This is a genomic window from Amycolatopsis sp. CA-161197 (assembly GCF_050942255.1).
Lineage (GTDB): Bacteria > Actinomycetota > Actinomycetes > Mycobacteriales > Pseudonocardiaceae > Amycolatopsis.
In genome coordinates this window covers 1350001-1465343 of record NZ_CP192059.1, presented here as the reverse complement: position 1 = coordinate 1465343, position 115343 = coordinate 1350001, and the positions used below count along the sequence as shown (strand labels likewise).

Here is a 115343-nt window from a genome sequence, read left to right as displayed (position 1 = left end):
GGTGCGCGGCCATCGCCTTGCGCGCCGCGACCGCGCTGCCCGACACGAGGGCCTCGACGATGGCGCGGTGCTCCGAGATCGTCTGCTCGCCGAACGGCTGGTTGTAGTTGAGCCGGAAGAAGTGCAGGTGGCAGTGGGTACGCGCGAACGCCTGCTCCACCGCCGCGTTCCCCGCGATGCGCAGCACCAGCTCGTGCAAACGCGCGTCGTGCGCGGTCAGCGCCTTGTAGTCGCTGTACGCGTCGTGCGCGGGCGCGGCGGGACACGTCGCCAGCTCCGCGCGCAGCGCCGCTGAATGATCGTCCGACATCGCCTTCGCGGCCAGCCCGGCGCTCGGCGGCTCCAGCAGCATCCGCAGCGAGTACATGTCGTCGACCTCGCGGCGCGTCAGCAGCTCGGTCACGCGGTAGCCGCGCAACGGCAGGCGGCTCACCAGCTCCTCGGATTCCAGGCGCGCCAACGCTTCCCGCACCGGCGTGCCCGAGACACCCAGCTCCCGCGCGATCTCGTCGATGTTCACGCGGGCGCCGGGCGCGATGCCGTCGTTCATGATGAGGGCGCGGAGCTGCTCGTAGACACCGTCGGCGAGCACCTGCCGGGCCGGCAGCGCGACGAGCCCGCGCTCCGCGCCCGGCCTCATGACCGGTCCACAGTGGACAGGTCAAGCAGCAGCGCCTGCGCCGGGTCCAGGACCGGCATCGGCAGGCCGGCCACCGCGAGCACGGTGCCCGGCAGTTCGACAGGCCCGTCGACCGCCCGCGTGAACCACTCCGGCGCCGTGACCTCTCGCAACGACGGCAGCCCGGCTTCTGCCCGCACCCGCACGCGATACAGCCGCGCCGGGTCCAGTCCCGGCAGCCGCACGCGTCCGGGCTGTCCCGCCGCACCCGTCGCCAGCCGCGCCCAGCAGAGCAGGGCACGCGTCTCCGAAACCACGCCGTGCAGGTAGGCGTCGGCGTCCGGCAGGTCCGCGCGAACCACGCGCCCGCCGTGCAGCAGGGGCCGGAACTCCTTGTACAGCTGCGCCCACGCCGTGAACGCGGCCAGCTCCGAAGCCGAGCTGCGCGTGAGATCGGCTTCGATCCCGGCGTGCCCGAACAACGCTGTGACCAGCCGGAACGACAGGTCCGTCACGCGCGCGGTCGTGTGGCTGCGCTCCGCGCCGACGTGCGAACCGATCACCTCCGGCGGGATCAGCTGCGCGGTCCAGCGCTGGATCGCCTGCCGCTCCAGCGGGTCGATGCAGTCCGACGCCCACACGCGATCGGTCCGGCCCAGGATCCCCAGGTCGACGCGGCCGCCGCCGCTCGCGCAGCTCTCGATCTCCAGCCGCGGGTGGCGGGCTCGCAACTCGTCGAGCAGCCGGTACAGCGCGAGCGTCTGGGCGCGCGAGCCCGCCCGGCCCGTGACCCGGTCGTACGCCTCGTGCAGCTCGCGGTTGTGGTCCCACTTGAGGTAGTCGACGCCGTACTCGCCCACCAACGCGTCAAGCGAGTCCAGCAAGTACTGGTACGCCTCGGGGTGCGCGATGTTCAACGTGTACTGATTGCGCGAAGGCGCACCCAGCTCAGCGGGCCCGAGAAGCCACGAAGGGTGTTCCCGGGCGGTGTCGGAGTCGAGGTTCACCATCTCCGGCTCGACCCACAGCCCGAACTCCATCCCCAGCGCGTGCACGCGGTCCACCAGCGGCGTGAGACCCTGCGGCCACACCGCACGGTCGACGGTCCAGTCGCCCAGGCCCGCGGTGTCGTCGCGACGACCGCGGAACCAGCCGTCGTCGAGCACGAGCCGTTCCACGCCGACCTTCGCGGCCAGCTCCGTGAGCTCCAGCAGGCGGTCGAGGTCGTGCTCGAAGTACACGGCCTCCCACGTGTTCAACGTCAGCGGCCGCGGCTTGCCCGTGTGCGCGGCCCGCGCGCGGTGGTACGCGTGGAACCGCGCGGCGAGCCCGTCGAGCCCCTCGTCCGACCAGGCGAAACACACCACGGGAGCCACGTACGACTCCCCCGCCGCGAGCCGGACCTCGCCGGGCCGCAGCAGCTCACCGCCGCCCAGCACACTCGCGTGCACGCCCGCGCCTTCGGGCAGCTGCTCGGCGAACCACTTCTGGTCGCCGCTCCACGCCACGTGCATGCCCCAGACTTCGCCCGAGGCGAAGGAAAACCCGGGCTCGCCGACCGTCAGCAGATACGGCGAGTCCGCGCCCGGCTTGCCGCGGCGCACCTCGCGCACGTGGCCACCGAACGCCAGCGGCTGCCGTTGCGGGCTGCGTTCGCGGCACCACTTGCCCGTGAAGTCGAGCACTTCCGCGGCCCGCCGGGGCAGCGGCAGCACGGCCACCACCCCGGCCAGGTCGTACGGTTCGGTGCCCGCGTCCACGTGCCGGGTCACCTTGGTCGCCACCTCCAGCACCCCCGAAGGGGTCAGCCGGTAGGTCAGCTCCACGTCCAGCCCGGACGACGCGTCGGTGAGCTCCAGCGTCAACGCATCGTCGTCCTGGGAAAAGCCCCGCAGCACCGGCCGCGGCACCGCGCCGCGGCCGGCGGTGTGGCCCGACACCGCGGGGGTGCCGGACCACGTCTGCGCCTCCGTGGGCCACACGGAAAACGAGCGGGCCACATCGGGCGCGTTGTTCAGCACCGCGCCCCCGGCGGTCAGCCGCAGTGCCTCGGCGTCCACTTCGGACAGTTCGCCGAGGTCGGCGCCCCAGTGCAGCACGCGGGGCACCGGCCGGCCGAGTTCCACGGCGAAACTCGTGCCGGCGGCCCGCAGGCCGACCACCGTAGGGCTGGACATGTCCTCACTCCTGACTCCCGGGCGTTCCTAGTTCTTGGCGAGCAGCGAAACGCTCTGCTTCTCCATTTCGGGGAACACGTCGTCGTTGCGGTTGTGCGAATAGAACGATTCGAGCAGCGGCTCCTCCGCGGCCTGCACGGCGGCGCCGTTGGCGTACACCTCGGCCGGGTAGAGCGAGCCGTTCTTCAGCATCGCGGTGAACACCGACAGGTCCACGCCCTGCGGCTTCATGGCCGCGGTGGCCGCGTCCATCGAAGCCGGGATCGACGGGAAGAACGTGCCCGTCTTCGAGGCCGCCGTCTGGCACTCCTGCGAACCCATGTACGAGACCCACTTCCAGGTCAGGTCGGGGTTCTTCGTGCCGGCCCAGATCGTGTTGCCGTTGGAGTTCGACGTCAGCGCGCGGGTCTTGCCGTCGGGCCCGGTGGGCGGCGCGGCGATCCCGATCTTCACGCCCGGCAGCTTCGCGAAGCTCGGCGCGGACCAGGAACCCGAGAGCTCCATGGCGACCTTGCCCGAGCCGATCAGGTCGGCGTCGCTGACGGTGGCCTGGCCGGCGCCGGTGGTGAACGTGCCGATCTTCGGCGCGAGACCGCGGTCGGTCAGCGTGCGGATGTAGTTCACGGTCTTGACGAACCGCGGGTCGCTGTAGTTGAACTTCGTCGGCCACTCCGGCTTGTCACCGAGACGCCAGCCCAGCGTCGAGGCGAACGCGCTGAACGTCACCTGGCCGATGAAGTCCTTCGCCGCGAGCTGGCCCATCCCGTAGGAGGCGACGTTGTTCTTGTCGAAGCCCGGCTGGTCGCCGCGCACGCCCTTCTTGTCGACGGTCAGGTGCGCCACCATCTTGTCGAAGGTGCCGCCGTCGTCGGGGTTCCAGCTGAGGTTCTGCACGTCGGCGGCGGTGTAGCCGGCCTTGGTGAGGGCGTCGGTGTTGTAGTAGAGACCGGCCGAGGCCCAGTCGAGCGGCAGGCCGTACTGCTTGCCGTCGGTGAACTTCCACGAGTTGACGCCCACGGAGAACTTCTTCAGATCGAAGTTGTCCTTCTTGATGTAGTCGTCGAGCGGCAGCAACTGGTGCTGGCTCGCGTAGGCCTGCAGGTACTGCACGCTGTCCTGGAACGCGTCGGGCGCGGTGCCCGCGACGAAGCCGGCGGTGAGCTTCGTGAAGTAGTCGGCCACGGTGTACTGGGAGATCTTCACCGTGGTGCCGGGGTTGGCCTTCTGGAACGCGTCGGCGCACACCTGGTAGGCGGCGGCCTGGTGGTCGTCCCAGGTCCACCAGTTCACGGTGTTGCCGCCGGCGTCGGCCGAGCCACCGCCGCAGCCGGCCAGCACTGCTCCGAGCACCGCCGCCAGCCCGGTGGCGGCCCAAGTGCGGATCTTCATGGGTTTCCTCGCTTCCGCGCCACTCGGGACGCTTCTCCACTCCACTGTGGATTTAAAACTTGAGGGATTTCAAAACTGACTTTCAGCTGCCCGGCTTGAGCAGCGACGCGAACGTGGCCAGCACGTTCTCCAGGTCCTGGCCCCCGCCGGCCTCGTGCCCGTTGTACTCCCACACGTCGAGGTGTTTCGGGCCGCGATAAGCTTTGTAGGCACCGAAAACCGTCGACGGCGGGACGATGTCGTCCATCAGCCCGATCGAGAAGTGCGCCGGGGCGGTGGCGCGGCTCGCGAAGCCGACACCGTCGAAATAGGACAGCACTTCGAACGTCCGCTCGACCTCGTGCCGTTGTGCGGCCAGGTAACCGGCGAGCTCGGTGTACGGCGCCTTGCCCGCGATCAGCGAGGCGCGCCGGAGGTCGCACAGGAACGGCGCCTGCGCGTAGAGCGCCGCGACGTCCGGCACGAGCGCCGCCGCGGCCAGGGCGATCCCGCCGCCCTGGCTGTTGCCCGCCACCGCGACCCGGTCCGGGTCGACGACCTCGAGCGCCCGCGCGGCCTCCACCGCGCGCGCCGCGTCGGTGAACACGCGACGGTAGAAGTACGTTTCCCGGCTGGTGATCCCGCGGGTCAGGAATCCCGGGAACGACGGGCCGCTGCCCACCGGGTCGCCGGTCGTGCCGCCCGCGTGCGCGCCGCCCTGGCCGCGGACGTCGACCTGCAGCTGCGCGTAGCCCGCGGAAGCCCAGACCAGCTCCTCGAGCGCGCTGCCGCGGCCGCTGCCGTAGCCGTGGAACTGCACGACGGCGGGCAACGGACCGGGCTGGTTCCTGGGCACGCGCAGCCAGGCGTGGATGGGGTGGCCGCCGAAGCCGGCGTAGGTCACCTCGAACACGTCGAGTGTCCGCAGCACGGTCTCGACCGGGGTGACGGTGAGGTCGAGCTCGTACTTCGCCGTCTCCGCGAGGGTTTCCCGCCAGAACTCGTCGAAGTCTTCCGGGGCCCGGTACGCGCTCGTGTACGTCCGCAGCTGCGCCGGCGGCAGGTCGGTCAACATCAGAACTCACCGTCCAATTCGGACACTTCGCCGACGGCGACCTTGACCGTCGTGCCGCCGCCGGGCCACCGGACCACGACGTCGTCGCCGGCATCGCCGGACAACCGCGTCACCCGAGCCGACACGACCTTCCCGGTCTGCCAGGTGACGTCCACTGCCAGTCCGCCGCGCGCCCGAAGCCCGCGGGCCGTGCCGTCCGGCCACGCCGAGGGCAACGCGGGCAGCAGGTCGATCGCGCCGGCGTGACTTTGCACCACGAGCTCCGCGAGCCCGGCCGGAAAGCCGTAGTTGCCGTCGATCTGGAACGGCGGGTGGGTGCTGAACAGGTTGGGCAGCAGCCCGCCCCACTCGGAGCCGTCCACGGGCGCGTCGCGGTGGCGGTCGCCGGTGAACGGCTGCGTCGCCTCGGAAAGCAGCGAACGCGCGGTGTCCCCGTCGCCGAGCCGGGCGCGCAGCGCGATCTTCCACGCCCACGACCAGCCCATCGCGCCCGGGCCACGGCGGTCCAGCAACGCGGTCGCCGCCGCGCCCAGCTCCGCACCGGCGGTGATCTGGTCGAGCGGGTACACGGCGATCATCTGCGACATGTGCCGGTGCTTCGGGTCCTGCTCGGGCAGGTCCTCGGCCCACTCCGCGAGCCAGCCGCCGTCGGTCACGCGCAGCGGACGCAGGCGCGGCAACGCCGCGGTGATCTCGGCCGCCACCGGGTGCTCGATGCCGAGCGCTTCGGCCGCCGCGAGCGTGCGCGAGAAGACCGCGCGGATCAGCGCAGTGTCCATCGTCACCGACCAGGTCAGCGACTCGGGCTCTCCGGCCTCGGAGACGAACAGGTTCTCGGGTGACGTCGAGGGGATCGTGTCGAGGAACCCGTCCGGGCCTTCGGTGAGCCAGTCGAGGCAGAACTCGGCGCAGCCCTTGAGCAGCGGCCACGCCGTCTCGCGCAGGAACGCGGCGTCGCGCGTGAAGTCGTAGTGGTCCCAGGCGTGCTGAACGAGCCACGCGCCGCCCATCTGCCAGATCGCCCACGACGGGTTGCCGTGGCCCATGCCCACCGGCAGAGCCCAGCCCCACGGATCGGTGTTGTGGTGGGTGACCCAGCCGCGGGTGCCGTAGAGCTCCCGGGCGACGTCGGCGCCCGTCACCGCGAGCTTGCCCAGCAGGTCGAACAGCGGCGTGTGGCACTCGCCGAGCCCGGTCGTCTCGGCGGCCCAGTAGTTCATCTCGGTGTTGATGTTCACGGTGTAGTTCGACGACCACGCCGGGCGCAGCTCTTCGTTCCAGATGCCCTGCAGGTTCGCGGGCGGCGCACCGGGCCGGGACGACGTGGCCAGCAGGTAGCGGCCGTAGGCGAACATCACCGTGGCGGTGAGCTGTTCGTCCTTTCCGGACAGGACGTCGGCGGCCACGTCGTAGGTGCCCGCACGGTGGTGCCCGAACTGCAGGCTCGCCGCCGCGAGCAACGGCCGGAGGTCGGCTTCGTGCTTTCGCAAGAGCTCATCGGCGCCCTCGGCCAACGCGGTCGCGGCGGTTCCGGCGGCCACGGCCTGGTGGCGTTCGCGGGACCGGGGTGCCGTGCCGGACCAGACGTCGGCGGCGTTGGTGGAGCTGGCCATCGTCAGCAGCAACCGCGTCGCTCCGGCCACGCTGAGCGTGCCATCCACAGTGGACACTGCGCCGTCCGCGTCGAGCCGCAGAGCGAGCGCGCCGAACGGGTCGTAGCCCGGCCGCGCCCGGTCGGCGTAGCGCAGCGGCTCGGCGACCTCCGGTTCGTGCTTCGGGGCGCCGTCCACCGGCAGCTCGATCCCGAGCGTGATCCCGCTGTCCTCGACGAGCCGCGTGACCTCACGCAGGGGCGTGCTCAGCTCCACGGCGAGGTCGACGGGCGCCGACGCCGTCAGGGAAATCACCAGCGCGCCGGCGGGCCGGCTCGCCCACACCGCACGGTCCACAGTGGTCCCACCAACGGACAGTCGTTCGCTGACCACACCGTTGGCCAGGTTGAGCTGACGGCCGCGGCTCTCGCCGTCCGGCAGCGTCACCCAGACGTCGCCCCACGGCAGGAACTCCTGGCTGTACGGCCCCTCGAACGACATCAGCAACGCTTCGGCCCGCCGGTAGTCCCGCGCTCGCACGGCCTCGCGGACCTCCGCCAGCCGCTGCGGTCCGGCACCGGCGGCGACGACGTCCGCCAGCGCGTCGACCGGGCCGGCGGGAGTGCCGGACCAGACCGTCGCGTCGTTGAGCTGCACGCGGCTACGGCCGGCGCCGCCGAACACCATCGCGCCGAGCCGGCCGTTGCCCACGGGGCTCGCCTCGGTCCACTCGACCGCGGGCGCGGCCCAGCCGAGGCACAGATCTTCGTTCGTCACAGCAGTTCTCTCACTTGAGCCCGGTGAACCCGATGGAGTTCACGATCCGCCTGCCGAACACCATGAACACGAGCAGCATCGGCAGCGCGGCGATGATGGTCGCGGCCATCAGGCCCGACCAGTCGAGCGCCTCCTGCGGCGACGACTGCTTGAACACCGCCAGCGCCAGCGTCAGCGGGCTCGTGGACGTGTCGGACGAGACAAGCAACGGCCAGAAGTAGTCGTTCCAGGTGTTGATGAAGGTCAGCAACGCGAGCGTCGCGATCGGCGCCGAGCACATCGGCAGCACGATCCGGAAGCACACGCGCAGCGGTCCGGCGCCGTCGATGATCGCGGCTTCCTCGATCTCGGTGGAGAGCCCGAGCATGAACTGGCGCAGGAAGAAGATGTTGAACGCCGAGAAGAACGCGTTGGGCAGCACCAGGCCGGCGAACGTGTTGAGCAGGCCCAGGTCCTTCACCAGCACGAAGTTCGGCAGCAGCGTGAGCACCTGCGGCACCATCAGCGCCGTGAGCAGGATGGAGAACACGGTGTTGCGCCCGCGCCAGTGCAGCCGCGCGAAGGCGTAGGCCGCGATGGCGGAGAAGAACACCGTGCACACGGTGAGCAGGGCCGCGTAGATGATCGAGTTGCGCAGCGCCAGCGTCAGGCCGAGCGACGCGCCGGAACCGCCCTGCGCCGCGGCTTCGGCCGGCGACGCCAGCCCGAGGGCGCGCTTGAACGCGCCGAAGGTGAAGTCGACCGGGAAGAACGACGACGGGTCGGTGGAGAGCGAGTAGTTGTTGGACAGCGCGGTGCGCAGCATCCAGTAGAACGGGAAGATCGTGACCAGCAGGATCACCACGACGTAGGCCCAGGCGAGGATGCGGCCCACGGACACGGGCTTGCGTGTGCGGGCGGGTGCCGGTCGAGTCAGCGTAACCATGTCCCTGCCCTAGTTCGTGTCGGATTCGTTGGCGCGCGCCATGCGCAGCTGCGTGAACGTGATGGCGATGAGGAGGACGAACAACGCGAGCGACATCGTGGCCGCGTAGCCGAAGTCGAACTGGCGGAACGCCTTGTTGTAGATGTACATCTGCAGCACGTTGGACGCGTTCTCCGGCCCGCCCTGCGTGGTCACGGCCACGATGTCGAAGATCTGGAACGAGCTGATCACCGTAAGGATCACGACCATCACGAGGATCGGGCGCAGCAACGGGATCGTGAGGCGGCGGAACATCTGCACCTCGCTCGCGCCGTCGATGCGGCCGGCCTCGTAGATCGTGGCCGGGATCGTCTGCAGGCCCGCGAAGATCAGCACCGCGTTGTAGCCCATGGACTTCCACACGTTGATCGCGGCCAGCGTCGGCACGGCCCAGCCGCCGGAACCGAGGAACAGCACGGGGTGGCCGAAGATCTTGGTGATCAGCACGTTGAGGATGCCGAGGCTCGGGTCGAGCAGCAGTGACCACGTGAGCGCCGTGACCACGCCGGAGATCAGGAACGGCAGGATCAGCAGGCCGCGCACGGTCGTGGAGGCCGCGAGCCGGTGCAGGATCACGGCGGTCAGCAGCGACACGAGCATGCCGAGGACCACGGACAGCACCACGAAGTAGATCGTGACGAGCAGCGACTTCCAGAACACACCGTCGCTGATGAGCTCCGTGAAGTTGGCCAGGCCGATCCACTTCGGAGCGGACAGCACGTGGAACTCGGTGAAGCTCAGGTAGATGCCGCGGAAGGTCGGGTAGGCGAAGAACACGCCGAACCCGAGGATCGCCGGCAGCACGAGCAGCCACGCGATCTTGGCGTCGTGCCGGTGCGCGGCGGCGCCAGGCCGGGTCCTGCGCGGTCTGTCCACCCGGGACGCCGCGGCGGCGCCTCGCACGGGAAGGCTGTTGTTGTGCGTGGTCACCACCACGGCGTCTCCTCACTCGTGTCCGTGGGTGGCGGCTTTCACCGCCACCCACGGGGTTGTCAGACGGTCAGCTGGTCCACGTCGAACACGCTGTCGCTCGGGTTGCCGAAGATGACCTGGTTGTTGCCGGCCATCAGGTAGATCGGCACCGTGATCGTGCGTGCGGTGTTCCAGTCGTTGTCGTTCGTGCCCGGCGCGGGGAGCCGGAACGAGCTGCCGTTGACCGTGACCACGGCCGAGCGGCTGGTGTCACCGTCGACGTAACCGAGCTTCACCAGGTACGTGCCTTCGGCGGCGACCTTGATGTTGTTCATGGTCAGCAAGCCGCTGCCACCGATGTAGCCGACCTTCTTGCCGCCGGAGCAGGCGCAGTCGTACACCGTCGCGCCGCCGCCGGGGCTGCCGTTCTCCGCCTCGTAGACGACGGGGCCGGTCGCGGCGGGCGTCACGTAGGACACCGCGGTGCTCGCGGCGGAGCTGCGGCCGAGGCGGTCGTGGGCGACCACCGTGAAGGTGTACGACGCCGAAGGCTTGAGGCCGTTGACGGTCGTGCTGGTGCCGCTCGCCGAGGCGACCTTGCGGCCGTCGGCGAGCACGTCGTAGCCGGTCACCGGGGCGAGCTTGCTCGCCGACGCGTCCCAGGCCAGCGAGACGCTGGTCGGGGTCGAGGCCGTGCCGTGGACGACGGCCGGGGCCGAGACCTGCACCGGGTTGACCGGGGTCAGGCGCAGCAGCTTCGAGCCGTGGACGGGCAGAGTCGCGGTGAAGGAACCGTTCCTCAGCCCCAGTTCCTGGTGGCTCCAGAGGTCACGGGCCTTGGCCGCGCCGGTGAGGCCGAAGTCGCCGAAGTTCGCGGTGACCGACGTCGGGGCGGAGCCGAGGTTGAACAGCGCCACCGTGTAGCTGCCGTCGGCGTTGCGGGCGTACCAGACCTGCTGGTCACTCTTCTGGCTCACGGGCTTGGCCGGCACACCGGCCTGGTCGACGGCGATGACCTCGTCGTTGGTGAGCAGCTTGGTGCCGTAGTCGTCGAGCTGCGTGAGGTCGTCACCCAGGTAGAGCGGCGCGGATTCGATGGCCCAGAACGTCATGTAGCTCTGGCGCTCGGCCTCGGTGATGCCGTCCATCTTGCCGCTGCCGACGTCGAGGGAGTCGAGGTTGTTCCAGTGGCCCGGGCCGGCGTCGGGGATGTACTGCACGACGTCGTTCCAGCGGCCCTTCACCGAGTTGTTCCAGGTGACGAGGGTGTCGCAGTAGCACTCGACGTCCGTGTCGATGCGCCAGCCGTTGGAGTTGGCCTTCCAGGTGCCGATCTGGTTGTGCGACAACGACCACGACAATACGAACTGCATCGGGCGGCCGGTCTTCTTCAGCGCGGCCGACCACGCCTTCACGTCGGGGGTGTTGTCGTGCGCCGCGTCGCCCTTGAACGAACCCGGGCCGACGCCGTCGAGCTTGAGGAAGTCGACGCCGAAGCCGGCGAGCACGTCGGCCTCGGACTGGATGTAGGCCTGGGCGCAGGGGCTGGCGAAGTTGATCTGGTACGACTGGTTGTCCCAGCCGCTGGTCTGGCGCAGGTCGGGGTAGACCAGGTCACGCGTGTGGCAGTCGGTGGTGCCGAAGATCGGCGAGTTGCCGTCGTTGTAGGCCTTGAGGTCCAGGCCGACCGCGAGGTAGGAGCCGAGCTTGAGGCCCTTCTTGTGCACGTAGTCGGCGACGTACTTCATGCCGTCGGGGAACTTCTTCGCGTCGACGACCGGGCGGCCGTACTGGTCGAAGGAGCCCACCCAGCCGGCGTCGATGTTGACGTACTCGTAGCCATGCTGCTTGAACTTCGCGGCCAGGATGTCGGCCTGCTGCAGCACGTGTGCTTCGTTGAGCCAGCTGCCGCCGCCGGTCGGGTTCACGCCGGGGTAGTTGGTGGACTCGAGGCTCCAGCTGCTCCAGCCCATGTAGGGCTTCTGGGCGATTTGGGTGCTTTTCTGGGTGTTCTGGATGTTCGGGGTGTTCTGCGTGGGTGCGGCGGAGGCGGGGATCTGGATCGCCGAAAGCGTCAGCACCGAGGCCGCGATCCCGGTGAGCACGGCGAACTTCCGTCTCCCGGTTCTGCCCGATGTTGGCATGACCACTCCTTCGAGGTCGGACCTTGGCACCGGACGGCCCGCGCGCCGCCCGGAGTTCCTGCTGACTTCAGCCACTTCGGGGGTGGGCTTCAGTCGCTGAGCGCGCCCAGACATCGGAGGTCCTGGCGCGGAAAGTCACTCGTTGCCGGCGTTCTTCGCGAAGCACCGGCCGGCCGGCGGCGGTGACCGATCGCCGTCCCGCATCCCGGGACGACGACCTTTCGCCTTGCTGCCACCACAGACACCTCTTCCGGACCGCAGATCCTATAGGATATGTGAAACGAGATTCTTACCTCGCCGTTCGACGGTGTCAACGAGCTCGCGGACAAAGATCTGACGAATAGGCCCCAGAGTCCAGCGGCCGCGAACACGGGCAGAATTAATTTGACAACTGACCGTGAGAGCCGCAGGTGGGAGCACCCGGGGTCGGCCGCTTCGTAGTCACGATCGTTATCTGTCGGTGGCGGCGGATAGCGTCGGCCGGGTGCTGAAAACCCTTGCCGTGGAGAACTACCGGTCGTTGCGTGATCTGGTGCTGCCGATGTCGGAGCTGACGGTGGTGACGGGCGCGAACGGAAGCGGAAAGTCGAGCCTCTACCGCGCCCTGCGTCTGCTGGCCGACGCCGCGCACAACGGCGCCGTGGCCGCTTTGGCCCGCGAAGGCGGCCTGCCCTCCACGCTGTGGGCCGGCCCGGAGGCCATCGGGCGCGCGGTCCGTTCCGGGCGCGCTCCCGTGCAGGGCACGCGCCGCACCCAGGCGGTCGGCCTGCGGCTGGGGTTCTCGGGCGACGAGTTCGGCTACGCCCTGGACCTCGGGCTGCCGATCCCGAGCTCGTCGATGTTCTCCCTCGACCCGGAGTTCAAGCGCGAATGCGTGTGGTCCGGCCCGGCCTTGTCCCCGCGCACCCTGCTCGCCGACCGCGCGGGCCCGACCTTGCGCGTCCGCGACTCGACCGGCGCGTGGCCGCCCGAGCCGCAGCCCATCGGCCTGACGGACAGCATGCTGAGCTCCTTCCCCGCCCCGGAGCTCCTCCTGCTGCGCGAACGCATCCGCGCGTGGCGCTTCTACGACCACTTCCGCACCGACGCCACCGCCCCGGCCCGCGAATCCCGCATCGGCACCCGCACCCCCGTCCTCGACCACGACGGCGCCGACCTCGCCGCGGCCCTGCGTACGATCCAGGAGTCGGGCGACGCCGGGGCCCTGGAGTCCGCCGTTCAGGACGCCTTCCCCCGCGCCTCGGTGGACATCACGTCAGCCGACGGCCGTTTCGAACTGCGGTTCCAGCAGCACGGGCTGCTTCGCCCCCTCACGGCGGCCGAACTTTCGGACGGGACGTTGCGGTACCTGCTGTGGGTCGCCGCGTTGCTGAGCCCACGGCCGCCGGAACTGCTGGTCCTCAACGAACCCGAGACAAGCCTGCACCCGGAACTCCTGCCGGCCCTGGCGGCGCTGATCACCCGAACAGCCCGCCGCGCGCAACTTGTGGTGGTGTCACACTCCCAACCACTGGTCCGCGCCCTGGACTCCACGGGCGCAGCCCTGCTGGAACTCGAAAAGGACTTCGGCGCCACTGTCCTTTCCGGACAGGGGCGGTTGGACCGGCCCTCGTGGCACTGGCCGAAGCGGTAAGGCGGCGGCCACCTCGGCGGTCGATGCTTCGATCACGGCGCGCTGGACTCGTCGCAGCGGAAGCGCTGCCGGGCAAAGCACGCCGTCGCGCGCAAGCAGCCCAGCACCGCTCGCAGCGAGCACAACCTTCCGACATCATCGGCCGATCCCCTGCACCGCCCGCATACCCGAGCGACCAGCGAGGTCCGGCGCCAGCGTCCTTTCCGAACACAGGGCTCACCACCTTCTGGAACTGGCCGAAGCGGTAATACGGCAGCTGCGGAACGTCTCACACAGGAACGATCTCCGGCTCCGCACACCCGTCAGGCACCGGCACCATCGTGGCCCTGCACGGTGAAAATCGGTTGCCCACCACCCCCTCCACGGTCAGGCTTCCCCGCATGACCACAACCACCGCGCCGCACGCCACGCCCCTCGCCCCCGTCCGGGTGCGGCGTGGGCAGCAGGGCGCGCCACGGGGGTGTGATCGGGCGCGGTCGTGACGGCGGCGCTGGTCGCCGGGGCGCTCGCGGGGTACGGGATCGCCGTGCCGGTGGGGGCCGTCGGGGCGGTGCTGGTGGGGCTGGCGGCGCGGACGTCGGTGCGGGTCGCCGTCGCGGCGGCGCTCGGGGTGGCCAGTGCGGATGGCGTCTACGCCGTCGTCGCGGTGAGTGGTGGGGCGGCGCTCGCGCCGGTGCTGGTGCCGGTGGCGGGGCCGTTGCGGTGGGCGTCGGTGGTGGTGCTCGTGGTGCTCGCGGCGCACACCGCGGTGGGCGGGTGGCGGAGGTACCGCGCCGGCGAAACGCCCGAAGCCGAGGCCGCGCCGCCGGGACCAGCTCGTGCGTACCTGAGTTTTCTCGGTCTCACCCTGCTGAATCCGGCAACGATCGTGTACTTCACGGCCATCGTGGTCGGCGGTACGGCGTCGGGCGCGGTGTTCGCGCTGGCCGCGTTCGTCGCGTCGGCGAGCTGGCAGCTGCTGCTCGCGGGTGGCGGGGTGTTGCTGGGCCGCGTGCTCGCCGGCCGTCGGGGACGGTTGGGGACCGCGTTGGTGTCGAGCGTAGTGATCGTCGTGCTGGCCGTCCGGCTGGTCGTGCCGGACTGAGCGATTTACATCCGCGGCCGCGCCCGGTAGAGATGATCATCAAGCGACCCGGAGGTTCCGACGATGGTGCGTCCTGCCGTAGTTCTCGCGGTGCTGCTGTTCGGACTTTCCGGCGTCACCCCCGTCGCGCAACCGGAGTGGCACCGGCAGACGCCGCCGTTGAGTACACCGTGGACGGACGCGGTCTCCCCCACCAATGCGTTGCCCGAGTACCCGCGTCCGCAGCTCACCCGCGACGCGTGGCAGAACCTCAACGGCGTCTGGGAATTCGAGCCGGCCCTCACCGCCGAGCCACCCTTCGGACGGCAGCTGCACGAGAAGATTCTCGTCCCCTACCCCGTCGAATCGGCCCTCTCCGGCATCATGCGCCACGAGACCCACATGTGGTACCGCCGCACCTTCGATATCCCGGAACCCTGGCGCTCCCAACGGATCCTGCTGCACTTCCAAGCCGTCGACTACGACACCACCGTGTACGTCAACGGCCACGAAGTCACTCGCCACGCCGGCGGCTACGACTCTTTCAGCGCCGACATCACCGACGCCCTGACCACCGGCCCACAGGAGCTCGTCGTCGGCGTCACGGACACGACCGGTGATGGCCAGCCGCTCGGCAAACAACGCGCGCCGGGCGCCGGAGTCTTCTACACGCCGTCGTCGGGAATCTGGCAGACCGTCTGGCTGGAACCGGTGAGACCAGTGCACATCACCCGCGTGGACACCACCTCGAACACCACGACCGGTGAGGTCACCCTCACCGTCCAAGGCGCCGACGGCACGCCCTTCCGCGCCACCGCCTCCGACCACGGCCACATCGTCGCCCAGGCCGAAGGCACCGCAGGCCACCCCACCACGCTCACCGTCGGCCACCCCCGGCTGTGGTCACCCGACGACCCGTTCCTCTACGACCTGCGCGTCACACTGTCCACAGGGGACACCGTCGGCTCCTACTTCGGCGTCCGGTCCGTCGCGGTCGAGAACCACCGCATCCTGCTCAACGGCAAGCCGTTCTTCCAGCTCGGCCCGCTCGACCAGGGGTTCTGGCCCGACGGCCTGTACACTGCCCCCACCGACGCCGCCCTGGAATTCGATCTGCAGCAGGAAAAAGCCCTCGGCTTCACGATGGTCCGCAAGCACCTCAAGGTCGAACCCGACCGCTGGTACTACCACGCCGACCGCCTCGGCCTCCTCGTCTGGCAGGACATGCCGGCGATGACGGAGAACGTCACCCCGGCACCCCAGGCCCGCGCGAACTTCGAGATCGAGCTGCACCGGGTGATCGACCAGCACCGCTCGTTCCCGTCCATCGTCACATGGGTCCCCTTCAACGAGGGCTGGGGCGACTTCGACGTCGCTCGCGTCGCCGACGAGATCGCCGCCTGGGACCCCACGCGCCTCGTCGACGCCGAATCCGGCGTCAACTGCTGCCGCTCCCAACCCGACACCGGTCACGGCGACCTCCTCGACGACCACACCTACCCCGGCCCCGGCACCCCACCGCTCGACCCCGTCCGCGCCACCGTCGACGGCGAATACGGCGGCCTGGGCCTGAAGGTCCGCGGCCACGAGTTCGACCCGCCCGGCAGCTTCGCCTACGAGATGGAACCCGACAGCGCGGCCCTGACCAGGCGTTACGTCGAGCTCCAGCAGCGGCTCGGCACCGAGGTCCGCCGCGGCCTGTCCGCCGCCGTCTACACGCAGCTCACCGACGTCGAGAAGGAAGTCAACGGTTTCCTCACCTACGACCGCCGCGTCCGCAAGCTCGACTTCGCGGTGGCCCGGAGGGCGAACCTCGCCGTGCAATCCGCCGCGCGGTAACCGACGATCCCATACGGTCGGAGCATGACCGAAGAAGAGCGTTACGCACTCGGCCTCGAGACCATGAACGCCGTGAACGAAGGCAGTGCCCAGAAGGTGCTGGACGGGCTGGGTGACGTCGCGCCCGAGCTGGCGCGGCAGATCGTGTCGTGGGGGTTCGGCGAGATCTACTCGCGGCCGGCGCTCGCGCCGCGGGACCGGCAGCTGCTGACGATCGGCATGCTGACCGCGATGGGCGGGTGCGAGCCGCAGCTGGAGCTGCACATCGGGACGGCGCTGAACGTCGGCCTGACTCCCGCGGAGATCGTCGAGGCCTTGCTGCAGTCGGCGGGGTACTGCGGGTTCCCGAAGGCGCTCAACGCGACCGCCGTGGCGAAGAAGGTCTTCGGCGAGCGCGGGCTGCTGCCGGTGCGTGAAGCGTGAAGGTCGTGCTGTTCGGGGCGACCGGGATGGTCGGCCAGGGCGCGTTGCGGGAGTGCCTGCTGGACGAACGCGTGGAGCAGGTGCTCACCGTCGGGCGGACGGCGACCAGCACCGAGCACCCGAAGGTGACGGAGCTGGTGCCCGACGATCTCGACGACCTCGGCCCGCACGCCGAGCAGCTCGCGGAGTACGACGCGTGCTTCTTCTGCCTCGGCGTCTCCTCGGCCGGGATGCCGGCGCAGGAGTACGAGCGGATCACCTACCAGCTCACGCTTTCCGTCGGCCGCACCTACGCGACGGCACGGCCCAACGCCACCTTCATCTACGTCTCCGGCGCCGGCACCGACAGCTCGGAACGCGGCCGCGTGCGGTGGGCGCGGGTCAAGGGCGCCACCGAAAACGCGCTGGCGCGGCTGCCGCTCGACGCGTACGCGTTCCGGCCCGGGTTCATCCAGCCGCAGCACGGCATCACGTCGAAAACGCCGCTGTACCGCGTGATGTACCGCGTCACAACGCCGCTTTTCCCACTGCTCCAACGGCTCCCGGCGATGTTCATCACGACCGAGGTGCTCGGGCGCGCGATGATCTCCGTCGCGGCCGACGGCTACCCGCGGCGGATCCTGGAGTCGCGCGACCTCAACGACGTCGGGCGACGAGACCGGCCAGGAGGTTCGCCAGGCCCTCGGTGAGGTTCTCCGCGAACAAGTCGGCGCCCGGCGCGACGCCCAGCTCCGCGCTGGCCGTCGCGACGGCCTCGGTCGGGTTGGCGTAGGGCCACAGGCCGGCGACGATCACGAACACCGCGCCCGCGAAGTGCGCCGCGCCGGCGGGCGAGAGCTCCGGGACCTCGTCGCGCACCAAGCCGGCCAGCCGGTCGATGTTGGCGGCCGCGCGGTGTTTGAAGCTGCGCGCGGTGTCCACGGAGATGTTGCGCTCCAGCACCGACGCCATGGAGCTGACCAGCTCGCACAGCAGCCGGTCTTCCCGCAGCGTGCGGGCGATCGTCGCGGCCACGCGTTCCTCGCGCACGAAACCGGGTCCGTCGACCGACACGGCGGTGAGCGCCCGCGCAGTGGCGTCCAGCCACCGCTGCCACGCCTCGTCGAGCACCTCGAGGAAGATCGCTTCGCGACTGTCGAAGTAGCGCAGCACGTTGGACTTCGCGAGCCCGACGCGGTCACTGAGCTCCCGCAGGCTGATGTCGGCGACCGGCCGTTCGCGCAGCATCGCCGTGGCCGTCGCGAGGATCGTGGCGCGCCGGGCCTCGACCTGCTCGGGGCGGCGGGCGCGCTGAAAACCGGTGCTCACAGGCCTGAGGTTAGCAGCCCAGCAGTCTGTTAACCCGCCGAGAGGGCGATAAAGAACCATCGGTCTGTTGAGCCGACACTGTGGCCCAGCTCGCACCGGCTCGCGGGCGTCCGGCTTCCCGAACGCCCGCGAGCCTGGGTAAGAACGGGTCAGGAGATGACGAGGCTGGCGATCTTTCCGTCGCGCAGGTCGATCGTCATCGTGCCGGTGCCGTTGAAGCGGTTGCTCTTCACGCCGAGCGTGAGGACGTAGTTGTCCGCGCCCTTGCCGGGCTTGATGCCCTTCACGGTGAAGTTCGCCCCGACCCCGATGTTGTCGGTTTCGTTCCAGCTCAGCACACCTTCGTGGCCGTGGAACTTGCGTCCCCAGTCCTCGAGGAACGCGTCGGAGGTGAAGGCGTCGACGAAGCTCTCGGCGTCGGCCTTGTTGGTGGCGTCCACGAACTGCTGGATCGCGGCCGGCACCTGCGGGGAGTCCGAAGTGGTCATACCCGGATTCTGCCCGGCGGGCGCCGGACGCGCCTCCCCCTCACGGGACTTGACCCGCCGGTAGCTCCAGATCAGCAGGGCGAACAGGATGACCCCGGAGAGGATGATGCTCGACCCGGTGCTCCAGCCGCTGAACGGCAGCCAGTCGACCGTGCCCCACACGATGCCGGCGGCGAAGAGCGCCAGGCCGGCGAGCACCGAACCCGCGATCCGCAGCGGCGAGGCCACGCTGTCCTCGGCGGCCTTCATCGCCCGCGTGCGCACCGGGTCGACGAACCGTTCCAGCGCCGGGAACTGCGAGGCCAGCACCACCAGACCCGCGAGCACCAGCAGCAACCCGGGTCCCGGCAGCACCAGCAACGCGACCCCGACGAGGAACAGCAAGCCGCCCACCACCGCGGCGAACGCCTGCTTCACCGGTTTGCCGAGTTCCACGCGGCCCCCTCCTGTCCGTTTCAGCCAGTGTGCCTGGCTCACGGACCGGGCGCCCGGAGAAACTCCGGACCGCCCCCGCGCACGCGTCCGAAGTGGACCGACCGTGAACGGCTGGGACCGGCCGAGGACCGGGCGTCAGGCCTGCGCGCCGAGGTGCGCGCCGAGCTTGTCGAGCCAGTCACCCGTGCCCTGCTCGCGCCACGCCGGCTCCTCGTGTCCGTCGAGGAACGTGCCCTGTTCGGTGAGCACCAACCGCGTGCCGTCGCCGTCCGGGACGAGCTCGACCGTGGTGACCGAGACCGTCGCCAGGCCCGCGGGACCGCTCAGGGCCCCGGAGTAGACGATGCGTTCGCCGTCGACGATGTCGTGGTAGTCGGCCGTGAAACTGAGGTCGCCGCTGCGGTTGGTCTCCCGGCCGCCGACGCGGAAGTCCAGCGAGTGCTCGGCCGCGCCGAACCAGCTCGCCTTCGCGGCCGGATCGGCCCACGCGGCGAAGACACGCGCTGGCGGCGCAGGGTAACGGCGTTCGAGAGTGAACGTGGAATGTTTGACGTCGGTCATGACGTGTTCCCTTCCTGTCGGTCGGTGGTCAGAAAGCCACCGAGACGGTCGAGCCGGTGTTCCCAGCCGGTGCGCTGCTCGCCCAGCCACTGCTCGGCCAAGCGCAGGCCTGCCGGTTCCAGCCGGTACGTGCGGACCCGGCCGGCCTTCTCCGAAGCCACCAGCCCGCACGACTCGAGCACCCGCAGGTGCTGCATCACGGCGGGCAGCGACATCGCAAACGGCTGCGCCAGCTCCTTCACCGCGGCGGGTCCGGTGACCAGCCGCGCCACGAGCTCGCGCCGGGTCGCGTCGGCGAGCGCCTGGAACACCCGGTCGAGCTGATGGTCAACCATGTGCTTAACCATGCGCCCGGCTCGCCCAATAGTCAAGTAGATGCTTAACTAAAAATCTCGCGGGGCCCTGTCGGTCCAGGCGCTCCCCGGTGGTCGCAGAGACGAAACAGCTCGACCCCGCGCCCACGGCGCGGTAGGAAACCACCAGAGAGAAGGGCTAGCCGATGCGCTACATGATGCTGATCTGCGGACGGAGCCACGAGGACTCCCGGCCGGTGCCCGACGAACCGATGGACACGGCCACCGAGGCCTGGGTGAACGAGATGGACGGGCGGGGCGTGCGCCTGACCGGCAACCGGTTGCGGCCCGCGAGCATGGCGACCACCGTGCGCGTGAACGACGGCGAGGTGCTGCTGTCCGACGGGCCGTTCGCCGAGACGAAGGAGCAGATCCTCGGCTTCGACCTGCTGGAGTGCGAAAACCTCGACGAGGCCGTCGAGGTGGCGTCGAAGCACCCCGCCGCGAAGTACGGGCCGATCGAGGTCCGCCCGCTGTGGCTCTGGCCCGGGGAAACGCCCTGAGCGTCGAAGCCGCGGTCACGGCCGCCTTCCGCGAGGAGGGCGGCCGTGTGGTGGCCACGCTGATCCGGCTGACGGGCGACTGGGACCTGGCCGAGGAGTGCGTGCAGGAGGCGCTGGCTCGGGCACTGGAACGCTGGCCGCGCGACGGAGTGCCCCGGCGGCCGGCGGCGTGGCTCACCACCACCGCGCGCAACCACGCCCTCACGCGCCTCAAACGCAGCACGACGGAAGCCGCGAAGCTGCGCGAAGTCGCCGCCCTCGCGCCGACGGAGGAACCCGAAGCCGACCCCAGCGGTGTCCAGGACGACCGGCTGCGGCTCATGTTCACGTGCTGCCACCCCGCGTTGCCACTCGAAGGCCGCGTCGCGCTCACACTGCGGACGCTCGCCGGCCTGACGACGGCGGAGATAGCCCGCGCGTTCCTCGTGAGCGAGCAGACGATGTCGCAACGGCTCGTGCGCACGAAACGCAAGATCCGCGAAGCCGGCATCCCGTACCGCGTGCCACCCGCGCACCTGCTGCCGGAACGCACGGCCGCCGTGCTCGGCGTGCTGTATCTGCTGTTCAACGAGGGTTACGCCGCGACCGCCGGCGACGCGGCCGCACGCCACGACCTGTGCGTCGAGGCCATCCGGCTCACCCGCACGCTGCTGGAGCTCATGCCCGCCGAGCCCGAGATCGAGGGCCTGCTGGCGTTGCTGCTGCTCCAGCACTCCCACCGCGGCGCGCGGCTCGACGCCGACGGAGACCTCGTGACGCTGGAGGACCAGGACCGCGCCCGCTGGGACGCGGCGGCGATCGACGAAGGCCTCGCCCTCGTGGACACGGCGCTGCACCGCGGCTCCCCCGGCCCGTACCAGCTCCAGGCGGCCATCGCGGCCTGCCACGCGGCCGCCGCCACCGCGGCGGACACCGACTGGCCGCAGATCGCCGCGCTGTACGGGGAACTCGCGAAGCGCGTGCCGTCGCCGGTGGTGCAGCTCAACCGCGCGGTGGCCGTGGCGATGGCCGACGGTCCGGCCGCCGGCCTGGCGCTCGTCGACGCGATGGCGGGCGACCTCGACGGCTACCACCTGCTGCCGGCGACGCGCGCCGATCTGCTGCGCCGGCTGGGCCGCTGCGAAGAAGCCGCGGCCGCCTACCGCGCGGCGCTCGCGTTGGCCGGCAACGAAGCCGACCGCCGCTTCCTGCGCCGCCGGCTGACCGAGATCTCCCCCGGAACGCCGTGAAGGGCGCCTCGGGGGAAATCCCTCGAGGCGCCCTTCACGGAAGGTCGGCTAAAAGCCCTCGCCTGCGAGCAGCTGCTCGAACGGCAGCGACGTCAGCTCGTCCGAAGCCTTCGCCTCAGGTGCGGCCGAAACCGCCGCCGCCAGCTCGCCCGCCGCACGCTCGACGCGCCGCTGCAGCGTGCCGGTCGCGCTCGCGCTGCCCCAGTCCGACGAAGCGGCGTACACGCCCGTCGCCACGGGAATCGCGCGCAGGTAAGCGAAGAGCGGCCGCAACGCGAAGTCCAGCACGAGCGAATGCCGTTCCGTACCACCGGTCGCGGCGATCAGCACCGGCTTGCCGTCGAGTGCTTCCTTGTCCAGGACGTCGAAGAAGGACTTGAACATCCCGCTGTAGGAGGCGGTGAAGACCGGCGTGACGACGATGAGACCGTCGGCGTGCGTCACCGTGTCGATGACTTCCTTCAGCTTCGGGCTGGGGAAACCGGTGAGCAGGTTGTTGGTGACGTCCACGGCGGTGTCGCGCAGCTCGATCACCTCGACCACCGTGTCGGGACCCAGTGCGGTGCGCGTCGCGTCCGCCAGCCGGTCGGCCAGCAGCCGCGTCGACGACGGCTGGCTCAGCCCGGCGGTGACCACGGCGATGGTGCGTGCGGTCATTTCTGCCTTCTTCTTTCCGGGAAAGGGGTTCAGACGCGGGTTTCTTCGGCGGCTTCTTCAGTCGCTTCTTCGGCGTCGCGGGCGGCCTTCAGCGACTCGTGGGTCGGCGCGTCCGGCACGTGCGCGGGGCGCATCGACTCGAGCTCCTTGCGCAGCACCGGCACCACCTGCTCGCCGAGCAGGTCGAGCTGCTCCAGCACGGTCTTCAGCGGCAGGCCGGCGTGGTCCATCAGGAACAGCTGGCGCTGGTAGTCGCCGAAGTGCTCGCGGAAGGTCAGCGTCTTGTCGATGACCTCCTGCGGGCTGCCGACGGTCAGCGGCGTCTGCGACGTGAAGTCCTCCATCGAGGGGCCGTGCCCGTACACCGGCGCGTTGTCGAAGTACGGCCGGAACTCGTTCCACGCGTCCTGCGACTTCGGCCGGATGAAGGCCTGCCCACCCAGCCCGACGATGGCCTGGTCGGCCTTGCCGTGACCGTAGTGCTCGTAGCGCTGGCGGTAGAAGCCGATCAGCTGCTGGTAGTGCGACGTCGGCCAGAAGATGTGGTTGGCGAAGAACCCGTCGCCGTAGTACGCGGCGAGCTCGGCGATCTCCGGGCTGCGGATGGACCCGTGCCACACGAACGGGGGCACGTCGTCCAGCGGGCGCGGCGTGGAGGTGAAGCCCTGCAGCGGCGTGCGGAACTTGCCTTCCCAGTCCACGACCTCTTCGCGCCAGAGGCGGCGCAGCAGCGCGTAGTTCTCGATGGTGAGCGGGATGCCCTGGCGGATGTCCTGCCCGAACCACGGGTACACGGGGCCGGTGTTGCCGCGGCCCAGCATCAGGTCCACGCGACCGTCGGCCAGGTGCTGCAGCATCGCGAAGTCCTCGGCGATCTTCACCGGGTCGCTGGTGGTGATCAGCGTCGTGGACGTCGAGAGCGTGATCGTCTTCGTCTGCGCGGCGATGTAACCGAGCATCGTCGTCGGCGACGAGGGGACGAACGGCGGGTTGTGGTGCTCACCGGTCGCGAACACGTCGAGGCCGACCTCTTCGGCCTTGAGGGCGATCCGGACCATCGCCTTGATGCGCTCGTGCTCCGACGGCGTGGTGCCGTTGGTGGGGTCGGTCGTGACGTCGCCCACCGAGAAGATTCCGAACTGCATGACCGCTCCTCAGCCGGGTAGTTCGTGGTTCTTGCTTCCTTGCCTGCACAACTGCTCGCGGGAAAGAAGTATTCCATAGTGACCATGCGGGTGACCCGGCGCACTCCCCTCTCGGCACCCCTGAACCACGGGACTCTCGCCACACCGGGGCCCGAGCGCGCGGAAGCTGTCGGGGTGTGCGGATATCCTGCAGTACGGTGTCGGCTCGGGGCCTGCCCGGGACGCCACCGTCCGCAGGCACGGTCCCTGACCACATGCGTGCCTCAACCAGCCTGAACAACGCCGTACAGCGAGCCAAGATCCGGGAGAGCGACCTCGTGACTGCTGAGACTCTGTACGGGGCCGACGACCTCACGCACCTCGAGGGCCTCGAAGCCGTCCGCAAGCGCCCCGGGATGTACATCGGCTCCACCGACAGCCGTGGCATCAACCACCTGTTCTCGGAGATCGTGGACAACTCCACCGACGAGGGCGTGGCGGGACACGCCACGCGCATCGTCGTCACCATCCACGCCGACGGCAGCGTGCAGGTCGACGACGACGGCCGGGGCATCCCCACCGGCGTCCACGCGAAGTCGGGCCTTTCGGGCGTCGAACTCGTGCTCACGCGGCTGCACGCCGGCGGCAAGTTCGGCGGCTCCGGCTACAAGACCTCCGGCGGCCTCCACGGCGTGGGCGCGTCGGCGGTCAACGCGCTGTCGCACCGCTTCGACGTCACGGTGAAGCAGAACGGCAAAGTGCACCAGATGTCGTTCGCGCACGGGGTGCCCGGCACGTTCGACGCGCCCGGGCCCAAAGCGAAGTTCACGCGCCACTCCGGCCTGAACCTCGTCGGCAAGATGAAGCGCGGCGAGCGCAGCGGCACATCGATCCGCTACTGGTACGACGCGCGTTACTTCGAGACGGGCGCGGCGCTCGACGTCGAGGGCGTGCGCGCGAAGCTGCGCAACACGGCGTTCCTGGTGCCCGGCGTCACATACGTGCTGCGCACGGCCATCGAGGACACGATCAACGAGGAGACCTTCCACTACCCCCACGGGCTGGTGGACATGGTCGACTTCCTCACGCCGTCGGGCGAGAAGCCGGTGTGCGGCACCCTCGTGATCACCGGCGAGGGCACGTACAAGGAGAACGCGGCCGATGCCAACGGCGTGATGCAGTCCAATGTGGAGCGTCTCGCCGAGGTCGAGGTGGCGCTGCGCTGGGGCACCGGCTACGAGCGCACGGTGGAGTGCTTCACCAACACCATCCGCAACGTCCACGGCGGCACGCACCGGCGTGGTTTCGACCGCGCCGTCACGCGCGCGCTGCAGGACGCGATCGGCAAGACCCGCGGGCTGCTCAAGCCCAAGGAGGACTCGCCGACGCTCGAAGACGTGCTCGAGGGCATGACCGCCGTGATCCACGTGCGGCTGCCCGAGCCGCAGTTCACGTCGCAGACCAAGGACGAGCTGTCCACGGCCGGCATCACGCGGGTGATCCAGGGCATCGTCGACAAGCACGTGAAGGCGTGGGTCGACGACCGCAAGACCAAGTCCGAGGCGAAGGTCGTGCTGCAGAAGGTGGTCGACGCCGCGCGCGTGCGGCTCACCCAGAAGCAGCAGAAGGACGCCGCGCGACGCAAGACCGCGCTCGAGGGCGCGGCGATGCCGCCGAAGCTCGTCGACTGCCGCACCACGGGCGTCTCCCGCAGCGAACTGTTCCTCGTCGAGGGTGACAGCGCGCTCGGTTCGGCCCGCATGGCGCGTGTGTCGGAGTACCAGGCGCTGCTGCCGTTGCGGGGCAAGATCCTGAACGTGCAGAAGGCGTCGCTGGGCGACACGCTGAAGAACGCCGAGATCGCGTCGATCGTGCAGGTCCTCGGCGCGGGCACCGGCCGCACGTTCGACCTCACGACGATGCGCTACGGCCGCGTGATCCTGATGGCCGACGCCGACGTCGACGGCTCGCACATCCGCACGCTGCTGATCACGCTGTTCGCGAAGTACATGCGCCCCGTGATCGAAGACGGCCGGCTGTACGCGGCGATGCCCCCGTTGCACAAGCTCGTGACGAAGGGCCGCAACCCGGAGACGCACTTCACCTTCACGCAGCGCGAGATGGAGACGAAGTTCGCGGAGCTGGAAAAGGCGGGCAAGAGCATCGTCACGCCGGTGCCGCGGTTCAAGGGCCTCGGCGAGATGGACGCCGACGAGCTCTGGGAAACCACCATGAACCCCTCCACGCGCTCCGTCCGCCGCATCACCATGGACGACGCCGAAGCCGCCGAGAGCGCCCTGGAGCTGCTCATGGGCGAAAAGGTCGAACCCCGCCGCAACTGGCTCGTCGCCTCCTCCGACCGCGTCGACCGCGACGCCATCGACGTCTGACTTTCCTTAGCTACCAAGGAGTTCTACCGTGGCACGCCGCAAGGGCACCACCACCAAGGTCGATCCCAGCGCGTTCGACTCCGCCGGGGCCAACGTCTTCGACAACTCGCTCAAGACGGAGATCGAAGACTCCTACCTGGAGTACGCCTACTCGGTCATCCACTCCCGCGCCCTGCCGGACGCACGGGACGGGTTGAAGCCGGTGCACCGGCGGATCTTGTACTCCATGAACGAGAACGGCTACCGCCCGACGCACGCGTACGTGAAGTCCTCGCGCGTCGTAGGCGACGTCATGGGCAAGTACCATCCACACGGTGACGTCGCCATTTACGACGCCATGGTGCGGTTGGCGCAGGACTTCTCGCTCAACGTTCCACTGATCGACGGGCATGGCAACTTCGGTAGCCCCGACGATGGACCGGCAGCTTCGCGTTACACGGAAGCCCGCATGTCCCCGGAAGCCATGCAGCTCGTCGGCGAGCTCGGTGAAGACACCGTCGACTTCCGGCCCAACTACGACGGTTCCCTCGAGGAGCCCTCGGTGCTGCCCGCCGCGTTCCCGAACCTGCTGGTGAACGGCACGTCCGGCATCGCGGTCGGGATGGCGACCAACATGATCCCCCACAACCTCGGCGAGGTCATCGCGGCGGCGCGGTGGCTGATCACGCACCCGACGGCGACGCTCGACAAGCTGATGGAGTTCGTGCCCGGCCCCGACCTGCCGACGGGCGGCAAGTTGCTCGGCCTCGACGAGGTGCGGCGCGCGTACGAGACCGGGCGCGGCGTGGTGCGGATGCGCGCGAACGTCGAGACGGGGCCGCTGGAAGGCAGCCGCGGGCGGCAGGCGATCACGGTCGTCGAGCTGCCCTACGGCGTGGGTCCGGAGAAGGTGATCGAGAAGATCACCGACGAGGTCAACAAGTCCAAGCGGCTCACCGGCATCGCGGACGTCAAGGACCTCACCGACCGCGAGAACGGCACGCGGCTGGTCATCGAGTGCAAGGTCGGCGTGAACCCGCAGGCGCTGCTGGCGGACCTGTACCGGCTGACGCCGCTGGAGCAGTCGTTCGGCATCAACAACCTGGTGCTCGTCGACGGCCAGCCGCAGACGCTCGGGCTCAAGGAGCTGCTGGAGGTCTTCCTCCGCCACCGCTACGACGTGGTCACGCGGCGCACCAAGTTCCGCCGCCGCAAGCGCGAGGAGCGGCTGCACCTCGTCGACGGCCTGCTGATCGCGCTGCTGAACATCGACAAGGTCATCAAGCTCATCCGCGAAAGCGAGAACGCGCAGGCGGCCAAGGACGGCCTGATGACGCGGTTCAAGCTCTCCGAGATCCAGGCGACCTACATCCTGGACACGCCGCTGCGCCGCCTGACCAAGTACGACCGGCTCGAGCTGGAGTCGGAGCAGGAGCGGCTGCGCGAGGAGATCGCGGAGCTCACGAAGATCCTCGAGGACGACTCGGTGCTGAAGAAGCTCGTGTCGTCGGAGCTGGCGAAGATCGCGAAGGACTTCCCGACGGAGCGGCGCACGGCGCTGATCGACGGTGACCTCAAGGAGGTGCTGGCGGCGTCGAAGCCGTCCGGGCCGCTGGAGGTCGCCGACGATCCGTGCCAGGTCATCCTGTCGGCCACCGGGCTGGTCGCGCGGACGGCGGCGGAGTCCGAGGAGTCGTCCGAGGTGCGCCGCCGCAACGGCCGCGTGAAGCACGACGCCGTGTCCGCCATCGTGCACACGACCGCGCGCGGCCAGGTGCTGCTGGTGACCAGCCGCGGGCGCGCCTTCAAGACGGACGTGCTGCCGTTGCCCGTGCTCCCGGAGCAAGCCGGCACGGTCTCGCTCCGCGGCGGCATGGCGGCGCGCGAGCTGGTGCCGTTGGAGAAGGGCGAGACGGTGGTCGGCGTCGCCCCGCTGGGCGAGCAGGCGACAGGTTCGCCGGGCCTCGCGATCGGCACGCGCGCGGGCGTGGTGAAGGTGGTCGCGCCGGAGTGGCCGGTGCGGTCCGACGAGTTCGAGATCATCACGCTCAAGGCCGGCGACGAGATCGTCGGCGCCACCTGGCTCACCGACGGCCAGGAAACGCTGGCGTTCATGTCGTCCGAAGCGTCACTTCTGCGCTTCCCCTCTTCACTGGTGCGGCCGCAAGGTCTCAAGGGCGGCGGCATGGCCGGCATCAACCTGGGCGCCGGTGCTTCGGTGGTGTTCTTCGGCGCCGTCCGCACCGATGACGACGACCACGGCGAGCCCATGGTCGTCACGGCCACGGGCCAGTCGGTGAAGGTCACGCCGTTCAGCGAGTACCCCGCGAAGGGCCGCGCCACGGGCGGCGTGCGCGCCCACCGCTTCCTCAAGGGCGAGGACTCGGTGGCCGTCGCCTGGATCGGCCCCCGCCCCGCCGGCGCCGCCCGCAACGGCGACCCCGTGGAGCTCCCCGAGGTCGACCTCCGCCGCGACGGCTCCGGCCACGCCCACCCCGGCCCGGACGTCGTGGGCCACACCATCGAGCGAGACTGAGTCCTGCCTGAGCGGGGCATCTGCCAAGTGGCGGGTGCCCCGCTTTTTCGTGTCCCTCGATCGTGCGATGCGTTATATATCGCCCTGCGATACATTGGAGCCATGGTCACCACGCGCGGCATGTCCGAACAGGCGTTTTTCATCCTCACCGCCCTCGTCGACGCCCCGCTCCATGGCTACGGCATCGTCGGCGAGGTCAAGACCCTGTCTTCCCACCGCCTCACCCTCCGCGTCGGCACCCTGTACGGCGCCCTCGACCGCCTGACCACCGAGGGCCTCGTCGAACCCGACCACGACGAGGTCATCAACGGCCGCCTCCGCCGCTACTACCGCTTGACCCCGGACGGCCGAACCGCACTGTCCTTGGAGGCCGAACGACAGGCGGCCAATGCCCGCGTGGCCCACCGACGGCTGGGACTGGGCCTTGCCGGGGAAGGCTCGTCGTGAGTGGCCACACGTACCGACCCGGGTCAGCGCGGGGAATGACCAGCCTCGAATATCCCCGCTCCCCAACCACAGAACCCGGCGCAGCCGCCACCACATCCCCCAACCGCCGCCAACACCACCAAGCCAACCGCGTACCCAGCCCCCGCCCTGGACCTCGATCCCCAGCTTTGACGCGGTGACAATCAAAGATCGGGGTACCGGCCACACGACCGATCACCGGCAACGGTGTGCGCAGCACGCCGAGCCGAAACCCAAGAGCAAGGCGGTGACGACGTGAAACCCCTCGAACTCAGGTATCGCCGGCTCACCCGCGTACTACCGGCGCACTACCGCCAGGCGTGGGAGGACGACATGGTCTCCACATTCCTCGAAGCCACGACCACCCACTCCGAAGACCCCGAGTACGAACTCGACTACGGCCGACCGGACGCCCGAGAGACAGCAAGCATCCTCGCCCTCGCACTACGGCTGCGATTGAGCAGCGAAGGACCACCCCGCTACGCACTCGCCGGTGAAGTAGTCCGACGACTGGCCCTGGCGGGCACAGTCTTCCAAGCCTCATTGGCACTGATCACCGGAATCCTCCGCCTCACCTGGCCACCACCACTCGTGCGCGACGCACCGACAACCACCCTCATCCTGGAACTCCTGTGGTTACCCGCACTGGCCGCACTATTGACCGGACGCAGGAAAACCGCCGCAGCGTTCACCACCGTGGCAACCATCGGCACAATTCTGGGCCCCGGAAGCTGGGGCATGATCCTGCTCCAAGTCGCGACACTCGCGGCCATCGCCACCTACCCCAAACCCGCGACCGTCCACACCCGACAGTGGCTGACCGCCACCGGAATCACTGCCATCGCAGCGTTCACCGTGCAATGGCTGGAAGTCGTGGACGAAGTCGCGGTGGCCGGAGTCCTGACAGTCGCCACCGGCCTCATCCTGCTGACCACCGCCCGACCGGCCGCACGCGCGACCTGGCTGGCCGCGGCGACCATCGTCACGATCGCCATACTGGCCACCCTCCCCAGCATCATCGGACACCTCGTTCCGATCGCCTGGGCAGTAATCGGAGCCCTTGCCATCACCGGAACCGCGCTCGCCGTCCAAACCCGGAGGACGAGCAAAGCCACTTGAGCAGTCTTCGTCACACCCCGAGTTCACGTCGACCCTTTACGTGAGAGTTAAGCAAGGCTAACCTCACTTCGATCACCGGATCGAGGGGGACGGATGAGCACCGACGAGCTGACGCGCGCCCAGGCGCCTGCCCGCTCCGGCAGGTTCCGACGTTGGCTGAGGCGCAAGCCCGTGCGACGCGGGCTGGTCGTGACGCACCGGTGGACGTCGCTGGTGCTGGGCTTGCTCCTGGTGCTCGAGACGACGTCCGGGGCGATCCTGCTGTACCGCGGCGACTACTTCCGCGCGACGCACAGCGACTTCTACCACCAGACGCCCACCGAACACCCCATCAGGCTCCAGCAGGCGCGGGACATCGTCGCCACCGCGCACCCCGGCTTCTCCCCCGCGTGGGTGAGCAACGACGGCGGCGTGATCGCGGTCGGCGACCCGGACTTCGCCGAGGCGTACGCGGTCGACCCCGGGACCGGGCACGTCAACGGCCGCGCCCGCCTCGAGAGCGGGGTGATGGGATTCCTCGCGAACCTCCACGACTGCGGCCTGACCTGCGAGGGCTACCCGGGCTACGTGTCGTGGCTCGCGAAACCCGTGCCGACCGTCGGGTTCGCTTGGCCGCCCGGCACGAACTGGGGGCTGCTGCTCCTGGTCGTGCTCGGGCTGCTGATGGTGCTGCTCGCGATCACCGGCATCGTCGTGTGGTGGCCCGGCTTCCGGCGCTTCTCCCACGGCTTCCGCGTCCGCACGGGCAAAGGCCGCTTCGCGCGCGACTACGACCTGCACAACGTGATCGGCATCGTCGCGGTGCCGTTCGTCCTGATGTGGGGCGTCACGGGCGCCGCGTTCTCCCTGCCGCCGGTCAAGGACGCGTGGCTCGCGGTCACCGGCGGGACGGCCGCCGACCCGCAGAAGTACTCGTTCACCGCCAACGCCGCCGCGCCCGGCACGCCGGAGATCGGCATCGACCGGGCAGCGAAGGCAGCCCTGGCCGAAACCCCCGGGGAAATCCGCTACCTGACCACACCGCAGGACGGCTACTACACCGTCTCCATCGCCAGTGAGGGCTACCAGCCCTACGGCGCCCGCGCGTTCTTCGGCGGCGACCACACCGTGTACGTCGACAGCCACGACGCCACCCATGTGTCCGATGTGGACGCGAAACCCCAGCCGGGCGCGAACTCGTTCTACGACAAGGTTTTCGAGCCCGCCCACTTCGGCTGGCTCGTCGGTGGCTGGTGGCGGATCGTCTGGTTCGTCCTCGGCCTCGCGCCGCTGGCGTTGATGATCACGGGGATCTCGACCTGGCTGTTCCGCTCCGGCTCGAAACGCCGCCGTCGCAAAGCCCGGGCACAACGCGAAACACAACCGAACACACGCCAGGCAACGGCGTGATCGAAACCCTGGCCTTCGCCACCACGGTGGTCTGCGTGGCCGGCGGGCTCGCCGTGCTCGGCACCGGGCTCGCCGGCCGCTACCGCCGCGGCAGGACCCTCCCCGCGCTCGCCGTCGTGGAGCTGGCCCTGATCGTCCAGGCCGTCGCCGACGTCATCGGCCTCCTCACCGGAGACCGCCCGGCCGAGCTCGGCACCCACCTCGCCTACCTCGCGACGTCCCTAGTCCTGCTCCCCGTCGCCGCGGCGTGGTCTGCCGACGAACAAGGCCGCTGGGCCGCCGCCGTGATCGCCGTGGCGCTCCTGGCGCTCGCCGTGGTCGTGATCCGCGCCCAGACCACCTGGCGACCGGCGTGAAAAGGCCGCCCCGGGGCAGGAAACCCCGAAGCGGCCGTGCGCCGGGCCAACCGCCGCGTCAACGAAGGCCCGGCACGTACCGAAAACTCAAGCGATCTTGAACGACTGCGCCGCACCACCGTTGCACGTCGACTGCACGAGCCGCACGGAGTCGGCCGTCGAGCCGCCGGGCACCGTCAGGCACTTGCCGCTGTGCCGGGCGGTCAGGTGGTAGTAGCCGCCACCTTCGGACACCGGCAGCCACTGCTGGTTCGCGCCGTTGCTGTAGGACCACAGCTGGATGCCGGCGTTGTCCGCAGTGGACACATCCTGCACGTCGAGCACTTCGGCCGCGTTGCCGCGGTTGTTCACGCGCACGTACCCGTCGCTGGTCGGCTGGAACTGGTACTGCTGCGCGTTGGTGGCGTTGCAGGTGTACTGCTGCACCACGGTTCCGTTGGCCGTGCCCGCCGCGGCCGCGTCGACGCACTTGCCGGTGGCCTTGTTCACCACCGGATACCACGCGGAGGGCGAGATCCCGCCGGCCGGTGGCGTGGTGCCGCCGCCACCGGTCGCGCCGCCGAGCCAGCGCAGGCCGTCGAGCACGAAGCGGTTCTGGTCGGGGCTGGCGAACGTCGACGACAGCGCGGTGTTCGTGTCGTAGTTCATCTTGTTGTGGCCGAAGTTCGCGTAGATCATCTTGTAGTTCTTGTTCGTCCACATGATCGGGTAGTACCCGCTGTACCACGTCTGGGACGGGTCGTCGCCGACCGGGAACGTACCGGGGTCGAGCGAGGCCAGGATCGAGATGTTCGGGTTCTGGCGCAGGTCGTTCTGCCAGGAGTACCACTCGCTCACCGACGACTGGATCGTCGCCGGCAGGTTCACCGTAGACGGGTGCGTGCGGTTCTCGATCTTCAGCGTCTCACCGGTCGGGCCCCACGAGTTGGAGACGAAGCGGCCGGTGCCGAGGAAGTCGTTGTGGAACCAGTTCGCGTACGACGGCGTCGAGCTGTCGTTGTACGCCGTCACGTGGAAGCCGAAGAACCCGCCACCGGAGTCCATGTAGCGCTTGAACCCGTCGAACTGCGCCTGCGACTGCGGCTGGTCGTCGAGGAACATCACCACCGCGGCCTGCGAGGTGGTCAGCGACGTGAGCTGGTTCCAGTTGTTGGTGGCCGTGAACGTGTAGCCGTTGGCCGCCGCCTGCTGCTGGAACCACGGGCGCGCTTCGTTTTCGAAGCTGATGTGTGCCGCGTCGTACGTGCCGCTGTAGAAGGCGAGCACTTTGAACGGTGTCGCGGCAGCGGCGTGCGGCGTCAGCGCGGGCGAACCGTACGCGAGGCCGAGGCACGCGGCGAAGAACACCAGTGCTTTCCCGACCAGCCCGAACGGGCGTCGTTTGGCGAACATGGGCGATCCTTCCGGTGGGGGATGGGGAGCGGAGGAAGGGTTACTTCTGGTGCATCACCACGGGAAACGCTGGTGGTAGCGCAGCCCGTAGCCGAAGGGGAACAGCGCGGGCTTCCCGTCGCCGACGTTGATCGGCTGCTGGTCGGCGCTGCGCATCCAGGTGACCGGCAGCTTGCCGGTCGGGTTGTAGTCGCCGAAGAGCACGTCGGCCACGCCCTGGCCTTCGCTGCCCGGCAGCCACGATTCGATCAGGCCGGCCCAGTCCGGCAGCTGCTTCGCGATGTCCAGCGGACGGCCCGAAACCAGCACGACCACCGTGGGCACACCCGAGTCGTGCAGCTTCTGCAGCATCGCGAGATCCGTGGCGTCGAGGCCCATGTCCCCCGGCCGGTCGCCCTTGGTTTCCGCGTACGGCGTCTCCCCCACCACGGCGACGGCGACGTCGTAGGACTTGTCGATCCCGCTGCCGTCCTTGCTGAAGGTGACGGTGGAAGACTTCTTCACGGTCTTCTCGATGCCCTGCAGGATCGTCGTCCCCGGGATGACCGGTCCCGACGTGCCCTGCCAGCCGACGGTCCAGCCGCCGGCCTGGTTGCCCAGGTCGTCGGCGCTCTTGCCGGCCACGAAGATCTTGTTGCGGCTCTTGTCGAGCGGCAACACGTTGTGTTCGTTCTTCAACAACACTTGTGACTCCCGCACCGCCTGGCGCGCGAGATCGCGGTGTTCCTGACTTCCGATGGTGCTGAGGTAACGCCGATCGGTCAGCGGGTGTTCGAAAAGCCCCAGCTGGAACTTCTTCGTGAGGATGCGGCGGTTGGCGTCGTCGATGCGGGACATCGGCACCTTGCCGTCCTGCACGAGGGTGCGCAGGGTGTCGATGAACTTCTGCCAGTCGTAGGGCACCATCACCATGTCGATGCCGGCGTTGATCGACGCCTCGACCTCGTCGGGGGTGAAGCCGGTCTGGCCGTCGATCTTGTCGACGCCGTTGTAGTCCGAGACGACGATGCCGTCGAAACCGAGCTCGTTCTTGAGGACGTCGGTGACGAGGTATTTGTTCGCGTGCAGCTTCACGTCGTTCCAGCTCGAGTAGCTCACCATCACCGAGCCGACGCCGCGCTTCACCGCCTCCTTGAACGGCGGCAGGTGGATCGCGCGCAGCTCCTGCTCGCTGAGCTGCGTGTTGCCCTCATTGACGCCGCCGGTGGTGCCGCCGTCGCCGACGTAGTGCTTCGCCGTCGCCAGCACCGACGCCGGCCCGCCGAGTGACCGGCCCTGCAGGCCGGTGATGATCGACGTCATCTCCGTGGCGAGCTGCGGCACCTCGCCGAACGACTCGTACGTCCGCCCCCAGCGGTCGTTGCGCGCGACGCACAGGCACGGCGCGAAGTCCCAGTCGATGCCCGTGCCGGACACCTCTTCCGCCGTGGCGCGGCCGATCTTCTCCACCAGTTTCGGATCGCGCGACGCGCCGAGCCCGATGTTGTGCGGGAAAACGGTCGCGCCGTACACGCCGTTGTGGCCGTGCACCGCGTCGACGCCGTAGATCAGCGGAATGCCCAGCGGCGTCGCCAGCGCGGCTTTCTGGAAGCCGTCGTACATGTCGGCCCAGGTGGCCGGCGTGTTCGGCGTCGGCTGCGAGCTGCCGCCCGACAGCAGCGACCCGAGCCGCTCCGTCGTCACGTCCGCCGGCGACTTCACGCCCAGCCGCTCGGCCTGCATCATCTGCCCGAGCTTGTCGTCGAGCGTCATGCGCTTCATCAGATCCGCGACGCGCACCGAAACCGGCCGCCGCGCGTCCTTGTACGCAGGTTGGTTCCCGGCCAGCGCGGGCGCGTGCGCGCTCACCGTCAGCGCCGCGGCCAGCACCCCCAGCGTGATCGAACGTCCGACGCGCATCCGGCTACTCCTCGTCGAGCCACCAAACTTCACGTCTTGAATTAATGCACAGGTTTTCCAAGTGGTCCAGACCTTGCGGACAAACCGGTTGCCGGTGACCGGGACCGCGGAACGGGCGAACAATGCGGCCGTACCGGGTAATCTGGCTCTCGGCCTGGGGAGGGACCATGACTCGCAAGTTCGTCGCACCCACACTCATCGTGCTCGCCGTTCTGGTGATCGGGGCGCTCGTTTACGTCTTGTCGCGAACGACGCCGGCGGCACCCACGGCTTCGACCGCCCCGCACACCTGGGTCACGGTCACCGCACCGGTCGACGGCATCCGCCCCGGCCCGGACCCGGCCTCGGTCGTGATCCACGTGATGCTGCCCGCCGGCGGCCCCGGCTGCTCGCGTTCACCGCGCGTCGAGACGATGTCCGAAACACCGGACGAGCTGGCCACCGCCATCCATGCCAACGTGGTCTTCGAATCGTCGAATTCGGCCTACGGCGGTTGCCCCACAGAGCAACCCGCGGAGATCCCCTTCACCGCGACGGCCCCGATCGGCAACCGCGCTCTGGTGCTGAACAACGAAGCCTGGCACCGCACGGGCGCCACGTTCGCCCGCTGCGACGAGTTCCTCGGCTGCACACCGCCGGCCGATCACTGTGCGGACGAGTGGGTCGACCGGGCGGTGTTCGACCTGGACGTGCCGGTGAAGCACCTGCACGGGGTGCGCGACGTGCTCGCGTGTGACGGGCAGTGGCTGGTGTTCGACCTCAACCGGCACGTCGGCGACTGCCCGGTCGACGGCACGAGCTGCGTTCCCGGGACCGGGCCGGTGCAGCGTGTCGTCTACTCGTGGGAGGCGCGGGGCTGGAAGCAGGAGAACGGCACGAAAACCGGGACCTGCGAAGAAATCCGCGCCGCGCTGCCGCAGTTTCCCCAGGCGTTGTGCGGGAAGTTGCCGCCGCGCCGTTAGCCGGACCAGGGCGACGCGTTGTCGAAATACGCGTCGTCTTCTGCGGAGGCGGAGGGACGGGCGGAATTGCGTCGGGTCGGCCGGGCGAGCCGTTCCGAGCGGAGCCGCTGGAACTCCTCCACGGTCATGCCCGGGTCGTCGTCCGCGGAGCGCGCCGGGGCGGGTTGGCCGGAGAGCTGCTCGATCAGCAGCGTCACGTCTTCGCCCAGCTGGAGCGCGACTTTGTTGTAGCAGTCCTGCGTGGCCTCGACCATCGCCAGCCGCGTGACCTCGAGGATCAACGCGGCCAGCCGCGCCGGGTCCGCGTCGGTCACCGACGGCGCCAGCCAGAGCCGGCGCAACGCACCGAGGGCGTCGACGGTGACCTCGACCGTGCCGTCGAGGGCGTGGGCCGAGCCGCGCGCGTCGGCCATCAGGGCGGCGACCTGCGACAGCGCGGCCTCGCGGGCGCGGGCCTGGTCGATCAGCTCACGAGTACTGGGCATCGGGATCATCCTCGGTCAGCCGTTCGTACCCCAGCGACGCCAGCTGGTCCTGGTCGAGCACCGGCGAAAGGACCTCGTTCATCCGGTCGCCCGCGCGGCGCGTGGCTCGGTTCGAAAGCTCCATGATCAACGCCGCCAGCGCGTCCGAGCCGGAACGCAAAGCAGCACGCGAAATCCCGAGATCCACCAGCAAACCGCCGGGCGCCACCGACACGGCGACCCCGTGCGACTCCGCCTTGCCCACCACCGGGCCCGACCGCGCGAACCTCGCGGACGCTTCCGCACCGGCGCGCGCGGAAGCGTCCGCGATGCGCGCGGCTTCCAGACCGACATCGAACTCAGCCACCAAACCTCACCCCGTCGGCCGGTAGAAACCGATGAACTGCTGACCCGCGTTCGTCGTGCGGATCTTGCTGACCTGCACGGGATCGCCCGCCTCGACCATCTGCCCGTCGCCGATCACCATGGCGACGTGGCCGGACCACACCACGAGGTCGCCGGGCAGCAGCTGGTCGATCGACGGCACCTCGGCACCCACGGTCTGCTGGCGGGCCGTGCGCGGCAGCTGCAAACCCGCGTCCTGGTACGACGTCATGGTCAACCCGCTGCAGTCGAGCCCCTGCCCGCGCGCGGTGCCGCCCCACACGTACGGCACGCCGAGCTGCGACAACGCGGCGCGCACGGCCTTCGCGGCCGTCTCGTTGGGCGCCTTCACCGTCCGCCCGCCGGGCAGGTTGATGTCGACGCCCGTGCCCGGCTGCGGCGGGATCGCCACCGGCAGCCGCGGCTTCCCGACGAAACCACCACCACCGCCGTCGCTCCCACCACCGCCGCCCGCGTGCGCGCCGTTGCTGTTGAACGATTGCGGCACGTGCGTCGACGACGCCGCGCTGGTCGTGGTCGAGTCCGACCCGGCGAGCTGACGGCCCAGCGAGGTCAGCTGGTTGATCGTCTGCTCCGAGAAGGTGGCCGCCTGCCCGGTGAGCTGCCCGATCTTCGTCTGCAGCTGCAGCAGGATCTGCCTGGCCGCGGCCGCGCGGCTCTCCGGCGGCTGGATCCCGTTCACGGCCTTCAGCGCCTTCATCGACGCCGCGATCTCCCGCACGATCTGGTCGCGCAGCTGGTCGTTGCGGATCTCGCCGACGTGCAGTGTCTCGGCCGCCGCGGCCACGGCCTTCTCGATCTCGGCGCTCTCGTCGAGCAGGTCCTGGATCTCCTTCTCCAGGCCCTGCGACGTCGCGGCCGCGCGATCGGCGGTGTAGCCCGACGCGGAATCGGCGAGCTGAGAACGCTGCACGCCGGCCTGGTCCCGGACCTGGCCGACGGACGTCTGCAGTGCCACGTGCCCGTCACGCGCGCCGTGGAGGGCACCCGGGTCGTGCTTGAGCTTGGCCGCGAACTGGTTCGTGGTGTCCAGCCCGCCGCGCACGACCTGCTCGACCTCGGCCGTCACCGAAGCCTGCGGAGCGCGTCGCCGTGTTCCTCCTCCACCGCAGCGAAGTTGCCCTGCGTGCGCCGCGCGGCCTCGCCGACCTGGTGCCACCCACCGCCGAGGGCGTGCAGCCGCTCCTGCAACGAACGCATGCGCGCGCCGTACGCGCCGGAGAAGCCGGACTCGTGGCCCATGTCGGAGAAACCGACCGTCACGTGCGGGGCGAGGTGTCGCGAGCCCGCCTGCCGGACGTCGTCGCCGAGTGGATCGACCTGACGCGCGTACGTCTCGTAGGCGCCGTTGTCGGCGTGAAAACCAGAGCGAAAACCGGACACAACCCGCCCCTCCCCTGAGCCGAGAGGGCCAGGTTAACGGACGGGTTGTGCCCGGACAGGCGAAATGACCGGATCAGGTGGTCAGCTGCCGGTGCCGGTCAGCACGCCGGTGAGCCAGTCGCCCTGGGTGGAGATGGCCTTGCCGTTGACCGCGACGGTCGGGGTGCCGAAGCCGTGCGCGCCGTTCGGGAAGTCCTGGGCCAGGTTCGGGTCGTTCTCCGTCTGCTGGAAAGCGGCCTGGATCTGCTGGTTGTAGGTCCCGGCGTTCACCGCCTGGTCGAACTTCGGGTCGGTGATGCCCAGGTCGTGGCCGAGCTTGATCAGCTGCGCCTTGTCGTAGCCGCGGCCGCCCTCTTCCGGCTGGCTCTTGAACAGCGCGTCGTGGAACGCGGTGAACTTCTGCGAAGAGACGGCGGCGAGCGCCGCGTTGGCCGAGTCGAGCGAGTAGCCCGGCGGGTCCGAGTCCTGGTTGAGCAGCGTCACCATGTGGTACCGGACGGTCAGCTGGCCGCTGTTGACCGCCTGCTCCATCTTCGGGCCGTAGGAGTCCTGCAGTTGCTTGCAGTACGGGCACAGGAAGTCGGCGTACAGGTCGATGGTCTTGGCCGCGCCGGGCTTGCCGACGGAGACGACCACGCCGTCGAGCTTCTCGACCACGCCGGGCCCGAGCGTCGTGGACGTGGTCGGCGCGATGGCCGTGCCCTCCGTGGAGTTCTTGCTCGAGTTGATCCACACGACGCCGCCGATCACCACCGCGGCGACGACCACGACCGCCACGACAACGGCGATGATCTTGTTCCGGTCGCCCGAGGCACCCCTCGCCTGCGCGACCGACTTCGCGGCCTGCGCCTGGCGTTGGCGCTTCCGCGCTGCTTCACCCACGGTTCCTATTTCCCTTCAACGATGCCCGCGTTGTTCGCGAGCGCCGCGGAGCTCCCGGTCTCCACGGAATCCTCCACAGCGGAATCCTCCACCGCCGCGCGGCGCCGTCCCCAGCCGAGCCAGCCGTCGACCGAGAAGAACGAACGCGGACGCACCATCAGCCACACGGCCAGCACCGCGAACCCGGTGTCCCGCAGGATCTCCTGCGGGTACTGGGTCTGGCCGGCGGCCACGTGGCCGCCGCCGCCGAAGCACCCGCAGTCGATGCTCAGCCCGCGCGCCCACGACTGCGCGATGCCCGTCACGAGCACGGCCAGCATGACCAGCGCCGCGGTGGCGACCCAGCGCGTGGCCAGGCCGAACAGCAGCAGCAGGCCCAGCACCAGTTCGACCAGCGGCAACGCGGTCGCGACCGGCCGGACCAGCGCGCTCGGCAGCACGTCGTAGGCCTGCACGGCGATGAACGTCTGCCCCGGCGAGGCCAGTTTTATGGCACCCGAAACGAGCCACACGGCGGCGAGCCCGAGGCGGGCGAGGGTGCCGATGGTGTCGAGCGCGGGTTGGGGCAGTCGTCGCACACGCTTAGGCTAGCCGCCGGACCTGAGAACTTCGTGAGTTGTCAACACCCACCGACGGGAGGCGAGCATGCGAGTTCGCGCGGCGGTCACCGCCCTGTTGCTGCTGGTCACGTGCGTGGCCTGCGGTCCGGGGACGGTTTCGCCCGGCGATTCGCTCGTCAAGCGCGCGCGTGACGGTGACCACCTCACGATCGGGATCCGCTTCGACCAACCCGGCCTCTCGCAGCGCACGATCGACGGCCGGTTCGTGGGCTTCGACGTGGACGTCGCCAAGTTCGTCGCCGGCCAGCTGGGCGTGGACCCGGCCCACATCACGTGGCACGAGACCACGCCGGCCACGCGCGAGTCGGATCTCACCTCCGGCAGCGTCGACCTCGTGGTGGCCACCTATTCGATCACCGACAAGCGCAAGCAGCTCGTGTCGTTCGCGGGGCCCTACTTCGTCACCGGACAGGACCTGCTGGTGCGGCTCACATCGTCGGACATCACCGGTCCGGAGAGCCTCAACGGCCGTCGCCTGTGCTCGGTCACCGGCTCGACGCCGGCCCAGCAGGTGCGCGACAAGTTCGCGCAGGCCGTGCAGCTCGTCGAGTACCCGAGATACCCCGATTGTGTGACAGCCCTGCTCGCCGGCCAGGTCGACGCCGTGACCACCGACGCGGTGATCCTCGCCGGCTACGTCGCGCAGGACCCCGAGCTGCTGCGCGTGGTCGGGCACCCGTTCTCGACCGAGCGCTACGGCGTCGGCCTGCGCAAGGGCGACACCGAGGGCCAGCACGCCGTAGACGACGCCATCCGCAAGATGGTTTCGGACGGCGACTGGCTGCGGTCGCTGCAAGCCAACATCGGCCCGTCGAACTACCCGCTGCCGAAGCCGCCGGAGATCACCGAGCAGTGAGCCGCCTGGAAAACCTGCCTGACCTGCCCGTTCGCGCGGTGCTGCCCGACGTGCTGGCGGCGCTCGCCGACCACGGCACCGCCGTGCTGGTCGCGCCGCCCGGCACCGGCAAGACCACGCTCGTGCCGCTCGCGCTGGAGAACGGCGGCGGCCGCGTCGTGGTCGCCGAACCGCGCCGCCTCGCTGCCCGCGCCGCGGCTTCGCGGATGGCCGCGCTCCTGGGTGAACCGGTGGGCGAGACGGTCGGGTACGCGGTCCGCGGCGACCGGAAGGTGTCTCCGCGCACCCGGATCGAGGTCGTGACGTCGGGTCTGCTCGTGCGGCGCGTCCAGAACGACCCCGAGCTCGCCGGCGTCTCGACGGTGCTGCTCGACGAGTGCCACGAACGCCACCTCGACGCCGACCTGCTGCTCGCGCTCCTGCTCGACGTCCGCGCCGGCCTGCGCGAAGACCTGCGGCTGCTCGCGACCTCGGCGACCGTCGCCGCCGGACGGCTCGCCGAATTGCTCGGCGACGCGCCGGTGGTGACCGCGCACGCCCGCGCCTACCCCGTCGAGCTGACCTACCGCGCGCCCGCCCGTGGCGCGCGAATCGAGGCGACGGTCGCGTCCACGATCCGGCTGGCACTGTCCGAAGGGGACGGTGACGTGCTCGCGTTCCTGCCCGGCGCCGGGGAAATCGCGCGCACGACCGCACAGCTGGGCTCGCTCGACGCCGACGTGCTGCCGCTGCACGGCCGCCTCACCGCCGCCCGCCAGGACGAGGCGCTGCGGCCCCGCGACCGCAGGCGCGTGGTGCTGGCGACGGCCGTCGCGGAGTCGAGCCTCACCGTGCCCGGCGTACGGTCCGTGGTGGACTCCGGGCTCGCCCGCGTGCCGCGGGTGGACCACCGGCGCGGCCTGGCCGGGCTGGCGACCGTGCGCGTGTCCGCGGCCGTCGCCGAGCAACGCGCCGGACGCGCGGGCCGCGAAGCGCCCGGCCGCGCGTATCGCTGCTGGCCGGAGCACGAACAGGCGACGCTGCCCGCGTACCCGGAGCCGGAGATCCGCACGGCCGAGCTCGCGCGGTTCGCGCTGGAGCTCGCATGCTGGTCGACGCCGGACGGCAGCGGGCTGGCGTGGTGGGACCCGCCGGGCGAGGGCGCGCTGGCCGCCGCGCGCACGTTGCTGGTCACGCTGGGCGCGACGACCACCGACGGCACCGTCACCTCGCGCGGCCGCCGGATGGCCGACCTCGGCCTGCACCCGCGGCTCGCCCGCGCGCTGCTCGACGGGTCCGCCGCGGTGGGCACGCGCGCGGCCGCCGAGGTCGTGGCACTGCTCGACGCGGGCGCGCAGCTGACCGACGTCGAGGCCGAGCTGCGGCGCCTGCGCAGCGGCACGGACGACGCGGCGCGGCGGTGGAAAACGGAGGTCCGGCGGCTTTCGGGTCTGGTGAAATCCCCGGGGAGCGCGGGCAAACCCGACGCCGCGCTGGTCGTCGCGCTGGCCCATCCCGAACGGCTCGGGAAACGCCGGACCGGCAGCGCGCCCGTGTACCTCATGGCCGGCGGCACCGCGGCGGAGCTCCCCGCGGGCAGTGGCCTCGGCGACGCCGAGTGGCTGGCCGTCGGCGAAGCCACACGTGACCCCGGCCGCGTGCAGGGCACGATCCGGCTCGCCGCCGTCGCCGACGAAACCCTGGCCGTGCGAGCCGCACCCGCACTGGTGTCCGAAGTGGACGAAGTCGCATGGGACGGCGACGTCGTCGCCCGGCACGTCCGCCGCCTCGGCGCCATCGTGCTCGCCGAACGTCCGCTGCGCTCACCGCAACCCGAACTCGTGCACGACGCCCTGGTCACCGGCCTGCGTACCGAAGGCCTCGGCCTGCTGCGCTGGAGCGAAGAGGGCCGCCGCCTGCGTGAGCGCATGGCCTTCCTGCACCGCACTCTCGGCGCGCCGTGGCCCGCCGTGGACGACGACACCCTGCTGTCCGAAGTGGACACTTGGCTCGACCTCTCCCGGGCTCGCCGCCGCGCCGACCTTGCCACGGTCGATGCCGGCAGTGCCCTGCGCGGCCTGCTGCCGTGGCCCGAAGCCGCGCGGCTGGACGAACTGGCGCCCGACCGCCTCGAAGTCCCGTCCGGCTCGCACTACCGGGTGGACTACACCGGCGACCAGCCTGTGCTCGCGGTGAAGCTGCAGGAAACGTTCGGCTGGACCGCCACCCCGACCGTCGCCGACGGCCGCGTCCCCGTGCTGCTGCACCTGCTCTCCCCCGCCGGCCGGCCCGCCGCGGTGACGGCCGACCTGGAGTCGTTCTGGCGCACCGGGTACGCGGCCGTGCGCGCCGACCTGCGCGGCCGGTACCCGAAGCACCCGTGGCCCGAGGACCCGGCGACGGCCAAGCCGACGCGCCACACCACCCGCCGGTCGCGCTGACCCCTGCCGAAGGTCGGGGGTCGCGCGAGCCGGAAGTCCGATGCCCGCGGTGCCCCTCGAACTGCAGACTTCCTTCCCAAGGGATCGAACCCATGGGAGGGCACATGATCACGCTTCGCGGATTGACGAAGCGCTACGGGGAGAAGACGGTCGTCGACGGGCTCACGTGCGTCGTCGCACCAGGCAGCGTCACCGGGTTCCTCGGGCCGAACGGATCGGGCAAGTCGACGACCATGCGCATGACGGTGGGCCTCGACCGGCCCACGGCGGGCAGCGTGCTGGTGAACGGCAAGCCGTACGCCGAGCTCAAGCACCCGCTGCGCGAGGTCGGCGCGTTGCTCGAAGCGAAGGCACTGCACCCGGGCCGTAGCGCCGGGCGCCACCTGCTCGCGATGGCGCGCAGCAACGGCATTCCGGCGTCACGCGTCGAGGAGGTGCTGGCGACAGTCGGGCTCACCGACGTCGCCGGCAAGCGGGCGGGCCAGTTCTCGCTCGGCATGGGACAGCGGCTGGGAATCGCGGGCGCGCTGCTCGGCGATCCCGGCGTGCTGATGTTCGACGAGCCCGTGAACGGCCTCGACCCCGACGGCGTGCGCTGGGTGCGCCAGCTCATGCGCTCGCTCGCCGAGGAGGGGCGCACGGTGTTCGTGTCGAGCCACCTGATGAGCGAGATGCAGCTGACGGCCGACCACCTCGTGGTCATCGGCAAGGGAAAACTGCTGGCCGACGCGCCCGTCGACGAGTTCATCGCCGGCAACTCGCTCAGCTCGGTCTCGGTGCGCGTGCCCACGCCCGTCGAGCGCGACACGCTCGCCCGGCACCTGCTCACACGCGGTGCCGCGGTGGACCCCGGCGAGGCCGACGAGCTGGTGGTGACCGGCGCCGGGGTCGGCGAAGTCGGCGATCTCGCCCACGAGCTGGGCGTGCGGCTGCACGGCCTCGGCGAGCGGGCGGCTTCGCTGGAGCAGGCGTACATGGAACTGACCGCTTCGTCGGTGGAATACGGGGTGACGGCATGACGACCACGCAGGTACGCGCGGGCGGCGGGCTTTCGGGGGCCGTCGCGTCGGAGTGGACGAAGTTCTGGTCGGTGCGCAGCACGTGGTGGAGCCTCGCCGGCGGCGTGCTGCTGATGCTGCTCTACAGCGGCGTTTCCGGGCTGTCACAACGGCTTGGGGACACCAGTCCGCCGCAGGGCCCGCACGACATCGTGGTCAACGGCTCGATCTACCTCACCGAGTTCTGCGTGATCGCGGTGGCCACGCTGTTCGTCACGAGCGAGTACGCCAGCGGCAGCATCCGCTCGACGCTGCAGTGGGTGCCGGTGCGCTCGACGTTGGCGCTGGCGAAGGCGGCCGTGCTGGTGCCGGTGCTGTTCGCGTACGGCGTGGTGGCGGCGCTGCTCGGCATGGCGACCGCGGCGGTGCTGATGCCGGGCGCGGCGCTGACGACCACGTTCGGCGACGGGTTCGCGGCGGCCGCGGGCATGGGGGCGTACTTCGCGCTGCTGGGGGTGCTGTGCGCGGGCATCGGGTTCGCGTTGCGCAGCGCGGCGGGGACGATCGTGGTGACGATGGTGCTGCTGCTGCCGTTGCCGATGCTGCTTTCCGCTTATGTGGCGCCGGAGATCATGAACTACTTCCCGGCGTTCGCGGGGATCAACGGGATGGTGCCGGCCGGTGAGACGAATCCGTTGGTGCGTGGGGTTTCGCCGTACTCGCCGTGGGTGGGCGTGCTGATCTGTCTGGTGTGGGCGGCGGCGGGGCTGTTCCTCGGCACTTCGGTGCTGAAGCGGCGTGACGCCTGATCGGGTTTTGCGTTTCGTGGAGGGGCCTCTTGCGAGGGGCCCCTTCACTGCGTGCTGGGAATGCCGAGTCCATTGAGGACGGCGCGGGCCCCCTCGGCGAGCTCTTCCCGATCGGGCGGATTCGTCGACCCGGTGCCGGCGAGAGCGTCGAAGATCGAGCCGTCGAGCCAGTTGAGGAGCACGCGAGCGTGACGCTGGGGATTCGTGGAGCCGGCGGCGCCGAGAAGCGCGACGCAGAGCTCGCGGATTTCGAGGCCGCCGGCGTCGTAGGCCGCACGCAGCTCCGGGCGGCGGGTGGCTTCGAGGGCGAACTCGTAACGGGCGAGCATTCGGGAGCGGCCGACGGTGATGGCGGCGTGGACCGTCGAGGCGAGCACTTCGGCGATGTCCTGCGCGGCCGGGTCGATGTCCGACTGGTCGAGCTCCACCATGCGCTTGATCGCGAGCTCCAGCAGCGCGGCGCGCGTGCGGGCGTAGTACGACGTCGAGCCCGCCGGCAGCCCCGCGGCCCGGTCGACGGCCCGGTGGGTGAGCCCGCGCATGCCGTCGGCCGCGATCACCTCGATGGCCGCGTCGCCGATCGCCGAAATCCTCTCCACGATCAGCACACTACAGGTGTAGAGTACTCTACAAACGTAGAGGAGACGGTCATGGAGCAACGGCACGCGGTCGTGATCGGCGGGGGCATCGTGGGGCTGAGCGCGGCCGTGGGGCTGCACCGCACCGGCTGGCGGGTGACGGTGTACGAGCGGGCGCCGGAGTTCTCGGCCATCGGCGCGGGGATCTCGATCTGGCCCAACGCGCAGCGGGCACTGGCGGAGCTCGGCGTCGACGCGCCGCTGCAGCCCCAACGCGACGGCACCGTGCTCGACCCGCACGGCCGCCGGCTGGCGACGTGGAGCCAGGACGCGTACGTGCAGCGCTACGGACTGCCACTCGCCGCGATACACCGTGCGGACTTGATCACCGCGCTGTCCGCCGAGTTGCCTGCATCGAGCCTGCACACGGGGGTCGACGTGCTGTCCGCAACCCCGGACGGCCTGGTCACGCACGCTTCCGGCACCGTCCGCGCAGACCTGGTGGTCGCCGCCGACGGCATTCACAGCCCGATCCGCACCTCGCTCTACCCGCACACGCGCGTGGTCTACAGCCGCGGCACGGCCTTCCGCGGCGTCGCCGAACTGCCCGGCGCCGAGCTGAGCCTCCAGTGGGGCCGCGGCACCGAAATCGGCGCTCTCCCCCTGCGCGACGGCCGCGTCTACTGGTGGATCGCCGAGGCCCGCCCGGAAGGCATCCGCCACGCCGACCCGCGCGCCTACCTGCTTTCGCGGTACCCCTTGTGGCGCACGCTGATCGCCTCCTCACCCGAAGTCCTGCACCGCGACCTGCGCCACCTGGCCACGCCGCTGCCCTCCTACGCCCACCACCACCTCGCCCTCCTCGGCGACGCCGCCCACGCCATGCCGCCCTACCTGGGCCAGGGCGGCTGCCAGGGCATCGAGGACGCGATCGTGCTGGCCGCCTGCCTGGCCGGGACTTCCGACGTGGCCTCCGGCCTACGCGACTACGACGCCCTGCGCCGCTCGCGCAGCCAGCGCGTCTGGCGAACGTCGATCCGCGCGGGCTCGCTGGGTCCGCTGTTGCGCAACCCGGTCGGGGCCGCCGTGCGCACCGCGCTACTGCGGCTGGCCCCGCCGTCGGCGATGGCTCGGGCGGAGAACTGGATCAACGACTGGCAGCCGCCACGCCTGCCCCGAACCAGCGCTGCCGCCGACCACCCGTGACACGCGGGTTCCCACGCACACCAGCGGCCATTGCGCAGCGCGGCCGGCGCGTCGGCCGACCTGTGCGCGGTGCGGCGCGGGCCTCTTGTCTCGCTGTCGGCCGGCGGCCGCGGGGTGGCGAAGCGCAACCAACGCCACATTGGGGTGGTCCGGAGATCGGCGGCTCGGCTTACTCCGCTTCGCCGCCGACCAGGCCGGCCTCGTAAGCCGTGATCGCGGCCTGGACGCGGTTGCGGGCGCCCAGGCGCGTGAGGATGGTGCTGACGTGAGCTTTGACAGTGCCTTCGACGACGAACATGCGTGAGGCGATGTCGGCGTTGGACAGGCCCGTCGCGAGGTGTGTGAGGACTTCGCGTTCGCGGGTCGTCAGGGCGGCGATGCGGTCGCGGGCCGCCGCGCCGCGGGTGAGGGCGCCGCCGGAGAGGCGGGCGATGACGCGGGACGCGACCTTCGGGGAGAGGAACGCGGCGCCGTCCGCGACGGCGTGGATGCCCGACAGCAGTTCGCGGGGGTCGCCGGCCTTCAGCAGGAAGCCGCTGGCGCCGAAGCCCAGGGCGCGTTCGATGTAGGCGTCTTCACCGAAGGTCGTCAGGATGATCACGCCGGCGTCCGGCAGCACGCGGCGGATCTCGGCGCCCGCGGCGAGGCCGTCGAGGACCGGCATGCGGATGTCGAGCAGCACCACGTCGGGCCGGGTGGCCAGGGCCTGGGCCACGGCTTCACGGCCGTCGGCGGCTTCCGCGACGACCTCGATGCCGGCGTCGGCCGCCAGGATCGCCGCGACGCCCGCGCGGATCATGGCCTCGTCGTCGGCCAGCAGCACCCGGATCACGGTTCGTCCTCACTGTAGAGATCCTTCGTCACGAGCCGGTCGCCCTCGAAGCAGAGCCTGATCGCGGCGTAACGCACGTTCCACCAGCTGCGCGAAGTGCCGTAGTACTCGCACGTGCTCCCGGCGGGCTTCGGCGGCTCGCCGTACTGCGGTTTCGACAGCCGTTGCTGCGAAGGCAACAGCGGCGCGATCGACTCCCGCGTCGCCCCCAGCCTGATCTGCTGGTAGACCCCCATCGACACCTCCGAGCCGTACCACTGCACGAGGAACGCCACCCCGCTGCCGCCGATCACCACGCCGAACAACGCCAGCGGGATCACGATCGCCTGCACCAGGCTGCGCCGCACGTCCCGCCGTGCCAGTTCCCACTCGCGCGCCGACTCGGACTGCTCGACGTCGGCGTCGGCCTCGGAAGCGGGCCCCGGAGCGGCGTCGTGCGGCAGCGTGGCCACGACCTCGAAGCCGCCGCCCGCATCGGGCCCCGCCCGCAGCGCACCCCCGACCAGCCGGACGCGTTCGCGCAGCCCGATCAGCCCCCGCTTGCCCGACGCCCCCGGCAACGGACCCGCGGGCGGCCGCGCGTTCACCACCCGGATCTCGGTGCTCGCCGGCGAGCTGAGCACCCGTACGGTCACGGCCGCGCCCGGCGCGTGTTTCGCGACGTTCGTCACCGCCTCCTGCACCACGCGGTACGCCGCCCGGGCGACCATCGGCGGTGCCGCCTCGAGACTGTCCACTTGCGACTCGATCAGCAGCCCCGACGCGCGGGCCCGCTCCAGCAGCTCCCCCAGGTCACCCTGCACGGGCTCGATCGGCGCCGCGTCCTCGCGCAGCACGCCGATGATCTCGCGCAGCCGCTCGGTCGCCGTCGCCGCGTTGGCGCGCAGGTCGCCCGCCGCGGCGCGTTGCGTGTCGTCGAGACCACCCGCCACTTCGAGAGCCGCCGCACGCACGGCGATGAGGCTCAGCTCGTGGCCCAGGGAATCGTGCATGTCACTGGCGATCCGCGCGCGTTCCCGCAGCCGGGCCTGGTCGGCGACGAGCTGCTGGCGGCTCTCCATCTCCTCCGCCCGCCGCCACCCCGCGCGGGCCAGCTCGCGCCGCAGCCGTACGTGGCGCCCCAGCAGCCACGGCGCGACCCCCGCGAACGCGAGCACCCCGAGCATCGCGCCCCACGCGCCGAACCCGGCCGAGGGCAGCACGAACGCCACGGGCAGCCCCGCGAGCGCGATCGCCGAGCACGTGAGCACGGCCACACGCACCTGCGTCATCCGGAGACCGGCGAGGTACCCCACGGTGACCATGAGGAAGACCTCCCACACGGCCACTCGCCCGCCCCAGCCGAACGCCACCACCACGGCCGTGGCCATCGTGACGATCAGCGACACCGTCGGCAGCCGGCGCCACGCGGCGACCGACACCGTTGTGGCGGCCAGCCCGAAGATCAGCTCCCACGGGTTGGGGTTGTTCGTGGCGTCGATCGCGACGACGCCGGACAGGAAGACCCAGAGCAGGACGTCGAGCACCACTCGCCACCTGCGCCTGGTCACCTCCTTCATGGGACCTGACGCTACAAGGCCCGCGACGGCGGTCACCACTGTCGAAAGTCAACCGCTGAGGCATGATGGCTGACCATGGCTGAGCGCACACTCGCCGAGCAGCTCGGCGGCCCCCTGCCCGAGGGCATCGAAGCCCTGCCCGAAGACGCGCGGCAGGACCTCGCCGCCGCGTTGCGCGACGCCCGGCACCGGCAGGCCAAAGCCCTCGCCCAGGCGGGTGAGGAAGGGTTGAAGTACGTGCCGGCGCTCCTGCGCGGCGCTGTCCGCAAGGCGGTCGGGCTGTGAACCCGGAGATCCTCAAGCTCGCGCGCGTGCTCGACGTCGAACCCGAACGGCTGGCCTACCTCGCCGACGTGGACGTCGCCGACCTGCAGCTGTTCCGCGAACAGGTCAAGACCACGCTGTTCGACGCGAACCTCGTCGTGCTCGAACGCATGGCGCTCGCCAGCCGGCTGCTGCCCGCGCCCGTGGTCGCGAAGATCGCCGAGAAGGTGTTCGGACCACTGCTGTGCGCGCGGATCGCCGGGCTGGTGGACGTCTCGCGCGGCGTGGACGTTGCGAAGCGGCTGCCGCCGAAGTTCCTCGCGTCGGTGGCGGCGGAGCTGGACCCGCGGCGTGCGACGTCGATCATCACGCGCATCCCGCTCGACACCGTGGTCGCGGTGGCCGCGGAGCTCACGCGGCGGGAGGACTGGATCACGCTCGGGCGGTTCGTCGGGCACCTGCCGGACCCGACCGTGCGGCGCAGCCTCGCCGTGCTCGAAGACGCCGCGCTCCTGCGCACCGCGTACGTGCTGGACGACAAAACGCGCATCGACCACGTGATGGGCCTGCTGCCCGAAGGACGGCTGCCGCGGCTGATCCGCGCGGCCGGCGCCGACGAATCGCTGTGGGAACCGGCGCTCGACGTGTTGACCAATATGGGAAAAGCTCGCCGAGAAGCGGTGTTGCCGCTGCTCGACGAGCTTCCGGACGAACTACGCGGCCGCGCTCAGGCCGCGATCAAGTAGATCCCGTACGCGACCACCGCCGCGCACACGGCGAAGCACACGATGGAACCCGTGAACGCCGCGACGCCCGAGCCGCCTTGTTCCCGGGCGGATTCGCGCGCCGAAAGCCCGCGGATGCCGTAGGCGAACAGCACCGTGAGCACCACGGCCGCGGCCAGTGCGACGACGAAGACGGTGCCGAGGGCACCCCAGTCGATGTCCATGTCCGCTCCCTCAGGCCGCGACCGGAGTGGCCTTGGCGGCGTCCGGCTCGTCGTTGATGGTGTTGGCGCTCACCGGGTTGCGGCGCGACGCGAGCCAGATGCCCAGCGCCACGAGCACCCCGACGGCGCCGATGAGGATCGTGCCCCAGCTGCCGCGGGTCGAGACCGCCGCCGCGATGGCGCCGACGACGGCTGCCGCCGGCAGCGTGAGCACCCAGGCGATGACCATCTTGCCCGCGACGCCCCAGCGGACCTCCGCGAGCTTGCGGCCGAGGCCCGAGCCGATGATGCCGCCCGAGGTGACGTGGGTCGTCGACAGCGCGAAGCCGAGGTGCGACGACGCCAGGATCACGGCTGCGGAGCTGGTCTCCGCGGCGAAGCCCTGCGGCGTCTGGATCTCGGTGAGCTTCTTGCCCATGGTCTGGATGATGCGCCAGCCGCCGAGGTACGTACCGGCCGCGATCGCGAGGCCGCACGCCCCGATGACCCACAGCGGCGGGTTCGAGCCCGGCGCGAGCGTGCCGCCGGCGATGAGCGTCAGCGTGATGACACCCATGGTCTTCTGCGCGTCGTTGGTGCCGTGGGCGAGCGAGACGAGGCTGGCCGAGAGGACCTGACCGGTCTTGAAACCCTTGCCCACCACGCCTTCCTTGGCCTTCTCCGTGATGCGGTAGGTCAGGAACGTGCCGACGAGTGCCACGATCCCGGCCACGATCGGCGACGCGACCGCGGGGATCAGCACCTTCTCGACGACCTTGCCGAAGTGCACGGCGTCCGCGCCCGACGCGATCCACGTCGCGCCGATCAGACCGCCGAACAACGCGTGCGAAGAACTCGAAGGCAGGCCGACGAGCCACGTCACGAGGTTCCAGATGATGGCGCCGACCAGCCCCGCGAAAATCACCACCGGGGTGACCTTCGTGTCGTCGACGATGCCGCCGGAAATCGTTTTCGCGACCTCGATCGACAGGAACGCCCCGACCAGGTTCAGCACGGCCGAAATGGCGACGGCGATTCTGGGCTTGAGGGCTCCCGTGGCAATGGAAGTGGCCATGGCGTTGGCCGTGTCGTGGAACCCGTTGGTGAAGTCGAAGGCGAGTGCCGCGACGATCACCACCAGGACAATGAGGGAAAAGTCCATGGGCGTTTCTCCAGCTCGGTGGTCGTGCTGTTTAGAAGCTACCCATCAACCGAGCGACGCCTAATCTCGTACGAGTGGCCTCTGGTTGAACTCTGCGTAAACGAGGGCAAGGCCGGGCAAGTCCAATTCCCGCGTTCACCTGGTGATCAACCAATCGACTAGCCAGGTTCGGTGAATCCGTGTTTGCACCGTTAATTCTTGATGTCGGAATTAGGAGCTTTGGGTGGTGCCAGCCCTACCTCGGATACTCCGGTCCAGCCCAGTGCTTCGGCGGCGTTCGGCTGCGACGGTGGTGGTCCCACCACGAGAGGGGCCGTCCGGATGACCGCCACGGCAAGCGTTTCCCGTTCGACTCGACGCCATCTCGGCTGGGCGGCGGCCGCCACCGTCGCGTCCGGGGTGCTCATCCACTTCGGGCTGGGGTTCGAACCAGTCGCCGTGCTGGCATGGCTGGTGCCGCTGCCCGTGTTTCTCTTGGCGCCGCGCACGAGCGCGTGGGTGGCGAGCGTGGCGGCGTTCCTCGCCTACCTGGGCGGAAGCGCCGGCAGCTGGCACTACTTCCTGAACTCGCAGACGGTGCCGGTGCCCGCCGCGCTCGCGATCCTGCTGGGGTCGCCGGTGCTGTTCGCGGCGACGGTGGCGCTCTTCCGCCGGCTCGTGCGGGTGGGCCGGCCAGTGCTCGCGACCGCCGCGGCGCCAGCGGTCTGGACCGCGGTGCTGTACGGCGTTTCGGTGGCCAGCCCGTTCGGCGTGATGGGGACGTTCACGACCAGCCAGGGCGACCAGCCCGACGTGCTGCGCCTCGCGTCGGTGCTCGGCGGGTGGGGTGTGGAGTACCTCGTGCTGCTGGTGCCGGCCGCACTCGCCGCGGTGCTCGCGCCCGGCGTCCGGGCGTCGGCGCGGGTCGGCATCATCGTGGTGACGGCCGGGGCGGTCGGCGGCGCGTTGGCGTTCGGTGCCACGTCCGCTTCGGCTGCGGTGGGCCAGGTGCGCGTCGCCACCGTGGCTCGCAGCGTGCCGGCGTGGGCGGCGGACCCGGACACTCCTGCCGGCCAACAGGTTCTCCAGTCCTATGTGGACGCTCTCACGGCGTTGCCGGCCGACGTCCGCGTCGCCGTGCTGCCGGAGGCCGCGTTCGGCACCGACCGCGCTCGGCTGGCGGGCGTCACCGGGCCGTTGGCCGCCGTCGCCCGGGCCAAGAACCTCCAAGTCGTGACCGGCGCGATCGTGACGGACGCTGGTCACGAGGCCGACAACACCGCCCTCGACGTGCCCCCGGCCGGCCCGACAGTTGAATACCGCAAGTGGCGCAACGGTTTCTCGCCTCTCGCCTCCGGCCACGACCTCGCCCACCTCGCGGAACAGCCCATCGGGCTCGAGGTCTGCATGGACGTCAACGTCCCGTCGCCCACCCGCGACTACGCCCGCGCCGGCACCGGCCTGGTGCTGATTCCCGCCTCCGACGAGGACGTCGACGGCTGGCAGCACAGCCGCACCGCCCTGCTCCGCGGCGTCGAGCACGGTGTGTCCGTGGCCTGGAGCGCCGCCCGCGGCACGTCGCTCCTGAGCGACCCGCGCGGCCACATCCTCGCCCAGGCCCGCACCGGCGCGGCCCCCATGGCCGTCGCCGTCGCCGACGTCCCCCTCGGCACGGGCGACACGCTCTACAGCCGGTTCGGCGACTGGTTCGCCTGGCTCTGCTGCCTGGTGGCCGCGGCCGGGCTCGCCTTCACCCGCGGCCGCACCGCTCGCCCTTGAGGGCAGCGACCGTGCCCCCGCTCGCACTGGCGTTCCATGATCATCATGGCCTACGGTGGGGAGCGTGAACGACCAGGGCACCCGCGTCACACACCTCCACTCCACGCCCGTGCGAGCGCACCGGTGACCGGGCTGCGCGAGGCGACGCTGCAAATCGGCAACCACCGGCACACCGGCCTCGCCACCGGCCCGGACGACGGCGAACCCGTCCTGCTGCTCCACGGCTGGCCCGAGTTCGCCGAATCGTGGACCGCCGAACTCCACGCCCTCGGTGACGCCGGCTACCACGCCCTCGCCGTCGACCAGCGCGGTTACGCCCGCGAAGCGCGCCCGACCGGCGTCGAGCACTACTCCATCGACAACCTCGTGACCGACGCACTGTCCTTTGCGGACACGCTCGCCGCCACCGGCGGCATCGCGAGCGCCGAAGCGGCCGGTGCCCCGGCCGCTGCAGGGGCACCGAGGCGTTTCCACCTCGTTGCCCATGACTGGGGCGGCATGGTCGCCTGGGTGCTCGCCACGCGGCACCCCGAGCGGCTCAAGTCGCTCACCGTACTCTCCACTCCGCACCCCGGAGCCCTGAAGCAGGCAGCGCAGGACGAAGACCAGCAGAACCACGACCTCGACTACGTGCGCTTCTTCCGCGCGCCCGGCGGGGTCGCCGAGGCGTCGATGCTGGCGGACGGCGCGGCGCGCCTGCGGGCGGCCTACGCGGGCCGCGTCCCGGAGCACCAGGTCGAGCGCAACGTCGCCCGCCTCGCCGAGCCGGGCGCTCTCACCGCGACGCTCAACTGGTACCGCGGCGCCACCGACGACGAGTTCACCGTCCCCGCCGGCCGCATCACCGTGCCCACGCTCTACGTGTGGGGCGCCCAGGACACCAAGCTCGGCCGCACGGCCGCCACGAACACCGCGGAGTTCGTGGACGCCGCCTACCGCTTCGAGATCTTCGAGGACGCCGGCCACTGGCTGCCGGAGGAAGCGGCCGACCGCGTCAACCCGCTCCTGCTCGCACACCTGTCAGCACACCGCTGAGGTTTCACGCCATCCGCTCACCCCGCCGCCACACCGAGTGCGTGAGCGGCACGCCCGGCCGGTAGGCCAGGTGCGTCACCGAAGGCGCGTCGAGCACGTGCACGTCGGCCCGCGCGCCCGGCCGCAGGTAGCCGACGTCGTAGCGCCGCAGCGCCCGCGCGCCCCCGGCGGTGGCCGACCACACGGCTTCCGCCACCGTCATGCGCATCTGCAGCACGGCCGTGGTCACGCAGAACGCCATCGACGTCGTGTACGAGCTGCCAGGATTCGCGTTGCTGGCCAACGCGACCGTCGCGCCCGCGTCGAGCAGCCGCCGCGCCGGAGCCAGCGGTTGCCTTGTCGACAAATCGCACGCCGGCAGCAGCGTCGCCACCGTGTGCGACGCCGCCAGCGCCTCGACGTCCTCCTCACTCAGGTACGTGCAGTGGTCCACGCTCGCCGCACCCAGCTCCACCGCGAGCCGCACGCCAGGACCCTCGCCGAGCTGGTTGCCGTGCACCCGCAACCCCAGGCCACGCTCCGCCGCCGCCTTGAGCACCCGCGCCGACTGGGCCTCGTCGAACGCCCCGGTCTCGCAGAACACGTCGGCCCACCGCACGTGCGGCGCCACCGCCTCCAGCATCTCGCCGCACACGAGGTCCACATAGGACTCCGCGTCGGCGCCCGGCGGCACGAGGTGCGCGCCGAGGTAGGTGACCTCGTCGGCCACCATCGCCGCGATCCGCGCCGAGCGCGCCTCGTCGGCCACGGTCAGCCCGTACCCGGTCTTGGTCTCCAGGCAGGTGGTGCCCTGCGCGGCCGCCTCCTCGACGTGCCGGCGCAGGTTCGCCGCCAGCTGCTCGTCGGAAGCCTCCCGCGTCGCCCCGACCGTGACGGCGATTCCGCCCGCGGTGTAAGGCTTTCCGGCCATCCGCGCTTCGAACTCGGCCGTGCGGTCACCCGCGAACACCAGGTGCGTGTGGCTGTCGACCCAGCCGGGCAGCACCGCCCGCCCCTCGACGTCCACGCGCTCGTCGGCCACCGGCGCCTGCGCGGCCGGCCCGGCCCACGCGACGACACCACCGTCGAGCACGAGCGCCGCATCGTGCAGCTGGCCCAGCTCGGGGTCGTTGGTGGTGAGCTCACCGATTCCCGTGATCAGAACTGCCACAGCGCCTCGATCTCCTCGGCCAGTACGGCCTCCGGTCGCTCCACGAGCAGGTGCGCGCCGTCGCGCACCACCTCGCGACCCGCCACCACGACGTGCCGCACGTCCGCGGCTCCCGCCGCGAACACCACTCCGGACGGCTCGATCCCCGCCGTCCGCACGGAATCCAGTGCCACCGTCACCAGATCCGCCCCGGCACCGACGGCCAGCAGGCCCACCTCCGGCCACCCGACGGACGCGTGATCGGTCCCCGCCGCCAGCAGTTCGTCGGCGGTGAAGCGGCCGCGTTCCTCGCTGGCCAAGCGGTCGTCCAGCTCCAGCGCTCGGGTCTCCTCGAACGCGTCGACCACCGCGTTGCTGTCGCTGCCGACACCCAGCCGCACGCCCGCGTCGAGCAGCCGCCGCGCGGGGCCGATGCCGTCGCCGAGGTCGCGCTCGGTCGTCGGGCAGAAGCACGCGGCGGACCGCGCGTCACCCAGCCACTTCACGTCCTGGTCGGTCAGGTGCGTCGCGTGGACGGCGACCAGCCGCTCACCCAGCACGCCGTGCTCCTGCAGCAACCCGGTCGGCGTCCAGCCGTACGCCGCCTCGCATTGCTCGTTTTCCGCCCGCTGCTCGGAGAGGTGGATGTGCAACGGCCGATCGCCGGGCACACCCTCGTTCACGGTCGACAAATCGCCGGCCGGCACCGCCCGCACCGAGTGGATGGCTCCACCGACACGGAACAGCTCGTCTTCCGTCAGCGACGCCACCCGCGAAGCCCACTTCTCGGCCGAGCCGTCGGAAAACCGCTGCTGCACCTCGTCCGGCGGCACGTCGATCCCGCCCGAGAGGTAACACGTGTCGAGCAGCGTCAGCCTGATCCCCGCGTCTCGCGCGGCTTGCCGCAACGCGTCGCCCATCGCGTTCGGCGACGCGTATGGCTTCCCGCCCGGCGCGTGGTGCAGGTAGTGGAACTCGCCGACGCTCGTGTACCCGCCGAGCACCATCTCCGCGTAGACCCCGCGCGCGAGCCGGTAGTACGCCTCCGGATCGAGCCGCGCCGCCAGCGAGTACATCCGCTCGCGCCACGTCCAGAACGTGCCGCGCTCGTGGTGCGTCCGGCCCCGCAACGCCCGGTGGAACGCGTGCGAGTGCCCGTTGGCGAACCCGGGCAGCGTGAGCCCGGCCAGGACGGTCCCGGACCTCCGCGTGCCCGGCGTGACCGACGTGATCCGCCCGTCGCGCACCACGAGCAGCACGGCCTCGGCGATCCCGCCGGGCAGCCAGGCCCGTTCGCACCAGTACGTGGTCATGCCGCCAGCCGCTCCAGCACCTCGGCGAGCGCCCGCGCGCCGGCCTCCACGTCGTCGGTCTCGGCGAACTCCTCCGGCGAGTGGCTGATGCCGGTGGGGTTGCGCACGTACAGCATCCCGGCGGGCACGAACCCGGCCAGGATCGCGGCGTCGTGGCCCGCGCCGGTCGGCAGCTCAGGCACCCCGCCGAGCCATCCCCCGAGGTCACGCCTCAGCTTCTCGTCGAACACGACGTCGTCGGAGTACGACTCGCGCGTGACGGTCAGCGAGCAGCCCTCCGCCTCCGCCGCGGCCCGAGCCACCTGCGAGATGTCCTCGACGAGCTCCGGCGTCACCGTGCCCGGTACGCGCGCGTCGAGCCACAGGTCCACAGTGGACGCGATGACGTTGGTGCCACCCGGCGTCGGCACGAGCCGGCCGACGGTCGCCCGCGCGTCCGCCCGCGTCTTCGCCAGTCGCCGCACCGCCACGACAGTCTCGGCCGCGGGCAGCATCGGGTCCACGCGGTCGGCGATCAACGTCGCGCCGGCGTGGTTTCCCCGGCCGGCGAACGAGAACCGCCACCGCCCGTGGGCGATCACCGTGCTGCCGACCGCCACCGCCGAACCGAGGTCGATCAGGCCGCGGCCCTGCTCCACGTGCAGCTCCAGGAACCGGCCGATGAGCCCCAGTCGCTCCGGCTCCGCGCCGATCCGGTCCACGTCGAGGCCGGACTTCGCGGCCGCTTCCCAGAACGTGACGCCGTCGGGGTCGCGCAGCGCTCGCGCCTTGCCGGCGTCGATCGTGCCGGTCATCAACCGCGAGCCGAGACACGGCACGCCGAACCGGCCACCCTCCTCCTCGGCGAACACGACCACCGCGAACGGCTTGGCCGGACGGAACCCCTTGTCCTGCAACGCTTCCACGGCCGCCAGCGCACTCGTCACGCCGAGCGGGCCGTCGAACGCGCCGCCGCCCGGCACCGAGTCGAGGTGGCTGCCGGTCACCACGGCGTCCGGCCCCGGCGCGCCCCACCAGGCCCAGAGGTTGCCGTTGCGGTCGGTCTCGACGTCCAGGCCCAGCCGCTGCGCGCGTTCGACGAACCACGTGCGCAGGTCGTGCTCCGGCGCGTCGAACGCGTGCCGCGAGTAGCCGCCGCGCTTCGCGTCGCGCCCGACGTCGGCGATCTCGCCGAGCAATCCGGTAGTGCTCACGCGTTGTCCCGCATCGGAATCCGCACGCCACGCTCGTCGGCGACCTCGGCGGCGTGGTCGTACCCGGCGTCGACGTGGCGGATCACGCCCACGCCCGGGTCGTTCGTGAGCACGCGCTCGAGCTTCTGCGCGGCCAGTGCCGTGCCGTCGGCGACGCTGACCTGGCCCGCGTGGATCGAGCGGCCCATGCCGACACCACCACCGTGGTGGATCGACACCCAGCTCGCACCCGACGCGGTGTTGACCAGCGCGTTGAGCAGCGGCCAGTCGGCGATCGCGTCGGAGCCGTCGGCCATGGCCTCGGTCTCGCGGTACGGCGAGGCGACACTGCCGGAGTCGAGGTGGTCGCGCCCGATCACCACGGGCGCCTTGAGCTCGCCGCTGGCCACCATCTCGTTGAACCGCAGGCCCGCAAGGTGGCGCTCGCCGTAGCCGAGCCAGCAGATCCGCGCCGGCAGGCCCTGGAACGCCACGCGCTCGCCGGCCATCTTGATCCAGCGGGCCAGGGACTCGTTCTCCGGGAACAGCTCCAGCATCGCGCGGTCGGTGGCCGCGATGTCCTCGGGGTCGCCCGAGAGCGCCGCCCAGCGGAACGGGCCGTTGCCCTCGCAGAACAGGGGGCGGATGTAGGCGGGCACGAAGCCGGGGAAGTCGAACGCGCGCTCGCAGCCGCCGAGCTTGGCCTCACCGCGCAGGGAGTTGCCGTAGTCGAAGACCTCGGCGCCGGCGTCGAGGAAGCCGAGCATGGCGGTCACGTGGTCGGCCATGGACTCGCGCGAGCGGTCGGTGAACTCGTCGGGCTTCTTGGCCGCGTAGTCGTGCCAGTCGTCCACGCTGACACCCTTGGGCAGGTACGACAGCGGGTCGTGCGCGGAAGTCTGGTCGGTGACGATGTCGACCTCGACGCCGCGGCGCAGCAGCTCCGGCAGCACCTCGGCGGCGTTGCCGACCACGGCCACCGACAGCGGCCGGCGCTCCTTCTTCGCGGTGGTGACGCGCTTGATGGCGTCGTCGAGGTCGTCGGCCACCTCGTCGAGGTAACGCGTCTCGACGCGGCGGTGCGCGCGCTGCGGGTCGCATTCGACGACGAGCGCCACGCCGTCGTTCATGGTCACCGCGAGCGGCTGCGCGCCGCCCATGCCGCCGAGACCCGCGGTCACGGTGAGCGTGCCGCGCAGGCTGCCGCCGAACTTCTTCTTCGCGACGGCGGCGAACGTCTCGTAGGTGCCCTGCAGGATGCCCTGCGTGCCGATGTAGATCCACGAACCGGCCGTCATCTGGCCGTACATCGTGAGGCCCTGCTGCTCCAGGCGGCGGAACTCGGGCCAGGTCGCCCAGTCGCCGACCAGGTTCGAGTTCGCGATCAGCACCCGGGGCGCCCACTCGTGCGTGCGGAACACGCCCACGGGCTTGCCCGACTGCACGAGCAGCGTCTCGTCGTTGTCCAAAATGGTCAGTTCACGGCTGATCGCGTCGAAGCTCGGCCAGTTGCGGGCGGCCTTGCCGGTGCCGCCGTAGACGACCAGGTCCTCGGGCCGCTCGGCGACCTCGGGGTCGAGGTTGTTGTGGAACATCCGCAGCGCGGCCTCGGTCTGCCACGACTTCGCGGTGAGCTGCGTGCCGCGGGCGGCACGGACGGTGCGAGACATTCTCAGACCTCCAGACGGGCGGCGGCCAGGACGGCGCCGGAGCGGACGAGTTCTTCGGCGGCCGCGATCTCGGGCGCCAGGTGCCGGTCGGGGCCCGGGCCCTCGACCTTCGTGCGGAGCAGGTCGCGCACGGCGCCGGTGACCGGCGACGGTTCAAGCGGCGCGCGGAAGTCGAGCGCACGGGCGGCGGTGAGCAGCTCGACCGCCAGCACCGTGGTCAGGCCGTCGACGGCCTTGCGCAGCTTGCGCGCCGCGGACCAGCCCATGGAGACGTGGTCCTCCTGCATCGCGCTGCTCGGGATGGAGTCGACCGACGCCGGCACCGCGAGCCGCTTCAGCTCGCTGACCACCGCGGCCTGCGTGTACTGCGCGATCATGTGCCCGGAGTCCACGCCCGGGTCGTGGGCGAGGAACGGCGGCAGGCCGGCCGACCGCGCTTTGTCGAGCATCCGGTCGGTGCGCCGCTCGGCAATGCTGGCGACGTCGGCGACCGGGATCGCGAGGAAGTCGAGCACGTACGCCACGGGCGCGCCATGGAAGTTGCCGTTGGACTCGACGCGGCCGTCGGCCAGCACCACGGGATTGTCCACAGCGGACCGCAGCTCGCGGTCGGCCACGAGCTCGGCGTGGGTGAGCGTGTCCCGCGCGGCGCCGTGGACCTGCGGGGCGCACCGCAGCGAGTACGCGTCCTGCACGCGGTTGCAGTCGGGCCCGCGGTGGCTTTCGACGATCTTCGAGCCCTGCAGCGCCGCGAACATCCGCGCCGCGCTGACGGCCTGGCCGGGGTGCGGCCGCAGCGCCTGCAGGTCGGCGGCGAAGGCCCGGTCGGTGCCGAGCAGTGCCTCGACGCTCATCGCCGCGGTGAGGTCCGCGACGTCCAGCAGGTTGTGCAGGTCGGCGGCCGCGAGCAGCAGCATGCCGAGCATGCCGTCGGTGCCGTTGGTGAGCGCCAGGCCTTCCTTCTCGGCCAGCACGACGGGCGTGACGCCGGCCGCTTTCAGCGCCTCGGCCGCGGGCTTGCGCGCACCCTCGTGGTCGACCTCGCCCTCCCCCATCAACGCGAGCGCGATGGCTGCCAGCGGCGCCAGGTCACCCGAGCAGCCGAGCGAGCCGTACTCGTGGACGACGGGGGTGATTCCCGCGTTGAGCAGGGCCGCAAGCGTTTGCGCCGTCTCCGGTCGCACGCCGGTGTAACCGCTCGCGAGCGTGCGCAGGCGCAGCAGCATCAGCGAGCGCACGACCTCCGCCTCCACCGCCGGCCCCGCGCCCGCGGCGTGCGAGCGGATGAGGCTGCGTTGTAGCGCGGTGCGGCTCTCCACGGGGATGTGGCGCGTCGCGAGCGCACCGAAGCCCGTCGAGACGCCATACGTGGGCGAGATCGCGTGCGCGAGGTCCTCGATGTGCTGGCGGGTGGCGGCGAGGTTCTTCTCGGCCGCCTCGGTGAGCCCGACGTGCGCGTGTCCGCGGACGACGTCGACGACGTCGGACGCGGTGATCGGCTTCGAGCCCAAGAGCACTGGTTCCGGCATGTCAGCCATTGAAACAACGATCAGCGCCCCGGCGGGAGTGCGGAGTTGGCGGTAGCGTCTGGTATCCAAGACACAGCGAGGTTGGAGCTTCGCTGCGTGGCACGAGTGTCCCGTTCGTGCCACCCGGTCGAAAGGAGCGAGGTGAGCAGTTCGGACGTGCCCGCCCTGCGCAACGGCCTCGCTGTGTTGCGGCTGCTCGCGGGCCACGCCGGACCGGTGTCCGCGGCGGCGGTCGCCAGGGACCTGTACCTGCCGCGGTCGACGACGTACCACCTGCTCAACGAGCTCGTCGCCGCCGGTTTCGTGGTCCACCTCCCGGCCGAACGCCGCTACGGCCTCGGGATCGCCGCGTTCGAGCTCGGGTCGGCGTACCTGCGCCACGACCCGCTCGAACGGCTGGCCGCGCCGCTGCTGCGCAAGCTCGTGGACCGCGTCGGGCACACCGCGCACCTGGGTGTGCTGCACGGGAACGAGTCGCTGTACCTGATCAAGGAACGGCCGCCCCGGCCGGAAACCCTGGTCACCGACGTCGGCGTGCGGCTGCCCGGGCAGCTCACGGCGTCGGGACGGGCGATCCTGAACCACCTGCCGGCCGCCCACGTCCGCGCGCTGTTCCCGATGGCGGCGTCGTTTGTGCTGCGGACCCGGCGCGGACCGGATTCGCTGGCCGCGCTGCGCAGGACGCTGGCCGCGGAACGGCGGCTGGGCTGGGCGGTCGAGGACGGTCACGTGACGGACGGGTTCGCCTCCGTCGCGGCGCCCGTGTTCGACCACGGGGCGCGGCCGATGGCGTCGATTTCCGTGACGCTGCGGCATCTCTGCCCGGACGACGGGCCGTGCGACGAGACGTTCCCGGAGTTCGCGGCGTCCGTCGCGGAGACGGCCACGGAGCTGACGAGCCGGATCGGCGGCACGAAGCCGCAGTGAAAAGGCCCGCTCCGCCGGGCTGGCGAAGCGGGCCTTTCGACGAGTGGATCAGCGGTGCGAAGAGATCACCATCGCCGAGGTGCCGCCCCGGCGGACGGGCTCACCGGCCGCCAGGATCTTGCCGCCCGGCTTGAACTCCAGCCCGGCTGCGACACCGATGGAACTGACCTGGCTGAAGCTCTGCCCCAGCGCTTCGAGCCCCTTCGTGGTGGGCAGCGCCAGGAACGCCGGCTCCGCGTCGGACGTCTTCGCGTTGCGCTGCGACGCACGCGGCGCGGCGATCGCGTCCGGCAGGCTCATCCCGAGGTCGAGGCGGTTGACCAGAACCTGCAGCACGGTCGTGATGATCGTGGCGCCGCCCGGGGAACCGACGGCGAGCACGGGCTTGCCGTCCTTGAGCACGATTGTCGGGGACATGCTGGAGCGCGGACGCTTGCCGCCGGCCGGCAGGTTCGGGTCGGGCGCGGTGCCCTGGGTGGGGGTGAAGTTGAAGTCCGTGAGCTCGTTGTTGAGCAGGAAACCGCGGCCGGAGACCGTGATGCCGCTGCCGGCGAGCTGCTCGATCGTGTTGGTGTAGGAGACGATGTTGCCCCACTTGTCGCTGACGACGAAGTGGTTGGTGTGCTGCTCGTTGCTGTCGGACGACGCGGCGGGCGCGGTGGTGCAGCCGCCCTTGTGGGAGTACGGGTCACCGGGCGCGACGGGGCTCTGACCGGCCTTGTTCGGGTCGATCTGGCACGCGCGCGTGGCCGCGAACTGCTTCGACAGCAGCTGCTGCTGCGGCACCTTCACGTACCGCGAGTCGCCGATGTACCGGTTGCGGTCGGCGAACGCGAGGCGGCTGGCCTCCAGGTAGTGGTGCAGCGCCTGCGTGCGGTCCATCTTGGACAGGTTGTAGTTGCCCAGGATGTTCAGCGACTCCCCGACGGTGATGCCGCCGCTGGACGACGGGGCCATGCCGTAGACGTCGTAGCCGCGGTAGTTCACGCGCGTCGGCGAACCGTCGAGCGCGCGGTAGTCGCGCAGGTCCGACAGCTCCATCGGGCCGGACATCGGCTTGATCGGCGCGCCCTTCGCGAGCGGCGGGTTCTGCACGGTCTTGACGAGGTCGCGGCCGACGGAACCGCCGTAGAACGCGCCGATGCCCTGGCGGCTGATCTGGCGGTAGGTGTCGGCGAGGTCCGGGTTGCGGAACACGGAGCCGACCTTCGGCACCTCGCCGCCCGGCAGGAACAGCGCGGCGCTGGGCGCGAAGTGCGACAGCTTGTCCTTGACCGACGCGGTTTCGGAGGCGAACTCGGGGTTCACCACGAAGCCGCGCTCCGCCACCTGCACGGCGGGCTTGAGGTTGTCGGCGAGGCTGAACTTGCCCCAGCGCTGCAGCGCGCGCTGCCACGTGGCGAGCATCCCGGGCACGCCGACAGACCGGCCGCTCTCGACGGCGGTCTCGAAGTCGTAGGCCTTACCGGTGGCCGGATCGACGAACATGTCGGACCCGTCGGCCGCCGGCGTGGTCTCGCGCCCGTCGATGGTGGACACGCGCTTGGTCTTGGCGTCGTAGTAGACGAAGTACCCACCACCGCCAGGCCCGGCGACGTACGGGTCGGTCACCCCGAGCGTCGAGGCCACGGCGACCGCGGCGTCGGCCGCCGTGCCGCCCTTGCGCAGGACGTCGATGCCCGCCTGCGTGGACTCGACGGTGTCCGACACGACCGCCCCGCCGTACCCCTCGGCGACCGGCTGCTTGCCCCCTTGCTGAGGCTGGGCCCCGGCCGCGGGCACCGCCACCCCCGCCGCCACCCCCACGGCCAGCAGAACGATGAGACTCCGACTCCGACGACGGCGCATTGGCACTCCCTTTCTCAGACCACCCACGGCCTTCCGGGACTCCCGACGAGGTACGGACCACACCACGCGCTCGCCGGTGAGCTTCGTGGTCGGAGGTTTACCACCCGCCGGGGTTCGACAGGAAGCTGACTTGACGCGGATTTAGGGTGGTTGCTCCGTACGCCCACTCTGCCGCGGTTTCAAACCTTTCGCAGCGGGGGCAGCAACCTGAACTCGTAGTACTTCATCGACGGGTGCACGGTCACGAAGTACCCGCGGCTGCGCGCCACCTGCTCGACGTCCGCCCGCGCCAACCCACACTCGGCCATTCGCAGGTACACCGCCGAGCGCCCGTCCAGACTCTCCGCCAGCCGCCGCACCTGCTCTTCGCCCGGCCGCACACTCCGCCGCGCCCGAACCACGACCATGCCCAACCCCGCCGCCACAGCCCCCACCATGACAACCACCCCGACCACCTCGACAACACCCCGCACGGCCCAGACCCCCACACCCGCCACCGCACCCCACCCGCGCCCTCGGCCCACCCTCACCACCCACACCCGGCAACGCAACCCAACCCACCCGATGGGGGTCCGGGGGCCCGCCCCCGGGCGGGGTCTGGGGGTCGCACCCCCAGAAAACACCCGACACGAGAAAACCGGCTCACGCTCCCAGTGAGCATGAGCCGGCCATTCTTGTGGAGGTGCCGGGAATTGAACCCGGGTCCTCTAGCGCCTTGACAGGGCTTCTCCGTGTGCAGTCCACTCTGTCTCTACTTGGCCCCTTCAGTCACGTGAACAAGCTGAAGTGACGAGCCCAGCCACTGTTTGCTTCCCAACCAGGACCCGTGGCCGGGACTGGCGGTGAGCCTCCTAGCTGATGCCGGCTACCGGGTCGGAGGCGATCCCGGGCCGACAGACTCACTCTGCTACTTAGGCAGCAAGAGCGAAGTCGCGCTGGCTATTGGCCTTGGCGCTTATTGGTTTGCGATGACGCTTGCGGTGGTCTCTCGCCTGCACCGACACGCTTCCCCTGACTCAACGTCCAGAGTCGAAACCGTTCACCCCCTTGTAGGTGCTACATAACCTGACCATCATAACGCGTGCGGCAACCTGGTTGATTCCCGGAGGCGCGGAGCCCGCCGGCGCGAGGTGGGGCTGGCCCTACCCGCAACATGCCCGCGCGCCCCATTCAGGCGAGGGCCTCCCGAAGCGATGCTGAGCAGGTCGTTCGCTTGGAGAAGGAGCCCCGCCATGGTCACCGTGTCCGCCGTGAGGAGGCGCCACCCGCCGTTGGGTCGGGCGCTGGCGTTTCTGCTGCTCAACCTGCCCCTGGGCATCGTGTCGTTCGTCCTCATCACGGTGCTGCTCTCGGCCGGCGCCGGGACGCTCGTCGTGTGGCTGGGGGTGCCGCTGCTGGGGTTGCTCGTCCTGCTGGCCCGGGGCGCCGGGCGGATGGAGCGCGCACGGGTGTTTTCGCTGCTCGACACGTACGTGGACAGCCCGTACCTGCCGTTGCCGCCGACCGGGCAGCGGGCTCGCTGGACCCGGCGACTGAAGGACGGTGCCACGTGGCGTGACCTCAGCTACTTCTTCCTGCTGTTCCCGGTCGGTCTCGCCGAGTTCGTGCTGGTCGTGACGTTCTGGGCGACGAGCCTGGGCTTGGTCGCGCTGCCGATCTACTACCGCTTCCTGCCCGAGGGCGCCTGGTACTTCCCGGGATACGATGTGCGGTGGCTCACCGTCGACTCGACGGTGGCCGCGCTGCCCTGGGCGGCGCTGGGGGTGCTGTTCGCCGCCTTGTCCGTGGCGTTGACCAGGGGCCTGGCGGCGTTGCACGGCGGGCTCGCCGTGGCTCTGCTGCGGCCGACCGTGTCCCAGCGCCGGCGCATGGAGCGCTCGTGGCAGGAAATCGACGAGACGAGCACGGTGACCGGATGACCACGGAGCAGCAGCTGCCGGACCATCCCCGGCCGAACCCCGCGCGCACGATCGTCTACATGATCACGAGCTTCGTGTTCCGCCTGGTCCAGTTCGTGCTCATCGTGGTGGGCGCGACGGTGGGCGTCGGCACGGTCGTGGTCTGGGTCGGGTTCCCGATCCTGCTCGCGACCACGGCGTTCGTCCGCTGGTCGGGCGACGCGGAGCGCCGGTGGGCGCGCACGATGCTGCGGACGCCGCTCACGAAGGTCGAGCGGCTGCCGCTCGAGGGCCAGTCGATGACGCGCCGCTGGCTCACCCGCCTCACCGACCCGACGACGTGGCGCGACCTCGCGTACCTGATGATCGCGTTCCCGCTGGCCGTCGCGGAGCTGCCGGTGGCGATCGCGTCGATCGTACTGCTGCCGATGGCCATCTGGGTGACGCCGTGGCTCGGCTGGCTCCACGGCAACCTCGCCCTGTCCCTCCTGGGTCCGAACCGCACGAAGAAGCTCGAAGAGAAGGCCGAGCACCTGCAGGCGTCGCGGGCCCGCGGCGTCGACGCGGCCGAGGCCGAGCGCCGGCGCATCGAGCGCGACCTGCACGACGGCGCGCAGCAGCGGCTCGTCGCCGTCGCCATGAGCCTCGGCCGGGCGAAGTCGAAGTTCGACAACGACCCCGCCGCCGTACGCGACCTCATCGACGAGGCCCACGCCGACGCCAAGCTCGCCGTCTCCGAGCTGCGCGACCTCGCCCGCGGCATCTACCCCGCCGTGCTCGGCGACCGCGGCCTCGACGCGGCGCTCTCGGCCCAGGCAGCGAAGTCGCCGATTCCGGTCGATGTCAGCGTGAACGTCGAGCCCCGCCCGCCGGCCGCGGTGGAGACCACTGCGTACTTCATCGTCGGCGAGACGCTCACCAACATCGCCAAGCACTCCGGCGCCACCGAAGCCGTCGTGAAGGTGTGGCGCAGCGAAACGCACGTGATCGTCGAGATCACTGACAACGGGCACGGCGGCGCCGAGGTGCGTCCGGGCGGCGGGCTCGCGGGCCTCGCCGACCGCGCCGCGACCATCGACGGCGTGATCACCGTGGTCAGCCCCGTCGGCGGACCGACCGTGATCCGGGCGGACCTGCCGTGCCAATGGTGACCCGCTCGTGAGTGAATAGCCCCGGAGCTTTCTCTCACGAGCCTGGGGGCCTGATGCGAGTAGTGATCGCCGAAGACGCCGTGCTGCTGCGGGCGGGGGTCACGCGCCTGCTCGCCGACGAGGGCATCGAGACCGTCGCCGCCGTCGACAACGGGGACGACCTGCTCGGCGCGGTCACCGAACACCGGCCCGACCTCGCGATCGTCGACGTGCGCATGCCGCCCACGTTCACCGACGAAGGCCTGCGCGCCGCCCTCGCCGCGCGCACCGCCGTGCCCGGCCTGCCCGTACTGGTGCTTTCCCAGTACGTCGAGGAGAGCTATGCGGTCGAGCTGCTCTCCGGCGGCGCCGGCGGGGTCGGTTACCTGCTCAAGGAACGCGTCGCCGACGTCGCCGACTTCCTCGACGCGGTGCGCCGCGTTGCGAACGGCGGCACGGCGATCGACCCGGACGTGATCGCGCAGCTGATGGCGCGCGGGCGCCGCAACCCGCTCGACGCGCTCACCGCGCGCGAATCGGAAGTGCTGGGCCTGATGGCGCAAGGGTTGTCGAACACGGCGATCGCCAACCGGCTCGTGGTATCGCACGGTGCCGTCGAAAAGCACATCGGCAACATCTTCTCCAAGCTCGGTCTCGAAGCCAGCTCGGAAGAACACCGGCGCGTGCGAGCGGTCCTGACGTACCTGGGCCGCTGACGACCCGTCACCCGTATTGGCGGCAGCACGCGCGTGAGGGCCTCGCTTACCATGGACCAATGTCTGGTGAGGAGTTCCCGGTGACCGACCGCAGCGTCCGCTTCTTCGGCGGTCCGCTCGACGGCCGTGTCCAGGAGCTCACGGACGAAGAACCGGTGCCGGGCACGATCGTGCGCCACATCCACCTCCACGGCGGCCCGAAGATCGAGACGCTGTACGAGCTCGGCATGACCGAGCACGGCTGGGAGTACCGCGTGAGCGCCACGCACTCGGAACCGTCGCACTCCGAACCGGAGCCCGACGGCCTGAGGTAGGGACAACCCCCGTACCGACCCACGGGCTGACCGGAGGTCGAACTCGGCGGCTCACCCCGCTGTCTCACAAGGCTTCAGCGACCAGCCTTGGAGGCATGACGACAAGCCTGCTGCGGGTCAGCACCGCGACCGGAAAACCCGGCCGCGACAAGTTCCTCGACGTGGTCCGGGCAGGCGCGATCCTCGCCGTGATCACGCAGCACTGGGTGATGCCGGTGCTCTCCTACTCCCACGGCACGCTGGCCACGGGCAACGCGCTCGCGACGCCCGGCTGGTGGGTCGTGACGTGGCTTTCGCAAGTGATGCCATTGGTCTTCTTCGCCGGCGGCGCGGCGAACCTGTTCTCCTTGCGCCGCGCGGAATCCTCCCGCGCGTGGCTCGCCGCGCGCGTCCGAAGGCTGCTGGTGCCGGTGCTTCCGCTGCTGGCCGTGTGGCTCGTGGTGCCGGATCTGCTGCAGGGCATGGGAATTCCGGCTCAGCCGCTGCAGGTGGCGAGCTCGATCGCCGCGCAGCTGTTGTGGTTCCTGTCCGTCTACCTGCTCACGGTGCTGCTCACGCCGCTGATGGTCGCGGCGCACCGCCGCTGGGGCCTGTGGGTGCCGCTGGTGATGGCCGTGGCGGGCGCGCTCGTCGACGTCGCGCGGTTCGCCGACCTCGGCCTGATCGGGTACGTCAACGCGGTGTTCGTGTGGGTGGCCGTGCACCAGCTCGGTTTCGCGTACGTGGAAGGCCGGCTGGGCGAGCTGACCCGCCATTGTGCGCTCGCGCTGTCCGCCGCCGGGTTCGGGGTCACGGCGCTGCTGGTCGCGTTCGGTCCGTACCCGGCCAGCATGATCGGCATGCCGGGCGCCCCGGTGTCGAACATGAGCCCGCCCACCGTGTTGCTGCTGTTCCTGGCCGTGGGTCAGCTCGGTCTGCTGCTCGCGTTCCGCCCGCAGCTCAACGCACTGGCCGCGCGGCCGGGCATCGGCAGCGCGCTGAGCTGGATCGGGGCCCGGTTCATGACCGTGTACCTGTGGCACATGCCGGCCCTGATCGTCGTCTCCGGCGTGACGGTGCTCGGCCTCGGCTACGCGACGCCGGCGCCCGGTTCGGTGCTGTGGCTCGTGATGGCGCCGGCGTGGTTCGCGCTGTGTGGGGCCGTGCTGCTGGTGCTGCTGCGGCTGTTCTCCCGCTTCGAGACGCAGCGCGACGACGTGGTGGTCACCGCGCGAACGCCGCAGCTCGTGCTGGCCGGGCTGCTCGCGTCCGGTGGCCTGCTCGGGCTCGCGGCGCACGGCTTCCAGCCGCTGAGCGAAGGCTTCGCCCACGGCCCGATCCCCTGGGTCGTGCTGCTCGCCGCCGGGTTCGCGCTGGCCGGCCGCCAGGTGTCGCTGACGCCGCTGCTCGGCCGGGCCGTCGCGATCACGGAGGCGGCGAAGGTCAAACGCTGAGCAGCTTCGCGGGGGTGTCGTGCAGCACGGCCCGCAGGAACGGCTCACCCAGGCGATCGTCGGCCGCCCAGCCGGCGATCGCCTGCAGCTGCGTGGCGTAGGAGTACGGGATGTTCGGGAAGTCGGTGCCCAGCACCACGCGGTCGGCGAACTCGACGAGCCGGTCGGTCCAGTCGGCAGGCAGCGGCGACATCTTCTGCACGAACGGCACGCCGACCATGGTCGTGTCGATGTGCACGCGCGGGAAGCGGGCCATCAGCTCGAACGCGCTGGTGAACTCGGGCATCGCCGCGTGGGCCAGCACGGCCGTGAGGTTCGGGTGCCGTTCGAGGACCTCGGCGAACACGTTCAGGCCCGTGAAGTCGCCGCGCAGCGGGCCGTGTCCACAGTGGACGACCACGGGCACGCCCGCGTCGGCGAGCGAACCCCACACCGGCTTCAGCAGGTCGTCCCGCGGGTCGTACGCGCCGACCTGCACGTGGGCCTTGAAGCACCGCGCACCGGCCCGCAGGGTGGCGTCCACTGAGGACGCGGCGGCCGGCTCGGGGTAGAAGGTCCCCGTGGGCACCGCTTCGGGCACCTGCTTGGCGAACTCCAGCACCCACGAGGTGAGCCACTCCGCCATGCCCGGCTTGTGCGGGTACACCAGCGGCGCGAACTGCTTCACGCCCAGCTCGCGCAGCGTCTGCACGCGCTCTTGCTCCGTGGTCCGGTAGTGCACCGGCCATTCGGTGCCGTAGTGCGCCTGCGCCTGGTCGAAGTAGGCCCAGACCTTGTCCATCACGGACTTCGGCAGGAAGTGCACGTGGATGTCGACGAGCCCGTCGAGGCCGAGGGCAGCGGTCCACCGAGCGACGTCGGCGTCCGAGGCGGGACCGAGCGTCACTCCGTGAACCGGCCCTTCAGCGCGCGGCCCATGGCCTTGCTGATGTCGCGTTCGGCATCGCGTTTGGCCAGCGTCTGGCGCTTGTCGTAGGCCTTCTTGCCCTTGGCCAGGGCGATCTCGACCTTGACCTTGCCGTCCTTGAAGTACATCGACAGCGGCACGAGCGACAGGCCGCTCTCCTTCGTCTTGCCGATCAGCTTCTCGATCTCACTGCGGTGGAGCAGCAGCTTGCGTGTCCGCCGCGGCATGTGGTTGGTCCAGGTGCCCTGCGTGTACTCCGGGATGTGCACGTTGCGCAGCCACACCTCACCGTCGTCGACGGTCGCGAACGCGTCGACCAGCGAGGCCTTGCCCTCCCGAAGGCTCTTCACCTCCGTGCCCTGCAGCACCAGTCCCGCTTCGTAGGTGTCCAGGATGGAGTAGTCGTGCCGAGCCTTGCGGTTCGACGCGATGACCTTCTGTCCACGTTCCTTGGGCATGATGTCAACTCTACGTGGTTTTCCCCGCGGGAGCCGACAGGGTTTCCCCGTGCTGCTCCCCTGGTCAGGACACCGCGCTGAGCCACCGATCCGGCGTGCCGGGCTCGTCGGCGGCGGGTGCGGGCCGGGGAAGGCCCGCGCCGTGACGATCGCCTCGGCCGCCTTGGCCGGGTCGCCCGGCTGCACGCCGTCGGCGGCCGCCAGCGCGGCGCGGCTCGGACCGGTTCGAGCTGCTCGCGGCAGACCTGGCCGACCGCGGAGAACAGCAACACCCCCGGCTCGGTGAACGCCGTCCGGAACGCGCCCGGCTCCACGATCACCACGTGCACAACGGCCCGTGCGCCGAAAACGACAACGCCGCGTGGGCAGGACCGAAATCCTGCCCACGCGGCGTCGGGGCGAAGCTAGTGGCGGACGTACAGGCGGAGCGTGACGTAGCCGGTGATCGCCGAGATCACGACCGACACGGCCAGCAGGATCGGAGCCACGGGGAACAGCAGCTCCAGCGTGGTGATCTGCGGGAAGACCTCACCCGTCAGCACCGAGTCGAGGAACGTGAGCTTGGCAGCCAGCAGGAACAGGATGCCGAGCACGGCACCGACCACGCCGGCGACCACCGCCTCCAGGAGGAACGGTAGCTGTGTGTACCAGCGGGTGGCGCCCACGAGCCGCATGATGCCGACCTCCGTGCGCCGCGTGAACGCCGACACCTGGATGGTGTTCGCGATCAGCAGCAGCGCCGCGATGGCCATGATGAGCGCGATGCCGAACGCGATGTTGCGGATGCCGTTGAACACGTTGAACACGCGGTCGAGGAACTTCTTCTGGTCGTCGACCTTGCGCACGCCGGGCTTGCCCGAGTACTCGGCGATGATGGCGGCGCTGCGGTCCGGGTCCTTCAGCTTGACCTGCAGCGACGCCGGCAGCGCCTCCGGGCCGGTGAGCTCCAGCAGCTCGGGCTGGCTCGCGAAGATCTTCTTGAACCGCTCGTAGGCCTGGTCGCGGTTCTCGTACACCACGGACTCGACGCCCGGGTTGTTCTGCAGCGACTCACGCAGGCCGCTGCACAGCGGCTGCGAGCAGTTCTTGTCGTTGGCGCTGATGTCCTCGACGAGGCTGACCTGCACCTCGACCTCGGCGAGGAAGTTCGCCTTCATCTTGTCGATCGTCCGCACGGCCAGGAGGCCACCGCCGAGCATGGCGAGGGAGACCGCCGTGGTGAGGATCATCGCGATGGTCATCGTGACGTTCCGGCGCAAACCGGTGAGGACCTCGCTGAAGACGAAACTGGCACGCATCGCAGGTGTCTGTCCCTTGTTGGGTCGGGGCTGTCGGGGAAGGCGGGCGGCGGGTCGCTCAGCGACCGATGCCGTACACCCCGCGGGCGTCGTCGCGGATCACGCGGCCGAGCTGCAGCTCGACGACCCGGCGCCGCATCGAGTCCACGATGGAGTGGTCGTGGGTGGCCATCAGCACGGTCGTGCCCGTGCGGTTGATGCGCTCCAGCAGCAGCATGATGTCCTGGCTCGTGTCGGGGTCCAGGTTCCCGGTCGGTTCGTCGGCCAGCAGCACCAGCGGCCGGTTCACGAACGCGCGCGCGATCGCCACGCGCTGCTGCTCGCCACCGGAGAGCTCGTTGGGCAGGCGGTCGGCCTTGCCTTCCAGGCCCACGAGCTCCAGCACCTCCGGCACGACCTTCTTGATGGTCAGCCGCGGCTTGCCGATCACCTCGAGCGCGAACGCGACGTTCTCGGCCACCGTCTTGTTGGCCAGCAGGCGGAAGTCCTGGAAGACGCAGCCGATCGTCTGGCGCAGGCGGGGGACCCTGCGCCGAGCGAGCTTGGCGACGTCGAAGTTGGACACCATCACGCGGCCCTTGCTCGGGACCTCTTCGCGCAGCAGCAGACGCAGGAACGTCGACTTCCCGGAACCCGAAGGGCCGATGAGGAAGACGAACTCACCCTTGTCGATCTCGACCGACACCCGTTCGAGGGCAGGACGGGTCGAGGTCTTGTAGACCTTGGAAACCTCTTCGAGCCGGATCACGGTTCGGCATACTACCCATGGGCCTCGTTAAGCCCGGGTTGCCCGTGCCCCCTAAACGAGCAAGGGACCTCAGCCGTCGCCAAGCGTGGCTTTTGCTGCGCCGGACGGTAGCGGAAGTCCCTTGCCCCGGAATCGGTTCCGGGTGTCGACAATGGATCCGGCCGCCTGTCGATGGATCAGGCGACTGTGGACTCAGCCGGACTCGGAGGTAGCCGCGCGGTTACGCGACCGCGGCCTGCTTGCGCCAGCGGATGCCGGCCTCGAGGAAGCCGTCGATCTCGCCGTCGAGCACGGCGCTCGGGTTGCCGACCTCGAAGTCGGTGCGCAGGTCCTTGACCATCTGGTACGGGTGCAGCACGTAGGAGCGCATCTGGTTGCCCCAACTGGAGCCGCCGTCCTTGAGGGCGTCCATTTCGGCCCGCTCCTCTTCCTTCTTGCGCAGCATCAGGCGGGCCTGCAGGACCTTCAGCGCCGCGGCCTTGTTCTGCAGCTGCGACTTCTCGTTCTGGCAGGAGACGACGATTCCGGTCGGCAGGTGCGTGATGCGCACCGCGGAGTCGGTGGTGTTCACGCTCTGTCCACCGGGGCCCGACGAGCGGTACACGTCGACGCGGATGTCCTTCTCCGCGATGTCGACGTGGTCGACCTCCTCGACCTCCGGCAGCACCTCGACGTGGGCGAAGGACGTCTGGCGGCGGCTCTGGTTGTCGAACGGCGAGATCCGCACCAGGCGGTGGGTGCCCTGCTCGACCGAGAGGGTGCCGTAGACGTAGGGGGCGCTCACCTTGAACGTCGCCGACTTGATGCCCGCCTCTTCGGCGTAGGAGATGTCGTAGACGTCGGTCGGGTAGCCGTGGCGCTCGGCCCAGCGCAGGTACATGCGCAGCAGCATCTCGGCCCAGTCGGCCGCGTCGACGCCGCCGGCTTCCGCGCGGATGGTGACGACGGCGTTGCGGTCGTCGTACTCACCGGACAGCAGCGTGCGGACCTCGAGCGCGTCGACGTCCTTGCCGAGGTCGGTGAGGTCGCCCTCCGCCTCCTGCATGCTGCCGGCGTCGCCCTCGGCCTCGGCCAGCTCGTAGAGCACGCCCAGGTCGTCGAGGCGCGATCGCAGGTCGGACACGCGGCGCAGCTCGCTCTGGCGGTGCGAGAGCTGGCTGGTGACCTTCTGCGCCTCCTCCGGGTTGTCCCAGAGGGTGGGGCTGGAGGCCTGCTGCTCGAGCTCCGCGACCTGCGCACGCAGCGCATCGAGGTCCATCACCGACTCGATCTGCGTCAGCTTGCCGGTCAGGTCCTTGAGGGCCGCATCGAACTCATCACTCACGTTTACCAAGGTTACGGCAAAACCCACGACCGGTTGCGAACCGGTCGTGGGCTGTGGCGTGGGTCAGGCCGACGGGATGGCGTCGAGCAGCTTCAGGGCGGCCTTGGCCTGCGCCTGAGCGAACTCGGCGACGGCCTTGGCGTAGGGGCCGTCGGCCGCCTTGGTGGCCGCCTTGGCCTCGTCGAGCTGCACCTGGTAGGTGCCGCGAGCGGTCTCGAGCAGAGCGGTGCGCTGCTTCGCCGTGAGCGAACCGGCGTGCACGAGCCGCAGGATGAGCGGGCTGCGCAGGTGGTCGGGACCGGCCTCGGACGTGAGCCACGTCTTGAAGGCCTTCTTGCCGGCCGCGGTGAGCACGTACTGCTGGCTCGAGCGCGGACCCTGCTTGCCCAGCCGGACGAGGCCCTCCTTGGACAACGCCGGGAGCTCGCGGTAGACCTGGCTGCGGGTGACACTGAAGAAGGCGCCGAAGCGCTCGTCGGCTCCCGCGACCAGCTGCCCGCCCGTGGCGGGACCGTCGTGGAGGAGACCGAGCAGAGCGGCGGCTGTTGCATTCAATTCGGACACACCTCTACGTTCCCACTTCTTCGGCGGTATGTCCACAGTGGCCTCGGGATCTGTCCATTGTGGCTAGTGTTATCCCCTCGTTCGGCCCAATCCGGAAGCAGGTCCACTGTGGACCTGGACACGCTCCGCAACCGCGGGGGCGCTTCTTCCGGCGCAAAACGACCAAGGGCTGCGAGCGCAACCACCACCCGAGCGAACCAGCAGGTCAGGACACGAAAAAGCCCGGCCTGCGCTGTGCGCAAACCGGGCTTTTCGACAGTAGCGGGGACAGGATTTGAACCTGCGACCTCTGGGTTATGAGCCCAGCGAGCTACCGAGCTGCTCCACCCCGCGTCGTTGTGTTTATAAGATTACACGGGGGTTCAACGCGTTTTCACCCACCCCCACTTAAGGCCTTTGTGGTGCCTCGACCTGCGACGATGACCCGTCGAGCCACTGGCGGGCGCCGGCGAGCACGATGGCCAGCCCGTCGGAAAATCCGGCTTCGGGGTCGGCCAGCACGGCCGCACCCGCGTCTTCCGGCCCGTAGCGCTCGTCGCGTTGACCACGCACCGGATACACGGCCTGCTCTTCGATGGTGAAGCCGATCACGAAGCTGTAAACGGCGAAGTGCGCCCGGGCGGCGCGCACCGGGTCGCTCCGCTCCTGCAGCGGCGGTGGCCCGACCAGGCTCGTGTCCGTGAGGAACGTGCCGGAGAAGACCTTCGCGCCGTCGCGGTAGGCCAGCAGTGTGTCGCGCAGGCTCCTGGCCTGGTGCTCCAGGCGCTGCCATTCGTCGAGCCCGTCCGGCGGCACGCGCTCGGCCACGGCGTCGGCGAGCATCTGCGTGGCCATCTCGTCGAGCAGTTCCTGCTTGTTCTTGACGTGCCAGTAGAGCGCCGGCGCCTTCACGCCGAGGTCGCCGGCGATCAGGCGCAGCGTCAGCCCGTTGAGGCCCACCTCGTTGAGCAGGCGCAGTCCCGAACGCGCGATGTCCCGCCTGGTCAGGGCCACGGTTACCTCCTTGACAATTTAACGATGTTAAGGGCACCCTGGCGACGGGTCAATTTAACAACGTTAAGGAGGGCTCATGAACGAGCTGCACGCCGACGTCGTCGTCGCCGGAGCCGGGCCGACGGGCCTGATGCTGGCGGCCGAGCTGCGCCTGGCCGGCGTCGACGCCGTGGTGATCGAGCGGCTGCCCGAGCGCGCCGGCCTGTCGAAGGCGCTGAACCTGCAGCCGCGCACGGCCGAGGTGCTGGACCTGCGCGGACTGCTGCCGAGAGCGGAGGAACGCGCGTTCGCCACCGTCCAGGAGGGACACTTCGCGGCCGTCCCGATCAGCTACGCCCGGTGGGACACGCGGCGCCCGTACCAGCTGGGCATCCCGCAGGCGCAGGTCGAGGAGCTGCTGGAAGAGCGCTTCGCGGAGCTCGGCGGCAACGTGCTGCGCGGGCACGAGCTGATGGAGCTGTCGCAGGACGCGGCGGGCGTCCGCGTGGTCACGCCGGAGCTCGTCTTGAACTGCCGCTACCTGGTCGGCTGCGACGGCGGCCGCAGCACCGTGCGCAAGCTGCTGGACGTGCCCTTTGAAGGCGAGGACGGCGCCGGCTACGGCGTGGTGGCCGATGTCGTCGTAGATCGGATCCCCGACCGCGCCACCGGCACGTGGACGTCGATGCGCGGAATGGTCCAGTCCGCCGGCCCGACGGGCTTCTGCGGCCTCATCCCGCTCTCCGAGCCGCTCCTGTACCGCCTGACCTTCGGCGACCGCGCGCAGCGACCCGCGACGTTCGGCTCACCGGTCACCGAGGCCGCGGTCCGGACGGCCTTCGCCGCGACCTACGGCCCGGCGGTGATCAAGGAAATCCGCTGGCTGTCCCGCTTCTCCGACGCGTCCCGCCTGGCGGCACAGTATCGAGTCGGCCGCGTTCTGCTGGCCGGCGACGCCGCCCACATCCACTTCCCCGCCGGCGGCCAGGGCCTCAACCTGGGCGTCCAGGACGCCGCCAACCTGGGCTGGAAGCTCGCCGCGGCCCTCAACGGCTTCACCGACGTGCTCGACACGTATGAAACCGAACGCCGCGCCGTCGGCGCCGCCGTGCTCGACAACGTCGCCGCCCAGAACGGCCTCATCCCGCAAAGCCGTTCCAGCCGCGCCCTGCGCGCGCTCTTCACCACGCTCGCCGACCTGCCCGAGGTGTCCCACCACCTGTCCGGCCTGGTCTCCGGCCTCGCCGTCCGCTACCCCGCGCCCACGGACGCCCACCCCCTCACCGGCACCCGCCTCCCCGACTTCCGCCTCCCCGACGGCTCCTGGGCCAGCACCCTCTTCCACGCGGGCCACCACGTCCTGCTCACCACCCCGGGCGCCGATCTGTCGGCCCTGCCGCGCGTTCCGGGCCCACTGTCCACAACGGACCTCCCGGCCCTGCCGTTCGCCCCCGCCGCCCTGATCCGCCCCGACGGCTACTTCGCCTGGCTGCTCCTCACCTGACGGCGACCGGCAGACTTCGCGTGTTCACCGTCGCCGCCCACGCTGGCTCCCCGGCCAACCACAGCTCCGGCGCCCCGACTCGCCAACTCCCGCAACCCGCGCGAGCGGCAACTTCGCCGCCGTCCTCGCCCGCCGACGACCCCGCCGCCCGGCTGCCTTTCACCTGACGGCCCCGGCAGACTTCGCGTGATCACCGTCCCCGCCCACGCTGGTTCGCCGGCCAGCCGCAGCTCCGGCGCCCCGACTCGCGAGCTCCCGCAACACCATCTGCGCAAGCGGCTACGTCGTTGCCATCCTCGCCCGCCCCGACGACCCGCCGCTCGGCTGCCTTTCACCTGACGGCTCGGCAGACTTCGCAGGCCGCGCAACGTCACCGCCCGCGCGACGACCCGCCGCCAACCACAGACGGGGCGAAGCTCGCGAGCTCCCGCAACACCATCCACGCGAGCGGCTAGGTCGCCCCGTCCTCGCCCGCCCCGGCGACCCTTCCGCCTGGCCGCGGGTCACCTGACCACGACCGATAACGTCCGCAGCCCGCGCAACGTCATCGTCTTCGCCCACTCCGGCTCCCCGACCAGCCGAGGCTCGCCAACTCCCGCAACCCCATCTGCACGAGCAGCTACGTTGCCGCCACCCTCACCCGCCCCGACGCCCCGCCTCCTGGCCGCCCGTCACCTCACGGCGACCGGCAACGTCCGCAGCCCGCGCAGTGTCACCGTCTCCGCCCACTCCGGCTCCCCCGCCGGCCGCAGCCCCGGCGCTCGGCGCGCGAGCTCCCGCAATACCGTGCGCCCCTGCAGTCGCGCCAGGGGAGCGCCCAGGCAGAAGTGGATCCCGCGTCCGAAGGCCAGGTGCCGGCCCGGCGCGCGGGTGATGTCGAATCGGTCCGGCTCGTCGAACACCCGCGGATCGCGGTTCGCCGCGCCGACCAACACCAGCACCGTCGTGCCCGCGGCGAGCTCGACGCCGCCCAGCGTCGTGTCGGTCAGGACCGTCCGTGTCGTCAGCTGGATCGGCGAGTCGTACCGCAGAACCTCCTCGACGGCCCCCTCGGCCAACGCCGCGTCACGCGCCAAAGCCCGGTACTGCTCGGGGTTCCGCAGCAACGCCAACACCCCGTTGCCGATCAAGTTCGTCGTCGTCTCGTGCCCCGCCACGAGCAACAACGTCAACGTGACCAGCAACTCCCTCTCACTGAGCCGCTCCCCCTCATCCGCCACGGCAACGAGCGCCGACAACAGATCGTCGCCCGGAGCCCTTCGCCGCTCAGCCGCCAGCTCCCTGAAGTACCCCACGAACTCCCGCCGCGCCCCGGCCGCCGCCTCCGCAACCCCGGGCGCCAACAGGAAGCCGGGCTCCGCCGCCCGCGCCATCGCCCCCGACCACGCCCCGAACCGCTCCCGGTCCCCGACCGGCACCCCCAGCAGCTCCGCGATCACCGTCACCGGCAACGGCACCGCCAGCTCCGCCATCAGATCGCCCTCGCCGGCCGCCACCACCCGCCCGACGAACTCCCCCACCAACTCCTCCACGCGCGGCACCAGCGCCTCCACCGTCCGCGCCGTGAACGCCTTTCCCACCAACCCGCGCAACCGCGTGTGATCCGGCGGATTCAAGAACGCGAACGCCCGCACCACCCGCCCGTCCCCGTCCACCGGCAGATCCGCGTGCCCACCGCCCACCACCTCGGGCTCCGGGTGCCCGAACTCCGCCCCCTTCACCACGCGCTCGGCCTCCCCGAACCCGAGCACCACCACAACCCCGTCCCCCACCCGCACCACCGGCGCCCTCCGCCGCCATTCCCCATACGCCCCATACGGATCGACCCCCCTCGCCGCCCCGACCAACTCCCCCAACCCCAGCCCCAGCGACCCCACACCTTCACCCATCCCCGCACCCTATTCCGCCCGCCACACCGCCCCTCGCTCCCCGCAAGGGCCCGGACCGACGACGCGAGGAAAGCCGAGAACCCGGCCCCCGCCAAAGGATCGCGGCGCAGAAAGCGCCTGGTGGGTTGCCCGGGCGAAGGACGTAGTTCCAGCGACCAAGGAGAGGCCCTACCGACGGGTCGGTGCATCGCGACGCGCGGGGGAGCACAACGTTCTCTCGAGCGAGCTACAAACCCTCAGCATCCCTAAGCCACCTGGCCGATGAGCCCAAGAACCGCCGCGCCACCCACCGATCACGCCGAACGACTCACCGGGAATCCGAAGGCGCACAGCCCCCTCACCAACGGCCACCTCCCCACCCAACGCAACTCACCTGGGGGGTCCAGGGGGGCGAAGCCCTCCCTGGCGGGGGCCCGGGGGTCCGACCCCCGAAGAACATGCGAAAGAGGCCCGGCTTGCGCAATCCGCAAGCACGGGCCTCCTACCTCTGTAGCGGGGACAGGATTTGAACCTGCGACCTCTGGGTTATGAGCCCAGCGAGCTACCGAGCTGCTCCACCCCGCGTCGTGACACCTACCTTACGCCTGGGTTTCGGCCAGGTGCAAAGCAGGTGCCACTACCGTGCGCGAGGTCACCCGCCGGGTTGCTGCGGGGCGCCGCTGCCGGAGGGCGGGGTGGCGTTTTTGGCGTTCTCGTAGGCCTTCGCCGCGGTGTCGAGGGCCTGGAGTGCCGCGCCTTGGTCGGCGAAGTTGCCCGACTGCTGGGCGGCCTTCAGCCTCCCCAGTGCCGACTGGATGTCGGTCACCGCCTTGTCGAGGGCCGGGTTCGAGCCGCCCGAGTTGGCCGGCGGGGTGGTCGGCGTGGTCGGTGACGTGGGTGTCGACGGTGAGTTCGGCGGGGTCGACGAGGACGGTGGTGCCCCTTCGACCGGCGTGGTCGCCGCCGCGCCGGTGCCCTTGCCGAACACCTGGTCCAGTGCCTCGTTCAACGTCGGCGCGTAGCCGACCTTCGAGCCGAACGACACCAGCACGCGGGCCAGCTGCGGGTAGCTCAGCTGGTTGCGCTGTCTGATGTACACCGGTTCGACGTAGAGGAACCCGTTGGCGACCGGCAGCGTGATCATGTTGCCGTAGATGGGGATCACGTTGGGGTTGTTGAGCAGTGTCCGGTCCGAAGCGACCTGTGGATCACTTTGGAACTTGTTCTGCACCTGCACCGGCCCGTCGACTTGGTTCGCGCCGGTGACCGTGGGTAGTCGGAGCACGCGGATCGTTCCGTAGTCGTGGGGATCGGACGACACCGACATCCACGACGCGAGGTACTGCCGTTGCAGACCGGTGAGCCCGCTCGTCAGCTGGAACGTCGGTGTGCCTTCGCCCGCCGCGTCGGCGAGGACGTAGTAACCCGGTTGGTTCGCGACGTTCGCCGCCGCTGTGGTCGCGCTGCCGTCTTCCGTCGGGTCCTGCGGGACGCTCCAGAACGACTGCTGTGCGTAGAACTGCTGCGGGTTGTCCACGTGGTACCGGGCGAGCAGCTCACGCTGGACCTTGAAGAGATCTTCGGGGTAACGGAAGTGCGCGCGCAGGTCCGGCGGGATCTCGGCGCTCGGCTTCACGAGGCCCGGGAACACCTTCTCCCACGCGTCGAGCACGGGTTCCTTGTCGTCGATCGAGTACAGGGTGACCGTGCCGTCAAACGCGTCGACAGTCGCCTTCACCGAGTTGCGGATGTAGTTGATCGAGTTGTTGGCCTGGCGCGTGACGCCGTTGAGCGAGTCGTTGGTGGCATCGCCGAGCTGGGTCTGCTGGGAGTACGGGTAGTTGTTCAGCGTGGTGTACCCGTCGACGATCCACACGATCTTGCCGTTGACGACCGCCGGGTACGGGTCGCCGTCGAGCGTCAGCCACGGCGCGACCTTGCTGACGCGGTCGCGCGGGGTGCGGTTGTACATGATCTTCGAGCCGTCGCCGATAGCGTCGGAGAAGAGGATGTTGCGCTCGCCGTAGTTGGCCGCGAAGGCGAGCCGGTTGAACCAGTTGTCGAGCGGAACGCCGCCGGTGCCGTTGTAGTAGTAGTTCTTCTGGTCCGGGGAGTCGGACTCGCCCGGGGCTTTGCCGGGGGTGCCGCCGACGATCGCGTAGTCGTTCTGGTCGGCCAGCTCGCCGTAGTAGATGCGCGGCTGGTCGACCTTGATGCCGGGCTTGCCGCCGACCGAGCCGGCGCCGGTGGGGTTCTTCGTGTCACTGGTGCCGATGAGCGGGTAGCCGGCGCTGCTCGTGTCGGACACGTCCGTGACGGCGCGGTTGATCGTGTTGGCCGGCGCGGCGACGAAACCGTTGCCGTGGGTGTAGACGAGGTGCTTGGTGATCCAGTTGGTCTGGTTGCCCGTGAGCCCGTCGGTCTTGATCTCCTTGGCGGCCACGATGTAGTCCTGCGTGGAGCCGCCGACGGTGTAGCGGTCGATGTCGAGCTTCTCCGGGAAGCCGTAGTAGTTCTGACCACCGGCGAGCTGGGTGTAGGTGGCGGACAGCACGTTCGGGTCGAGCAGCCGGATGTTGGACACGGTGCCCGAGTCGGCCTTCACCTGGTCCTGGCTCGCCTGGTTGCTGCCTTGGTAGTCCTCGTACTTCACGTTCTGCAGCCCGAACGCCGCGCGCGTCGCGTCCATGTTGCGCTGGATCGACGTGGCTTCCTTGTCGTTCGCGTTCGGCTTCACCGAGAACTGGTCGAGGATCGCGGGCCACGCGACGCCCACCAGAACGCCCGACAGGATCAGCAGCACGAGCGCGATCGCCGGCAGCTGCAGGTTGCGCAGGAACGCTCCGGCGAAGAACGCGATCGCGCAGATCACCGAGATGCACAACAGGATCAGCTTCGCCGGCAGCACCGCGTTGAGGTCGGTGTAGGTGGCGCCGTTGAACAGCGGCATGTCGCGATCGGACAGAAGCAGGTTGTACCGGTCGAAGAAGTACTCGACCGCCTTCAGCAGCACGAAGAGGCCGACGGTGATGGCGAGCTGCGCGCGCGTCGGGCCCGCCAGCTGGCCGCCGCGGCCGGCGAGGCGGATGCCGCCGAAGATGTAGTGGGCGATCAGCGCGCCGAAGAACGAGATCACGACCGTGACGAACAGCCAGCCGAGCAGCCAGTTCACGAACGGCAGGGTGAACGCGTAGAAGCCGATGTCGAGCCCGAACTGCGGGTCTTTCTGGCCGAACGACGTGCCGTTGAGGAACAGCTGGATCGTCTGCCAGTCGCCCATCGCGGACGCGCCGGCGATGAGACCCGTGATCAGCGGGATGCCGATCCCGAACAGCCGGATGCGGCTCACGATCATCGAGCGGTAGCGCGAGAGCGGGTCGTCGCTGCCCGAGACGGGCACGAACACCGGACGCGTGCGGTAGGCGATGGTGAGGCTGATCGCGAGCGATCCGCCCACGAGCAACCCGACGGCCACGAAGAGGACTATCCGCGTGAGGATTTCCGTGGTGAACACCGAGCGCGCGTGCACCTCGCCGAACCACAGCCAGTCGACGTAGGTGTCCAGCAGCCTGACACCCAGCAGCAGCGCCAGCACGATCACCGCGGCGATGATGAGGAGGATCCGGCTGCGGCGGGACAGCTTCAGGCTCACGGGGGGCCGAGTCGCCACGGCAACGCTCCTGTCTTCGTGAACACGTTCGCGGGGACAGCTGCGTCCCCTGACGGTCTAACTCTACGGATGGGTTCCCGAGTTCCCGGGACCGCCCGAATCGGACGTCGCACGACGGCGCGGGGACCGGCCTGCGACGATGTCGCCATGCAGCCGAGTGAGCCGCCCGCCGCCAACCCCGTCGCCGGCCTGGCCCGGGAAGTCGAAGAGTTCGTCGCGTCCGGGGGCTGGGACCAGCCGCCGCAGCTGTTCGCGCTGGTGCCCACCGCGGCACTGCTCGACGAGCAGCCCGAGCTGGCGGGCCAGCTCGACCGCGCCAACCCGCTGACGCCCGTCGCGCAAGAAGCGTTGCCGGAAGGTGACCTCGCCGAGTCGCTCGGCCGGATCGCGTGGCCCGAGATCGTGGTGGGCTGCGCGCTCGCGCAGGAGATCATCGTGCTGCCGCCCGACGTCGAGGCGGAGCTCGAAGGCGTCGCGGAGGCCGACGCCGAGCGCCTGCGCCGCGCGGCCGCCGACCACCCGCGGCGCACGGAGGCGCGGCTCGTGGCGGCGGTGCTGCGCGAGGGCGACGTCGCCTGCGTGATGCGGCTGCGCGGGACGCGGCCCGACGCTTCTTCGACCGAAGTGGACGCCGTCGACGAGATCGTGGAGAGCCCCGACCTCGCGCCGAACCTGCTCGACGCGTTGAAGACGACTTTCCTGCCCTGAATCCTGCCCTGAGCCCCGTCGAGCCGGGGGCCTCCGCGTGGGGGCCTCCGGGTCAGGACGGGTGCTGGCACTTCTTTCTTCCTCAGCAGTGCGCCGTGGGCCGGCCGGCCTTGAGGTTCTGGAGCTGGGTGAGCGCGTCGTCCAGAGTGGACACCTTGATCAGGTTGAGCCCGTCCGGCACGGCCGACTTCGCCTCGGCGCAGTTGTGCTCCGGCACGAGGAAGTCGGTGGCGCCGGCCTCACGCGCGCCCACGACCTTGAACGAGATGCCGCCGATCGGGCCGACCTCGCCCGTCTCGGTGATCTCGCCGGTGCCCGCGATGTGCCGGCCGTTCGCGAGGTTGCTGTCCGGCTTCCCGGGCGGGGTGAGGCGGTCGATGATCGCCAGCGTGAACATCAGGCCGGCCGAGGGACCGCCGACGTCCTGCAGCGAGATGTTGACGTTGAACGGCGCGGTCGCGTGGTCGACGGCGGTGAGGCCCATGAAGCCCTGCGTGCGGTCGTCGCGCTTCGCGAGCGTGATCGGCACGGTGCGTTCGGGCTGGCCGTCGGCCTGGAAGGTGATCTGCACGGTCTGGCCGGGCTTGGTGTTGGTGAGGGCCTTGGCGACGTCGGCGGCTTCGGTGACCTTCGTGCCGTTGACGGTGACCAGCTTGTCGCCGGGTGCGAGCACGTGGTCGGCGGGGCTGCCGGACACGATCTCCTTGGCGAGCACCTCCACGGGGTAGCCGAGGTGGCGCAGGGCGGCGACCTGGGCGTTGGTCTGGGAGTCCTGAAGCTGCTGGATGTTCTCCTGCTTGACCTGCTCGTTGGTCTCGCCGGGGCGGTAGTACTCCTCGCGCGGCGCGAGCGCGTAGCGGCCGCTGGCCCAGAGGCCGAGCGCGGTGAAGAGGTTGATCCCGTCGTTGAGCGACACGGTGGTCATGCGCAGCTCGCCGTTGGTCTGGTACGTCTCGTGGCCCTTGACCTGGACGACCTCGTTGCCCGCGGCGTCGCGACCGAGCGTGTCGTACGTCGGGCCCGGACTGATGGCCACGTACGGCACCTGGACCAGGAAACCGGCTACGACGAACACCAGGAACAGCGCGCCGCTGACCAGCAGGGTCCAGCCGCGGCGCGTCAGGCGGCGCTCGTCGCGCGCCGGTTCCCTCGACGGCTCGGTCCGGCTGTTCGCGGTCGCGGTCTCCTCGTCGGGTTTGGTCACGAGCGACAGCGTACGGTGACCGTGTTCGCTTCCCGGTGAAGGCCATGGTTGACGCGCTGGGAGAGGCCCTACCCGCGTACGGTGGACGTATGAGCAAACCCCCGTTCGGTTTCGGACCGCCCGATCCCGACAGACGAGGCGACGGTGACCCCTCGGAGCAGCCGTCCGGCGCAGAGGCGTTCAACCAGCTCGGGCAGATGCTGAGCCAGCTGGGCCAGATGCTCAGCCAGGCCGGCTCGTCGAGCGGGCCGGTGAACTACGACCTGGCGAAGCAGATCGCGCTCCAGAACCTCAGCGGCAGCGACGACGGCAAGATCGGCTTCGCGTCGTCCACCGGCGACTCGTCCACCGCCGTGCGCGACGCCGCGCACCTGGCGGAGCTGTGGCTCGACGCGGCGACGATCCTGCCCGCGGGCGCGAACACCACGGTCGCGTGGTCCGCGCGCACGTGGGTAGAGAAGACGCTGCCCACGTGGCAGCGGCTCTGCGACCCGGTCGCGCAGCAGGTTTCCGGCGCGTGGATGCAGGCGCTGCCCGAGGAGGCCAAGCAGGCCGCCGGGCCGCTGCTGTCCATGATGGGGCAGATGGGCGGGATGGCCTTCGGCTCCCAGCTCGGCAACGCGCTCGCGCAGCTGGCCCAGGAGGTGCTGACGTCCACGGAGGTCGGCCTGCCGCTGGGCCCGCCCAACACGTCGGCGCTGCTGCCCGCGAACATCGAGAAGTTCACCGAGGGGCTCGAGGTCCCCAGCAGCGAGGTGCTCGTGTTCCTCGCCGCGCGCGAGGCCGCGCACCAGCGCCTGTTCGCCCACGTGCCGTGGTTGCGGCAGCGGCTGCTGGCGACCGTGGAGGAGTTCGCCCGCGGGATCACGGTCGACACGTCCGCGCTGGAGTCGCTGGCCGGCCAGATCGACCCGTCGAACCCGGCGAGCATCGAAGAGGCCATGTCGTCCGGCTTGCTGGAGCCGAAGACCACGCCCGAGCAGCAGTCGGCGCTCAAGCGGCTCGAAACCCTGCTCGCCCTGGTCGAGGGCTGGGTCGACGTCGTGGTCGCCGAGGCCATCGGCGACCGCCTGCCGGGCGCCGACGCGCTGCGCGAGACGCTCCGCCGCCGCCGCGCCACGGGCGGCCCCGCCGAGCAGACCTTCGCGACCCTCGTGGGCCTCGAACTGCGCCCCCGCCGCATGCGCGCCGCGTCCTCCCTGTGGAAACTCGTGGGCGACCGCCACGGCACCGACAAACGCGACAGCCTCTGGTCCCACCCGGACCTCATGCCGACCGCCGAGGACCTCGACGAGCCCCTGGACTTCGCCGACCGCCTCGGCGACACCCCAGTCCTCGGCGACGACTTCGATCCGATCGCGGAGCTGGAGAAAACGGAAAAGCGCGAGGCGGCTGAGTCTGGCTCTGCTTCTGGTTCGGATTCGGCCTCGGATGCGAAGCCGGACTCCGACCCTTCAGACCAGGACAAGGGCGACAACCCGACCTCCTGATCCCGGTCCAGCCCCGGTCCTCCGCCGCCTTCGCGACGGAGGACCGGCTGCTTTCGGGGCTCTCAACAATTCGGCGCGCCGACCTTTCAACCCAAGGCAGCCACCGACGTTGAGCATCGGCTGTTCGTGCCTGGAATCACTCATCCCCTGGCATCGCCGGGCCACCGCGAACCGGTTCCAACTCGCCAAGCTCGGCACTGGCACACCGGCAGTCCAGCACCGAGACGACCGCTGGTTGAAGCCGCCGCGAGCCGGTGGGCGGCCAGGCCCCACTCCTGCGAGCCGGCCAAGTCGTGCCGTGCGCGACCTCGCGACCCCTTCACCTCACGCGCGAGCCGCAGTCTCCGCCGACGAACGGGCCCGGCTCAGCCTGCCGCAATCGCGCCGACCTGCCTCCAAGCCGGCGGCCTCCCAGCTTCCCCTCCTGCGAGCCGGCCAAGTCGTGCCGTGCGCGACCTCGCGACCCCTTCACCTCACGCGCGAGCCGCAGTCTCCGCCCGCGAACAGGACTGGCCCAGTCCGCGGCAATCGCGCCGACCTGTCCCCAAGCCGCGGACTCACCACCTGCGCGAAGGCTCGGGCCGCGGCTTCCTGACCTCGAGCAAAACCGCCTTCAACCCCAGGCAGGCAAGAGACCAGCTCAGTCGTCCTCCTCCGAAATCCCCCACCCAGCCGCCGCCGACAGCCCCTCCAGGTACCCGATCGCGCGTTCCGTCTTCGGGTACCGGTTGACCAGCGTCCAGAACGCCGCGTCGTGCCCGGGTTCGCGCAGGTGGGCGAGCTCGTGGACCAGCACGTAGTCCAAGACCCACTGCGGCACGCGCCGCAGGCGGTCGCTGACGCGGATGGTCGCGTCGACGGGCGTGCAGGAGGCCCAGCGGGTGCGCATGGGCGGCACCCAGCGCACGCTCGCGGGTATCGCCCGTGGATCGACGTACTTCGCCGCCAGCACGGCGCAGCGTGCCAGCAGCGCGTCGTCGGAGGACTTCGGCGACGCGGGTTTGCGCGGTTCGGTGCGCTGCAGCTTGCGCTCCATCTCCGCGACCCAGTGCCTCTCTTCCGCGCGGGTCATCCGTGCCGGGATGAGCACCACGAGGGTGTCGTCTTTCCAGTACGCGGTGACCGTCCGGTGCCGGCGCGCGCTGCGCCGCACCTCGACCTTGTGTTCAGGAGTGTCCGACGGGGGGTTCGTTCCGCCCCGGCCCCGCAGTGAGGGCATCCGTGCTTCGACCACCCGACAACGGTAAGGCCACCGACCGACAACTTGGGAGCGTCGAAAGGTCACAGCCCCGAGTTGTCCACAACTCGCCTTGCCTGTGGATAACTCGACTCTGAGCGCCGATCGGCCGTCGCCGAGGTGTCAAGCTGATCATCATGAGCCTGTCCGCAGTTCCGCCGCCGAACGTCCTCCTCCCCGCCTACCCGACGCTGCTCCAGGGCCTCCACGTGCTCGAACGCGGCAACGACGAAGTCCAGATCGGCCTCGACCCGCGCCACGGCGTGGTGGCCACCGGGCTGGCGCCGAGCGTCGTCGCGCTCGTGCGCCGGCTCGACGGCAGCCGCCGCCTCGACGCGGTGCTCGCCGAGAGCGAACACCGCGACCAGCTGCGGCTTCTGCTCAAACAGCTCACCGCACTGGGCCTGGTCACCGAAGCACCCAGCCCCGCCTCCAAGCGCGTCGAGACGGGCTTCTGGTCCCTGCGCGCCCGGCACCACCAGACCGCGCTCACCGAGCGAAGACGCCAGAGCCTGGTGGCCGTCCGGGGCGACGGCAGGATCGCCGTGGCCGTCGCCGTGCTGCTGGCCAACGCCGGGGTCGGGCACATCGACGTCCGCTCCGGCGGCGTCGTCACCGACGCCGACCTCGGTTCGGGCTTCACCGCCGCCGAGCTGGGCCTTTCGCGGCGCAAAGCCACCCAGAACGTGCTGGCCCGCGTCGCGCCCGAGGTGAGCACCGCCCGCAATCTGCAGCGTTCGCCCGACGTCGTGGTGCTCACCGACGCCGTCGTGCCCGCCCCGGAGCTGGTGGCGGAGCTGGTCGACGACGGCGTCACCCACCTGCCGGCCCGCGTCCGCGACGGCACGATCCTCGTCGGCCCGCTCGTCGTGCCGGGCCGAAGCACGTGCTTGCGCTGCTGCGACCTGAGCAAGACCGACCTCGACGACTCGTGGCCCCGCGTCGCGACCCAGCTCGTGGACGTCGACCAGCGCCCCGATCTCGCGTCCGTCCAGGCGTGCGCGTCGCTGGCCGTCGCGCAGGCGCTGCGCGTGCTGTCGCCGAGCGCCGAGCCACCGCCGACGTGGAACAGCACCCTGGAGCTCGATCCGTTCGAAGGCCACCTGCGCCACCGCTACTGGGAACCGCACCCGGACTGCGATTGCGGAGCGCCCGAAGCGCCACCGGAGACGTAGCCCACACCCCCTGGCAGGCTGCGGCCACCAAGGTCACCAAGGCAGAATCGGAGGGTGACCGACTCCGCAGACCGCGAATCCGCAATGCCGCGCCGAGGTGCGGCGCGCACCGCGAAACTCGCCAGCATTCCCCTCGGGATAGCCGGCCGGGCCGTCGGCGGATGGGGCAAGCGCCTCGCGGGCCAGAGCGCGGAACAGGTGAGCGCGACGCTGTCGGCGAAGGCCGCGGAGCAGCTGTTCGAGGTGCTGGGGACGCTCAAGGGCGGAGCGATGAAGTTCGGCCAGGCCCTGAGCGTCTTCGAAGCCGCGGTGCCCGACGACATGGCCAAGCCGTACCGCGAAGCGCTGACCAAGCTGCAGTCCGCCGCGCCGCCGATGTCGGCGCAACAGACGCGGCGGGTCCTGGCGCAGCAGCTCGGCCGTTCGTGGGAGGGGCGGTTCAAGCACTTCGACGACGTCCCGGCGGCGTCGGCCAGTATCGGCCAGGTCCACCGCGCCACCTGGCACGACGGGCGCGAGGTCGCCGTGAAGGTCCAGTACCCGGGGGCCGACGAGGCACTGCGCAGCGACCTGCGCCAGTTGCAGCGCTTCAGCCGGCTGTTCCAGGCGTTCGTGCCCGGCACGGACGTGAAGCCGCTGATGGCGGAGCTCGCGGACCGCATGGACGAGGAGCTCGACTACCTCAACGAGGCCGACAACCAGCGTGCGTTCGTGAAGGCGTTCGAGGGCGATCCCGCGTTCCTCATCCCGCGCGTGGTGGCGAGCGCGCCGAAGGTCGTGGTGACCGAGTGGGTCACGGGCACGCCGTTGTCCAAGGTCATCGCGGGCGGCGACCAGGAGACGCGCAACCTCGCGGGCCGGCTGCTGATGGAGTTCCACTACTCGTCGCCGGCGCGGGCGCACCTGCTGCACTCCGACCCGCACCCCGGCAACTTCATGGTCACCGACGACGGCCGCCTGTGCGTGCTCGACTTCGGCGGCGTCGCGAAGCTGCCCAACGGCATCCCGCGCCACCTGGGCGAGATGACGCGCCTGGCCCTCGACGGCGAGTCCGACGACCTCATGCGGCTCCTGCGCGAAAACGGCTTCGTCCGCACCGACTCCGACCTGGCCGCCGACGAGGTGCTCGCGTACCTCGCGCCGTTCACGGAACCGCTGGCCACGCCGACTTTCCACTTCACTCGCCGATGGATGCAACGCCAGGCCGGCCGCGTCGGTGACACCCGCGGCAGCGACTTCCGCGTCGGCCGGTCGCTGAACCTGCCGCCGGAGTACCTGATGATCCACCGCGTCACCGCGGGGTCCACGGGCATTCTCTGCCAGCTCGACGCGGTGGTCCCGGCGCGCGGCATCGTGGAGCGGTGGCAGCCAGGTTTCGCTCGCTGAGTTGTCCACAGGCCCGGCGGTGCCACAGACCTGATTCGCGGAGTTATCCACAGATCCGGGAAGCCGGTTCCACTCGGATGGCCGAGCGGTCATCCTCGAATCATGACGACTACCGCAAGCATCCGGGACGTGGCTCACCGTGACTCCACGTCGGTCGGCGTGATCGACCTCAAGAAACTGCGCAGCGCCGGAATCTCGAACCGAAGAGCCGCCAGGATGGCGCGGCCGGGCGGGCCGTGGCGCCGCGTGTACCCCGGCGTGTTCGTGATCCAGGACAAACCGCCGTCCCGATTACAGCTGCTGCACGCCACCATCGCGCGCTACGGCCCCGACGCCATCATCACGGGCACCGACGCGCTGCGCGCCCACGGCGTCGCCCACCCGCTCACGGACGAGATCCACCTGCTCCTGCCGCACTACCGTCGCCCGGCCTCCGAACCCGGTGTGCTGACCTACCGCACCGCCCGCATGCCCGAACCCGTGATCATCGACGGTCTCCCCTACGCCGGCGGCCCGCGCGCCGCCCTGGACCTGGCGCGCCGCGCGGTCAACCCGAAGGCCGTCGAACGCCTGACGACGCTCCCGCTGTTCTGGGGCCTGTGCGACCGCGCCGAACTCCTGGCCGAACTCGACGCCGGCAATCAACGCGGCTCATCGGCGGTCCGCGCCGTACTGCGCGCGATGGACGACCGCGAAACCTTCACCCACGGCCAGGCCCTCCGCCTCCTCCGCGACGCTCCCCTGCCGTCCCCCCAGTGGAACGTCACGGTCTGCGACCTGCGCGGCCGCCGCCTCGGCATCGCCGACGCCTGGTGGGACCAGGTCGGCCTCGCCTGGCGCTACCGCACCGCCGCCGGCCCCACCGACTTCAGCCACTTGGCGCTCACCGCCACCGGCACCGTCCTCGTGCGCTGCACGCCCCGCCAACTCAACGACATCCCGGCCGACGTCACGGACGAACTGGTCCGCGCCTACACCCAGGCCGCCCGCACACCCCGCCCGAAGGTCCGCGCGCTCCACCGCCGGGACACCGCCGCATGACGCCGGGGTGAGCACCCGGCCGGGCTGCTGGCCGGCTGGTTGGCCCGTCCGGTCATTGCCTGAGGTTCACACGGAGCGAGGGCCGTGCCGAGCCTCTCGGCAACGCCGGGCGGGCCGCCCGAACACCGCCCGCCCACCGCAGCCCGCCGACCGTCCTGGAAAGTCCAGGGAAACGGCGGCGCCGGACGCCTCCAGACGGGCTGGCGAGCGCAGACCGTGACGGCGAAAGCACTGAGCCGTTCCATCCGCGATGTGGATTGGGCAGCGCCCCGCCCGCACCCGACTCTGGTTGGGGCCAGCGGCGATCACGGGTCGCACGACACGTGCTCACGAAGGCGAACCTGCCGGGTCGCCTCCGCCCGCGATGCGAGCTGGAGTGGCGGTGTAATCGCACCAAACAGCAGTGAGGGCCGGTAGGCGATCGTCGGCGGTACGGCACGTGCTCACGAAGGCGAGCTAGCCAACCCGCCCCCACCCACGATGCGAGCTGGAGTCGCGGCGCAACCACCCCAAAAGGCAGTGGGGGCCAGTAGGCGATCGTCGGCCGTACGGCACACGTGCTCGCGGAGGCGAGCTAGCAAGCCCGCCTCCACCCGCGATGCGAGCTGCAGTGGCGGCGCAACCGCACCAAACAGCAATGCGGATCGGCAGGCGACCGTACGGCACGTGCTCACGAACGCGAGCTAGCAAGCCCGCCCCCACCCACGATGCGAGCTGCAGTCGCGGCGCAACCGCACCAAACAGCAATGCGGATCGGCAGGCGATCACGGGCCCAACGGCCCGTGATCGCAGCAGCGAACCTGCCAGCCCGCGTCCACCCACGATGCGAGTCGGAGTGACCGGTGCAACCGCACCAGACAGCAGTGCGGATCGGCAGCCGATCAGCGGGCCGAACGGCCCGCGATCACGGCAGCGAACCTGCCAACCCGGCTCCACCCGCGATGCGAGTTGGAGACGCGGCGCAACTGCACCGGACGGTCGCGTGGGCCGCCGTGAGCGCTGGCCAAAGGGCCTGCGCTCGCGGCGGCGAAGTTGTCGGCCCAGCGCCGGCCGCGGTGCCCAGCCGGAGCGGAGCGTTTCCGGCTCGTTGGGTTTGCTACCCGAAGTGATTGGCCTGTGGCCTGCTGAGTGCCTCGGGTGCGAAGCGGCGAGCCGGCCCGGAAGTCCAGGCGAGGGCGCAGGGAGCGAGCGACCGATCCGGTTGGCGGTCGCCCTGTCAATCAGCGAAGGGAAGGTGAGAGTCGCCTGACGGGTCACCAGTACTCGTCGGGGAGTTTGGCTTCGATGTCGCGGACGTGGTCGCGGGCGCAGGTCGCGCAGAGCCATTGGGAGCGGCCGTTGTCCTTGGTGGAGACCCAGGACAGGGCGGCGAGCGGGTCGGGCTCCGCGGAGCGGGCGCGGCCGCAACGGGAGCACGTGGGGTCCGGGGCGGTCACGGGCGTCGTCCACAGTGGACGGTCTTCGCACCGGTGAGGTAGAGGTCGTGGCGGGTGGCGAGGTGGTGGGGGCTGTTGGGGTCGAGGAGAGAGGTGAGGGTTTCGCGGTCGTCCGGGGTGAGGTGCTCGCCGCCGAACTCGAGGATGCGGGCGACGCGGTGGACGACGTAGTCCGCGAGCATCGCGGGGCCCGGCGCTGGGTGGTGCACGAGCGCGCCGAACGAGTCGACTTCGGTGAGCCCGGCGCGCTCCAGCGCGACGGACCAGCCGTAGGGCATCGCGACGGCACCCTCGATGCCCTCGCGCATGCCGATGAACCACTCGGCCTGCGCGGCCAGCAGCCGGTCCTCGAGTCCGGGCCTGCCGACGCCCAAGTCCCAAGGCAGGCAACGGAAATCGAGCCCACCCTCCGCGAGCGCGACCAGCCCGCCCGCCTTCGCGACCGCCGCGACGGTCCCCACGGCTCCCTGCTGGTCCGGCAAGTGATGCACCACGCGCGACGCCCACACCAAATCCGCCGCCGGCAACTCCCCCGGCAGCCCGGCGTCCGCGAGGTCGCCCCGCACCGCCCGCACCTCGACGGCACCGGTCGGCGCACTCGTCGGGCCGCCCTCCGCACGATCGCTCGCGGCCGGCCGCCCTGCGGGCGAACTGGTGCCCGCAAGGTCGCCGGGCGTGGCCTGACCATCGGCCGAGCCCGGGGCCGCAGTGGTCGAACCACCGTCGCCGCGGTCCTCCGACGCCGGCAGGCTGCCGGTCGAACCGGCGCCCCCAACGCCGCCGGGTGCGGCCTGCGCATCGCCCACGCCGGCGGTGTTCGAGGCGGTGTCGGCGGCTGCCCGGACCGATTTCTCGGCTTCGGCAAGCAGCTCGGGCGTCGCGTCGACGAGGATGAGGGTGCCGCCGCCGTGGGTGACGAGGGCGCGGGCGAAGTGGGTGCTCATGCCGCCCGCGCCGCAGCCGAGGTCGACGATCGTCGGCGTCGGGGGCAGGGCGGCGACCAGCCGCCGGGCGATGGCCGAGAGGGCGTCGGCGTCGAGGGTGTCAGCCGTGCGGAGCTGAGTCAGCCGGTCGGCCCAGTCGATGTGGTCGTGCGTGTGAGCGGACACGACCTCATTCAACACCCCAAGCCCCACCGGAACCGAGTCGACTAACCGGTCGCGCGCCGGCAAAGCCCGCGCGGGTTCGGCAGCACCGCGGTGATCAGCTGAGGCGCCAGTAGCCGGCCACCGGCCGGTTGCGCCAAACACCGCACAGATCGAGCGGCCGAAGCGGCAAACGTCGCTGCCGGGGCCAGATCCGGCTGGGATCCGCCACGACGACACAACCGCAGCGACAGCCACGCTGCACGTCGAGGCCGGCGCAGCGCGGCATCGCCGACACCGGCGAACCCGAAACGACCCGAGGGCCGGTCACCACACGGGTGACCGGCCCTCCACGCGGACAACAAATCGAGGATTTCGAAAGCCCTAGAACCTCAGAGACTCCGGAGAGATAGCAAGGACTTCAGTGGCCGGAGACTCTGCGCCACGGAGGCTAAACGGCCTCAATGACATCGAGCCCCAAGGCCTGGGAGACATCGACCCGAGACTCTGCGCCGCGGAGGCTCGACGGCCTTAATGACATTGAGCTCCAGCGCTTAGGAGCCTCAAGCACCCGAGACTCAACACCACAGAGGCCTAACAGCCTCAACGACGTCAAGCCTCAGACCACAAGACCTTCAGAACCTCAAAGTCCCCCAAGACAACTCAGTCCTCGAATCGCTTGGAGCGTTCCGCCGCCCAGCGGGCTACGCGGGACCACCGGCGGGCGGCTCGGGCGCGGCGCCAGGGGCGGAGCGCTTGGGTTTCTTGCTGCAGGTCCCGTATTCGGGCCCGGGACAGTTCTTCGTGAAGCAACATTTCGCTGGTCTCCTGGGTATCGAGCTGTTTCGGCAACGGGTGCGCGCGGTCGGGTTCGCGGGTGCGCGCTTCGTAGTCGCGGATGGTGATGAGTTCGACGGTCATGCGGCGGCGCTCCGGGCTGCGGCGGCGGGCTCGAGGGCGGCGTTCTTGCGCGGGCGGCCACGGGGCCGCTTGCGCGCGATGACGGCACCGCGCTCGAAGATCTCGCCACCCCAGACGCCCCACGGCTCGCGCCGGGCGAGGGCGCCAGCGAGGCAGGCCTCGCGGACGGGGCAGTCGGCGCACAGGGCCTTGGCGCGCTCGAGCTCGGCGGGAGACTCGGCGAACCAGAGGTCGGCGTCGCGGGAACGGCAGGGCAGGTCGAGCTCAGGGGCGGCGACCCCGTCGAGCAGGTCGCCGATACCGAGGTCGAACCCCTCGGCGAAGGCGATGGCGGACGACATTTCCGTGCTCCTTCTTGTCGTTTCGGTGGTTTTGGGACTGTCGATCGAACTGGACAACTTGTTCCTCGTGGGGTTGTGCAGCCAAAAAAACACGAAGGCCGCGGATCCGGTTACCGGTTCCGCGGCCTTCGTGAGCCTCGTGTCCTGACTAGGTCAGGAACTTCGCTCCCGTATCGACAACGGAACACGGAACTGCTTGATGGTCGGCAGATCGACGTCAACCTGCGGGTACGCGCCAACGAGGGCGGCGTTAGCCAGGGTGACCTCAACCGCGGTCCACGTACGCTCGTCATTCCGACGGACTCCGCCGAAGTGGGCGCTCGTGGACACACCGGTACCCTGGCGCGAAGCGGGGATGAGACCGCAGCCGGACAGACCGGTGCCAGGGTTCGTGAGCATCATGTTGCTGATCATTTCACCGGCACCACCTTCCGCTGTCCGGACGTTCGCCACCCGAGGCGGCGCGCGTCATATGGATCCCCAGACCGGGGGCTTCCCACCCGGGTACGAGCAGATTATTGCCCCTCGCACACCGGGGCAACTTATTTTCCCGAAAACTCTCCGAAGCTACGAAGATCGCCTCCGAGCAGCGGGTTCGCCGCACCGATCAGGGTGCGGACGCGGTCAAGACCGCATCGAGGAGCGAACCACGTCGAGCACCTCCGCGCCGAAGCGTTCGAGCTTCGTCGCGCCGATGCCGGAGATCGACACGAGCGCTCCGTCGTCGGTCGGTCGCTGTTCGGCGATGGCCATCAGTGTCGCATCGGTGAACACCACGAACGCCGGCACCTTCAGCTCCCGGGAACGCTCGCCGCGCCACGTCTTCAGCTTCTCCAGCAACCCTTCATCCACTGTGGACGGGCACTTCGAGCACCGCCCCAGCTTCACCTCGATCGTCTGCAGCAGCGGCCCGCCGCACAACCGGCAGCGTGCCACCTTCGAGCCCGGCGCCGACGCCTGCTGCGACCGCGCGACCCGGGCGGCCGGGTGGTCCTCCGGGATCAGGCCGTAGAGGAACCGGCTGCGGCGACGGTTGCGGCGGCCACCCGGTGTGCGCGACAGCGACCACGAGAGTGACAGGTGTTCCCGCGCGCGGGTGACACCGACGTAGAACAGCCGCCGTTCCTCCTCGATCGCGGCCTCGTCGTCGCCCGCATGGAGGATCGGCATGGTGCCCTCGGACAGGCCGACGAGGAACACCGCGTCCCACTCCAGGCCCTTTGCCGCGTGCAGCGACGCGAGCGTGACGCCCTCGACCGTCGGCGGGTGCTGCGCCGCCGCGCGCTGCTCCAGCTCCGCGACGAACCGCGGCAGGTCGGCGTCGGCGACACTCGCCGCAAGCTCCTCGGCCAGCTCCACCAGCGCGAGCAGCGCGTCCCACCGCTCCTTCGCCGCGCCACCGGCCGGCGGCTGCTCGGTGAGGCCGACGCGCGCGAGCACCGACCGCACCGCCGTCACCAGGTCGAGCGAGGTCGGATCGGCCGACGCCACCCGCAGCGCCGACATCGCCTGCCGCACCTCGGTGCGCGCGAAGAACCGCTCGCCACCGCGCACGAGATACGGGATGCCGGCCTCGGACAGCGCCTGCTCGTACGCCTCCGACTGCGCGTTCACGCGGAACAGCACCGCGATCTCACTGGCCGACACTCCCCCGTCGAGCAGCTCGCGCACGCGCCGCGCGACCGCCGCCGCCTCGGCCGACTCGTCCTCGTACTCGGCGAAGCGCGGCTCTGGCCCCGGCGGCCGCTGGCCGACGAGCTTCAGCCGCGACCCCGCCGGACGCCCGCGCGCCGCGCCGATCACCCGGTTCGCCAGCCCGACGACCTCGGGCGTCGACCGGTAGTCGCGCTCGAGCCGTACGACGGTCGCCTCGGGGAAGCGCCGCGTGAACTCCAGGAGCGGCCGCGGCGAGGCGCCGCCGAAGGAATAGATGGTCTGGTTGGCGTCGCCGACGACGGTGAGGTCGTCGCGGCCGCCGAGCCACGCGTCGAGCAGGCGCTGCTGCAACGGCGTGACGTCCTGGTACTCGTCGACCACGAAACAGCGGTAACGGTCGCGGAACTCGACGGCGACAGCTTCGTGTTCTTCGAGCACGGCGGTGGTGTGGAGGAGCAGGTCGTCGAAGTCGAGGACCTGCGCGGCGTTCTTGATCTCCTCGTACAGCCGGTAGACCTGCGCGACCTGCGCCACCGGGGCCGGGGTGTCGCGCTGCGTGCGCGCGGCGACGGCCGGGTAGTCGTCGGGCGACACGAGCGAGGCCTTGCTCCACTCGATCTCGCTCGCGAGGTCGCGAAGCACCTCCGTCTCCGTGCTCAGCCGTGCGCGCTGCGCGGCCTGCGCCACGAGCCGGAACTTGTTGTCGACGAGGTCCCACGGCCGGTCGCCCACCACGCGCGGCCAGAAGTACCGCAGCTGCCGGCGCGCGGCGGCGTGGAAGGTGAGCGCCTGCGCGGCGTCGACGCCGAGACCGCGCAGCCGCGTGCGCATCTCGCCCGCCGCGCGCGTGGTGAAGGTGACGGCGAGTACTTGCCCGGCGGAGACGTGACCTGCGCCGACCAGGTGCGCGATGCGGTGCGTGATCGTGCGCGTCTTGCCCGTGCCGGCGCCGGCGAGAACGCAGACGGGCCCGCGCGGCGCGGAGGCGGCGGCTCGTTGCTCGGGGTCCAGCCCGTCGAGCAGGCCCTGGCGACTCTTCGGAGACGATGCGCTTGCCACCCCTCGATCCTCGCAGAGGGGGCCGAGGGATTCGTGGCAGGGCACGCGGCCGTATCCTGGTCAGATGGCGGGAAAGCAGGACAAGGAAGCGGCCAAGCTGGCCAAGCAGGAGAAGCGCGCGGCGAGCAAGGCGAAGCGCGGGCAGCTCTTCGAGGCGTTCAAGATGCAGCGCCGCGAAGACCCGATGCTGATTCCTTGGATGGTCGGTTCGATCGTGGTCGTCGCCGGCGTCCTGTTCGGGATCGGGTTCATCTTCGACCTGCAGTGGACGCTGTTGCCGCTGGGCATCGTGCTGGGCGTGCTGCTCGCGGTGATCATCTTCGGGCGCCGCGTGCAGAAGACCGTGTACTCGAAGGCCGACGGCCAGCCCGGCGCCGGCGCGTGGGCGCTGGAGAACATGCGCGGCAGCTGGCGCGTGACCCCGACCGTCGCCGCGACCACGCAGCTCGACGCCGTGCACCGCGTGCTCGGCGCGCCCGGCGTGATCCTCGTGGCCGAGGGCGCGCCGCACCGCGTGAAGGCGCTGCTCTCGCAGGAGAAGAAGCGCGTGTCGCGCCTGATCGGCGACACCCCGATCTACGACTACACCATCGGCAACGCCGAGAACGAGATCCCGCTCAAGAAGCTGCAGAGCACGCTGATGAAGCTGCCGCGCAACCTCAAGCCGCCGCAGGTCGACGCGCTCGAGGCCAAGCTCGCGGCGCTCGGCAACCGCGGCGCGGCCATGCCGAAGGGCCCGATGCCCGCCGGCGCGAAGATGCGCAACGTGCAGCGGACGATCCGCCGTCGCTGACCCACGGTTCACGGAAAGGCCTCCTGACTCGTCGCCGAGTGGGAGGCCTTTTCCGTGGGACCGCGTTTCGCGGGTCTGTGTTTCGTGGGTCTGGGGTCAGCGCATCCGGATCACGACGGTGCCGGTCACCCGGTCGAGCCAGCTGCGGCCGTCGGTGTTGCGGACGAGGGCCGGCAGGATCACGACCGTCAGCACCATCCGCACCACCGCGCGCCAGGGGCCGACCATCGTGGCGCCGTCGAGCCGCGCCACGCGGACGCCCACGGCGCCCATCCCCGGCGTGAAGCCGAAGAACATCGCCGGCACGGTCGTGATGACGGCCCAGACGACGCCGGCCCACCAGTTGAACGTCTGCATCGCGGCGACGTCCTGCAGGTCGTAGCGCACGAACAGCGTGGTGATCAGGCCCGCGAGCACCAGGTCGATGACCAGCGCCAGCAGGCGCGGACCGAAGCCGGCGACGGAGCCGACGCCCGATTCGGGCAGCCCGAACGCTTCACCGGGCCACTTCGGCGCGGTTCGGTTTTCCGAGCCCGGTCCGCTGCCGGTCCCGGGGAGCCATTCGCCCGTCCATCTCGCCACCCGTCCAGGGTATGCCGGTGGCGCACACCACATCCGCCCTGGTCGGATGGCGCGTGTCACGCCACCCGTTAACGTGTGTGAAACATACGGGTGACGGTCGGGCAACACCGCACTCTTAGCGTGAGCCGAAGAGAGTACTGCCGAGCGAGCTCGATCGAAGAAGGAGTCACCGAGGGTGCCCACTACTCCAGACGACATCCAGCGCCTGATCGCCGACGAGAAGGTGGAGTCCATCGACGTCAGGTTCTGCGACCTGCCGGGCGTGATGCAGCACTTCACGGTGCCCGCGAAGGCCTTCGACCTCGAAGCCTACGAAGAGGGCCTGGCCTTTGACGGCTCGTCGGTGCGCGGCTTCCAGTCGATCCACGAGTCCGACATGCTGCTGCTGCCGGACCCCGAGACCGCGCGCATCGACCCGTTCCGCAAGGCGAAGACGCTCTCGCTGAACTTCTTCGTGCACGACCCGTTCACGCGTGAGGCCTACAGCCGCGACCCGCGCAACATCGCGCGCAAGGCCGAGCAGTACATCGCCGAGTACGGCGTGGCCGACAACGTGTACTTCGGCCCGGAGGCGGAGTTCTACATCTTCGACTCCGTGCGCTTCGACTCGGCCGAGCACGCGTCGTTCCACGAGATCGACTCGGTCGAGGGCTGGTGGAACACCGGCGCCGACGAGGTCGGCGGCAACCAGGGCTACAAGACGAAGTTCAAGGGCGGCTACTTCCCCGTCCCGCCGGTCGACCACTTCGCCGACCTGCGCGACGACATCGTCCGCCAGCTGCAGGGCTCCGGCTTCGAGATCGAGCGCGCGCACCACGAGGTGGGCACCGCCGGCCAGACGGAGATCAACTACAAGTTCAACACGCTGCTGCACGCTGCGGACGACCTGCAGCTGTTCAAGTACATCGTGAAGAACACCGTGTTCGCCGCCGGCAAGACCGCGACGTTCATGCCGAAGCCGCTCGCCGGCGACAACGGCTCGGGCATGCACTGCCACCAGTCGCTGTGGAAGGACGGCCAGCCGCTGTTCCACGACGAGTCCGGCTACGCGGGCCTGTCCGACACGGCGCGCCACTACATCGGCGGCCTGCTCAAGCACGCGCCGAGCCTGCTGGCCTTCACGAACCCGACGGTGAACTCGTACCACCGCCTCGTGCCGGGCTTCGAGGCGCCGGTGTCGCTGGTGTACTCGCAGCGCAACCGCTCCGCGTGCGTCCGCATCCCCATCACGGGCAACAACCCGAAGGCCAAGCGCGCCGAGTTCCGCTGCCCGGACTCGTCGGGCAACCCGTACCTGGCCTTCTCCGCGATGATGATGGCCGGCCTCGACGGCATCAAGAACAAGATCGAGCCGCCGGAGCCCATCGACAAGGACCTCTACGAGCTCCCGCCCGAGGAAGCCAAGAACGTCAAGCTCGTCCCCGGCGACCTCGGCACGGTCCTCGACACCCTGGAAGCCGACCACGACTTCCTCCTCGAGGGCGGCGTCTTCACGCCCGACGTGATCGACACCTGGATCTCCTACAAGCGCGAAAACGAAATCGACCCGCTGCGGCTGCGCCCGCACCCGTACGAGTTCGCGCTTTACTACGACGTGTGATCGGCCGGCCGTGACCTGACGGCCGGGTAAGACGCGGGACGGCGGTCGAGGGAATACCTCGGCCGCCGTCCCGATTTTTGTGCGGTCGGCAGATCCGCCAGGCGAGCAGGGCTTGTCGGCGCCAGGCTGGGCGTCGCCATCAATGTCGGCCGCAACGTCCGCAGCCGGTCGCGGGGCAGAGCGAATGAGTGGCGAACGTCCGGCTGGTGAGCCTGTCTTTCGAGAGCGCGTCACGCTGTTGCGTCGGCGCAACCGTCCAGGCCTCTGTCAGCGCTCGGCAAAACGGGGACGGCGGTCGAGGAAATACCTCGGCCGCCGTCCCGCTTTTCACACCCCCGTCAGGAAAGGCTCAGTCCACCAGCAGGTCCTCCACCGTGATCGGGATGTGGCGGACGCGCACGCCGGTCGCGTTGTGGATGGCGTTGGCGATGGCGGCGGCGACGCCGACGGTGGCGATTTCGCCGATGCCGCGGGCGCCGACGGCGTTGTGGAAGGTGTCGGGGTACTGGACGAAGTGGACGTCGACGTCGGGGATGTCGGCGTTGACCGGCAGGAGGTAGCCGGCGAAGTCGGCGTTGGCGAAGCGGCCGGCGCCGTCCAGTTCGAGGGCCTCGTGCAACGCGGCGGAGACGCCCCAGATCATGCCGCCTTTGATTTGGCTGCGGGCGAGTTTGTCGTTGATGATTCGGCCGCCGTCGAAGACGCCCAGCAACCTCGAGACGCGGGCTTCGCCGGTGAGGCGGTGGACGCGGACCTCGCAGAACTGGGCGCCGAAGGAGCTGAACGAGTGTTTCGTCAGTTCCTCGCCCGGGGCTGAAGAGCCGTTGGCGGACAAGGAATCCCGGCCGATCGCACGCAGCAGCGCGCCGAAGGGCATGGTGTCGGTGTCGCCGTGGATGTGACCGTCGGCGTAGGTCACCTCCTGGCCCGCGAAGGGGGCGCCCGGTGCGGAGGCCAGGGCCAGCAGCGTGTCGAGGACCTCGTTCGCCGCGAGCATGATCGCGGTGCCGACGCTGGCGGTCGCCGTGGAGCCGCCGGACATGCCGCCCGGGGGCAGCTTCGAGTCGCCCAGGCGAGGGGTGATCCGGGACGGCGCGAGGTCCAGCGACTCCGCACCGACCGACGACATGACGTTCAGCAGGCCCGTCCCCGGGTCGGCGCCGCTGGTGGCGACCTCGGCGGTGCCGTCCGCGTGGAGGGTGATGCCGACCGTCGCGGGGAAGCGCAGGGCGGGGAACATCGCGGTCGCCATGCCGACGCCGACGAGCCAGTCGCCGTCGACGCGCCCCTTCGGCCGCGGAGTCCAGCCGAACTCGCGCGCGCCGACGGCGAAGCACTCGTCGAGGTGCTTGCTCGACCACTGCAGGTCCTTGCCGGGCGGGGCGAGCGAGCTGTTGCGCACGCGCAGCTCGATCGGGTCCATGTCGAGGGCCACGGCGAGCTCGTCCATCGCGCTCTCCAGCGCGAACGAGCCCGGCGCCTCGCCCGGCGCGCGCATGAACGTGGTGAGCGGGATGTTGAGCGGCACCATCTTCTGGCTGATGGACAGGTTCTTCGTCGCGTACCACTCGCGCGAGGTGCCGTGCGACGTCGGCTCGACGAACGAGCGGTCCATCGCCGTGCTGGACCACGAGTCGTGGCGCAGGCCGAGGATCGTGCCGTCGGCGTCGGCGCCGATGGTGACCTTCTGCAGCGTCTCGGCGCGCGTGGCCGTCGCCGTGAAGACCTGCTCGCGCGTCAGCGCCGCCTTCACCGGCCGGCCCAGCTCCCTCGCCGCCGCGGCCGCGAGGAACGCGGGCGTGGACGTGCGCCCCTTGCCGCCGAACGCGCCGCCGACGTAGGGGTTGATCACGTGCACGGCCGACACGTCGAGGTCGAGCGCGCCGGCGAGCTCCATGGCGATGAGGTTGCTGCCTTGGTTGCCGGTGTAGACCGTGAGTTCACCGTCCCACACGGCGACGGCCGAGTGCGGCTCCATCGCCGCGTGGTTCTGCGTGGCCGTGCGATAAGCGTGGTCCACCACGAACGGCGCCGCCGCGAAAACGTCCTCAATGGACTCGACGTCGTCGGCCAGCACCTCGATCTGCGGCGGGTTCCCGCGCGATTCCGGCGCGTCCTCGGCCGACGCGAGGCCCTCGTCGAACGACACCAGCGCCGGCTTCTCGTCATAGGTGACGCGCACCAGCATCGCCGCGTCGCGCGCCTGCTCGAACGACTCCGCGACGACGAACCCGATCGGCTGCCCGTAGTAGTCGACGTCGGTGTTGCGCAGCGGCACCCAGGTCTCGCCCATGATCGGCGACACCGGCGGCGTGCGCAGGTCCAGCCGGTCGAACGGCGTGTAGACGCCGACAACACCCAGCGCCTCCGTCGCCGCACTGACGTCCATGCTCTCGACTTGGCCGTGGGCCACGTTGCTGACCACGACGTAGCCGTAGGCCATGCCCGGGAAGCTGTGGTCCATCGCGTACTTCGCGCGCCCGGTGACCTTCAGCGGCGCATCGAGCCTGTCGTTCATCGACGGCTCCCTTCGGTCAGCTCCAGCAGCGCGCGCACGACCGTGCGCTTCACCAGGGACACCTTGAACGAGTTGAACGCCAGCGGCCGCGCGCCTTCCGCGGCCAGCGAAGCCGCCTGCTCGAACGACTCCTGCGTGACAGCCTTGCCGCGCAACGCTTCCTCGACGGCCGTGAGCCGCCACGGCACGGTCGCCACCCCGCCGACGGCCACCCGCGCGTCGGCGATCACGCCGTCCCGCACGTCCAACGCCACGGCGGCCGAAGCCAGCGCGAACTCGTACGACTGGCGGTCGCGAACCTTGACGTAGGTGGAGTTTTCGGCCCAGTCGAGCCGCGGCACGCGCACCTCGGTGATCAGCTCGCCGGGGCGCAGGTCGTGCTCGACGTCCGGCGTTTCGCCTGGCGTGCGGTAGAAATCGGTGAGTTTCACCGTGCGCTTGCCGGTCTTGCCGGTGAGTTCCATCTCGGCGTCCAGCGCCACGAGCGCAACCGCGACGTCGCTGGCGTGCGCGGCAACGCACGCGTCGCTGGTGCCGAGGATCGCGTGCATGCGGTTGACGCCCGCCAGCGCCGAGCAGCCACTGCCCGGGTCGCGCCGGTTGCAGGGCGCGTTGACGTCGCGGAAATACGAGCACCGCGTGCGCTGCATGAGGTTGCCGCCGATGCTGGCCATGTTCCGCAGCTGCTGCGAAGCGCTCAGCAGCAGCGCGCGCGAGATCGCCGGGTACACGCCGGGGTGCGCGGCGATGTCACCCATCCGTTCCAGGGCCCCGAAACGCAGGCCGTCGGTGGTGTCGATGCCGCGCAGCGGGAGGTCGTTGATGTCCAGCACCCGCTGCGGGGTGAGCACGTCGAGCTTCATCAGGTCGACGAGCGTGGTGCCGCCGGCGAGGAAGGTTCCGGACGCGTCGAGCGCGTCTTCGACGGTGGTCGGCGCGGTCAGCTCAAACGGTCGCATCGGCCCGCCTCGCCTGCTCGACCGCAGCCACGATGTTCGGGTAGGCCGAACAGCGGCAGAGGTTGCCGGACATGAACTCGCGGACGTCCGTGACGTCGTCGCGCACGGCGGCGACGGCCGACATCACCTGCCCGGAAGTGCAGAAGCCGCACTGCAACGCGTCCTGGTCCACGAACGCCTGTTGCACGGGATGCAATCCGTCCTCAGTGGACAGACCTTCGACAGTGGTGACCGGCTTGCGCACGGTGGCCGCGAGGGTGAGGCACGAGAGCACTGGCTTGCCGTCGACGTGCACGGTGCAGGCGCCGCACTGACCGCGGTCGCAGCCCTTCTTGGGACCGGTCACGCCCAGGCGTTCACGCAACGCGTCGAGCAGCGTCACGCCGGGTTCGACGGCGAGCTGTTCGACCCGTCCGTTGATTTCGAGGGAGATGTCCACTCGGATCTCTTTCCCGCAGATGTGGTGGGAGATGCCGGCCACCCGGCCGGCGTAAACTAGCGGATAGTGATCCGCTACGACTCGTGTTTCCGAGGCTATCGGATTACTATCCGCTTCGCAATGGAAGTTGCGCTGGAGTCGCTCCAGGGCTGCACTAGAGTCGTGATCAGGGAAGACGCCGCCGGGAACGGGAGGAACGATGTCGACGGGATCGGTCAGCCCGCGGCGCGCCGACACCCGGCGCAACCACGAGCGCATCCTCGCCGTCGCGGCCCAGGCGCTCGCGTGCTCGGGTGAGGTCTCGTTCAACGCCATCGCGAAGCAGGCCGAAGTCGGCGTCGGCACCGTGTACCGCCACTTCCCCACCGCGGCCGATCTCATCCTCGCCGTGTACGAGCGGGAGGTGTGCCAGCTCGTCGAAGTCGTGCCGGCACTGCTGGAGGAGCGCTCGCCGGAGCAGGCGTTCCGTGTCTGGGCGAGCGATCACCTCGCCCACTACCTGATCACCAAACGCGGCCTGGCCAAGGCCCTGCGCGCGGCCTCGAGCAATGCCGAACTGCCGGCGCACGCGTACAAATCCCTGGTCGACGCCCTCGCCACCCTGCTGAAGGCCAACATCGCCGCCGGCACCGTCCGCCCGGACACCTCGGTGGACACCGTGATGCGCGCGATGGCGGGCCTGCTGCTGCTCAGGCCGGACGAGGACTGGAAGGCGGCCACGGAAAGCCTGGTCGACTTCGTGTGGCGCGGCATGCGTGCCGACTGATGGCCGAGCTCGACGTCCGCCACCTCAGCTACTGGGACTGACCCGCCCGCGCGATCACTACAGCACCCGGGACCCGGCATCCGGGTCGAAGAGGGTCTCCGATTCGATGGTGAAGCCGGCGGCGCGCAGGAAGGCCGACATGGTGGCCGGGCGGCGGCGGTGGATGTGGACGTGCATGGGGTGGCCGCCGTAGCCCGAGGTCTTGCACGTAGTCGTGTCACCGACGTGAAAGCCCACCAGAACCACGCCGCCGGGACGGAGGGTGCGGTGGAAGTGGGCCAGGACGGTGGGCAGGGCCGCGTCGGGGAGGTGGATGAGGGACCAGAAGGCGAGGATGCCGCCCAGCGAATCGGTCGGAAGGGGAAGGTCGGTCATCGAGCCGACGGCGAAGGGGACGTCGGCGTGGGTGCGGCAGGCGAAGGCGATCATCTCGGGTGAGAGGTCGAGGCCGAAGGCGTCGACGCCGAGCGAGCGCAGGTGGGCGGTGACCCAGCCCGGGCCGCAGCCGACGTCGGCGACGCGGCCGTCGGCGAGCTCCGCGAAGAGGCCCAGCAAGGCGCGCAAATGCGGCTTGCCGGCGAGGGTGTCGCGCAGTTGGGCCGCGTAGCTGGGGGCGACGGTGTCGTAGGAGGCGCGGATCTCCGACAGCCAGGGAGAAGTCACTACTCTCCCGTCGAGAGGACCTTGAGGTTCAGGCCGGCGCGTTCGAAGCGGCCGCGGGGATCGTCGACGAGGCGACGGGCCTCGAGGTCCATCAGGCCGACCGTGCAGGTGATCTCGGCCGAGAGGGTGCCGTCGAGTTTGAGGATGCGGGAGGTCATCCGGAAGACCTTGCCGTCGCCGAAGCGGGCGTCGCAGGTGACGTCGACGGTGTCGCCGCCGCGGAGTTCGCGGCGGTAGACGATGTGGGACTCCAGCAGGACCGGCGCGAGATTCGCCTCGTGCAGCAGCGAATCCCCGGCGGAGGCGAAGAGTTCGGTGCGCGAGACCTCGCCGTAGGAGTGGTACACGGCGTGGTTGAGGTGGCCCAGCGTGTCGAGCTCGTAGTGGCGCACCTTGATGCGGGTGCGGAACGGTTCGCGGTCGGTCACACGCCCCACTCTAAGTCTCGTAGAACAGCTCCTCGACCACGGCGTGGGCTCGGCGCGTGACCCGGCGATAGGTGTCGAGGAACTCGCCTGGATCGTCGTCCACGGTGTAGCCGAACACGCGCGCCACGGCGGCCAGGTCGCGACCCGAACTGGGCACCTCGTCGACGGCCTTGCCGCGCACGAGCATCCCGGCGTTGCGCACGCGGGTGGCCAGCAGCCACGCCTCGCGCAGAAAGTCGACCGACTCCGCGGGAGCCAGTCCCGTTTCGGCGAGCGCCGTCAACGCGTCGAGCGTCGACGCGGTGCGCAGGCTCGGCTGCTCGTGCGCGTGCTGCAGTTGCAGCAGCTGCACGGTCCACTCGACGTCGGCCAGCCCGCCGCGGCCGAGCTTCGTGTGACGGGTCGGGTCGGCTCCGCGGGGCAGGCGCTCGGTTTCCACGCGTGCCTTGATGCGGCGGATCTCGCGGGCCTTCGTCGCGTCCAGGCCGCCCTCGGGGTAACGCACGGGGTCGATCATCGCGATGAACCGCTCGCCCAGGTCCTCGTCGCCGGCGATGAACCGCGCGCGCAGCAGCGCCTGCGCCTCCCAGACCTCGCCCCAGCGCTGGTAGTACGCGCGGTACGACTCCAACGTCCGGACCAGCGGCCCGCTGCGTCCCTCCGGCCGCAGGTCGGCGTCGACCTCCAGCGCCGGGTCGGAACTCGGTGCGCCCAGCATCTTGCGCACGGTCTCGGCCACCGACGAAGCGAACTTCGCCGCTTCGGAGTCCGACACGCCTTCCGCCGGCTCGCAGACGAACAGCACGTCGGCGTCCGAGCCGTAACCCAGTTCCGCGCCGCCGAGCCGGCCCATGCCGATCACGGCGACGGTCGCCGGCGTGCGCCCCAGCTCCGCCTGCCGCTGCCGGTACGCGGCGGCCAGCGCCCCCTGCAGCACGGCGACCCACACGCTCGACAGCGCCTCGCACACGGCCGGAACGTCCAGCAGTCCCAGCAAATCCGCGCACGCCACACGCAACAGCTCGTGTCGCCGCAACGACCGCGCCGCCGCGACCGCCGCGTTCAGCCCGGGCTGACGCCGGACGGCCGCCCGCAGTGACGTCGCCACCTCGGCCGGCTTGCGGCCCGTCAGCCGGGCCGGTTCTCCCAGCAGCTGCAGCACTTCCGGCGCGCGCACGAGCAGGTCGGGCACGAGCTTCGACGTGCCCAGCAGGAACGCCAGCCGCTCCACCACCGTGCCCTCGTCGCGCAGCACGCGCAGGTACCACGGCGTGTCCTCCAGCGCCTCGGACACCTTGCGGTACGAGAGCAGACCGCCGTCGGGATCCGGGGTGTCGGCGAGGAAATCGAGCAGCACGGGCAGTAGCGCCTGCTGGATCGCCGCGCGCCGGGAGACGCCCGAAGTCAGCGCCTTGATGTGCTGCAGCGCGCCTTCCGGCGCCGCGTAACCCAGCGCCGAGAGCCGGCTTGCGGCCTGCTTTGTCGTGAGCCGCAACGCCTCCGTCGGCACGTTCGCGACGGACTGCAGCAGCGGGCGGTAGAAGACCTTCTCGTGCAGCCGCCGGATGCCCTGCGCGTGGCGGCGGAACTCGGCGAGCAGCTCCTGGCCCTGGCTGCGGCCGCGCGCCGCGCGGATCCCGCACGCGCGCGCGAGGATGCGCAGCTCGTCGGTGTCGGTCGACTCCGGGAACAGGTGCGTGCGCCGCAGCCGGCGCAGCTGCAGCCGGTGCTCGACGGTGCGCAGGAACTCGTACGACGTCCCCATCTCCGCCGAGTCCGCGCGTCCGACGTACCCGCCCTCGCCCAGTGCCGCCAGAGCCTCCATTGTGGACGGTGAGCGCAGCTCGGGGTCCACACGCCCGTGGACGAGCTGCAGCAGCTGCACGGCGAACTCGACGTCACGCAGCCCGCCACGGCCCAGCTTCAGCTCGCGCTCGGCGTGCTCCGCGGAAACGTGGTCCTCCACGCGCCGGCGCATCTGCTGCACCTCGGTCACGAAGTTCTCGCGGTCGGCGGCCGACCACACCATGGGTGCGACCATCTCCGCGTACTCCTGGCCCAGCTCGGCGTCGCCCGCGACCGGGCGCGCTTTGAGCAGCGCCTGGAACTCCCAGGTCTTCGCCCACTTCCGGTAGTACGCCGTGTGCCCGTCGAGCGTGCGCACGAGCGCGCCGCTCTTGCCCTCCGGCCGCAGCGCCGCGTCGACCTCGAAGCACGCCTTGCCGACCACCCGCATCATCGTGCTGGCCAGCCGCGTCGCCACGCCGAGGTCGCCGGCGCCGACGAAGATCACATCGACGTCGCTCACGTAGTTGAGCTCGCGCCCGCCGGTCTTGCCCATCGCGATCACGGCCAGCGCACCCTCGGCGCTCGCCCCGACCTCCTGCTCGGCCACGGCGAGACCGGCCTTCAGCGCGGCCTCGGCGAGGAGCGTCAGCTGGTGGGTGATGTCCTTGAACGACGGGTGGTCGAGGCCCTCCTCCACGAGGTGGCCGAGATCGACGGCCGCGATGCCGAGCAGCAGCCGCCGGTATGCCGTCCGCAGCGCCTGCTCGGCGGCCATTCCGGTCACGTACGTGCCGTCGTCCTGGCGCAGGTCGTCGAGCAACCGGTCGGCGAACTGCTCGGGCACGGTGCAGCGGTGGTCGACGAGGCAGTGCCACTCGCCGGGGTTGGCGGCGAGGAAGTCGCCGAGCGCCGTGGACGTGCCGAGCACCCCGAGCAGCCGGCCGCGGAACGTCCGGTTGTCGCGCAGGGCGCGGTCCAGCTCGGGCCACGCGCCTTCGTCGGCTTCGCGGATGCGGTCGAGTCCCTGCAGCGCGAGGTCCTGGTCGGCCGCGCGCGAGAGGGCCGCGAGCACGTCGGCGGTGCCCTCGACCGGTCCCGCGGCGTCCCACCAGCCCGCCGCGCGCAACTGGGCGTCGGCCTTGTCGTCGGTGAAGCCGTACCGGGCCGCCGATGCGGCCGTCCGCGCGCGCTCTGCCATCTCCTTCACCGTAGCGGGATCCGCGTCGGCTGAGCAGGCAGGCACGCGTTCACTTTCAGGCGGCGAGGCGGTCGGGTTCCGTGTCTGCGGCCGAGGGCTCCGGCACCTGGAAGCTGTGCGCCGTGACGGGCCGCCGGCGCGAGAGCACGTAGATGCCGACGCCGATCGCGATGCCCACCACGCCGACGCCGATCGTCCCCGCCGTGCCGAGCGACGCGAGCTTCCCCGCGGCCGCACCGACGAGGGCGGCCGCGGGCAGCGTGAACAGCCAGGCCACGACCATGCGCCCGGCCATCCGCCAGCGCACCGGCGCCTCACGACGGCCGACGCCCGAGCCGACGATTCCGCCGGAGCACACGTGCGTGGTCGAGAGCGGGAAGCCGAAGTGCGACGACAGCAGGATCACGGCGGCGCTGCTCGTCTGCGCGGCGAAGCCCTGCGGGCCTTCGATGTCGGTGAGGCCCTTGCCGAGCGTGTGCGTGATGCGCCAGCCGCCGAGGTACGTGCCGAGTGCGAGCGCCGACGCCGCGCTGATGATCACCCACACCGGCGGCGCCGAGCCCGCGGGCAGGCTGCCGGCGCTGACCAGCGTCAGGGTGATCACGCCCATGGTCTTCTGGGCGTCGTTGGTGCCGTGCGCGAGCGAGACGAGCGATGCGGACACGATCTGCCCGACGCGGAAGCCGCGACCGCCGCGTTTGCGGACGAAGAGCTTGTAGACCAGGTACGTGAAGGCGGCCGCGACCACGCCGGCGATGACCGGCGACGCGGCGGCCGGCACGAGGACCTTGTCCACGATCTTGCCGAAGTGCACCGAGTCGGCGCCCGCCGAAACCCAGGTGGCGCCGATGAGGCCGCCGAACAGCGCGTGCGACGAACTCGACGGCAGGCCCACGTACCAGGTGACGAGGTTCCAGACGATCGCCCCGATCAGCCCGCCGAAGACGATCGACGGGCCGATCTTGGTGTCGTCGACGAGGCCGCTGGAGATCGTCTTCGCGACCTCCACCGACAGGAACGCACCGGCGAGGTTCAGCACTGCCGAGATGGCCACCGCGACCCGCGGTTTGAGCGCGCCCGTGGCGATGGAGGTAGCCATCGCGTTGGCCGTGTCGTGGAAGCCGTTGGTGAAGTCGAAGACGAGGGCCGTGCCGATGACGACGACGACCACTAGCGAGGGATCCACCCCGGTCCTCCATACCTACGGGAGCATCTCTCGCAAGGTACCTGACCGATCGAGTGAATCGTCAACGTTGCGTTAGTGATCCAGACATCATCCGTTAAGCCAGCGGCAACGTGTGTTGACTCTCCGCCGCCGCGTCGAGCTCTCCGGCGGCCAATCGGACGAAGCGGTGCGCGAACGGCCGCCAGGTCTCGGCGATGTCCGCGTGCACAGAGATCAGCTTCTCCGGCGCCAGCGCGCCCGGACGGGTGAGTTCCGCCATCTCGGGCTCGTCCTCCGCCCAACGGCGCACGAGGTCCGGCGTCGTCTCGATGTGGAACTGCACGCCGTAGACGCAGCGGCGCAGGCGGAAGGCCTGGTTCTGGTACCGCGGCGCGGACGCGAGCAGCTCGGCGCCGGGCGGGAGGCGCTTGATCACGTCGTTGTGGAACTGGATCACGTCCTGCATCAGCGGCAGGTCGGCGAACAGCGGGTCGGTCCAGGCGGCGTCCTTCTTGGAAACCAGCGCGGGGCCGACCTCGGGCCCGTCCTCCCCGACCGCGACCTGGCCGCCGGTGGCCGCCGCGAGCAGCTGGGCGCCGAGGCAGATACCGAGCGTCGGGAGCTGCTTTCCGGTGGCCTGGCTCAGGAGCTTGCGGACGTCGGCGAGCCACGGGTGGCGTTCGTCGTCCAGCGCTCCCATGCCGCCGCCGAGGCAGACGACGCCCGCGTAGCCGTCGAGGTCCGCGGGCAACTCGTTCTCGGGTGGCATCCGGACATCCAGCTCGGCGCCGGCCTCGGTCAGCCAGTCACCGAGCGGGCCGAGGGGGTCGCCGGCGTCGGGTTGGATGATCAGCAGACGTGTCACTCCCCCAGGGTACGGAGGTGGCTGCCCGGAGTGCTTTCGGTGGGGTAGCCGGCGTTCTGCCACGTGGTGATGCCGCCGGAGAGGCGCTTCGCGGTGAAGCCGAGGGCGGACAGGCGGAGCGCGCCCTGGGTGGCGGCGTTGCAGTGGATGCTTTCGCAGTAGCAGACGTAGACGAGGTTCTTGTCGAGGTCGCGCGTGCTGTCCTCGATGATGTCCCGGTACGGCAGGTGGATGGCGCCGGGGATGCGCGCTCGCGCGTACGCCTCGGCCCCGCGGGTCTCGGCGAGGACGTACCCGTCGGTGCGGCCGTCTTCCAGGTCCTGGGCGAGGTCGACGGGGTCAACCTCGAAGCCGAGTTCGCGGCCGAAGTACGCGACGGCTTCGTTGGGGGTCGGGGTGTCGAACTGGAGGATGCGGGGTTTCATGCGGTCAATCGTCGCCGGGCGCGGGGTGTTCGCCACAGCGCCGATTCCTGGTGATCGCGTTGGTTAGCCTGGGATTTCCTTGTTCGGGCCGCGCTCTGCCGGGAGTTTGTTCTGTGAACCATTTCGTGGACCTCGACACCGTCGACTGGCAGCTGATCGAGCTCCTGCAGTCGGACGGCCGCCTCACGTTCTCCGAACTCGGCCGGCGCGTGTCGCTGTCGGCCCCCGCCGTAACCGAACGCGTGCGCCGCCTCGAGCAGCGCGGGGTGATCACGGGCTATTCCGCCCGCATCGACGCCTCGAAGCTGGGCCTGCCGATCGAGGCAATGGTCCGCGTGCGCGTGCGCAGTCTCGACGGCCCACGGTTCCGCTCGACGATCCTGCCGCTACCGGAAGTCTCCTCCGCCGACCACATCACCGGCGACGAGTGCTGGCTGTTGCGTGTGCGCTGCCGTTCCACGGCCGAACTGGAGGCCTTCGTGGAACGCGCCCAGCGCTACGGCGAGACAACCACCTCGCTGGTCTTCTCGTCCCCCGTCGCGAGCCGGCCGATCACCCGCCCGACCTGAACGCGGCCGTCGAAAATGGTGTGGAAATGCAGTCAGGCCCCGGGAGAACCACTGGGGTTCTCAACCGGGGCCTGACTGTCAAAGTAAGTTCGGCGGCGTCCTACTCTCCCACAACCCTTCGGTTGCAGTACCATCGGCGCTACCAGGCTTAGCTTCCGGGTTCGGAATGGGACCGGGCGTTTCCCTGGCGCTATAACCACCGAAACACTACGAAACAACACACACCGCGTCTGTCATAGACACCGGTGTGGTGTTTCAGAACCGTAGAGTGGATGCGTAACATCTTCGTAGGCAAGTCCTCGGCCTATTAGTACCAGTCAACTCAACAACACATTACTGTGCTTCCATCTCTGGCCTATCAACCCAATCGTCTTTTGGGGGCCTTAACCCACATGGGGTGGGATACCTCATCTTGGAACAGGCTTCCCGCTTAGATGCCTTCAGCGGTTATCCCTTCCGAACGTGGCCAACCAGCCATGCCCCTGGCGGGACAACTGGCACACCAGAGGTTCGTCCGTCCCGGTCCTCTCGTACTAGGGACAGCCTTCCTCAAGTATCCTACGCGCGCGGCGGATAGGGACCGAACTGTCTCACGACGTTCTAAACCCAGCTCGCGTGCCGCTTTAATGGGCGAACAGCCCAACCCTTGGGACCTACTCCGGCCCCAGGATGCGACGAGCCGACATCGAGGTGCCAAACCATGCCGTCGATATGGACTCTTGGGCAAGATCAGCCTGTTATCCCCGGGGTACCTTTTATCCGTTGAGCGACACCCCTTCCACCAGGTGGTGCCGGATCACTAGTCCCGACTTTCGTCCCTGCTCGACATGTCTGTCTCACAGTCAAGCTCCCTTGTGCACTTGCACTCAACACCTGATTGCCAACCAGGCTGAGGGAACCTTTGGGCGCCTCCGTTACTCTTTAGGAGGCAACCGCCCCAGTTAAACTACCCATCAGGCACTGTCCCTGAACCAGATCATGGCCCGAGGTTCAGATTCCCAATTCGACCAGAGTGGTATTTCAACAACGACTCCACAGTAACTAGCGTCACCGCTTCACAGTCTCCCACCTATCCTACACAAGCCGAACCGAAAACCAATACCAAACTATAGTAAAGGTCCCGGGGTCTTTCCGTCCTGCCGCGCGTAACGAGCATCTTTACTCGTAGTGCAATTTCGCCGGGCCTGTGGTTGAGACAGCCGGAAAGTCGTTACGCCATTCGTGCAGGTCGGAACTTACCCGACAAGGAATTTCGCTACCTTAGGATGGTTATAGTTACCACCGCCGTTTACTGGCGCTTAAATTCTCAGCTTCACCCCCGAAGGGATTAACCGGTCCTCTTAACGTTCCAGCACCGGGCAGGCGTCAGTCCATATACATCGTCTTGCGACTTCGCATGGACCTGTGTTTTTAGTAAACAGTCGCTTTCCGCTGGTCTCTGCGGCCACCCACCCCTAGCCTGTAAAAGGCCTCAAGGTGTTTGGCCCCCCTTCTCCCGAAGTTACGGGGGCATTTTGCCGAGTTCCTTAACCACAGTTCACCCGATCGCCTTGGTATTCTCTACCTGACCACCTGTGTTGGTTTGGGGTACGGGCCGTGCATGCACTCACTAGAGGCTTTTCTCGGCAGCATAGGATCACCCTCTTCGCCTCAAACGGCTACGCATCACGTCTCAGCCACATGGAACACGGATTTGCCTATGTTCCGGCCTACACGCTTACACCAGGACAACCATCGCCTGGCGGAGCTACCTTCCTGCGTCACCCCATCGCTTGACTACTACGAAATCAGGTCCCACGCTCCACAATGCCGGCTCCACCCGAAGGCTTCACCAACACGCTTTGGGTGGTTAGTATCAAACGCCTCGTCATGGGCGCACATGCTCGGGTACGGGAATATCAACCCGTTGTCCATCGACTACGCCTGTCGGCCTCGCCTTAGGTCCCGACTTACCCTGGGCGGATTAGCCTGGCCCAGGAACCCTTGGTCATCCGGCGGCAGAGTTTCTCACTCTGCATTCGCTACTCATGCCTGCATTCTCACTCCCACACCCTCCACGACTCGTTTACACGGCCGCTTCCCTGGATGCAGGACGCTCCCCTACCCATCAACACGACTACACAATCTTCCGAAGAAGAAAGCGGATCTATTGTGTCAATGACACAGCTTCGGCGGTGTGCTTAAGCCCCGCTACATTGTCGGCGCAGGACCACTTGACCAGTGAGCTATTACGCACTCTTTCAAGGGTGGCTGCTTCTAAGCCAACCTCCTGGTTGTCTGGGCAATCCCACATCCTTTCCCACTGAGCACACACTTAGGGGCCTTAGCTGGTGTTCTGGGCTGTTTCCCTCTCGACGACGAAGCTTATCCCCCGCCGTCTCACTGCCACACTCTCACACCACGGTATTCGGAGTTTGGTTGATTTCGGTAACCCGGTAAGGCCCCTAGACCATCCAGTAGCTCTACCCCCGTGGTGAAACATGTGACGCTGCACCTAAATGCATTTCGGGGAGAACCAGCTATCACGGAGTTTGATTGGCCTTTCACCCCTACCCACAGCTCATCCCCCAGGTTTTCAACCCTGGTGGGTTCGGGCCTCCACGACGTCTTACCGACGCTTCACCCTGGCCATGGGTAGATCACTCCGCTTCGGGTCTAGACCACGCGACTAACACGCCCTATTCAGACTCGCTTTCGCTACGGCTACCCCACACGGGTTAACCTCGCCACGCAGCACTAACTCGCAGGCTCATTCTTCAAAAGGCACGCCATCACCCATAGGCTCTGACGGCTTGTAGGCACACGGTTTCAGGTACTCTTTCACTCCCCTCCCGGGGTACTTTTCATCTTTCCCTCACGGTACTCGTCCGCTATCGGTCTTCAGGAAGTATTTAGGCTTACCGGGTGGTCCCGGCAGATTCACAGCAAATTCCACGAGCTCGCTGCTACTCGGGAACACCACCACACAACACACACACAGTTTTCGCGTACGGGACTCTCACCCACTCCGGTCCGCCATCCCAAGCGGTTCCACTAACCATGCTGCATCATGCCCAGAGTGTCAGCTCTGAGAAGATGGGTCCCACAACACCGACCACACAACCCCTGACAGGTATCACATGCAATCGGTTTAGCCTCTTCCGCTTTCGCTCGCCACTACTCACGGAATCACGGTTGTTTTCTCTTCCTACGGGTACTGAGATGTTTCACTTCCCCGCGTTCCCTCCACACCGGCTATATATTCACCGGCGGGTAACACCACATCACTGGTGCTGGGTTTCCCCATTCGGAAATCCTCGGATCACAGCTCGGTTGACAGCTCCCCGAGGCTTATCGCAGCCTCCTACGTCCTTCATCGGCTCCTGAAGCCAAGACATCCACCATGTGCCCTTAACAACTTGACCACAAAGATGCTCGCATCCACTCTACAGTTCTCAAACACCACACCAGAAACAAACCGCATTCCCGGGGCAGAGCCCCTCGGCGTGTTGCCTCAGGACCCAACAGTGTGCAAGCGAACAACCTGCCCTCCAGGCGCCGGCCACGCGTTCCACGATCGCAAGC

At 69.9% G+C, this 115343-nt stretch carries 99 protein-coding genes, 2 tRNA genes, 2 rRNA genes, 1 other RNA gene and 1 pseudogene (1 of these 105 running past the window's edge); 39 read left to right on the top strand and 66 right to left on the bottom strand.

The window, feature by feature from the left end; genetic code table 11:
• The 8 genes from ACQPXB_RS07200 to ACQPXB_RS07165 form a co-directional block, all read right to left on the bottom strand.
• A protein-coding gene (locus ACQPXB_RS07200) for a GntR family transcriptional regulator (protein ID WP_366584402.1) crosses the window boundary here: on the bottom strand, positions 1 to 640 show its 5' portion. The gene continues 38 nt to the left of window position 1, outside the view; the window shows 640 of its 678 coding nt (coding positions 1-640); its start codon is at positions 638 to 640; its stop codon lies off the left edge, out of view.
• A complete protein-coding gene (locus ACQPXB_RS07195; protein ID WP_432850265.1) occupies positions 637 to 2796 on the bottom strand; it encodes an alpha-galactosidase in 2160 nt (719 codons plus the stop codon). The genes ACQPXB_RS07200 and ACQPXB_RS07195 overlap by 4 nt, the downstream gene beginning before the upstream one ends.
• A gap of 27 nt (positions 2797 to 2823) precedes the next feature.
• On the bottom strand, positions 2824 to 4185 hold the full coding sequence (locus tag ACQPXB_RS07190) for an ABC transporter substrate-binding protein (protein ID WP_432850263.1): 1362 nt from the start codon (positions 4183 to 4185) through the stop codon (positions 2824 to 2826).
• An 82-nt stretch (positions 4186 to 4267) separates the two neighbouring features.
• The gene (locus ACQPXB_RS07185; protein WP_432850261.1) at positions 4268 to 5239 is read right to left on the bottom strand and encodes an acetylxylan esterase; all 972 of its coding nucleotides are present in this window, start codon (positions 5237 to 5239) and stop codon (positions 4268 to 4270) included.
• Positions 5239 to 7608, bottom strand: coding sequence for a glycoside hydrolase family 95 protein (locus tag ACQPXB_RS07180; protein WP_432850259.1), 2370 nt, complete (start codon positions 7606 to 7608; stop codon positions 5239 to 5241). The genes ACQPXB_RS07185 and ACQPXB_RS07180 overlap by 1 nt, the downstream gene beginning before the upstream one ends.
• 10 nt (positions 7609 to 7618) lie before the next feature.
• Positions 7619 to 8533 carry a carbohydrate ABC transporter permease gene (locus ACQPXB_RS07175; protein WP_366584412.1) on the bottom strand — a complete coding sequence of 305 codons (915 nt, stop codon included), beginning with the start codon at positions 8531 to 8533 and terminating at the stop codon, positions 7619 to 7621.
• A gap of 9 nt (positions 8534 to 8542) precedes the next feature.
• Entirely contained in the window at positions 8543 to 9508 is a 966-nt protein-coding gene (locus ACQPXB_RS07170) for a carbohydrate ABC transporter permease (RefSeq protein ID WP_386949199.1), read from the bottom strand.
• A 56-nt stretch (positions 9509 to 9564) separates the two neighbouring features.
• Complete coding sequence (locus tag ACQPXB_RS07165; RefSeq protein ID WP_432850257.1) at positions 9565 to 11628, bottom strand: fibronectin type III domain-containing protein; 2064 nt, start codon at positions 11626 to 11628, stop codon at positions 9565 to 9567.
• 484 nt (positions 11629 to 12112) lie between these two features.
• Between ACQPXB_RS07165 and ACQPXB_RS07160 the strand changes: the two genes are divergently transcribed.
• The 5 genes from ACQPXB_RS07160 (at position 12113) to ACQPXB_RS07140 (ending at position 17275) form a co-directional block, all read left to right on the top strand.
• Complete coding sequence (locus tag ACQPXB_RS07160) at positions 12113 to 13261, top strand: AAA family ATPase (RefSeq protein WP_432850255.1); 1149 nt, start codon at positions 12113 to 12115, stop codon at positions 13259 to 13261.
• Positions 13262 to 13739: 478 nt separating this feature from the next.
• The gene (locus ACQPXB_RS07155; protein WP_366584420.1) at positions 13740 to 14345 is read left to right on the top strand and encodes a LysE family transporter; all 606 of its coding nucleotides are present in this window, start codon (positions 13740 to 13742) and stop codon (positions 14343 to 14345) included.
• A gap of 63 nt (positions 14346 to 14408) precedes the next feature.
• Positions 14409 to 16163 (top strand): glycoside hydrolase family 2 protein, encoded by a 1755-nt coding sequence (locus ACQPXB_RS07150; protein ID WP_432850252.1) that lies wholly within the window; start codon positions 14409 to 14411, stop codon positions 16161 to 16163.
• A gap of 24 nt (positions 16164 to 16187) precedes the next feature.
• A complete protein-coding gene (locus ACQPXB_RS07145; RefSeq protein WP_366584424.1) occupies positions 16188 to 16586 on the top strand; it encodes a carboxymuconolactone decarboxylase family protein in 399 nt (132 codons plus the stop codon).
• Positions 16583 to 17275 carry an epimerase gene (locus tag ACQPXB_RS07140; protein WP_432850250.1) on the top strand — a complete coding sequence of 231 codons (693 nt, stop codon included), beginning with the start codon at positions 16583 to 16585 and terminating at the stop codon, positions 17273 to 17275. Before ACQPXB_RS07145 ends, ACQPXB_RS07140 begins: the two co-directional genes overlap by 4 nt.
• On the opposite strand, the gene ACQPXB_RS07135 is transcribed toward ACQPXB_RS07140, so the two are convergent.
• The 4 genes and pseudogenes from ACQPXB_RS07135 to ACQPXB_RS07120 form a co-directional block, all read right to left on the bottom strand.
• Positions 17223 to 17894, bottom strand: coding sequence for a TetR family transcriptional regulator (locus ACQPXB_RS07135; protein WP_432850248.1), 672 nt, complete (start codon positions 17892 to 17894; stop codon positions 17223 to 17225). The genes ACQPXB_RS07140 and ACQPXB_RS07135 overlap by 53 nt on opposite strands.
• 530 nt (positions 17895 to 18424) lie before the next feature.
• A pseudogene (locus ACQPXB_RS07130) lies at positions 18425 to 18817 on the bottom strand (PGPGW domain-containing protein); the annotation flags it as partial.
• 135 nt (positions 18818 to 18952) lie between these two features.
• Complete coding sequence (locus ACQPXB_RS07125; protein WP_432850246.1) at positions 18953 to 19378, bottom strand: SRPBCC domain-containing protein; 426 nt, start codon at positions 19376 to 19378, stop codon at positions 18953 to 18955.
• Positions 19375 to 19713, bottom strand: coding sequence for an ArsR/SmtB family transcription factor (locus ACQPXB_RS07120; RefSeq protein ID WP_366584431.1), 339 nt, complete (start codon positions 19711 to 19713; stop codon positions 19375 to 19377). The genes ACQPXB_RS07125 and ACQPXB_RS07120 overlap by 4 nt, the downstream gene beginning before the upstream one ends.
• A 164-nt stretch (positions 19714 to 19877) precedes the next feature.
• On the opposite strand from ACQPXB_RS07120, the gene ACQPXB_RS07115 reads away from it, so the two are divergent.
• Both ACQPXB_RS07115 and ACQPXB_RS07110 read left to right on the top strand, forming a co-directional pair.
• Complete coding sequence (locus ACQPXB_RS07115; RefSeq protein ID WP_432850244.1) at positions 19878 to 20234, top strand: YciI family protein; 357 nt, start codon at positions 19878 to 19880, stop codon at positions 20232 to 20234.
• A complete protein-coding gene (locus ACQPXB_RS07110) occupies positions 20231 to 21463 on the top strand; it encodes an RNA polymerase sigma factor (protein WP_432856481.1) in 1233 nt (410 codons plus the stop codon). The genes ACQPXB_RS07115 and ACQPXB_RS07110 overlap by 4 nt, the downstream gene beginning before the upstream one ends.
• 48 nt (positions 21464 to 21511) lie before the next feature.
• Here ACQPXB_RS07110 and ACQPXB_RS07105 read toward each other — a convergent pair whose 3' ends face one another.
• Entirely contained in the window at positions 21512 to 22120 is a 609-nt protein-coding gene (locus ACQPXB_RS07105) for an FMN reductase (RefSeq protein WP_366584438.1), read from the bottom strand.
• 29 nt (positions 22121 to 22149) lie between these two features.
• Positions 22150 to 23265, bottom strand: coding sequence for an LLM class flavin-dependent oxidoreductase (locus ACQPXB_RS07100; RefSeq protein ID WP_366584440.1), 1116 nt, complete (start codon positions 23263 to 23265; stop codon positions 22150 to 22152).
• Positions 23266 to 23582: 317 nt separating this feature from the next.
• On the opposite strand from ACQPXB_RS07100, the gene ACQPXB_RS07095 reads away from it, so the two are divergent.
• The 6 genes from ACQPXB_RS07095 (at position 23583) to ACQPXB_RS07070 (ending at position 31478) form a co-directional block, all read left to right on the top strand.
• Entirely contained in the window at positions 23583 to 25634 is a 2052-nt protein-coding gene (locus tag ACQPXB_RS07095) for a DNA gyrase/topoisomerase IV subunit B (protein ID WP_432850241.1), read from the top strand.
• A 28-nt stretch (positions 25635 to 25662) separates the two neighbouring features.
• Positions 25663 to 28149 (top strand): DNA gyrase/topoisomerase IV subunit A, encoded by a 2487-nt coding sequence (locus ACQPXB_RS07090; protein WP_366584445.1) that lies wholly within the window; start codon positions 25663 to 25665, stop codon positions 28147 to 28149.
• Between the two features lie 102 nt (positions 28150 to 28251).
• Positions 28252 to 28596, top strand: a complete 345-nt coding sequence (locus tag ACQPXB_RS07085; protein WP_366584447.1) for a PadR family transcriptional regulator — start codon at positions 28252 to 28254, stop codon at positions 28594 to 28596.
• A 273-nt stretch (positions 28597 to 28869) separates the two neighbouring features.
• The gene (locus ACQPXB_RS07080; protein ID WP_432850238.1) at positions 28870 to 29733 is read left to right on the top strand and encodes a hypothetical protein; all 864 of its coding nucleotides are present in this window, start codon (positions 28870 to 28872) and stop codon (positions 29731 to 29733) included.
• Positions 29734 to 29826: 93 nt separating this feature from the next.
• Entirely contained in the window at positions 29827 to 31122 is a 1296-nt protein-coding gene (locus ACQPXB_RS07075; RefSeq protein WP_432850236.1) for a PepSY-associated TM helix domain-containing protein, read from the top strand.
• A complete protein-coding gene (locus tag ACQPXB_RS07070; RefSeq protein WP_432850234.1) occupies positions 31119 to 31478 on the top strand; it encodes a hypothetical protein in 360 nt (119 codons plus the stop codon). The genes ACQPXB_RS07075 and ACQPXB_RS07070 overlap by 4 nt, the downstream gene beginning before the upstream one ends.
• An 87-nt stretch (positions 31479 to 31565) precedes the next feature.
• On the opposite strand, the gene ACQPXB_RS07065 is transcribed toward ACQPXB_RS07070, so the two are convergent.
• Both ACQPXB_RS07065 and ACQPXB_RS07060 read right to left on the bottom strand, forming a co-directional pair.
• Entirely contained in the window at positions 31566 to 32870 is a 1305-nt protein-coding gene (locus ACQPXB_RS07065) for an RICIN domain-containing protein (protein ID WP_432850232.1), read from the bottom strand.
• Positions 32871 to 32924: 54 nt separating this feature from the next.
• Complete coding sequence (locus ACQPXB_RS07060; RefSeq protein WP_432850230.1) at positions 32925 to 34769, bottom strand: glycoside hydrolase family 3 protein; 1845 nt, start codon at positions 34767 to 34769, stop codon at positions 32925 to 32927.
• A gap of 167 nt (positions 34770 to 34936) precedes the next feature.
• Between ACQPXB_RS07060 and ACQPXB_RS07055 the strand changes: the two genes are divergently transcribed.
• On the top strand, positions 34937 to 35731 hold the full coding sequence (locus tag ACQPXB_RS07055; protein WP_432850228.1) for a hypothetical protein: 795 nt from the start codon (positions 34937 to 34939) through the stop codon (positions 35729 to 35731).
• Here the strand turns inward: ACQPXB_RS07055 and ACQPXB_RS07050 are convergent.
• The 6 genes from ACQPXB_RS07050 to ACQPXB_RS07025 form a co-directional block, all read right to left on the bottom strand.
• Positions 35728 to 36216, bottom strand: coding sequence for a YbaB/EbfC family nucleoid-associated protein (locus tag ACQPXB_RS07050; protein ID WP_386949240.1), 489 nt, complete (start codon positions 36214 to 36216; stop codon positions 35728 to 35730). The genes ACQPXB_RS07055 and ACQPXB_RS07050 overlap by 4 nt on opposite strands.
• Complete coding sequence (locus tag ACQPXB_RS07045) at positions 36200 to 36562, bottom strand: YbaB/EbfC family DNA-binding protein (RefSeq protein ID WP_366584463.1); 363 nt, start codon at positions 36560 to 36562, stop codon at positions 36200 to 36202. The genes ACQPXB_RS07050 and ACQPXB_RS07045 overlap by 17 nt, the downstream gene beginning before the upstream one ends.
• A 6-nt stretch (positions 36563 to 36568) precedes the next feature.
• On the bottom strand, positions 36569 to 37669 hold the full coding sequence (locus ACQPXB_RS07040) for an NlpC/P60 family protein (RefSeq protein WP_432850225.1): 1101 nt from the start codon (positions 37667 to 37669) through the stop codon (positions 36569 to 36571).
• A complete protein-coding gene (locus tag ACQPXB_RS07035) occupies positions 37666 to 37983 on the bottom strand; it encodes a hypothetical protein (RefSeq protein ID WP_432850223.1) in 318 nt (105 codons plus the stop codon). The genes ACQPXB_RS07040 and ACQPXB_RS07035 overlap by 4 nt, the downstream gene beginning before the upstream one ends.
• A gap of 81 nt (positions 37984 to 38064) precedes the next feature.
• Positions 38065 to 38874, bottom strand: coding sequence for a DsbA family protein (locus ACQPXB_RS07030; protein ID WP_432856478.1), 810 nt, complete (start codon positions 38872 to 38874; stop codon positions 38065 to 38067).
• Positions 38871 to 39410, bottom strand: a complete 540-nt coding sequence (locus ACQPXB_RS07025; protein WP_366584580.1) for a MauE/DoxX family redox-associated membrane protein — start codon at positions 39408 to 39410, stop codon at positions 38871 to 38873. Before ACQPXB_RS07025 ends, ACQPXB_RS07030 begins: the two co-directional genes overlap by 4 nt.
• Before the next feature lie 100 nt (positions 39411 to 39510).
• On the opposite strand from ACQPXB_RS07025, the gene ACQPXB_RS07020 reads away from it, so the two are divergent.
• The 4 genes from ACQPXB_RS07020 (at position 39511) to ACQPXB_RS07005 (ending at position 44568) form a co-directional block, all read left to right on the top strand.
• Positions 39511 to 40341, top strand: a complete 831-nt coding sequence (locus ACQPXB_RS07020) for a glutamate ABC transporter substrate-binding protein (RefSeq protein WP_432850221.1) — start codon at positions 39511 to 39513, stop codon at positions 40339 to 40341.
• The gene (gene hrpB / locus ACQPXB_RS07015) at positions 40338 to 42761 is read left to right on the top strand and encodes an ATP-dependent helicase HrpB (RefSeq protein WP_432850219.1); all 2424 of its coding nucleotides are present in this window, start codon (positions 40338 to 40340) and stop codon (positions 42759 to 42761) included. Before ACQPXB_RS07020 ends, hrpB begins: the two co-directional genes overlap by 4 nt.
• Before the next feature lie 104 nt (positions 42762 to 42865).
• On the top strand, positions 42866 to 43780 hold the full coding sequence (locus ACQPXB_RS07010) for an ATP-binding cassette domain-containing protein (protein WP_432850217.1): 915 nt from the start codon (positions 42866 to 42868) through the stop codon (positions 43778 to 43780).
• Positions 43777 to 44568 (top strand): ABC transporter permease, encoded by a 792-nt coding sequence (locus tag ACQPXB_RS07005; RefSeq protein WP_432850215.1) that lies wholly within the window; start codon positions 43777 to 43779, stop codon positions 44566 to 44568. The genes ACQPXB_RS07010 and ACQPXB_RS07005 overlap by 4 nt, the downstream gene beginning before the upstream one ends.
• A 44-nt stretch (positions 44569 to 44612) precedes the next feature.
• Here ACQPXB_RS07005 and ACQPXB_RS07000 read toward each other — a convergent pair whose 3' ends face one another.
• Positions 44613 to 45110 (bottom strand): TetR/AcrR family transcriptional regulator, encoded by a 498-nt coding sequence (locus ACQPXB_RS07000; RefSeq protein ID WP_432856474.1) that lies wholly within the window; start codon positions 45108 to 45110, stop codon positions 44613 to 44615.
• A 108-nt stretch (positions 45111 to 45218) separates the two neighbouring features.
• On the opposite strand from ACQPXB_RS07000, the gene ACQPXB_RS06995 reads away from it, so the two are divergent.
• The gene (locus ACQPXB_RS06995; RefSeq protein ID WP_432850213.1) at positions 45219 to 46352 is read left to right on the top strand and encodes an FAD-dependent oxidoreductase; all 1134 of its coding nucleotides are present in this window, start codon (positions 45219 to 45221) and stop codon (positions 46350 to 46352) included.
• 169 nt (positions 46353 to 46521) lie between these two features.
• Here the strand turns inward: ACQPXB_RS06995 and ACQPXB_RS06990 are convergent, their stop codons facing one another.
• Both ACQPXB_RS06990 and ACQPXB_RS06985 read right to left on the bottom strand, forming a co-directional pair.
• Positions 46522 to 47184, bottom strand: coding sequence for a response regulator (locus ACQPXB_RS06990; RefSeq protein WP_432850211.1), 663 nt, complete (start codon positions 47182 to 47184; stop codon positions 46522 to 46524).
• Positions 47181 to 48743 (bottom strand): sensor histidine kinase, encoded by a 1563-nt coding sequence (locus ACQPXB_RS06985; RefSeq protein WP_432850209.1) that lies wholly within the window; start codon positions 48741 to 48743, stop codon positions 47181 to 47183. Before ACQPXB_RS06985 ends, ACQPXB_RS06990 begins: the two co-directional genes overlap by 4 nt.
• 75 nt (positions 48744 to 48818) lie before the next feature.
• Between ACQPXB_RS06985 and ACQPXB_RS06980 the strand changes: the two genes are divergently transcribed.
• Positions 48819 to 49028: a hypothetical protein gene (locus tag ACQPXB_RS06980; protein ID WP_366584485.1), complete on the top strand. Its 210-nt coding sequence runs from the start codon at positions 48819 to 48821 to the stop codon at positions 49026 to 49028.
• Positions 49025 to 49753, top strand: coding sequence for a hypothetical protein (locus ACQPXB_RS06975; protein ID WP_432850206.1), 729 nt, complete (start codon positions 49025 to 49027; stop codon positions 49751 to 49753). Before ACQPXB_RS06980 ends, ACQPXB_RS06975 begins: the two co-directional genes overlap by 4 nt.
• On the opposite strand, the gene ACQPXB_RS06970 is transcribed toward ACQPXB_RS06975, so the two are convergent.
• Entirely contained in the window at positions 49735 to 49956 is a 222-nt protein-coding gene (locus ACQPXB_RS06970; protein ID WP_366584489.1) for a hypothetical protein, read from the bottom strand. The two genes, ACQPXB_RS06975 and ACQPXB_RS06970, sit on opposite strands and share 19 nt — an antisense overlap.
• Before the next feature lie 10 nt (positions 49957 to 49966).
• Positions 49967 to 51097 (bottom strand): anion permease, encoded by a 1131-nt coding sequence (locus ACQPXB_RS06965; protein WP_432850204.1) that lies wholly within the window; start codon positions 51095 to 51097, stop codon positions 49967 to 49969.
• Positions 51098 to 51418: 321 nt separating this feature from the next.
• On the opposite strand from ACQPXB_RS06965, the gene ACQPXB_RS06960 reads away from it, so the two are divergent.
• Both ACQPXB_RS06960 and ACQPXB_RS06955 read left to right on the top strand, forming a co-directional pair.
• Positions 51419 to 52855 carry a nitrilase-related carbon-nitrogen hydrolase gene (locus tag ACQPXB_RS06960; protein WP_432850202.1) on the top strand — a complete coding sequence of 479 codons (1437 nt, stop codon included), beginning with the start codon at positions 51419 to 51421 and terminating at the stop codon, positions 52853 to 52855.
• A gap of 123 nt (positions 52856 to 52978) precedes the next feature.
• Positions 52979 to 53890, top strand: a complete 912-nt coding sequence (locus ACQPXB_RS06955; protein WP_432850200.1) for an alpha/beta fold hydrolase — start codon at positions 52979 to 52981, stop codon at positions 53888 to 53890.
• A gap of 4 nt (positions 53891 to 53894) precedes the next feature.
• On the opposite strand, the gene hutI is transcribed toward ACQPXB_RS06955, so the two are convergent.
• The 5 genes from hutI to hutH are packed head-to-tail and all read right to left on the bottom strand — an operon-like array spanning position 53895 to position 60703.
• Positions 53895 to 55040 carry an imidazolonepropionase gene (gene hutI, locus ACQPXB_RS06950; RefSeq protein ID WP_432850198.1) on the bottom strand — a complete coding sequence of 382 codons (1146 nt, stop codon included), beginning with the start codon at positions 55038 to 55040 and terminating at the stop codon, positions 53895 to 53897.
• Positions 55028 to 56332, bottom strand: a complete 1305-nt coding sequence (locus tag ACQPXB_RS06945; RefSeq protein ID WP_432850196.1) for a formimidoylglutamate deiminase — start codon at positions 56330 to 56332, stop codon at positions 55028 to 55030. The genes hutI and ACQPXB_RS06945 overlap by 13 nt, the downstream gene beginning before the upstream one ends.
• A complete protein-coding gene (locus ACQPXB_RS06940; protein ID WP_432850194.1) occupies positions 56329 to 57525 on the bottom strand; it encodes an allantoate amidohydrolase in 1197 nt (398 codons plus the stop codon). Before ACQPXB_RS06940 ends, ACQPXB_RS06945 begins: the two co-directional genes overlap by 4 nt.
• Positions 57522 to 59174, bottom strand: coding sequence for a urocanate hydratase (gene hutU / locus ACQPXB_RS06935; RefSeq protein ID WP_432850192.1), 1653 nt, complete (start codon positions 59172 to 59174; stop codon positions 57522 to 57524). The genes ACQPXB_RS06940 and hutU overlap by 4 nt, the downstream gene beginning before the upstream one ends.
• 2 nt (positions 59175 to 59176) lie before the next feature.
• On the bottom strand, positions 59177 to 60703 hold the full coding sequence (gene hutH, locus ACQPXB_RS06930; protein WP_432850190.1) for a histidine ammonia-lyase: 1527 nt from the start codon (positions 60701 to 60703) through the stop codon (positions 59177 to 59179).
• Positions 60704 to 60844: 141 nt separating this feature from the next.
• Here hutH and ACQPXB_RS06925 point away from each other — a divergent pair, with 141 nt between their 5' ends.
• Positions 60845 to 61630 (top strand): IclR family transcriptional regulator, encoded by a 786-nt coding sequence (locus ACQPXB_RS06925; protein WP_432850188.1) that lies wholly within the window; start codon positions 60845 to 60847, stop codon positions 61628 to 61630.
• Positions 61631 to 61678: 48 nt separating this feature from the next.
• Here the strand turns inward: ACQPXB_RS06925 and ggt are convergent, their stop codons facing one another.
• From ggt to ssrA, 3 genes are all read right to left on the bottom strand, one after another.
• Positions 61679 to 63478: a gamma-glutamyltransferase gene (gene ggt / locus ACQPXB_RS06920; protein WP_366584509.1), complete on the bottom strand. Its 1800-nt coding sequence runs from the start codon at positions 63476 to 63478 to the stop codon at positions 61679 to 61681.
• 179 nt (positions 63479 to 63657) lie between these two features.
• Complete coding sequence (locus ACQPXB_RS06915; RefSeq protein WP_366584511.1) at positions 63658 to 63915, bottom strand: hypothetical protein; 258 nt, start codon at positions 63913 to 63915, stop codon at positions 63658 to 63660.
• Between the two features lie 237 nt (positions 63916 to 64152).
• Positions 64153 to 64525, bottom strand: a transfer-messenger RNA (tmRNA) gene (gene ssrA, locus ACQPXB_RS06910).
• A gap of 185 nt (positions 64526 to 64710) precedes the next feature.
• On the opposite strand from ssrA, the gene ACQPXB_RS06905 reads away from it, so the two are divergent.
• The 5 genes from ACQPXB_RS06905 (at position 64711) to ACQPXB_RS06885 (ending at position 68969) form a co-directional block, all read left to right on the top strand.
• On the top strand, positions 64711 to 65397 hold the full coding sequence (locus ACQPXB_RS06905; protein WP_366584513.1) for a sensor domain-containing protein: 687 nt from the start codon (positions 64711 to 64713) through the stop codon (positions 65395 to 65397).
• Positions 65394 to 66527 (top strand): sensor histidine kinase, encoded by a 1134-nt coding sequence (locus ACQPXB_RS06900; RefSeq protein WP_432850185.1) that lies wholly within the window; start codon positions 65394 to 65396, stop codon positions 66525 to 66527. The genes ACQPXB_RS06905 and ACQPXB_RS06900 overlap by 4 nt, the downstream gene beginning before the upstream one ends.
• A 53-nt stretch (positions 66528 to 66580) precedes the next feature.
• On the top strand, positions 66581 to 67222 hold the full coding sequence (locus ACQPXB_RS06895) for a response regulator transcription factor (protein WP_366584517.1): 642 nt from the start codon (positions 66581 to 66583) through the stop codon (positions 67220 to 67222).
• Between the two features lie 59 nt (positions 67223 to 67281).
• Positions 67282 to 67536, top strand: a complete 255-nt coding sequence (locus ACQPXB_RS06890; protein ID WP_386949294.1) for a hypothetical protein — start codon at positions 67282 to 67284, stop codon at positions 67534 to 67536.
• 95 nt (positions 67537 to 67631) lie between these two features.
• Positions 67632 to 68969, top strand: coding sequence for an acyltransferase family protein (locus tag ACQPXB_RS06885; protein ID WP_432850182.1), 1338 nt, complete (start codon positions 67632 to 67634; stop codon positions 68967 to 68969).
• On the opposite strand, the gene ACQPXB_RS06880 is transcribed toward ACQPXB_RS06885, so the two are convergent.
• The 8 genes from ACQPXB_RS06880 to ACQPXB_RS06845 all read right to left on the bottom strand — a co-directional run bounded on the left by ACQPXB_RS06880 (position 68959) and on the right by ACQPXB_RS06845 (position 75261).
• Positions 68959 to 69855: an amidohydrolase family protein gene (locus tag ACQPXB_RS06880; protein ID WP_432850180.1), complete on the bottom strand. Its 897-nt coding sequence runs from the start codon at positions 69853 to 69855 to the stop codon at positions 68959 to 68961. The two genes, ACQPXB_RS06885 and ACQPXB_RS06880, sit on opposite strands and share 11 nt — an antisense overlap.
• A complete protein-coding gene (smpB, locus tag ACQPXB_RS06875; RefSeq protein ID WP_360604843.1) occupies positions 69852 to 70334 on the bottom strand; it encodes an SsrA-binding protein SmpB in 483 nt (160 codons plus the stop codon). Before smpB ends, ACQPXB_RS06880 begins: the two co-directional genes overlap by 4 nt.
• A 404-nt stretch (positions 70335 to 70738) precedes the next feature.
• Complete coding sequence (gene ftsX / locus ACQPXB_RS06870; protein ID WP_366584523.1) at positions 70739 to 71632, bottom strand: permease-like cell division protein FtsX; 894 nt, start codon at positions 71630 to 71632, stop codon at positions 70739 to 70741.
• A 58-nt stretch (positions 71633 to 71690) separates the two neighbouring features.
• Complete coding sequence (ftsE, locus tag ACQPXB_RS06865; RefSeq protein WP_220246574.1) at positions 71691 to 72380, bottom strand: cell division ATP-binding protein FtsE; 690 nt, start codon at positions 72378 to 72380, stop codon at positions 71691 to 71693.
• Between the two features lie 220 nt (positions 72381 to 72600).
• Complete coding sequence (gene prfB, locus ACQPXB_RS06860; protein WP_366584525.1) at positions 72601 to 73704, bottom strand: peptide chain release factor 2; 1104 nt, start codon at positions 73702 to 73704, stop codon at positions 72601 to 72603.
• A gap of 63 nt (positions 73705 to 73767) precedes the next feature.
• On the bottom strand, positions 73768 to 74268 hold the full coding sequence (locus ACQPXB_RS06855) for a PadR family transcriptional regulator (protein ID WP_285970170.1): 501 nt from the start codon (positions 74266 to 74268) through the stop codon (positions 73768 to 73770).
• Positions 74269 to 74527: 259 nt separating this feature from the next.
• Positions 74528 to 74601 (bottom strand) — tRNA-Met (locus ACQPXB_RS06850).
• Between the two features lie 54 nt (positions 74602 to 74655).
• The gene (locus ACQPXB_RS06845) at positions 74656 to 75261 is read right to left on the bottom strand and encodes a TetR/AcrR family transcriptional regulator C-terminal domain-containing protein (RefSeq protein ID WP_432850176.1); all 606 of its coding nucleotides are present in this window, start codon (positions 75259 to 75261) and stop codon (positions 74656 to 74658) included.
• A gap of 76 nt (positions 75262 to 75337) precedes the next feature.
• On the opposite strand from ACQPXB_RS06845, the gene ACQPXB_RS06840 reads away from it, so the two are divergent.
• Positions 75338 to 76744: an FAD-dependent monooxygenase gene (locus ACQPXB_RS06840; protein ID WP_432850174.1), complete on the top strand. Its 1407-nt coding sequence runs from the start codon at positions 75338 to 75340 to the stop codon at positions 76742 to 76744.
• Between the two features lie 671 nt (positions 76745 to 77415).
• Here the strand turns inward: ACQPXB_RS06840 and ACQPXB_RS06835 are convergent.
• The 3 genes from ACQPXB_RS06835 to ACQPXB_RS06825 all read right to left on the bottom strand — a co-directional run bounded on the left by ACQPXB_RS06835 (position 77416) and on the right by ACQPXB_RS06825 (position 82264).
• Positions 77416 to 78525 carry a cytochrome P450 gene (locus ACQPXB_RS06835; RefSeq protein ID WP_432850172.1) on the bottom strand — a complete coding sequence of 370 codons (1110 nt, stop codon included), beginning with the start codon at positions 78523 to 78525 and terminating at the stop codon, positions 77416 to 77418.
• 598 nt (positions 78526 to 79123) lie between these two features.
• Positions 79124 to 79197: transfer RNA gene (locus tag ACQPXB_RS06830), tRNA-Met, on the bottom strand.
• Between the two features lie 67 nt (positions 79198 to 79264).
• On the bottom strand, positions 79265 to 82264 hold the full coding sequence (locus tag ACQPXB_RS06825; RefSeq protein WP_432856471.1) for a UPF0182 family protein: 3000 nt from the start codon (positions 82262 to 82264) through the stop codon (positions 79265 to 79267).
• A 165-nt stretch (positions 82265 to 82429) separates the two neighbouring features.
• Here ACQPXB_RS06825 and ACQPXB_RS06820 point away from each other — a divergent pair, with 165 nt between their 5' ends.
• Positions 82430 to 82990: a PPA1309 family protein gene (locus ACQPXB_RS06820; protein ID WP_366584533.1), complete on the top strand. Its 561-nt coding sequence runs from the start codon at positions 82430 to 82432 to the stop codon at positions 82988 to 82990.
• A gap of 82 nt (positions 82991 to 83072) precedes the next feature.
• On the opposite strand, the gene ACQPXB_RS06815 is transcribed toward ACQPXB_RS06820, so the two are convergent.
• Positions 83073 to 84092, bottom strand: coding sequence for a YlbL family protein (locus tag ACQPXB_RS06815; RefSeq protein ID WP_386949420.1), 1020 nt, complete (start codon positions 84090 to 84092; stop codon positions 83073 to 83075).
• Between the two features lie 191 nt (positions 84093 to 84283).
• On the opposite strand from ACQPXB_RS06815, the gene ACQPXB_RS06810 reads away from it, so the two are divergent.
• Complete coding sequence (locus ACQPXB_RS06810) at positions 84284 to 85684, top strand: zinc-dependent metalloprotease (RefSeq protein ID WP_432850170.1); 1401 nt, start codon at positions 84284 to 84286, stop codon at positions 85682 to 85684.
• Between the two features lie 640 nt (positions 85685 to 86324).
• Here the strand turns inward: ACQPXB_RS06810 and ACQPXB_RS06805 are convergent.
• Entirely contained in the window at positions 86325 to 86837 is a 513-nt protein-coding gene (locus ACQPXB_RS06805) for a M48 metallopeptidase family protein (RefSeq protein WP_432850168.1), read from the bottom strand.
• A gap of 221 nt (positions 86838 to 87058) precedes the next feature.
• Between ACQPXB_RS06805 and ACQPXB_RS06800 the strand changes: the two genes are divergently transcribed.
• The 3 genes from ACQPXB_RS06800 (at position 87059) to ACQPXB_RS06790 (ending at position 90523) form a co-directional block, all read left to right on the top strand.
• Complete coding sequence (locus tag ACQPXB_RS06800) at positions 87059 to 88096, top strand: hypothetical protein (protein ID WP_432850166.1); 1038 nt, start codon at positions 87059 to 87061, stop codon at positions 88094 to 88096.
• A 54-nt stretch (positions 88097 to 88150) separates the two neighbouring features.
• Positions 88151 to 89482, top strand: coding sequence for an ABC1 kinase family protein (locus tag ACQPXB_RS06795; protein ID WP_366584541.1), 1332 nt, complete (start codon positions 88151 to 88153; stop codon positions 89480 to 89482).
• Between the two features lie 102 nt (positions 89483 to 89584).
• Entirely contained in the window at positions 89585 to 90523 is a 939-nt protein-coding gene (locus ACQPXB_RS06790) for a hypothetical protein (protein ID WP_386949319.1), read from the top strand.
• 1253 nt (positions 90524 to 91776) lie between these two features.
• On the opposite strand, the gene ACQPXB_RS06785 is transcribed toward ACQPXB_RS06790, so the two are convergent.
• The 6 genes from ACQPXB_RS06785 to ACQPXB_RS06760 all read right to left on the bottom strand — a co-directional run bounded on the left by ACQPXB_RS06785 (position 91777) and on the right by ACQPXB_RS06760 (position 97021).
• On the bottom strand, positions 91777 to 91959 hold the full coding sequence (locus ACQPXB_RS06785; RefSeq protein WP_366584545.1) for a hypothetical protein: 183 nt from the start codon (positions 91957 to 91959) through the stop codon (positions 91777 to 91779).
• Entirely contained in the window at positions 91956 to 93068 is a 1113-nt protein-coding gene (locus tag ACQPXB_RS06780; RefSeq protein ID WP_432850163.1) for a methyltransferase domain-containing protein, read from the bottom strand. The genes ACQPXB_RS06785 and ACQPXB_RS06780 overlap by 4 nt, the downstream gene beginning before the upstream one ends.
• A 639-nt stretch (positions 93069 to 93707) precedes the next feature.
• Positions 93708 to 93965, bottom strand: coding sequence for a hypothetical protein (locus ACQPXB_RS06775; protein ID WP_366584549.1), 258 nt, complete (start codon positions 93963 to 93965; stop codon positions 93708 to 93710).
• Positions 93962 to 94306, bottom strand: coding sequence for a WhiB family transcriptional regulator (locus ACQPXB_RS06770; protein ID WP_255638685.1), 345 nt, complete (start codon positions 94304 to 94306; stop codon positions 93962 to 93964). The genes ACQPXB_RS06775 and ACQPXB_RS06770 overlap by 4 nt, the downstream gene beginning before the upstream one ends.
• A gap of 153 nt (positions 94307 to 94459) precedes the next feature.
• The gene (locus ACQPXB_RS06765) at positions 94460 to 94720 is read right to left on the bottom strand and encodes a hypothetical protein (protein WP_366584551.1); all 261 of its coding nucleotides are present in this window, start codon (positions 94718 to 94720) and stop codon (positions 94460 to 94462) included.
• A gap of 210 nt (positions 94721 to 94930) precedes the next feature.
• Positions 94931 to 97021 carry an ATP-dependent DNA helicase UvrD2 gene (locus ACQPXB_RS06760; protein ID WP_432850160.1) on the bottom strand — a complete coding sequence of 697 codons (2091 nt, stop codon included), beginning with the start codon at positions 97019 to 97021 and terminating at the stop codon, positions 94931 to 94933.
• Between the two features lie 64 nt (positions 97022 to 97085).
• Here ACQPXB_RS06760 and ACQPXB_RS06755 point away from each other — a divergent pair, with 64 nt between their 5' ends.
• Entirely contained in the window at positions 97086 to 97814 is a 729-nt protein-coding gene (locus tag ACQPXB_RS06755; RefSeq protein WP_366584556.1) for a DUF4191 domain-containing protein, read from the top strand.
• A 96-nt stretch (positions 97815 to 97910) separates the two neighbouring features.
• Here ACQPXB_RS06755 and ACQPXB_RS06750 read toward each other — a convergent pair whose 3' ends face one another.
• Entirely contained in the window at positions 97911 to 98396 is a 486-nt protein-coding gene (locus ACQPXB_RS06750) for an RDD family protein (protein ID WP_386949333.1), read from the bottom strand.
• Positions 98397 to 98571: 175 nt separating this feature from the next.
• Here ACQPXB_RS06750 and glnA point away from each other — a divergent pair, with 175 nt between their 5' ends.
• The gene (glnA, locus tag ACQPXB_RS06745) at positions 98572 to 99996 is read left to right on the top strand and encodes a type I glutamate--ammonia ligase (RefSeq protein WP_364063156.1); all 1425 of its coding nucleotides are present in this window, start codon (positions 98572 to 98574) and stop codon (positions 99994 to 99996) included.
• 349 nt (positions 99997 to 100345) lie between these two features.
• On the opposite strand, the gene ACQPXB_RS06740 is transcribed toward glnA, so the two are convergent.
• Genes ACQPXB_RS06740 through ACQPXB_RS06730 form a run of 3 tightly spaced genes read right to left on the bottom strand, consistent with a single transcriptional unit; the run spans position 100346 to position 103912 of the window.
• Positions 100346 to 102514: a xanthine dehydrogenase family protein molybdopterin-binding subunit gene (locus tag ACQPXB_RS06740; protein ID WP_432850157.1), complete on the bottom strand. Its 2169-nt coding sequence runs from the start codon at positions 102512 to 102514 to the stop codon at positions 100346 to 100348.
• Entirely contained in the window at positions 102511 to 103473 is a 963-nt protein-coding gene (locus tag ACQPXB_RS06735) for an FAD binding domain-containing protein (protein ID WP_432850155.1), read from the bottom strand. The genes ACQPXB_RS06740 and ACQPXB_RS06735 overlap by 4 nt, the downstream gene beginning before the upstream one ends.
• Positions 103460 to 103912, bottom strand: coding sequence for a (2Fe-2S)-binding protein (locus ACQPXB_RS06730; RefSeq protein WP_366584590.1), 453 nt, complete (start codon positions 103910 to 103912; stop codon positions 103460 to 103462). Before ACQPXB_RS06730 ends, ACQPXB_RS06735 begins: the two co-directional genes overlap by 14 nt.
• Positions 103913 to 104111: 199 nt before the next feature.
• On the opposite strand from ACQPXB_RS06730, the gene ACQPXB_RS06725 reads away from it, so the two are divergent.
• A complete protein-coding gene (locus tag ACQPXB_RS06725) occupies positions 104112 to 104678 on the top strand; it encodes a TetR/AcrR family transcriptional regulator (RefSeq protein WP_366584565.1) in 567 nt (188 codons plus the stop codon).
• A gap of 57 nt (positions 104679 to 104735) precedes the next feature.
• On the opposite strand, the gene ACQPXB_RS06720 is transcribed toward ACQPXB_RS06725, so the two are convergent.
• The 6 genes from ACQPXB_RS06720 to ACQPXB_RS06695 all read right to left on the bottom strand — a co-directional run bounded on the left by ACQPXB_RS06720 (position 104736) and on the right by ACQPXB_RS06695 (position 111210).
• Positions 104736 to 105341, bottom strand: coding sequence for a class I SAM-dependent methyltransferase (locus ACQPXB_RS06720; protein WP_432850153.1), 606 nt, complete (start codon positions 105339 to 105341; stop codon positions 104736 to 104738).
• Positions 105341 to 105769: an acyl-CoA thioesterase gene (locus tag ACQPXB_RS06715; RefSeq protein WP_432850151.1), complete on the bottom strand. Its 429-nt coding sequence runs from the start codon at positions 105767 to 105769 to the stop codon at positions 105341 to 105343. Before ACQPXB_RS06715 ends, ACQPXB_RS06720 begins: the two co-directional genes overlap by 1 nt.
• Before the next feature lie 10 nt (positions 105770 to 105779).
• On the bottom strand, positions 105780 to 108755 hold the full coding sequence (locus ACQPXB_RS06710) for a bifunctional [glutamine synthetase] adenylyltransferase/[glutamine synthetase]-adenylyl-L-tyrosine phosphorylase (protein WP_386949347.1): 2976 nt from the start codon (positions 108753 to 108755) through the stop codon (positions 105780 to 105782).
• Positions 108756 to 108810: 55 nt separating this feature from the next.
• Positions 108811 to 109941 (bottom strand): anion permease, encoded by a 1131-nt coding sequence (locus tag ACQPXB_RS06705; RefSeq protein ID WP_432850148.1) that lies wholly within the window; start codon positions 109939 to 109941, stop codon positions 108811 to 108813.
• Positions 109942 to 110035: 94 nt separating this feature from the next.
• Positions 110036 to 110785: a type 1 glutamine amidotransferase gene (locus tag ACQPXB_RS06700; protein ID WP_386949353.1), complete on the bottom strand. Its 750-nt coding sequence runs from the start codon at positions 110783 to 110785 to the stop codon at positions 110036 to 110038.
• A complete protein-coding gene (locus tag ACQPXB_RS06695; protein ID WP_432850146.1) occupies positions 110782 to 111210 on the bottom strand; it encodes a rhodanese-like domain-containing protein in 429 nt (142 codons plus the stop codon). Before ACQPXB_RS06695 ends, ACQPXB_RS06700 begins: the two co-directional genes overlap by 4 nt.
• Positions 111211 to 111335: 125 nt before the next feature.
• Here ACQPXB_RS06695 and ACQPXB_RS06690 point away from each other — a divergent pair, with 125 nt between their 5' ends.
• The gene (locus ACQPXB_RS06690; RefSeq protein ID WP_432856467.1) at positions 111336 to 111779 is read left to right on the top strand and encodes an Lrp/AsnC family transcriptional regulator; all 444 of its coding nucleotides are present in this window, start codon (positions 111336 to 111338) and stop codon (positions 111777 to 111779) included.
• 87 nt (positions 111780 to 111866) lie between these two features.
• Here the strand turns inward: ACQPXB_RS06690 and rrf are convergent.
• Both rrf and ACQPXB_RS06680 read right to left on the bottom strand, forming a co-directional pair.
• Positions 111867 to 111983: ribosomal RNA gene (rrf, locus tag ACQPXB_RS06685) — 5S ribosomal RNA — on the bottom strand.
• A gap of 83 nt (positions 111984 to 112066) precedes the next feature.
• Positions 112067 to 115183, bottom strand: a 23S ribosomal RNA gene (locus ACQPXB_RS06680).
• Positions 115184 to 115343: the final 160 nt, after the last annotated feature.

Bases quoted from the DNA above. Each gene is read 5' to 3' on its own strand.
- ACQPXB_RS06945 (WP_432850196.1), bottom strand. From the start codon at position 56,332: ATGACCACGTACTGGTGCGAACGGGCCTGGCTGCCCGGCGGGATCGCC.
- ACQPXB_RS07190 (WP_432850263.1), bottom strand. From the start codon at position 4,185: ATGAAGATCCGCACTTGGGCCGCCACCGGGCTGGCGGCGGTGCTCGGA.
- ACQPXB_RS07060 (WP_432850230.1), bottom strand. From the start codon at position 34,769: ATGCGCGTCGGACGTTCGATCACGCTGGGGGTGCTGGCCGCGGCGCTG.
- ACQPXB_RS06905 (WP_366584513.1), top strand. From the start codon at position 64,711: ATGGTCACCGTGTCCGCCGTGAGGAGGCGCCACCCGCCGTTGGGTCGG.
- hutH (WP_432850190.1), bottom strand. From the start codon at position 60,703: ATGCCGGAACCAGTGCTCTTGGGCTCGAAGCCGATCACCGCGTCCGAC.
- ACQPXB_RS07010 (WP_432850217.1), top strand. From the start codon at position 42,866: ATGATCACGCTTCGCGGATTGACGAAGCGCTACGGGGAGAAGACGGTC.
- ACQPXB_RS06900 (WP_432850185.1), top strand. From the start codon at position 65,394: ATGACCACGGAGCAGCAGCTGCCGGACCATCCCCGGCCGAACCCCGCG.
- ACQPXB_RS06895 (WP_366584517.1), top strand. From the start codon at position 66,581: ATGCGAGTAGTGATCGCCGAAGACGCCGTGCTGCTGCGGGCGGGGGTC.
- ACQPXB_RS06980 (WP_366584485.1), top strand. From the start codon at position 48,819: ATGGCTGAGCGCACACTCGCCGAGCAGCTCGGCGGCCCCCTGCCCGAG.
- ACQPXB_RS07085 (WP_366584447.1), top strand. From the start codon at position 28,252: ATGGTCACCACGCGCGGCATGTCCGAACAGGCGTTTTTCATCCTCACC.
- ACQPXB_RS07050 (WP_386949240.1), bottom strand. From the start codon at position 36,216: ATGCCCAGTACTCGTGAGCTGATCGACCAGGCCCGCGCCCGCGAGGCC.
- ACQPXB_RS07100 (WP_366584440.1), bottom strand. From the start codon at position 23,265: ATGCAGTTCGGAATCTTCTCGGTGGGCGACGTCACGACCGACCCCACC.
- ACQPXB_RS06755 (WP_366584556.1), top strand. From the start codon at position 97,086: ATGGCGGGAAAGCAGGACAAGGAAGCGGCCAAGCTGGCCAAGCAGGAG.
- ACQPXB_RS07165 (WP_432850257.1), bottom strand. From the start codon at position 11,628: ATGCCAACATCGGGCAGAACCGGGAGACGGAAGTTCGCCGTGCTCACC.
- ACQPXB_RS07175 (WP_366584412.1), bottom strand. From the start codon at position 8,533: ATGGTTACGCTGACTCGACCGGCACCCGCCCGCACACGCAAGCCCGTG.
- ACQPXB_RS07125 (WP_432850246.1), bottom strand. From the start codon at position 19,378: ATGACCGACGTCAAACATTCCACGTTCACTCTCGAACGCCGTTACCCT.
- ggt (WP_366584509.1), bottom strand. From the start codon at position 63,478: ATGCGCCGTCGTCGGAGTCGGAGTCTCATCGTTCTGCTGGCCGTGGGG.
- ACQPXB_RS07065 (WP_432850232.1), bottom strand. From the start codon at position 32,870: ATGTTCGCCAAACGACGCCCGTTCGGGCTGGTCGGGAAAGCACTGGTG.
- ACQPXB_RS06885 (WP_432850182.1), top strand. From the start codon at position 67,632: ATGACGACAAGCCTGCTGCGGGTCAGCACCGCGACCGGAAAACCCGGC.
- ACQPXB_RS07105 (WP_366584438.1), bottom strand. From the start codon at position 22,120: ATGACCGCACGCACCATCGCCGTGGTCACCGCCGGGCTGAGCCAGCCG.
- ACQPXB_RS06820 (WP_366584533.1), top strand. From the start codon at position 82,430: ATGCAGCCGAGTGAGCCGCCCGCCGCCAACCCCGTCGCCGGCCTGGCC.
- ACQPXB_RS06740 (WP_432850157.1), bottom strand. From the start codon at position 102,514: ATGAACGACAGGCTCGATGCGCCGCTGAAGGTCACCGGGCGCGCGAAG.
- ACQPXB_RS07145 (WP_366584424.1), top strand. From the start codon at position 16,188: ATGACCGAAGAAGAGCGTTACGCACTCGGCCTCGAGACCATGAACGCC.
- hutU (WP_432850192.1), bottom strand. From the start codon at position 59,174: ATGTCTCGCACCGTCCGTGCCGCCCGCGGCACGCAGCTCACCGCGAAG.
- ACQPXB_RS07185 (WP_432850261.1), bottom strand. From the start codon at position 5,239: ATGTTGACCGACCTGCCGCCGGCGCAGCTGCGGACGTACACGAGCGCG.
- ACQPXB_RS06960 (WP_432850202.1), top strand. From the start codon at position 51,419: ATGACCGCCACGGCAAGCGTTTCCCGTTCGACTCGACGCCATCTCGGC.
- ACQPXB_RS07115 (WP_432850244.1), top strand. From the start codon at position 19,878: ATGCGCTACATGATGCTGATCTGCGGACGGAGCCACGAGGACTCCCGG.
- ACQPXB_RS06985 (WP_432850209.1), bottom strand. From the start codon at position 48,743: ATGAAGGAGGTGACCAGGCGCAGGTGGCGAGTGGTGCTCGACGTCCTG.
- ACQPXB_RS06710 (WP_386949347.1), bottom strand. From the start codon at position 108,755: ATGGCAGAGCGCGCGCGGACGGCCGCATCGGCGGCCCGGTACGGCTTC.
- ACQPXB_RS06735 (WP_432850155.1), bottom strand. From the start codon at position 103,473: ATGCGACCGTTTGAGCTGACCGCGCCGACCACCGTCGAAGACGCGCTC.
- ACQPXB_RS07120 (WP_366584431.1), bottom strand. From the start codon at position 19,713: ATGGTTGACCATCAGCTCGACCGGGTGTTCCAGGCGCTCGCCGACGCG.
- ACQPXB_RS07055 (WP_432850228.1), top strand. From the start codon at position 34,937: ATGACTCGCAAGTTCGTCGCACCCACACTCATCGTGCTCGCCGTTCTG.
- ACQPXB_RS06725 (WP_366584565.1), top strand. From the start codon at position 104,112: ATGTCGACGGGATCGGTCAGCCCGCGGCGCGCCGACACCCGGCGCAAC.
- ACQPXB_RS06790 (WP_386949319.1), top strand. From the start codon at position 89,585: ATGACGACTACCGCAAGCATCCGGGACGTGGCTCACCGTGACTCCACG.
- ACQPXB_RS07075 (WP_432850236.1), top strand. From the start codon at position 29,827: ATGAGCACCGACGAGCTGACGCGCGCCCAGGCGCCTGCCCGCTCCGGC.
- ACQPXB_RS07150 (WP_432850252.1), top strand. From the start codon at position 14,409: ATGGTGCGTCCTGCCGTAGTTCTCGCGGTGCTGCTGTTCGGACTTTCC.
- ACQPXB_RS06965 (WP_432850204.1), bottom strand. From the start codon at position 51,097: ATGGACTTTTCCCTCATTGTCCTGGTGGTGATCGTCGCGGCACTCGCC.
- ACQPXB_RS07000 (WP_432856474.1), bottom strand. From the start codon at position 45,110: ATGCGCGGGCTCACCCACCGGGCCGTCGACCGGGCCGCGGGGCTGCCG.
- ACQPXB_RS06770 (WP_255638685.1), bottom strand. From the start codon at position 94,306: ATGTCGTCCGCCATCGCCTTCGCCGAGGGGTTCGACCTCGGTATCGGC.
- ACQPXB_RS06970 (WP_366584489.1), bottom strand. From the start codon at position 49,956: ATGGACATCGACTGGGGTGCCCTCGGCACCGTCTTCGTCGTCGCACTG.
- ACQPXB_RS07195 (WP_432850265.1), bottom strand. From the start codon at position 2,796: ATGTCCAGCCCTACGGTGGTCGGCCTGCGGGCCGCCGGCACGAGTTTC.
- ACQPXB_RS06915 (WP_366584511.1), bottom strand. From the start codon at position 63,915: ATGGTGGGGGCTGTGGCGGCGGGGTTGGGCATGGTCGTGGTTCGGGCG.
- ACQPXB_RS06695 (WP_432850146.1), bottom strand. From the start codon at position 111,210: ATGAAACCCCGCATCCTCCAGTTCGACACCCCGACCCCCAACGAAGCC.
- ACQPXB_RS06840 (WP_432850174.1), top strand. From the start codon at position 75,338: ATGAACGAGCTGCACGCCGACGTCGTCGTCGCCGGAGCCGGGCCGACG.
- ACQPXB_RS06765 (WP_366584551.1), bottom strand. From the start codon at position 94,720: ATGATCAGCAACATGATGCTCACGAACCCTGGCACCGGTCTGTCCGGC.
- ACQPXB_RS06800 (WP_432850166.1), top strand. From the start codon at position 87,059: ATGAGCCTGTCCGCAGTTCCGCCGCCGAACGTCCTCCTCCCCGCCTAC.
- smpB (WP_360604843.1), bottom strand. From the start codon at position 70,334: ATGCCCAAGGAACGTGGACAGAAGGTCATCGCGTCGAACCGCAAGGCT.
- ACQPXB_RS06810 (WP_432850170.1), top strand. From the start codon at position 84,284: ATGAGCAAACCCCCGTTCGGTTTCGGACCGCCCGATCCCGACAGACGA.
- ACQPXB_RS06890 (WP_386949294.1), top strand. From the start codon at position 67,282: ATGTCTGGTGAGGAGTTCCCGGTGACCGACCGCAGCGTCCGCTTCTTC.
- ACQPXB_RS06995 (WP_432850213.1), top strand. From the start codon at position 45,219: ATGGAGCAACGGCACGCGGTCGTGATCGGCGGGGGCATCGTGGGGCTG.
- ACQPXB_RS06775 (WP_366584549.1), bottom strand. From the start codon at position 93,965: ATGACCGTCGAACTCATCACCATCCGCGACTACGAAGCGCGCACCCGC.
- ACQPXB_RS07020 (WP_432850221.1), top strand. From the start codon at position 39,511: ATGCGAGTTCGCGCGGCGGTCACCGCCCTGTTGCTGCTGGTCACGTGC.
- ftsX (WP_366584523.1), bottom strand. From the start codon at position 71,632: ATGCGTGCCAGTTTCGTCTTCAGCGAGGTCCTCACCGGTTTGCGCCGG.
- ACQPXB_RS07005 (WP_432850215.1), top strand. From the start codon at position 43,777: ATGACGACCACGCAGGTACGCGCGGGCGGCGGGCTTTCGGGGGCCGTC.